We start from the raw sequence: 111,449 nt of genomic DNA, 5'->3' as shown, positions 1-111,449 counted from the left end.
GCCCTCGATCGAGTTGCCCTTCGCGCGCAGATAGCGGTAGCCGGCTTCGCGGCCGAGGAAGTTCACGCCGTCGGGACGCCGCATCGTCCAGTCGTCGTAACGCAGGCCTTCCTCACCGAGTAGTTCGATCTCCAGCCCGGACGCGGCCTGGTTCAGTTCGGAGAACGCGACCTTGACCGCCGAGCCCTCCGGCCCGGGCGCGCCCGCGGCGAGCTGCTGTCGCAGCCGCGAACTCACCAGGCGCAGGCTTTCGCCCTCCACCCACAGTTTCAGCAGCCGGTCGTGCAGTTCCGACGTCCGCAGGTCCGGGCGCTCGCGCCAGGTTTCCGCGACGACGCCGACCATGCCGCCGTCACGCGGGAACTCGGCCCCGCCGATGGCGACACGCTCGTTCATCAGCGTGGTCTGGGCGACCTTCCAGCCCTCGCCGACCGCGCCGAGGCGGTGCGCGTCGGGGATGCGGACCTCGCTGAGGAAAACCTCGTTGAACTCGGCCTCACCGGTGATCTGGCGCAGCGGCCGGACCTCCACGCCCGGCGCGGTCATGTCGCAGACGAAGTACGTCATGCCGCGGTGCTTCGGCACGTCGGGATCGGTGCGGGTGACCAGGATGGCCCATTGCGACTTGTGCGCGCCCGAAGTCCACACCTTCTGCCCGGTGACCACCCAGTCGTCGCCGTCGCGTACCGCGCGGGTGCCCAGCGCGGCCAGGTCGGAGCCGGCGCCCGGCTCGCTGAACAGCTGGCACCACACCTCGCGTTCGGTCCACAGTGGACGTAGGAAGCGCCGGTGCTGGTCCGGGGTGCCGAAGGCGAGGATGGTCGGCGCTGCCATGCCGAGGCCGATGCCGATCCGCCGCTTGTCGTTGTCCGGCGCGCCCGCCGCCGCGAGTTCCTTGTCCACGACGGACTGCAGTGAGCGCGGCGCGTTCAGGCCGCCAAGGCCTTCGGGGAAGTGGACCCACGCCAGCCCGGCGTCGAACCGCGCGTCGAGGAAGTCCTGGCGTGGCGTGCTTTCCGGCGGATACGCGGCCAGCAGATCGGCCACCCGCCGCTGGAGATCGTCCACAGTGGTCACTTCTTCACCTCTTCGCGGTACTTCTTCAGTTCACGGTGCGCCAGCGAGCGTTTGTGCACTTCGTCCGGGCCGTCGGCCAGCCGCAGCGTCCGGACCTGCGCCCACATCTCGGCGACCGGGAAGTCCTGGCTGACCCCGCCCGCGCCGTGCACCTGCACGGCCTTGTCCAGGATCCACTCGACGGTGATCGGCGTCGAGATCTTGATCGACTGGATCTCGGTGTGCGCGCCCTGGTTGCCGACGGTGTCCATCAGCCACGCGGTCTTGAGTACCAGCAACCGCTGCTGCTCGATCTTGACCCGCGCCTCGGCGATCCAGTCCTGCACCACGCCCTGTTCGGCGATCGGCTTGCCGAAGGTCTCGCGCGAAAGCGCCCGGCGGCACATCAGTTCCAGCGCGCGTTCGGCCATCCCGATGGCGCGCATGCAGTGGTGGATCCGGCCCGGTCCGAGACGGGCCTGCGCGACGGCGAACCCGTCGCCCTCGCCCGCGATCAGGTTCTCCGCCGGAACGCGGACGTCCTCGAAGATCACTTCGGCGTGGCCGCCGTGGTCGCCGTCGGTGTAGCCGAACACGCGCATGCCGCGTTTCACGGTCATACCGGGGGTGTCGCGGGGGACCAGGATCATGCTCTGCTGTTTGTGCGCGGGCGCGTCCGGATCGGTTTTGCCCATCACGATGAAGATCCTGCAGTTCGGGTTCATCGCGCCGGAGATGTACCACTTCCGGCCGTTGATGACGTATTCGTCGCCGTCGCGGCGGATGCCGGTGGCGATGTTGCGGGCGTCGGAGGAAGCGACGTCGGGCTCGGTCATCGCGAACGCGGACCGGATCTCGCCGTCCAGCAACGGCTGGAGCCACTGCTTCTTCTGCTGCTCGGTGCCGAACATGGTGAGGACTTCCATGTTGCCGGTGTCCGGCGCCGCGCAGTTCAGCGCGGTCGGCGCGAGCCGCAGGCTGCGGCCGGTGATCTCCGCCAACGGCGCGTATTGCAGGTTCGTCAGCCCGGCACCGTGGTCGCCGGGGAGGAAGAAGTTCCACAGCCCGCGTTCGCGTGCCGCTGCCTTGAGTTCTTCGACGATCGGCGGCTGCGACCATTCACTGTCGCGCTCGGCCAGTTGCTCCTCGAAGACGGCCTCGGCCGGGTAGATGTGCGAATCCATGAACTCGAGGAGTTTCCCCCGCAGTTCCTCGGTTTTCGCGTCGAAGGCGAAGTCCATCCCTATCCCTCTTCCTTGAGAGTCTCGTTGCCGTGCGCGATCAGGGGAACGACACCGGAGCCGATGTTGTCGAACCCGGCGCCGACGGTCTGCCCCTTGCTGTAGCGGAGGTGGATGCCTTCCAGGATCACCGCGAGCTTGAAGAAGGCGAAGCCCACATACCAGTTGAGCCGGGAGACGTCACGGCCCGAGCGCTCGGCGTACCGGGCGATCACCTCGTCGTCGCGCGGGTAGCCCGGCGCGGAACTGGCGTTGGACACGAACTGCAGCGACACCTTGTCGCGCTCGGCGTAGGCCACCAGCAGCGCGAGGTCGGTCAGCGGGTCGCCGAGGGTGGACATTTCCCAGTCCAGCACCGCGGTGATCCGGTCGTCGCCGTTCACGAGCACGTTGTCCAGCCGGTAGTCCCCGTGGATGATCGACGGCCTGCCCGAAACCGGCACCGAACCCGCCAAGCGGTCGTGCAGTTCGTCGGCACCGGGGAGGTCGCGGCTGCGGTTGCCGTCCAGTTGCTTCTTCCAGCGCCGCAACTGGCGTTCGAGGAAGCCTTCCGGGCGGCCGAAATCGCCCAGTCCCACCGATTCCGGGTCGACGGCGTGCAGATCGACCAGGGTGTCGACCAGTTCGTCCGCGATCGCCTTCGTCCTGGCGGGGCCCAGCGCGGCCAGTTCGGTGTCGGAGCGGAAGGGGGTGCCCTCCACGAACTCCATCACGTAGAACCGCGAGCCGATGACGTCGGTGTCCTCGCACAGCAGCACGGTTTCCGGCACCGGGACGGCCGTGCCGTGCAGGCCGGAGATCACCCGGAACTCGCGGCCCATGTCGTGCGCTGTCGGCAGGACGTGGCCCAGCGGCGGGCGCCGGACCACCCAGCGGGACCGGCCGTCGCCCACGATGTAGGTGAGGTTGGACCGGCCCCCTTCCACGACCTGGCCGCTCAGCTCGCCCTGGACGAGCCCCGGCCGGTGCTCGTCCAGGTGGGCCTTGAGCCTGGCCAGGTCGAGGCCCGGCAGGTCGGACTGGTTCATCATGCCTCCAGCGTCTCGCTTTCCGATTACAGTACCGACCAGTCGGTATGTCGGATAGTGGTGGCCCGGCGGGGTGCCGGAGGTCACTTTCCTCAGGCGATGAGCCGGACGACCATCTCCGCGACGCACGCCGGTTTGGGCTCGCCGTCGATCTCGATCGTCCACCGGACGACGGCCTGTTTGCCGCCGGTGACGTCGGTGACCTCGACCAGTTCGGCGCCCGCCCGGATCCTCGCGCCCACCTTGACCGGCTGGGGGAAGCGGACCTTGTTGAGGCCGTAATTGATCCCCATCTTGAGCCCGTCGACCCGGTAGAGCTTCCCGACGAAGCCCGAAATGAGCGACAGCGTCAGGAAACCGTGGGCGATCGGCGCCCCGAACGGGCCCCCGGCCGCCTTCTCGACGTCGACGTGGATCCACTGGTGGTCGTCGGTGGCGTCGGCGAACAGGTTCACCCGTTCCTGGGTGAGCGTCAGCCATTCGCTGTGGCCGAAGTGCTCGCCGACGGCGTTCTCGAACTCCTGCAACGAGGCGAATTCGCGCATCGGCTCAGTCCTTCGGTCCGCCGGCGACGTAGATGACCTGGCCGGAGATGAATCCGGCGCCGTCGCTCACCAGGAACGACGCGAGGTTGGCGATGTCGTCGGGGGTGCCGACGCGCTGCACCGGGATCTGCGACGCGGCCGCCGCCTTGAAGTCCTCGAAGGACATGCCGATCCGCTCGGCGGTCGCCGCGGTCATGTCGGTGGCGATGAAACCGGGGGCGATGGCGTTCGCGGTGACGTTGAACTTGCCCAGTTCGATCGCGAGGGTCTTGGTGAAGCCCTGCATGCCGGCCTTGGCCGCGGAGTAGTTGACCTGCCCGCGGTTGCCCAGCGCCGAGGTGCTGGACAGGTTGACGATGCGGCCCCACTTCTCCTGCGTCTGGTACTTCTGCACCTCGCGGGTCATCAGGAATGAGCCCTTGAGGTGCACTCCCAGCACCGAGTCCCAGTCCTGTTCCGTCATCTTGAACAGCAGGTTGTCGCGGGTGATGCCGGCGTTGTTGATCAGCACGGTCGGCGCGCCGAGTTCCTCGGCCACCCTGGTCACCGCGGCCTCGACCTGCGCGGCGTCGTTGACGTCCAGCGCGACGCCGACGGCCTTGCCGCCCTCGGCGACGATCGCTTCGGCTCCCTGCTCGACACCCGCCTCGTCGAGGTCCAGCAGGCCGACGGCGAACCCGTCGGAAGCGAGCCGCTTGGCAACGGCCGCGCCGATGCCGCGGCCCGCGCCGGTGACGATCGCTACGCGGGAGGGGTGTTCGGTCACGGGTGACTCCTCGTCTTCGAGTGGAAGTGCCGCCGAGTCTGCCGTACTGAGCGGTCGCTTTCCAGGGGAGGACGCCGCGGTGCGCGCCACGGCGCCCCAGTTACCGCTCTCGATCTCGTTGGCGCGGGAGTGTCCCTCGATGTTCCCCGCGGACTCAGTGCCGCGACCAGTGACGCAGTGCCCTGTCCAGGGGGCGGCGCGAAGGGGAGACCAAGACCCTCGTGCGGGGACTGTCCAGCCGAATGATCACATCCGAGGACGTGGTCTGTCCCGGGACGGACTCTCTCCCCTTTTAACTTATAACGCACTGGGGGGCTTGCGGCAAGACCCGGGTGGTGCCGCAGAATCACCCGCCGTACTCGGAAAACACGGAGGGTGAACGCATGGGTGGCTACGTACTCGGGTTCCAGGAGATCGACCGGACGCAGGTCGCGGTCGTCGGCGGCAAGGGCGCGCACCTGGGAGAGCTTTCGCGGATCGAAGGCGTCCGGGTGCCCGACGGCTTTTGCGTGACGACGGACGCCTTCCGGCGGATCCTGGCGGACGCGCCGTCGATCGTCGATCAGCTGGACCGGCTGTCCCGCCTGAACCCGGACGACAGGGCGGCCCTTCGCGCGCACAGCGCGGAGGTCCGGCGGACCCTCGAAGAGATCGTCATCCCCGACGAGCTGGCGGCCGCGATCACCGGTGCGGTCGCCGGGCTCGGCGACCAGGCCGCCTGCGCCGTCCGATCGAGCGCGACGGCGGAAGACCTGCCGACGGCCTCCTTCGCGGGCCAGCAGGACACGTATCTGAACGTCGTGGGGACGGCGGAGATCCTGCGGCACATCAGCCTCTGCTGGGCGTCGCTGTTCACCGAGCGGGCCGTGACCTACCGCCTGCGCAACGACTTCGGTCACCGGAAGGTCGACATGGCCGTCGTCGTGCAGCGGATGGTCTTCCCGTCGGCGGCAGGCGTCCTCTTCACGGCCGACCCCGTCACGTCCAATCGGAAGGTCTCCTCGGTGGAAGCCGGCTACGGCCTCGGCGAGGCGCTGGTCTCCGGCCTGGTGAACTCGGACAGCTACCAGGTGCGGGACGGCGAGATCGTCGCCAAGACCGTCGCGACGAAGCTGAGTGCCCTTCACGCTTCGCCGGGCGGCGGGACACGGGAACAGCCGATCGGGCCTGCTCAGCAGGAGCAACCGGCGCTGACGGACACGCAGGTCGTGCGGCTGGAGCGGCTGGGACGGCGGATCGAAGCGCATTTCGGCCGTCCCCAGGACATCGAATGGTGCCTGGCCGATGACGAGTTCCAGGTCGTCCAGAGCCGTCCGATCACCACGCTGTTCCCGGTCCCGGAGGTCGACGACGAGGAAAACCACGTCTACGTCTCCGTCGGCCACCAGCAGATGATGACCGACGCCATGAAGCCACTGGGGCTCTCCTTCTGGCAGATGACGACCCCTCGGCCCATGTCGGAGGCGGGCGGCCGCCTGTTCGTCGACGTCACCCGGATCCTGTCCGCGCCGACGAGCCGCGCCGGTTTCCTGGACATGATGGGGAAATCCGATCCGCTGATGGGTGACGCGCTGCGGACCGTCCTCGACCGCGACGGCTTCCTCCCGTCGGTTCCGGACGACGGGCCCGGCCGGCAGATCTCCGGCGTCGAGCCCGCCACGATCGAGACCGACCCGGCCGTCGTCACCGAGCTGATCGGGCTCAGCGAGGACTCCATCGCCACGGTGAAACGCGAAATCCGGACGAAGTCGGGCTCGGAGCTGATCGACTTCATCCAGGCGGACCTGCAGGAACTACGGCGGATCCTGTTCGATCCGCGAAGCCATCAGGTGATCATGGCGGGGATGCAGACGACGTGGTGGCTCAACGAGCACCTGCGGGAATGGCTGGGGGAGAAGAACGCGGCCGACACGCTCACCCAGTCCGTGCCGCACAACGTCACGTCGGAGATGGGGCTGGCGCTTCTCGACGTCGCGGACGCGATCCGTCCGCACCCCGACGTCGTCGCCTTCCTCCACGAAGTCGAGGACGAGGACTTCCTGGACAAGCTCACCGGGCTCGCGGGCGGGCAGGAAGCACGAGACGTCATCGAGGCCTATCTCGGCAAGTACGGCATGCGCTGCGTCGGCGAAATCGACATCACGCGGCCTCGGTGGAGCGAACGACCCACGACGCTCCTGCCGCTGATCCTCGCCAACGTCAAGAACTTCGAGCCGGGCGCCGGTGAACGCCGCTTCGAGCAAGGGCGGCAGGAGGCGCTGTCGAAGGAACAGGAACTGCTGGAACGCCTGCGGGCCCTGCCGGACGGGGAGGAGAAGGCCGAAGAAACCCGGAGGATGATCGAGCGCGTCCGGACTTTCAGCGGGTACCGGGAGTATCCCAAGTACGGCATGGTCAGCCGCTACTTCGTGTACAAGCAGGCGTTGCTGGCCGAGGCCGAGCGCCTGGTGCGGGACGGCCGGCTGGGGGAGCGGGAGGACATCTTCTTCCTGCGGTTCCAGGAACTCCGGGAAGTCGTGCGCACCGGCCGGGCCGACGACGAACTCATCCGACAGCGCAAGGAAGCGTTCAAGTCCTACGAGACGCTCACGCCGCCCCGGGTGTTCACGTCGGACGGTGAGGCCGTCGCCGGAACTTACCGGCGCGACGATCTGCCGTCCGGTGCGGTGGTCGGCCTGCCGGTCTCCGCCGGGACCGTCGAAGGGCGGGCGCGGGTCGTCCTGGACCTGGCCGACGCCGACCTCGAACCGGGCGACATCCTGATCACGGCCTACACGGACCCCAGCTGGTCGCCCCTGTTCGTCGCGATCACCGGCCTGGTGACCGAGGTCGGGGGCCTGATGACCCACGGCGCGGTGATCGCGCGCGAGTACGGCCTGCCCGCCGTCGTCGGGGTCGAGCGTGCGACGAAGACGATCAAGGACGGGCAGCGGATCCGGGTGAACGGCACCGACGGGTACATCGAGATCCTCTAGCCCCGGAACGAGTCACGCGTCTGGTCACGGGGAACTAGCCGGCGTGCCTGCCGAGGACTTCGGTGATCAGCTGCCGCAGTTCGCCGCCGTGCCACGAACTGGGCGAGAAGCGCTCCTGCGCGATTCCCTCCCAAGGCTCGCCGTCGTCCAGCGAGATGCCTTCCGCGCCGGGAACGAAGGTTCCGATCTCCTGGGCGGCGATCCCTTCCCCGGCAAGGGTCTTCTTGGCGAGTTCGGCGTCCTGTGGCCGGACGGCGACCACGAGCGTCCAGTCGCCCCAGGCCTGCGCGAGTTCGAACCGGCCGAGTCCGGACTGCACGCAGACGTCGGCGGGCGCGTCGTCCAGCCGGAGGTCCGTGGTGATCCGCGCGCCGAGGCCGTTGGCGCCGCAGAGGCTCCGCACGGTCGGGAAGAGACCATCGGACACGTCCATCGCGGCGCGGGCCAGCCCGGCCGTGGCGAGCGTCCGCCCGGCGGTCACCTGCGCCATCGGACGGCAGGCGCGCTCGCGGATCTCGGCGACGAGCGACCCGGGGAGCCGCGCCTGCTTTTCGACGAGCAACGCGTACGCCCAGAGGTAACCGGGAGAACCGACCAGCAGCAGGCGATCACCGGCTTCGGCGCCCGCGCGGCCGAGCCTGCTCCCGGGGACGCACCGGCCGATGGCGGTCGCGGAGAGCTGCCGGACCGGGCCGTCCCGCAGGTCGCCGCCGACGACCTTGGTTCCATGGACTTCGGCGCAGTCGTCCACCCCGTCGAGGAGCCGCCGGAACTCGCCCGCCGTGGTCGTCTTCGGCAGGGTGTAGTTGACGACCAGCCCGAGCGGGGTGGCGCCCGCCGCGGCCAGATCGGACAGGTTGATCGTCGCCAGCAGCCAGCCCGCGTGGTACGGATCGGTTTCGCCCAGAATGGTGACCAGCGGGGTGGGGCAGCTGTCGGTGGTGGCGACCAGCTCACCGCGAAGCCCTTCCGAGGCGTCGAGGACGGCGCAGTCGTCACCGAACCCGCGGACACCGCCGTAACGCGGCCGCAGGATGTGCTTCAGGATCGCGTGTTCCCCGAGGTCGCCGAGGTGGACGTCGTCGCCGACGGGGGAGATGTCAGTTACGCCCGACATGATCCGCCAATCGGGACGGGGCCACGGCGTGGTCGCTGGAGTAGTTGTGCGGCAGGGTGCCGTAGGGCTGGTCGCTGCCGGTGGAGGCGAACAGCATGAGGTTGCAGATCCGCGTGCCGGGATGCAGCAGCACCGGATGCCGCAGGTGGTTCACGATCTCCAGGGTCAGCACGGCGCCGTTCCCGCTGCCGAAACCGGGGCTGACCTGACCGCACAGGACGACGCTGATGCCGAGCCGCGCGTAGTCGCTCGTGCCGTCGACGAGACCGGCGAGTTTCCCCGAAAGCCCGATCTTCTCCAGCGTCGGCGCGAGAACGACTTCGCCGGGTTCGACGCACAGCCTGCCGTCGGCGTCGAGTTCCTTCGGCCGGAGTTCCGGATACGTGCTCTTGTCGGCGATGTCGACGGTTCCGGTCGATTCCAGCGCGAACGCCTCATGACCGAGCCGAAGGCTGATCGCGGCGGGGCGGACGAGGGCGGGTTCGAACGGGGTGATGGCGAGTTCCCCGTTCCGGTGCGCGCGTTTGATCGCCCGGTCGGTCAGGATCCCGCGGCGCAGGGTCAGCGGCATGACGCCACCGCTTTCGCGACGGCTCCGACGAGCATCCGGAAATCGGCCTCGGTCAATTCGCCGTTCGGCTGGTCGTCGGTCTGGCCCGGCTCGCAGTAGACGACGGTGGTGAGGGCGCGATGCGGGCCCTGGACCACCACCGTCGCGGTCAAACCCGCGTCGATCGGCCGGACGGTGTGCACGACGTCGGTGTCACACGCGTAGACCTCGCCGCGGCGGACGTGCGGGATCTTCTCGACCGCGAGCCGGGCTTCCCCGTCGGCGAGCAGAGCGGCCGGGTTCGCCGGATCGGCACCGTAGCGGTACCGGTCGTGCGCTTTCCCGCCTTCGGTCGTTTCGCGGTACTCGACCATGTGCATGCCTTCGCCCGCGACGATGGTCGAAGCGAACTCCCACCGGTGGCTGTGCGGATTGGATTCACCGCGGGACGGCTCCCCGGATTCCGGCCAGACGTGGAGCCGGATCCGGAAATCGGCGGAGGCGTGGAGCACCATTTTGGCGAACCCGTTGGGGTGCCAGTAGGAACGCTTCGCCGCGGCACGGACGGCTTCCTCGTCGCCGAGGATTTCCTCGAGCCACGAAAGGAAAGTGCCGGGGTCGTCCTGGACCCGGTGCGCCACCGTGCGCAGCCAGGTCAGGTCCGCGTCGCCGTCGCGGGGTCGCGTGCCGGTGACACCGCGGAGGAACGCGTGCGGAGTGTCGATCATCAAGTCGTACCTGGGGTTCCGGGCGGGCTGAGCGGGGGCGCGGCGACGGCGAGCGCGGCCGCGCGGAGGGCTGTGACGGCGTCCAGCGTCTGCCAGATGGGTAGGTCCCCGCTTCCCCAAGCCCACAACCCTTGATCGGCGTCATAACGCTCCCAGAGGGTTCCGAGCGCCCGGTTGAGCCGGGGGAGTGGCAGGAAGGGGGCGGTGGCGAGTGCTTGGACGACCCAGGCGGAGGTGAAGTGCCGGATGATGATCCGGGTCGTTCCGTCACCGTCGGGGCGGGGCCGTTCGAGATCCTCGGCCACGCCGTCGTCCGAATGCGACCGGTCGATGAGCCATTGTGTGGCTTCGTCGGCCGCCTCCCGGACGTCGTTGCGATCTTCACGGCTGCGCAGGACGTCCCGCAGCGCGACGACCGACCGCGCGGTGTGCACCACCGAAGCCTCCGGGGCGACGAGACCTGCTTCGTTCTTCTCCGGCCACAGTTGTGAGCCGTCGAAGTCGAGCCGGGCCGCCAAGAGGGCGTCGATCAGCCGATCGGTCAGCGGGGCGTCCGGCCGCAGCCGGGCCGCCGTGTGCAACACGGCGGACAACAGGTACGGGCGGGTCCGGCTGTACGAGTCGAGTGACTCCTCGAGCAGGTCCAGCCCTTCGTCAGCGGACATGGTGCTGGTGCGGAAGAGCGCGTCCACCACCGACGCGGTGGTCTCCGGCCGCTTGCCGCCCGCGCGGCCCCGCCAGCCGTGTTCCGATTGCAGTTCGTAGAGATCTTCGGCCAGCGTATGTAGGTCGATGTAGGGATCGCCTACCACCAGCATCGCGTTGATCCCGTATGCGGTGCTGAGCGCTTTCGGGCCGGTGGTCTTCTGCAGGTTGTGCCGCCAGCCCAGCGGCTTGCCGTCGTCGCCGCGGATCAGGTGCCCGGCGAGTTTGGCGCCGACGGTGTGGAACACCTGCAGCAGGGAACGGGAAGTCTCGACGACGCCCGCGTCACCGACGGTGGCCGGTGGGTGATCCTGGGGCGATCGCGCCGTCTCCACCAGCTTGAACAGCGCGTTCGCGGCGCGGAAGTGGTCGTCGAGCTGACGTGCGTTGTGCGTCGACGGCAGGTATTTGCCGGTCTCCCACTGGGTCAGGTTCGCCCTCGTGACCCCGATGATCCGGGCGGTCTGTGCCTGCGTTTCGCCCGCGGCCTTGCGCAGCCGCCGCAGTTCGCGTCCGACACCTGATGCGGTAACGGTTTCCGCATCAGGGCTTACCGGCCGGTCCCCGGCCGATGTAGGCTTTATGTAGGCACTAGACACGAGCTTACCTACCTCGCGTAGGCAATGTAGGGCGGTGACTGAACGTGCACACAACGGGGAGAGTACAGCAAGAGAATCGGACCGCGCTGGCGCGTCGGTCAACTTCGTGTCACAGCGTGTCGAAAGCTCCAGGCCGACCTGTTCTCCCTGGTCCCGGCGTGCGTGACCCACCTGGCCGGAGGGGGCCGGTACGACCAGGGCGCGACCGGAAAGCGGATGCTGTCAGCCGTGTGCGAGTGACGCTGCGCATCCGAGCCGGTTCGAGCCGTCTGCGGGCCACACGAACGCCGTAGTAGGCGTCGTGTGTGCCGACCCGAGTCCGAGCTTCGCCGCATCGGGGGTGAACTCCATGACCCACCACGAGTACCACACGGACTTACCTCGATCTTGGTTCGATCGGCTTCTCGAACGCTTCCACGACTGGCTTTTCGCGACGGACGAAGACGCGAGGGCCACCGCGCGCGGCTGGCAGGTGACTCGCGTGCCGAAGCGCGGGCGCCGCGTCTACCGCGATCCCCGCTGGGACACCGTGCACGCGTGCGAACCCTGCGGGGGCACGGGGTGGTGGCCCTACGAGGACGCCGTATGCCCGGACTGCGCCGGTGCCGGCGTCGTCCGCTCCATTCCCGCGGCGGCGGTGGCCGCCGAGCAAACCGCCGGACGGACAGGAGGAAGGTCATGAGCCGTTGGCAGGAACCCCAGGCGATCGCCGAGCTGGCCCGCGAGGTCACGGTGGTCAGGAGGCCCAACCCGTTCACCGCCCTGTATCACTGGCGCTACGAGATCGGCGCGCTGCTCGTCGTCCCGTACGCGTTGTTCACCCTGTTCCAGGCCGTCGGCCCGATCTGGGCCGCGGTCGTGCTGTTCGGGGTCGCCAACTGGTTGTTCCACTGGCGCTCGGCCCGCGGATTCATCCGTGACCGGCTCCGGTCGGTCGTGGTGCAGCACCGGCTGCGGACCGGATTCGCCCGGGCGCGGGTGTGCACGCTCGACGGCAAGCTGCCGGTCATCCTGTGGACCAAACCACGGGGTGACGAAGTCGAGGTCACGGTGTTCTGCCCGGCAGGGGTCGGCTACGAGCGCATCGAGCAGCGGCGGGCCCTGCTCGCCGCTGCGTGCTTCGCCACCGACGTCCATGTGTACCGCCATCACAAGCGGGCCAACGTGGTGCACCTGTCGGTCTGCACCGCGCGCTTGCGCAAGGACGAGGACGAAGACGAGGTCGTGTTCGGTTAGGACGTGACCTGCAGGGCCTCGGTCTCGGTCGTGACCACCACCCGGGCCGGGATCAGCAGTGACGCCAGCGCGATCAGCCCGGTCAACGCCATCGCGCGTTCGACCAGCCCCAGCGGGATCGCCTGCCACCATGGCCTGCCGCCGTTCATCGAGACCACGATCGCCCCGAGGATCACGCCGAACCAGGCCAGCGCCACCACCGCCAGGACCCGTGTCACGGCGCGGCGCGCGGGGGAGGAGGGGAAGACGGCCTTCGCGGCGAAATACACGGCGAGCGGCAGGCAGACGAAGGCCACGACGCTCGCGATCCGGTGCACGGTCCCGCCGGTGCTCGGCCCGATCGCCCAGTTGTTCTTGGGGAACGCCACGATCACCACCAGGCTCACCGTCCAGAGCGCGCAGAAGATCGACGCCGCGGACAGTGCGGGGAGGTGTTTGCGGCGGATCAGCGCGCCGAAGCCGATCGCCGAGCCGAACGCGACCAGCAGGACCGCCACGTCGAAGATCCATTTGTGCTCACTCAGCGCGTATTCGCTGATGGTGCGGCGGACCGGGCTGATGTCGCTGGTGGCGGGGAGGACCTGCAACAGCAGGATCAGCAGCGCTCCGCCGGCGACCGAGACCACGGCGGCCAGCAGGGCCAGCGGAGGCCTGGCGGTGACGTGAGGCGTCGTCATGGGTGAAAGGTAGCCGCCCAACCTGAAGGTTTTCTTAGGCCGAGCTGTCGGAACCGACAGAAAAGCACCCTTCCCCGGCGCACGTGGCGGTGATCGTTCCGGCACGGTCGGTGAGATCGTTGGGCCGAAAGGGGTGCAGCCGACTTGTGGCGGGTCCCTCGAGTGGGGTCGCGGGTCTAGGGTCTCGCTACCGGTGACCTCACCCGGTCACCGGACTGTCCAAGGAGGTCAGTCTGTGGGGTATTCACCAAGCCGGCGAAGAGCGGGATGGACGGCGGCGACCCTGGTGCTCGCCGGCACCTTCGTGGCACTTCCGTCGGCCACGACGGCGGGGGCCGCGGACAACGTGGTGCGGGCCGGCCAGGCCGTGCCACGTTCCTGTTTCGCCGCGTTGCAGAAGCCGGGTACGTCCGGCACCGATCGACGCGAGTTCACGTCCACAGTAGACGGTCTGCTGCAGGCGCGCCTCGCGCCGCGTGGCGGGAACGAGGGCGACTGGGACCTCGCGGTCTTCGACAAGGCCACCGGCGCCGTGGTCGCCGCGTCCGCCGCGTTGCGCAGCCACGAGCTCGCCGAAGGATTCGTGAAGAAGGACCAGAAACTGGTCGTGCAGACCTGCCGGTACGACGGACGGACGCGCGAGGCGGTACTGGGAGTCGACTTCCTCGCGCTCACGCCGCAGGGCACGCCCACCGGCGCCGCGCCCGCGCCGCAGCGCGCCGAACTGGTCCGGGTCGAGACCCCGGGCAAGCAGGACAAGGACAAGCTGCTCCGGCTCGGCCTCGACGTCACCGAGAAGGCCGACGCCACCGGCGTCCAGGTCGTCCTCGCCAACGACGCCGACCGCAAAACGCTGGTGGACAACGGCTTCAAGGCCAAGGTGATCGACGCCGACCTTTCGGCCAGGTCGATCCAGAACGCCAAGACCGACCGCGAGTACGCCGCGAAGACGCCGGGGTCCACCCTGCCGTCCGGGCGCACGAGCTACCGGCACCTCTACGACTACCAGTTCGAGGTGAAGGAACTCGCCCGCAAGAACCCCAAGCTCGTCACGGCGTTCACGCTGCCGCAGCCGACCTGGGAAGGCCGCGACGTGATCGGCATCGAGATCGCGAGCGACGTCAAGAACCTCTCGGACGGCAAACCCGTCAACTTCACCATGGGTGTGCACCACGCCCGAGAGTGGCCCGCCGGTGAGCACGCCATGGAGTGGGCGATCGAACTGGTCAAGGGCTACACCGGCAACAACCCCGAAATCCGCGGTCTCGTCGGCCGGACGCGCAACATCATCGTGCCGATCGTCAACGCCGACGGCTTCGAAATCTCCCGCGAGGCCGAGCCCAGGGGCGACTTCTCGCGCTTCGACTACGAGATGAAGCGCAAGAACTGCAACGTCAACGACTCGCCGAAGGAGTTCGCGACCGGCGTCTGCAAGGCCAGCCCCGGCGGCCGCGAACGCGGCACCGACCCGAACCGCAACTACGCGGGCTTCTGGGGCGGCGCCGGCGCGTCGACCCTGTGGCGCAGCGACACGTTCCGCGGCTCCGGTCCGTTCTCCGAGCCCGAGACGCAGAACATCCGCTCGATCGTGTCCAACCGCCAGGTGACCAACCTGATCACGCTGCACACCTACTCCAACCTGGTGCTGCGAGTCCCGGGTGTCGCCGCCGTCCGCCCGCCGCTCGACGAGCCGGCGTACAAGGCGCTCGGCGACAAGATGGCCTCGCGCAACGGATACACCAGCCAGCCGGCGTGGGCGCTCTACGACACGACCGGCTCGACCGAGGACTGGTCGTACTGGGCCACCGGTGGCTGGGGCTTCACCTTCGAGGTCGGCCCGAACGAGTTCCACCCGCCCTTCTCCGACGGTGTCGTCGCCGAGTACACCGGCGTCGCCCCCGCCGCGGGCGCGGGCAAGGGCGGCAACCGGCAGGCCTTCGTGGACATGCTGGCCAACACCGCCGATCCGGCGGCCCACTCGACGCTGATCGGCACGGCACCGAAGGGCTACCAGCTGAAGCTGCACAAGACCTTCCAGACGCCGACCTCGCCGGTGCTCCAGCCGGACGGCTCGACGAAGCCGCCGATCTACGTGACCGACAAGCTGAACTCGACGCTGAGCTCGACCGGCGGCCGGTTCGCGTGGTCGGTCAACCCGTCGACCCGGCCCTACGTCGCGGGCCGCTACGGTCGCGAGCCGCAGGGCCCGGCGCAGCCCGCGATCCAGGCCACCAACCCGGCCGGGGTCCCGGCGATCAACACGAACTACCCGACGGACCCGGCTTCGGAGAGCTTCACCTTCCACGTCGACGGGCTCCCGAAGGTGGACAACGGCAAGTTCAGCGTCGACGTCAAGTGGACCAGCCCGGACACCGACTGGGACCTGTACGTCTTCGACGCGGCGGGCAACATGGTCTCGTCGTCGGCGAACGGCGGGACCACGGAAGAGCACGCGATCCTGTACGACCCGCCCGCCGGGGACTACCGGGCCGTGCTGGTCAACTTCTCGCAGGCGAACCCGTCCACTGTGGACGATTGGACCGGCGGCGTGTCGTTCCAGTCGCCGATCCCGCCGACCTACGGCCCCAAGGAGGCGTACCAGCTGACCTGTACGTCGCCGAAGGGCAAGCTCGTCGGGCTGGCGGACGTCTACATCGACCGCGGCCAGACGGTCGACGTCGGTGAGGTCTGCACCCGTTCCGCGCGCGCCTCGAAGGAGCGCTCGGTCCGGTAGTGAACAGTTTGCTGAAGGCCCTTTCCCCGCATGCGATGCGGGGAAAGGGCCTTCATACGCTTCGGGTGCCCTTGGCGCCAGCCGCCCCATCAGTCACAGCGATGGCGCGTGAAGGACCCCTTCCTGTACCCAGGCGCAGGGCCTCGGCAAAGTCGAGATCTTGCAGGTCAGGTAGCTAGTCGTCGTCACGGGGACATACCGGTTGCGAAGTTCCCTGAGCGGGGAGGGTTCCGGACGTTCACCGTCCGAAATCCTCCCCGCTCGACCTTTACGGGCACCAGCGATGTCGAATCCGGTTACCCAGAGCAGCGCTGACCAGCAGCTCCGCGACTTTGCCGGGTGGCCGCAAGTGCCGGTCCGCCGAGAACCGTCCTCACCACTCACGGGACCCGGGAATCAGCCGGTGCCGACCACCCGGTCCCGCACCACCCGCATCGTCGCCGAGTCCACAGTGGACGGTTCGGTCGCCAGCCAGCCGCCGATCTCGTGCAGGAACTGTTCCGGCGTCATCGGCGGCGCGAGCGAGGGATCCTCGAAGTCCGTGGTCACTTCGCCGGTCCGGCTCGGGTACACGATCATCGCCCCGCGCAACGCGACTCCCGGCAGGATCCGCCGGTACTCGGCGAGACTTTCGGTCAGCCGGCTCCCGCCGCCGCGGAAGGCGCGGCCGTTACGCAGGAGACGGTCGTCGTCCGCGGTTTCGTAGTGCCCGGGCAGCCACAGCTTCGATTCGATGAGCACGAGCCGCTTTCCGCACAACACCGCGTGGTCGACGTCGGCGAACACCGAGTCCGGCCAGGAGAGGCCGTGGAAGATGCGGGCGCCGGGCAGCCGGGTCAGGTAGCGCTCGAGCAGGTCGGCGGTGAGCCGCTCGGCGAGTTCGTGGGTTTCGGTGCCGGGGGTGCCGAACACGCGCTTCCCGCCGAATTCGGCGGCGAACCGGTTCTTGGCGCGGGAAGCGGCGAGATAGCCGCGCGCGAGTCGTTGCACCAGCAGGGCGGTGCCCGCGGTCAGGATCAGCCAGACGATCAGGGTGGGGGCCGAAAAGCCGACGCCGGTCAGGACCGGCAGCAGGACCAGCACCATCCCGCCGACCGCCGCCACGACCGGGGTGTGCCCGGGGCCACGCCGCCGTCCGTGGCGCACGCGCTCGTCCTGTGCGGCGAATTCCCACCATTCGAGGTCTTCCGGATCGATCACGACCTGCTCGGGCTCATAGCCCGGCTCGTCGCCGAAGCGACGTCTCGGCCGCGGCCGGACCGGCACGCGCACGGAGCGGCCACCGGCGTCGTAGCCCGCACGCAGCATCGGATCGCTGAGGGTGTCGTAGGCCTCGCGGACCAGCTGGAACGTGAGCGCGGAGCCCCCGGCGTCCGGGTGATGCGACTTCGCGAGCCGCCGGTACGCGGTCTTGATCTCGTTGACCGAGGCGGCCTTGCCCACGCCGAGCACCTCGTAGTAGTCGACGTCGGGCACGGGCGGTTCACCTCCGAAGGGCCGGGCCGCAACACTATTCGGCCGCCGCCGGGCACCCGCAACCACCTCCGCGGCACGTCGGGTGACCTCGCGGTCATACTGTTTCGCCTGTGGCGGAACGAGGTCCACTTCCGCTGCGTCCTGGATATCGTGAAGATCGACAGCGCACGAGGAAGGACAACGGTGGAAGAACCGATTACCGGCACGGCCGCGGGGGTACCGTTCACGGTCTTGCCGCCATCGGCCGAGGTCAGCGGCCCCGCGCCGGTGGTCGTCGCCTGGCATATGATCGACGCGCCCCGCTCCGACGCCGCGTTCGCGGCCGCGTTGCCGCTGGCGGGGGTGCCCGCGTGGCGCGTGTACCTCGGAATGCCCTTGTGTGGCGCGAGAATGGTCGACGGCAGCATGGACGCGCTCGTGGAGCGGGCCCTCCGTGACGCGATGCTCGCCTACGTCGATCCCATCGCCGCGCAGGCGGCGCTGGAATTCCCCGCCGCGCTCGCCGAACTGCGGGAACGCTTCGGCTTCGACACTTCCCGGATGGCCGTCGTCGGCGGTTCGCTCGGCGGCGCCGTGGCGCTGACGATCCTGACCACGCGGGAAATCCCGGTCCGCGCGGCGGCCCTGATCAACCCCGCCGTGCGGGCGCGATCGGTGATCGGCGTGGTGGAAGGCATGCTGGAGCAGCCTTATCCGTGGAACGACGAGGCGGACCAGGCCGCGGATCGGCTCGACTTCGTCGCACGATCGGGTGAAATATCGGCGCGGGAAACGCAAGTTCCCTTGTTGCTCGTCAGTGGCGAGGACGACTTCCCGTCGTTCCGCGCCGACGCCGGCGACCTCGCCGCCGCGTTGCGCGGGCGGTACACCCGGCCGGACGACGTCCACCTGACCCGGGTGCCCGATCTCGCGCACCCGCTGGCCGAAGACCCGGGCATCGAACCCGCGCCGCAGCTGCCGATCGCGAAGGTGGTCGACGACGCGGTCACCGAATGGCTGGTGCGTCACCTGGCTTAGCAGTGTCGCTCGAAGCGCGCGCGTGTCCTCACCCAAGCCGCGATCTCAGTTCGGGAGACACGCTCTAGCAGGCGGCGGGCGGCGCGGATCGGGCGGGACCGAATTCCAGTCGGAGTTTGTCGGTCTTCGGGATCACGAACGCGACCCCGGTGCCCGCCCGCCAGCCCGACGGTACGAACACGTACTGGCCACCGGACTGGAGCAGCAGTTTCAGCCCGGTGTACCGGTATTTGTAGGCGGCGGTGGGATCCGCGCATTTCACCTGGAGGACACCGCCGGAGGTGAGGTTGAGGCTTTCGGCGCTGTAGAGCGTCGCGGCGGGGCGCGCGGGGAGCTGTGCCGCGGTTTCGAAACCTCGCCGGGTGCCGAGGGCGGCCGAATAGTCGCTGACGGCCCAAAACAGCCCGATGCTGACCAGCGCGTACCCGAGGACGAGCTCCAGCAGGCTCGATCGCAGCGCCGAAGCCCAGTGCCGCCAAGCGAACAGCAGCATCAGCACGCCGAGCGCGAAGCCGAGCCCCGGCAGGCCCGGGTGATCGCGGAACGGCTCCGGGTTCAGCGTGACGAACACGGTCGCGACGACCAGCAGGGCACCGAGCCCGGCCGCGACCGGGGCGCAGATCCGGAGCAGCCGGGCCCACGAACGCTCGGTCAGCCGCAGCCGCAGGATCCGGACGGCGATCACGAAGCCGAGTACCGCCCCCGCGACACCCGCCAGCGGCAGGTACAACCCGTCGACCCCGCGCGCGAAGATCTCGTCCGGGGTCTGGGCGAGAAGTGTGTAGTGCACGCGGAAGTACGCGAAGAGCACCTGCGTCTCGACGAGCCCGAAGAAGTACAGCAGCGCGGTGAGCAAGGTGGTGTTGGCCACTACCGCGCCGACCAGCTTGAGCGCCCGCGGCGGCCCGGGGTCCGGCTCGATCGTCCGGGGCTCCGGTCGCCGCAGGCCGCGCCGCGTGCTCATCCCGACGTGGTCTCGGTGGGTTGCTCGCTGGTGGACGCCGGGCTTTCCGAGGTCGTGGCCTCCTCGGTGACCTCGGGCGCGCACGCCTTGGCCCTGACCGTCACCGTCCCGCCGGGTTTGACCGGGGAGAGGGTGATGCTCGCGGTGCAGTCGCCCTTGCCGACGATCACGACCTTCACCCCGCACAGGTTCGGGCCGCAAACCTTCCTGATGTCGCCCTGGATGTTCGACTTGGCGGTCTCCGGCGCGGCGCCGAGCCGGGTGTGGTCGTAGATGATCGGGCTGCCGGGTACTCCCGGCTTCGGGCCGTCGGTGTGGCCGCCACCCCCGCCGGACGAGGCCGACGCCGTCGAGCCCGCCGAGGCCGTCGGGGCGACCTCCGTGGTCACGCCGCCGCCGGTCTGGTCGGCCGGAGCGGTGTCGCGGGGAGCGGAGGTGCCGTCGCAGCCCGCCGTGAACCCGAGGGCGACCATCGCCGTCATCGCGCTGAACAGTCGTTTCATGGACCTCACCGTCCTTGGAAGACGTCCTTCTGGGTAAGGACGCGGTAGGACCGCTCCCTGATACGTCCGGGCATGGTCCGTTCGGGGGTAGTTCGCCGATTCCGCCCTTTCGGGCAATTCGAGGTGGGCCAGTGCGCGACAACTTCGCCGCCCGGCCTTCCGACACGCCGCAAATTATGTTAAGAAACTTTACTAACTAATAGGAGGCGCGTTTTGAGTTCACCCCCGCAGCCGGGGCTCGAGCGGAAGATCGGGCCGCTGCAGGCGACCGCCATCAACATGACCCAGATGTGCGGGATCGGCCCGTTCGTCACCATTCCCGCGATGGTGGCGACCCTCGGCGGCCCGCAGGCCATGTTCGGCTGGCTCATCGGCGCGCTCATCGCGCTGGCCGACGGCCTGATCTGGGCCGAGCTCGGCGCGGCCCTTCCCGGCGCCGGCGGCACCTACGTCTACCTGCGCGAAGCGTTCGGCGGCCGTACCGGCAGGCTCATGCCGTTCCTGTTCGCCTGGAGCGCGGTGCTGTTCATCCCGCTGATCATGTCCACCGGCATCATCGGGCTCGTCCAGTATCTCGGCTACCTGATCCCGGGTGTGGCGGACGAGGGTGGCACCACCGGACTCGGCAAGATCATCGGGCTCGGCGTCATCGTGCTGGTCGTGCTGGCGCTGTTCCGGCGGATCGGCGAGATCGGGAAGCTGACCACCGTCCTGTTCGCGATCATGCTGTTCGCCGCGCTTTCGGTGATCGTCGCGGCCTTCACGCATTTCGACGGCGCGCAAGCGTTCGCCTTCACGCCGGGGGCGTTCTCGTTCGGCGGCGGCGCGTTCTGGGCCGGGCTCGGCGCGGGCCTGATCATCGCCATCTACGACTACCTCGGCTACAACACCAGCGCCTACCTCGGCGGCGAGGTGCGTGACCCGGGCCGGACGCTGCCGCGGTCGATCATCTTCTCGATCCTCGGCATCATGAGCCTGTACTTCCTGCTCCAGCTCGGCGTGCTGGGCTCGATCCCGCTGGAGGAACTCAAGAGCGCGACGTCGGTCGCCTCCACCGTGCTGGAACAGGCGTGGGGGACGGGCGCGGCCAAGGTCATCACCGTGTTCATCGTGATCGCCGCGATCGGTTCGGTGTTCGCCGGTCTGCTCGGCGGCTCGCGGGTCCCGTTCGAGGCCGCGCGCGACAAGGTGTTCCTGCCGGTGTTCGCCAGGCTGCACCCGAAACTGAACCTGCCGACCGCCGGTGTGCTGACGATGGGCGTCATCGCCGCGATCGGCTCGCTGTTCACGCTGACCGCGGTGATCAACGCGGCGGTGACGGTGCTGGTCCTCATCCAGTCGCTCGCGCAGGTCGCGGCGATCGTGGTGCTGCGGCGACGGCGTCCGGAGCTGGACCGGCCGTACCGGCAATGGCTCTATCCGATCCCGACGATCATCGCGTTGCTCGGCTGGGTCTACCTCTACTTCTCGGCCACCTGGCTCTCGATTGGGCTTTCGGTGGGATGGATCGCGCTCGGGGTGGCGGCGTTCCTCGCCTACGCGAAGGCGGAGCGCGTGTGGCCGTTCGGGCCGAAGGCAATTCAGGAATCGTTCGCGGGGGCGGCAGAGGGGAACGGGAAGTGACGGGGGAAGAGCTGATCCTGGGGATCGACTTCGGTGGCACGAAGGTCGCGATCGGGCTGGCCGACAGAGCCGGGAGTTTGCTGGTCACCCGGCGGCTCGACACCGACGCGCACGCGGGCGCCGGGCAGGTGGTGACCCGTGCGCTCGCCGCGGCGCGGAAACTGCTGGCCGACGAAGGCGCCACGGACAACCTGGTGGCGATCGGCGTGGTCAGCCCCGGCATCGTGCTGGAGGACCGCATCCTGCTGGCCCCCAACGTGCCGGGCTGGGAGGAACTGCGGCTGCGCGAACTCGTCGCCGACGAGTTCGGCGGCGTCGGAATCGAAGTGGGCACCGACGCCAAGGCGGCGGCGCTCGCGGAATGGCGGTGGGGAGCGCTGGCGGACACCGATCCGGCGGTGTTCCTGTCACTGGGGACCGGGATCGCCGCGGCGGTCCTGGTCGGCGGACGGCTGCTGGCCGGCGCCAACGGAGCTGCGGGTGAGATCGGGTACAACCTCCGCTCGCCGCAGGACACCGACGGGTTCGCCAGCGGAGCGGCGCCGCTGGAGGAGGTCGTCGGTGGGCGTGGGCTGGGCGGCCGGGCGAGCGAGTTGCTCGGCCGCCCGGTGACCGCGGGTGAGCTGTTCGGTCTCGCCAGGGAGAACGCGCAGGCCAAGGAACTGGTCCGCGCGGCGCTCGACGAACTGTCGATGCACGTCGCGAACCTCGCCATCGCGCTCGACCCGCGGCGCATCGCCGTCGGCGGGGGACTGGTCCGCTCGGCCGACGTCCTGCTGCCCGCGCTGCGCGAACGGCTGGCGCAGGCCGTGCCGTTCCCGCCGGAGCTGGTGTCGGCGAAGTTCGACCAGGACGCGTCACTGCTGGGCGCGATCGCGATCGCGCTGGACGCGTAGCGAGGTCACCGACCGAAGCCGCCGGGCTTTCGCTAGATCCGATCTAGCGAAAGCCCGGCGGCTTTCTCGCGCCCAGGGGGTGAGGCGAGAGGAGGACGGCCATGACCAAGATGCGAGTCGCGGTGATCATCGGCAGTACCCGCGAAGGACGGGTGGGGGACGCGGTCGCCCAATGGTTCACCGGCCGCGCGGAACAGCGGGACGACCTCGTTCTCGACGTCCTCGACCTGATCGACTTCGACCTGCCCGCCGGGCTGCCGGAGCAGGCGACCCCGGACATGAAGCGGTTCGCCGCCCGGATCGACGACGCGGAGGCGTTCGTCGTCGTCACCCCCGAGTACAACCGCAGCTTCCCGGCGTCACTCAAGCAGGCGATCGACTGCGCCTACGACGAGTGGCGCGTGAAGCCGGTCGGTTTCGTCTCCTACGGCTACCGGTCTCAGGGCCTCTACGCCGTGGAGCAGCTTCGCTCGATCTTCACCGAGCTGCACACCGTGACGATGCGGGACACCGTCGCCTTCAACCTCCTCGACGGCACCTTCGCCCGCGACGGCACCCCCTTCGACGCCGAGGGGCAAGGACAGGCCGTGACCACCTTGCTCGACGAACTCGTCTGGTGGGGCCTCGCCCTGCGCGACGCGCGCTCCGCCCGTCCCTACGTCTGCTGAAAGTTTCTGAAAGGAACAAGGAAAATGAGTGAACTGGCCATCGAAGCCACGGGGCTGGTCAAGGTGTTCGGGGAGAACCGGGCGGTCGACGGGATCGACCTGAAGGTCCCCGCGGGCACCGTGTACGGTGTCCTCGGGCCGAACGGCGCCGGCAAGACCACCGCGGTGAAGATGCTCGCGACCCTGCTCCGCCCCAACGGCGGCGAGGCTCGCGTGTTCGGCAAGGACGTGGTCCGGGAGGCCGACGCGGTCCGGTCCATGGTGAGCCTGACCGGGCAGTACGCCTCGGTCGACGAGGACCTGACCGGGACCGAGAACCTGGTGCTGATCGGCAGGCTGACCGGGCACCGCAAACCGGCCGCACGGGAGCGGGCGGCGGAACTGCTGTCGGCGTTCGGGCTGACCGAGGCCGCGGGCCGGCAGGTGAAGAACTACTCCGGCGGCATGCGGCGGCGGATCGACATCGCCGCGAGCATCCTCAACACCCCGGACGTGCTCTTCCTCGACGAGCCGACGACCGGGCTCGATCCCCGCAGCCGCAACCAGGTCTGGGACATCGTGCGCGCGATCGTGCAGCACGGCACCACCGTCCTGCTGACCACGCAGTACCTCGACGAGGCCGACCAGCTGGCGTCCCGGATCGCGGTCATCGACCACGGCAAGGTCATCGCCGAAGGAACCAAGGGCCAGCTGAAGGCGTCGGTCGGCGCGGGCGCGGTCCACGTCCGGCTGCGCGAGGCCGATCAGCGCCCCGAAGCCGAGGCGCTGCTCGTCCGGGTCCTCAAGGCGCAGGTCCAGCTCGAACCGGACCCCCTCGCCCTGACCGCCCGCCTTTCGGGCGACAGCACCGAGCAGGGCGCCGCCGAGCACGCCGCGCGAGCACTGGCCGAACTCGCCCGCGAGGGCATCGTCGTCGACACCTTCTCCCTTGGCCAGCCGAGCCTCGACGAGGTCTTCCTGGCCCTCACCGACCGCACCGCCACGCCTGAGGAGAGTGCAGCTTGAGCACCACAGCCGTCAAAGAGAACGAACCCGTCCTCGCGGCGCCGAAGCCCGAAGACCTCGCCGCCGTCCTGATCGCGAAGAACCGTCCGCAGCGCCCCAGTGCGTTGTCGACTTCGGTCACCTTCGGGTGGCGCGCGATGCTGAAGATCAAGCACGTGCCCGAGCAGCTGTTCGACGTCACGGCCTTCCCGATCATGATGACGCTGATGTTCACATACCTCTTCGGCGGCGCGCTGTCCGGCTCGCCGACGGAGTACCTGCAGTTCCTGTTGCCGGGCATCATGGCGAGCAGCATCCTGATGATCACCATGTACACCGGGCTTTCGGTCAACACCGACATCGAGAAGGGGGTGTTCGACCGGTTCCGCACGCTGCCGATCTGGCGGCCGTCGGCGATGGTCGGATACCTGCTCGGCGACATGCTGCGCTACCTCATCGCGTCGCTGGTGATCCTCGGTGTCGGGCTGATCATGGGCTTCCGGCCCGGCGGCGGGTTCGGCGGCGTGGCCGCCGCGATCCTCCTGCTGCTGGCGTTCTCGTTCGCGTTCTCGTGGATCTGGACGATGTTCGGCCTGCTGCTGCGCAGTGAGAAGTCGGTGATGGGGGTCAGCATGATGGTGCTGTTCCCGCTGACCTTCCTCAGCAACATCTACGTCAACCCGGAGACGATGCCCGGCTGGTTGCAGGCCTTCGTGAACATCAACCCGGTGACCCACGTGGTCGCGGCGGTGCGGTCGATGATGGACGGCAACTGGAACGGCGGCGAGATCACCTGGGTGCTGATCGCGGGCGGGGTCATCCTCGCGATCTTCGGAACACTGACGATGCGCCTCTACAACCGCAAGTAACCGGGGGTGCTCAGGTCCCCTGGCGGCTCACAGCCGCCAGGGGACCTGACCGTCCGGCGCGTAGCGACACGAAGACCCGGTGGTGACCGACGCACGCAGGTGCGCGGCCAGCGCCGGGTGCTGGTCGCCGAGTTTGCGGAGGGTGTCCCGGATCCGGGCGGTCACCGTCTTGCGGGCGCGTTCGGCTTCGTCGCCGAGCCGCCGGGTCCGGCCGCCGAGCCCGGCGGCGGACCGCAGTTCCGCCAGCAGCGCGTCCCGCTCACGGTCCAAAGCCGCGGCGCGGGCGTCCTGCCCCAGCCCGCTCGCGGTGTCGATCAGCTCGTCGAGTTCGTCCAGCCGGGCGCGATACCGGGCCTTCGCTTTGTCATCCAGGACGGCGTCGCCGCCGAGACTCTTGGCGGCGACGACCACTTCGCCGCCCTCGGGGTCGAGCAGCCGGACGGCTGACACCTCCGAACCCGGCCTGCCGAGCAGGAAATGTAGATCCCGCAAGCCTTTCGAGTCCGGGAGATGTGCGGTGACGCCGTCGAAACGCAGGGTCCACACGGCTTCGTCGCGGCGGAACTCGGCGAGCGGGACGGCCGGGGCCCGTGTGCGGTCGCGTAGTTCGGCGACCCTGGCCACGACCTGCCGCATGCCGATCGCGGCGGCGTCTCTGTCCACTTCGGACAGCAGCGCCGCCGCGGCGGCCGCGTCCCCTTCGAGATCGCGGCCGAGCAAGGCTTCCGCCAGCCAGGACTTGGCCTCGATCGCCCAGACCGTCGCCCTCAACCGCTCCGCGGAGAGCGCGGCGTCACGCAGCCTGGCCACCGCGTCGTTCCAGCGTTCCTGTGCCAGATCGAGCCTCCCGAGCCAGAGGACGACCGGGCCGGAGATCTCGCAACCGTACAGGGAAACCAGCCATTCCCCGCTGTAGGGAGCGAGAAGAGCGCGGGCCGCTTCACACCGTTCGGGGTCGCGCGAAACCGCCGCCGTATGCGCCTGGCAGCGCAGCCACAGCGCCTCCAGATCGCGGGGGTACGGTTTCGCGTCGGCGGCGAGATCGGTGAGCCGCACGGCTTCCGCGGCGTCCTCCCGCTGGGCCGCGGTGATCGCCTCCAGCAGCCGGCCGTAGGCGTACCCGTCACCGTAGATTTCGCGGTGCAATCCGGCGAGATCGCCGAAGCGGCCTTCCATGCACCATCGGGTCCACCGCTGTAGCTGGTTCAGGTTGCAGAAATGGGGATGTTCGTCTCCCTCGTGGCTCGAGATCGCCTGCTGGATCAACGCCTCGGCTTCGGCGAACCGGCCCTGGAGCGTGGCGATGATGCTCTGGTCGATCCGGGAGGCCAGCTGTGAACTCGGTGCCCGGCCGGTGCTCGCCAATGCGACGAACTCCTGGAACTGCTCGAAATACCGGGGATCGCCCCGTTCGAGCAACGCCACCCACTTGAACGACGCCGCGTAGTGCTCCAGTTCCGGGTTCGACGTCCGGCGGCCGACGACGACCAGTTCGTCGGTGAGCCGCTCCCGTTCCGCGGCGCTGCCCGGCCCCCAGATCGCGTCGTGCCGGGCCCACAAACCGAACAGCAGCGCGGAATCGTCCTGATCGTCGCGGGCGGTCATCATCATGCGCGCGGTCAGTTCCTGCGTCATCTCCTGGACGGTGAGTTCCTGACCGGGCTCGCGGCCACAGAGCCGGTTGTGCGCTTCGGTGAGCACAAGGACGGTCTCGTCGACCTGCAGGCCCTTGTGATCGGCGCGGATCAGGGTCAGCGCGAGCCGGGCGAGGAGATCGTCGTCGTCGAGTTCACGGATGAGCGCGGAGACCTCGTCGAGGACCTGCCTGCCCTCGTCGGTTTCGTGATGGCGGGTCAGATGCGCGCCCAGTTCGAGCGCGATGACCGCCCGCCTCCGCCGATCCTCGGCGACCTCCATCGCCCGCCGGTAGTGCGTGGCCGCCTCCTCGGCCGCCATCCGGCCGGTGGCGTCGATCGCCGCGGCCAGCAACAGTTCGACGGCCTGATCCGGATCGAGTTCCCGGCCGGCGAGCAGTGCGTGCCGGGCCAGGTCCGCGGGGAAGATCCGGTCCGGTGACTTCGGTGTCTCGCGGACCGCCGTGACGACCGCGGCGTGCAGTTTCCACCGTTCCGCTTCGGACAGGCTCGCGTACAGCGTTTCGCGGACGAGGTCGTGGGCGAACGCGAACCTGCCCTGCCCGTGCACCGCGACCAGTCGCGCCGCGACGGCCTGGTCCAGCAGCCTGTCCACTTGCGGCACGGGCGCCGTCGCCACCCCGGCGAGCAGACGGCGGTGGAATTCCCTGCCGAGTACGGAGGCGGTGGTCAGCAGATCGAGAACAGGTTGGGGGAGCAGGGAAAGCCGTCGCTGCAGCGCATCGGCGACTCCGGGCGCGATCGTCTCGGCCGACCCGCCGCTGCGCCACAGCCGCGCGGTCTGCTCGACGAAGAACGGGTTGCCGCCGGTGCGGCGATGGACCTCGGTGATCAGGGCGCCGCCCGGTTCCGCACCCGCGGTCCTGGCCATGAGCGCGCCGACCTCGTTCGGTTCGAGGCCGGTGAGCGTGACCGACGTGGCCTTCGCGAGCAGCGGCAGCATCAGCGAGCGGAGCGGGTGGCCCGCCGTCTCGACCTCGACGTCCCGGTACGTGCCGATCAGCAGCAGCCGTTCGAACCAGGTGTGCTGCGCGGCGAACTCGAGGAGCCGCAGCGACGCGGCGTCGGCCCAGTGCAGGTCTTCGAGCACCACCACGACCGGTCGTTCCTGGGACGAGGCCACGAGCGCGCTCGTCACCGCGTCGTAGAGCCGGAATCCGTCGGCGGCGCCGTCGCCGCGGGCCTCGCCGAGCAGGACGTCCAGTTCGCTGTCCGCCATCGTGGCCCACCGGCCCGGCTCGACCGAGCGCCGCAGGCCGCGGATCACCTGCGTCCACGGCCAGTAGCCCGGCGCGCTGGCGGAGTCCCAGCAGGACCCGTTGAGCACGAGCGCGCCGAGGCGCTTCGCCTCGTCGGCGGCGCCGGTGACGAGCGTGGTCTTGCCGATCCCGGCCTCGCCGGTGACCAGCACCAGCCCGCCGTGGCTTTCGGCGGCACGGGCGATCTCCGCGCGGAGCACACCCGCGGGGTGGTCGCGTCCGATGAGCGAGGCTGGCATGTCCGAATCCTCCCAGTAGGGTCCGACAATTTCACGACGCGCGCCGGATGTCAGGCGTTACCTCCGGTTGGTCGTGACCGACGGTGACCGACGTCTCTCACCCGCCGGGAACCGGGCCCGGCCCGAAGCCGACCTTCTGGACGTGACGAATCGAGTGGGACGACGGGTGAACCGCCGTCGAAATTCGTGTTCTGCCAGGCGAACACAGCCTGTTGTGCCAGGTCAGGTGCTACGCGGCTGGAGTAGGGTGCAGGGCATGGGGAGCATTCGCTCGCGCGTGCTGGCGTGGATCGGCCGCCGCTACCTGGCGCGGCAGCAGAAGAACGGTTTCGACCTGGCCAAGATGTCCATCATCCCGGACAACCTCCTGACACCACTCAAACGCGACGGTCTCGACCCGGTCGCCGAGCTGGGCAGGACTCGCGCCGAGGAACCGATCAGCAAGCTGGACCTGCCGTTCGGGATGAACGGCTGGCTGGTCACCGGCTACGACGAGGCCAAGGCCGTACTCGGCAAGGTGAGCGAGTTCAGCAACGACTTCACGAACCTGGTCGGGAACGTGGGTGTGACCGAGGACCAGAACCCCGGCGGTCTCGGGTTCGCCGATCCGCCGGTGCACACCAGGTTGCGGCGCCTGCTCACGCCGGAGTTCACCATGCGGCGGCTGTCGCGGTTGACGCCGCGGATCGACGAGATCGTCGCCGACCAGCTCGACGCGATGGAGAAGGCGGACGGCCCGGTCGACCTGTGGGAGGCCTTCGCGCTGCCGATCCCGTCCTTGACGATCTGCGAGCTGCTCGGCGTCCCGTACGAGGACCGCGACGACTTCCAGCGGCTGAGCACCGCGCGGTTCGATCTCTTCGGCGGCGCGGGCGCGTCACTCGGTGCGATGACGGAGTCACTGTCCTATCTGGACGAAATCGTCAAGAAGCAGCGCGAGAACCCGGGCGACGGCCTGCTCGGCATGCTCATCAAGGAGCACGGCGACGAAATCGACGACCGTGAACTGGCAGGCCTCGCCGACGGCGTGCTCACCGGCGGCCTGGAGACCACGGCGAGCATGCTCGCGCTCGGCGCCCTCGTGTTGCTGAAGGACCGTTCGCTGTTCGAGACCGTCCGCGGCGACGACGAGGCGGTCCACAAGTTCGTCGAAGAACTGCTGCGGTACCTGACCGTCGTGCAGATGGCCTTCCCGCGCTTCGCCAAGGAGGACATGGAGATCGCGGGTGTCCAGATCGCGAAGGGCGACATCGTGCTGGTCTCCCTCAGCGTCGCGAACCGTGACGGCGTCCTCGGCGAGGACATGGAGAAGTTCGACGCGACCCGCGAGCCGACGTCGCACCTCGCCTTCGGCTGGGGCATCCACCGATGCATCGGTGCCGAACTGGCCAGGATGGAACTGCGCACCGCGTATCCCGCGCTGGTGCGCCGGTTCCCGGAGATGCGGCTGGCGATCGAACCGGACGCGGTGGACTTCCGGAAGGTCTCGATCGTCTACGGCGTCGACGCGCTGCCCGTGCTGCTGGACTGAGCTTCAGGCGACTCCTCTCGGCCGGAACTGGATGCTGATCCTGGGCCCGACCGGTTTGGCGGTCTTGGGGACGGCGTGTTCCCAGGTCCGCTGGCAGCTGCCGCCCATGACGATCAGATCGCCGTGGCCGAGGGCGTGCCGGACCGTTTCACCCCCGCCGCGCGGCCGCAGCGCCAGCTGCCGCGCGGCGCCGACCGAGACGATCGCGACCATGGTGTCCTCGGTGCGGGAGCGGCCGGTGTCGTCGCCGTGCCAGGCGACGCTGTCGCGACCGTCCCGGTAGAAGCACAGACCGGAGGTCACGAACGGCTCGCCGAGTTCGTCCGCGTAGTGCGCCGACAGCGTCTCCCGCGCTTGGGTGAGGATCGGATGGGGGAGCGGCCTGCCCTCGCGGTAGTAGCTCAGCAGGCGGGGCACGGCGACGACGCGGTCGTACATCTGCCGCCGTTCCGCTTGCCACGGCACGTCTTCGGCGAGTCGGGTGAACAGTTCGTCCGCGCCGGTGAGCCATCCCGGGAGCACGTCGATCCAGGCGCCACGGGTCAGCTCGGTGCGCCGGAGCGCGCCGAGCGAGCCGAGCCCGAGGGCGGCGCACTCGTCGAAGAGCGAGGCTTGAAGGGCGGGGGTCATGGCAACCGAATCTACTCCGAATGCCGACATTTGTCGAACGCATGTTCGAGTGTGTCGCTCGGGGTGGCGTGACCTGCGTCGTCCGGCGAGGCCAGGCACGATGGGCCGCATGATCGACACAGTTGTCCATGAGGTCCGCCGATCGAGGTTCCGTTCGCCGGACTCGCGTGCGCGGTTCCCGCTGGACACCGGGTACCGAAAGGCGCCGTCGCTGTAGCTGGTGGCGCTACGACGGTTTCCGCCGCCACGCCTCCGGATCCGTCCAGGCCTCAAGGGTCCGCCCGCTCTCGAACCGGCGGCGTTCGTGCGTGACCGGATCGGTGAATTCGAGGACTTTCGCCAGCAGTTGCAAGGGTTCGGTGAAGTCGTCGAGCGGGGTTTCGGTCAGCTCCGGGTAGAAGTCGTCGCCGAGAATCGGCAATCCGAGACCGCTCATGTGCAGTCTGAGCTGGTGGGTGCGGCCGGTCGCGGGCAGCAGCCGGTAGCGGCCGAGGCCGTCGCGGTGTTCGAGGAGTTCGACGCGGGTCTCCGCGTTGGGCGGCCCGTCGACCTCTTGGGCGGCGATGACCCCGCGTTCCTTGACGATGCGGCTGCTGATCTCGCGTGGCATCGCGACGTCGGGATCGTAGCGCGCGATCGCTTCGTATTCCTTGTGTACCAACCGGTCCCGGAACATCGTCTGGTACTTGCCGCGGGCTTCGGGGGTGATCACGAACAGGATGAGCCCGGCGGTGACCCGATCGAGCCGGTGCGCGGGGCTGAGCATCGGGAGGCCGAGTTCGCGGCGGAGGCGGACCAGGGCGGTCTGGAGAATGTGCCGCCCGCGCGGGATAGTCGCTAGGAAATGGGGTTTGTCGGCGACCAGGAAATGCTCTTCGCGGTGCACGACGGAGACCTCGAACGGAACGTCGACTTCGTCGGGAAGATCGCGGTGGAACCAGATGAACGAGTCCGGGACGAACGGCGCGTCGACGTCCAGTGGCCCGTCCATGCCGACGATGCGCTCCTCGCGGAGCATCTCCTCGATCCGCTCGGGCGCGACTCGGGGAAGCCGCTCGACGAGGTGCTCCCGCAACGTCGTCCACGGTCCCTCGGCGGGCATCTTGAGCCTCGCGGGGTCGAGCCCGTGGCGGGGCGGGAGCGGCGGGCGGAGCTTGCGTCTCATCACCGCGCACTCTAGCCGCGGGGATACTCGGAGAAGATCTCGCCGAGGGAACGCCGTGCGTCCACGGCCTCGTTGTCAGCGCGGCCAAGGGTCTGCGCACAGGTGACGAGGGTCTTCCAGAGGGCCCACCCACGTCCGCGCGCCCAGGTCGCGTCATCGACGGAGAGCCGTTCGCGGAACGCCCGCCGGCCGTCGGCGGTGAGCAGTGTCCAGGCGATCGCCAGGTCACAGGCCGGGTCGCCGACACCGCAGGTCCCGAAGTCGATGACAGCGCCCAGCTCTCCGTCGTTCAGCAGGAGATTTCCCTTGGCGACGTCACCGTGGAGCCAGTACTCCACGCCGTCCCAGCGCGCGTCCAGGGCGGTCTGCCAGATCTCGCGTGCCAGGTCGACGTCGAGGTGGCCGTCCAGCGTGCCGAGCGCACGCCGGACGTGCCCTTCGAAGGTACGCACTGTGTCGCCCCGGAACCAGTTGTGCTTGCCCGGCCGGGGGCCGTCGGTGGTGTCGGCGTTCCGCAAGGCCGCCAGGAATTCGGCCAGGTCGAGGCCGAAACGGACGGGGTCGGCGATGCTGTCGGCGCTCGCGGGTTCGCCGTCCAGCCAGGAGTGAACCGACCACGAGAAGGGATAACCCGCACCTGGCCGCCCTGCCGCCAGCGGGACAGGGACGGGCAGCGGCAAGTGGGGAGCGAGTACCGGAAGCCATCGTTGTTCCTTGTCGACCGCCAACGCGTACTCGGCCGCGCTGGGCAGTCGCGCCGACATCCGGTCACCGAGGTGGAAGGTCCGATTGTCCCAGCCCCCGGTGGAGACGGGCCGGATCGGAAGGCGGGCCCACTGGGGGAACTGGTCGGCGACGAGCCGCCGCACCTGTTCCACTTCGACGGTGACGCGTCGGGGCGGGGGACCGAGTTCGGGTGTGCTGCTCACGACGACGATCTTGTCGGCGGGAGCGATCAGTGTCGATCGCGATAGCGCGCGAGGTACCGCTCGGTGGCGTCGGCCTCGGCGACCGCGGCCGCTTCGTCGCGGGTCCGACGTCCGATGCCCGGCGGGAAGCCGTTCTTGGCGAGCCGGTGTTCGATGCTCTCCTCCATGTAGGCCGTCGAGTAGAAGTACGCCACGAGCGCGGCCATCAGCACGATCGCCAGCCGCAGGCCAAGCGGGCCGGGCAGGAGGAGCCACACCGCGCAGAGCGGGGCGATCATCACCGTGCTGCGGGCGACGTGCCGCCAGCGCCAGCTTCCGGTGGTCGCGTCGTGGAGAATCCAGTCGTGGTAGCGCTCGGGCAGCCTGCCGCCGAGTGAGTACCACAGCCAGCGGAACACGTCCGGGCGCTTGCGGGGCATCGGGCGACTCCTTTCCTTCGACGTCCGACACAGTACACTAATGGTTAGTGCGCTAAATGTTAGTGTTGCCGAGGACACGGCCACCCCGGACCTCGCCCCGCCGCCACCCTCGGCGGGCAGGCTCCGCCTGGCTGTCTAGTTTTGCGGCATGAGTTCGGAAGGGCCCGAGATGAAGTCGATCGATCTGGGCGAAGACCCGCTCGCCCTGGAGCGTCAAGTGTGTTTCGCGCTGTCGGTCGCGTCGCGCAGCGTCATCGCCATCTACCGTCCGCTGCTGGAGCCGCACGGGCTCACCCATCCGCAGTACCTCGTCATGCTGGCGCTGTGGGAGCGGGGACCACAGGTGGTGAAGGACCTGAGCACGGCTCTGCGCGCCGAACCCGCGACGCTGTCCCCGCTGCTCAAGCGGCTGGAGGCGATCGGTTACGTCACTCGCAGGCGCAGTGCCGAGGACGAGCGGCTGCTGACGGTCGAGCTGACGGAATCGGGCCGCGCGTTGCGAGCGGAGGCGGAAGAGATCCCGTATCGCGTCGTCGAAAAGCTCGGAATGGAGGTCTCCGAGCTGGAGGTGCTGCACAAGGCCCTCACGCGCGTCATCGAAGCCACGGCTTGAGTGAACCGAGACCGGGGTGTGACGAAATAAGGGTGTGAAGCCGCGCCCGCTTGGGTAATTCCCGTCACGCCTACCCAAGATGACAGGAAGCTGAGGGACCGTGACCACCTCGACCCCCGCCCCCTCGGAAGCAGGTCTGGATCTCATGACCAGGCTGAACGCCTATCTGGAGGACGTGGCTTCGACGCTGGGGATACGGATGGATTCGTGCACGGCCGACCTCACCGGCCCGGTCACCGCGAGCCTGAGGCTGAATTGGCGTCTTCCCGGTTTCCCCGAACGTGACGCCGACCTGGTGTGGCACGAGGAGCACGGCTGGTCGGCCGCCGTCGCGACCCAATCGGGCGACGACCACCACGTCGTCGTCGCCTACCTCGGCGGACGGTCGGTCGCGTCGCCGCCGCGGCTGGTGGCCCGGTTCGCCGAGACGCTGCGTACCGGTGATCACCAGGACTGCTGGCCCGGCCCGCCGACGTTGCGCACCGCCGGCGGACCGTCCGCGCTGGCCAAGGAACTCTCCGCCTGGGCCTGATCACTCCGGCGGAGCGAGGACGGCATCGATCTCGATGGCGATCAGGAACCTCGGCGCGCGGAGACCGATCGACAGCCGGTCGAAGGCATCTTGGGCACGGTGCGCTGCCCAGCCTCGTGACACTGGCCGGGCCTTCGGTGACGTCGAGATTGCGGAGTACCTGTTGCGGCGCGGCCTATCGTGTCTTCTGCACCGGCTCGCCCCTGGAAGAACCGGTCCAGGGCCCGTGCCGGACGCGACTGCCGTATCGCCGGGAAGTGGTGCTTTCCGGGCCCACGGTGGAAATCCACGTCCGGAGCATCCGGCGAAACCAGGTCTCAGGGACTGACGGTCAGCGTGCCGCGGATGCGGGCGACGACGGCATCGAGATTGTCTTCGAGGAAGAAGTGACCACCCTCGAAGACTTCCTTCTCGAAGGAACCGGTGGTGTACCCCGCCCAGTTCTCCACGTCGCTCACGTTCACGACCGGATCCGCGTTCCCGGCGAGCGCCACGATCGGGCAGGTCACGTCGGGTCCGGGCCGGTAGCGATAGGTCTCGACGGCCTTGTAGTCACCGCGCAGCGCGGGCAACGCGAGGGCGCGGATGTCCGGGTCGTCCAGGATCATCGCGGCCGTGCCGCCGAGACGGCTGACCTCGGCGAGGAAAGCGGTGTCGTCGGAGAGGTGGTGTGAGTCCTCCCGGAGGATGTCCGGGCCGCGGCGGGCCGACAGGAACAGCGCCGTCGGAACGAGGCCACGCGCCTCGAGCCGCCGGGCGACCTCGAACGCGACGATGGCGCCCATGCTGTGGCCGAAGAGGGCGAACGGCTTCGGGAGCGCGGCGACGACGTCCACCAGCTGCTCGGAGAGGGTGTGCAGATCGTCGATGACCGGCTCGCCCATGCGATCCTGCCGTCCCGGGTACTGGACGGTGTGCGCCTCGACGGTGGGGGCGAGGGCCCCCGAAAGCGTGCGGTACGCGCTCGCCGATCCACCGGCGTGCGGGAACACGACGAGCCGCGTCTCGGCGGCCGGTGCCTGGTGGAAGCAGCGCGTCCAGACTTGGAGATCCTGCCCTGCCATCGAAAATCCCCCAATCCGCGCGGGAACGGCCCGCACGACACTGAAATGTACGGGGGATTCGCGGGAAGAGTCCATGGGTGTGCGGGGTTGAACACTGGACGTCGGCCCGCGTCCAGGGCCTGGTTGAAGGGAACGAGTGTGGCGGAGGACCTGAAGATCAGGCTCGGTGCGGGGCTGGGAACCGGGACGGCGCCCGAAGAATTCGGTGCCGCGGTCGACCTGCTTGAGCAGGCGGGCGTCGATTCGCTCTGGCTGCCCGAGGCGGTGTACTCGCCCAGGATCGACCCGGTCGTCGGGCTGACCCACGCGCTCGCCCGCACCTCGAAACTGAAGGTCGGCACCGGTGTGATGGTGCTGCCCGGCCGTGATCCGGTGCTGGTGGCCAAACAACTCGCCTCACTGGCCGCGCTCGCGCCGAAATGCGTGCTCCCGGTCTTCGGCCTGAAGCCCGCGCGTGACGCGGAACTGCCGCTGTTCCCGGTGCCGCCGGGCCGCCGCGCGGCCGTCTTCGACGAGTCGTTGCGGCTGATCAAGGCGTTGCTGGAACAGGAAGAAGTGACCTTCGACGGCGAGTTCTTCCGCGTCGAGGGCGCTGGGCTCGGCATCCGCCCGGCCAACCGGCTCGACCTGTGGCTCGGCGGGAAGGCGCCGGGCGCGCTGCGGCGGATCGGCAAGCTCGCGGACGGCTGGCTGGCCAGCTTCCTCACGCCGGAAGAAGCCCGAGCCGGCCGCGAGGCGATCCAGAAGGCCGCCGCCGAGGCGGACCGGGAGATCGAGGCCGACCACTTCGGGATCAGCCTCATCGTGGCCGAGGACGGCATCCCGGACGCGCTCGCGGCCTCGGTCGCCGTCAGGTCCGACGCCGACCCGGCACGCCTGATCGCGGGAAGTTGGGCGGCCGCCCGCGACCTGGTCGCCGAGTACATCGACGCCGGGTTGAGCAAGTTCGTGCTCTACCCGGCCGGACCGGAGCCGATCGAGCGATTCGTCGAGAACTTCGTCGAGCACGCCGTCCCGATGCAGAACCAGTCAGGGCCCCGGCAAAGTCGAGGTCTTGCAGGTTAGGCAATCGGTATGCCCCCGCTCGACCCCTCACGGGCACCAGCGAGGTCAAACCCGGTTCCCAAGAACAGCGCTGACCAGCAGCTCTGCGACTTTGCCGGGACCCTGACCTAGGCGCAAGGAAGGGGGCCTTCATGTACTTGGGGAGACACGCGCTAGTCGAACTTCAGCTCTTCGGTCCGCCGCGGCATCAGCAGCAGCGCGCCGACGCTGAGCACGGCGATCACCAGCATCGCCAGGAAGACGTGGTGGGTGGCGTCCGCGAGGGCGTCACGCACGAACGTCGTCGTCGGCGTTGCGGGTCCGTTGCCCTCCAGGACGACACTGGTCGCGTCGACGCCGGACGGCAGGCCGCTCACCCCGGCGGGCGGGTTCGCGAAGCGGTTCGCCAGGGTGGCGTTCGCGATCGCGCCGAACATCGCCACGCCGACCGCGCTGCCCAGCGAACGGCTGAACATGTTGGTCGCGGTGACGACCCCGCGGCGTTCCCAGCCGATGGTGGACTGGACGGCGATCAGCGTCGGGCTCGACGCCAGGCCCAGTCCCAGCCCGAGGACGAACGCGGCCGCGGCCGCCAGCCAGATCGACGAACCCGCCGCCAGGAACACCGTGAGCCCCGCGCCCGCGATGACGATCCCGCTGCCGATGAGCGCGGTGTCCCGGAACCCGATCCGCATGTAGATCCGGCCGGCCAGCGACGCCGAGATCGGCCAGCCGACGGTCAGCGCCGCCAGCGCGAATCCGGCGACGAGCGCGCCGGTGCCGAGCACGCCTTGCGAGAACGTCGGCAGGTACGAGGTCAGGCCCATCAGCAGCATGCCGACGACGACGGCGACCAGGTTCCCGCCGATCAGCGTCCGTTTGGTGAAGATCCACAGCGGCAGCACCGGTTCTTCGGCCTTGCGCTCCACGAACACGAACGCCGCCAGCAGCGCCACCGCGCCGGCGAAGATCGCCAGGCTCGGCGCGGACGCCCAGCCCCAGGCCACCCCGCCCTCCAGCAGGCCGAGGATCAGCAGCGAACAGCCGAGCGTGAGGAGCGTGGCGCCCAGGTAGTCGATGCGGTGGGAGCGGCGTTCGACGCGCTCGCGGAAGTTCCGGAACAGCATCCACGCCGCCAGCGCGCCGAGCGGCAGGTTGATGAAGAAGATCCAGCGCCAGTCGAGGTACTCGGCGAACACCCCGCCCAGTGTCGGCCCGACCACCGACGAGATGGCCCACACGCTGGCGAGGTAGCCCTGCACCCTGGCGCGTTCCTCGACCGTGTACATGTCGCCGACCATGGTCAGCGCGATCGGCTGGATGGCGCCCGCGCCGATGCCCTGCACCGCGCGGGCGGCGATCAGCACCGGCATGCTCCAGGCCGCGCCGCAGAGCACCGAGCCCACCAGGAACGCCGCGATCCCGAAGAACATCACCGGCCGCCTGCCGAGCACGTCGGCGAACTTGCCGTACAACGGGACGGTGACCGCCTGGGTCAGCAGGTAGATCGAGAACAACCACGGGAACTGCGAGAAGCCGCCCAGATCGGCGACCACCGACGGCACCGCCGTCGCGATGATGGTCGAGTCCAGCGCGATCAGGCCGGAACACAGCATCACGGCGATCAGGACGGGGCCGCGTTCGGAGCGGAAACCGACCCCTTCCTTCGCGGTGACCGGGGCCGGGGTGGTCATCTGTGGCGATCTCCTCGGGCTCATGAAGGGCGTCAACTGCTTCGCATGGGTAAGCATTCCATGGAGACACCCGGTCATGGGATTGATTTGTTCCGTGAGGTTTCCCGCAAAATGGGTCGGATGAGCACTTGGATCCGCCCGATCGACCGTGGCTGGGTTGTCCTCGACACCGTCCCGGGTCCCGACGTCGACGAGTTCGCCGACCGGGACCGGGTGACGGCCGCGCTCGCCGGGGCACGCGGTGACAGCCTGCTGGCGGTCCAGCATCCGGCGAGGACCCCGGCCGCGCTGGCGGGCGGTCTGGCGATCGAGGAGGCGTTGCCACAGGCAAGGGCGACATTCGAACGGATCCGGGAACGGCACTATCGCCCGGTCGCCGACGTCGTCGCGCCGTATCGCATCGACGGGCCGGACGGTGTCGCACTGGGCGTGCTGTGCCTGGTCGACCCGGCCGCGGTCCGCGACGACGGGCTGACCCGGGTCCGGCACACCGAGGACGTCTATCCGGACGTCGTCGCGGAACGGGCCGCGATGCTCGCCGGACTCGGTGTCGCCACGAGCGCCGCCATGCTCGTCCCCGCGACCGGCGGCCGTGAACTGACCGCGCTGATCGAACGGCTCTGCCGGGGTCAACTGCCCACCCTGTCCACAGTGGACGGCGCGGGCCGCAAGCACGAACTGTGGCTCACCGGTCCCGGCGACGGCCAGTCCGAGCTGCTGGCCGTCCTGGACGAGCTGGATCTCCTGGTCGCGGACGGCAATCACCGGGTCGCGGCCGCCGCGGCGTCGGGACGCGGCGCGTTGCTGGCGCTGGTCACCGGCGGACCGGGACTGCGGATCGGACCGATCCACCGGGTGCTCGCCGGCACCGGTCTCGACGCGGCCACGCTGGTCCGGCGGTGGACGGAGGCGGGCTTCGACGTCCTCCCCGGACCGCCGGACCCGCCCACCGAGGAGGGCGAGATGACCGTGCTGGCGGGCGAATCAGCCTTCCGGGTGGTGCTCGGCAAGGCGGGTGGTGACCACGCCGTGGTCGAACAGAAGCTCCTCCGCGGGGTGCTGGGCGTCGATCCGGAGGGGCCGAACGTGCGGCCGTTGCTGCCGGGAGCCCCGGTGCCCGATGACGTGGACGCGGTGTTGCTGCTGGCCCCGGTCCCGTACGCGGAAGTGCTCGCCGTGCACGCGGCCGGACTGCGGATGCCGAGGAAGGCCACGTATTTCACGCCGAAACCACGCAGCGGACTCCTGCTGGCGGAGCTCTGACGTCGCGCTTTTGTCGGTGGTCAGGCCTAGGATCACCTCGTGGAATTGCCCGTGATGCCGCCCGTGAAGCCGATGCTGGCCAAGGCCGTGCACGAACTGCCGCGCACGCCGGGGCTGCTTTACGAGCCCAAATGGGACGGTTTCCGCTGCGTCGTCTTCCGCGACGGCGACGAGGTCGTCCTCGGCTCGCGCAACGACAGACCACTGACGAGGTACTTCCCCGAGCTGGTCGATCTGCTCAAGGACGCGCTGCCCGGGCGCTGCGTCGTCGACGGCGAGATCGTGCTGGTGACCGAGGGCGGCCTCGACTTCGAGAAACTCCAGCTGCGGCTGCACCCGGCGGCGTCGAGGGTGAACAAACTGGCCGCGGAGACGCCGTCGAGCTTCGTGGTCTTCGACCTGCTCGCCCTCGAAGACCGGGATCTGACACAGGAACCGTTCGCGGAGCGGCGGAAGCTGCTCGAAAGCGTCGTCGACACGAAGTTCGCCCGCGTGCACCTCACCCCGTTGTCCGAGGATCCCGACGTCGCCCAGGACTGGTTCACCCGCTTCGAGGGCGCGGGTTTCGACGGGGTGATGGCCAAACCCGCCGACGCGCCGTACGAACAGGACAAGCGGGTGATGTGGAAGGTCAAGCACCAGCGCACCGCGGACTGCGTCGTCGCCGGGTTCCGGTGGCACAAGGACGGTGTCGGCGTCGGGTCGCTGCTGCTCGGGCTCTACAACGACGAAGGCGTCCTGCACCACGTGGGCGTGGCCAGCAGCTTCACCGCCGCGAGGCGCCGTGAGCTGGTGGACGAACTCGCGCCGCTGCGGGAAAACGCGCTGGAGAACCACCCCTGGCGCGAGTGGGCCGAGGCCCACGAGGAGGCGGGCGGCCGGATGCCCGGAGCGAGCAGCCGGTGGGCGCCGCAGAAGGACCTGAGCTGGGAGCCGGTCCGCGTCGAATGGGTCGCCGAGGTCCGCTACGAACACGTCGAGGGCAGGCGGTTCCGCCATGGCGGGAGGCTGGTGCGCTTCCGTCCCGACCGCGAACCGGCGTCCTGCACCTACGCGCAGCTCGAAGAGGTCCCGCCCGCCGAACTGGCCACGCTGTTCACCGAGCTGGGGGAAGCATGAAGTCGGAACCGGTCACGCTGGACCTCGACGGTGTCGAGTTCACGGTGTCCAATCCGGGCAAGGTCTACTTCCCGGAGAACGGCGAGACCAAATTGGACCTCGTCGAGTACTACCGCGCGGTTTCGGTGCCTTTGCTGGCGCAGCTCGGCGGGCGGCCCTTGCTGCTGGAGCGCTATCCCGACGGCGCGGGCGGGAAGTCGTGGTTCCAGAAGCGGGTCCCGAAGAACGCGCCCGAGTGGCTGACCACGACGGTGGTGTCCACTCCGAACGGGACCACTTCGGACGCGCTCGTCGCGAAGGACCTCGCGCACGTCGTCTGGGCGGTGAACCAGGGCTGCCTCGGTTTCCATGTCTGGCCGAACCGGGCCGACGCGCCGGACATCAGCGATCAGCTGCGCGTCGACCTGGATCCGTCGCCCGGCATCGGTTTTCCGGAGCTGCGGCACGGTGCCGTCCTGACGAAGGCGTTGCTGGCAGAGCTGGGCATCACCGCGCAGCTGAAGACGTCGGGCTCGCGAGGCTTGCATCTTTACGTGCCGCTGGAACCGAAATGGGATGGCTACGAGGTCCGCGCGGCCGCCGTCGCGCTCGCCCGTGAACTGGAGCGCCGCCACCCGGAGGAGATGACGGCGCAGTGGTGGAAGGAAGAACGCGGCTCCCGGGTGTTCGTCGACTTCAACCAGAACGCGCCGCACAAGACGGTGTTCGGCGCGTGGTGCGTGCGGCCGAGGGTCGGCGGGCAGGTGTCGACGCCGATCGGCTGGGACGAACTGGAGACCGTGGAGCCGGACAAGCTCACCCTGTCCACCGTGCCCGCTCGCTTCGCCGAACGCGGTGACCCTTGGGCGGAAACGAAACCACAGTCGATCGAGCCGCTGCTGGAAATGTCGGAGAAGGACATGGAGAACGGGCTCATGGACGCGCCTTGGCCGCCCGTGTACCCGAAGATGCCGAACGAGCCGCCCCGGGTCGCGCCGAGCAGGGCGAAGAAAGAAAGCAATTAGTCCTCTGGTTGCGGTACTTGCGCGCGCAAGTACCGCAACCAGAGGACGAAACGCGGGCGATCACAGGGGGAGGTCGAAGGCGAGTTGCGTGTTCGGGGCGGGTTCGGCCTTGCGGGTGGAGCGGTGGCTCGGCAGGGTCGCGGCGCAGCGCGGGCACGGGACGACGTCGGTGCCGGTGAGATCCACCGGCGTCCACATCCGGGATTCCTTGTCCCCGCAGGCGGAACGCCGGTAGCGGAGATCTTCGGAGCGGGTCATCAGATGCGCGGCGGGGGAGTCCTCCGGCAGCGCGCCGACCAGGTACCAGCGTCCGGCGGTGTCCGACATGGAACTGTCCTCCCGATACAGGTGGTCCAGCTCGAGATTCCTTCCGGGAATCAGTCTCAAGGAGACTCGCCGCGATTCCCGGTATTTCGGCCTTCGGCGTGTCAGTCCTGGACGAATCGCAGGACGCGCAGCATGCCGCGTTCGTCGACGACCTCGGGATCTTCCACGACGCACGCTTCGAGGCGGGCGGTGACGGCGTCGGTGTCGATCCCGGAGCCGATCAGCACCAGTTCGCTTCGGCGAGGCCGGCTCGAAGGCCACGCCGACCGTTCCACCTGGATGAACGAGCCCACCGTGTGCAGACCGAACCGGGAGCGCGGGCCGTTCGGGCCGAAGTCGAGGAAACCCTTGATCCGGTAGAGCCCGCCGGGGCGCTGTTCGAGGAAATCCATCAGCCGACGCGGGTCCAGCGGTCGCTCGGCGGTGAAGGCGACGCTGTCGTACGCGGTGTGGAAGTGGTGCTCGTGGTCGTGCTCCTCCTCGCGGAGGTCGTCGAACGACATTTGCCCGGCGCGGTCACGCGGCCGGGCGTCGAAGAACAGCGTGGGGTCGATCCTGCCGTGGGAGGTCGCGATCACCGGCGTGCCGGGCGCGATCTCGTCGATCGTGCCGCGCAGCTTGGCCAGGGCGTCCTCGTCGGCGCGGTCGGTCTTGTTGAGCACGACCAGGTCGGCGAACCCGAGGTGTTCGTCCAGCTCCGGGTGGCGTCGCCTGGTCGCCTCGAACTCGGCGGCGTCGACGAGTTCGATCAGGCCGCCGTACGCGATGGCGGGATTCTCGCTGGCGATCATCAGGCGGATGAGGTCACGCGGTTCGGCGAGCCCGCTGGCCTCGATCACGATGACGTCGATGCCTGCCTCGGCCTCGGACAGCTTCGCGAGCATGGCGTCGAGGCCGCTCGCGTCGACGGCGCAGCACAGGCAGCCGTTGCCGAAGGACATCATCGTGTCGACCTGGCCGGAGACGGCCATCGCGTCGACGGCGACGCTCCCGAAGTCGTTGACGACGACACCGATGCGCGCACCTTGGCGATTGGCCAGCAGATGGTTGAGCAGGGTGGTCTTCCCGGCACCGAGAAAGCCCGCGACCAGGATGACCGGGATCCGCCTGTCGACCACGAGTTTCCTTTCCGCCGGAGTTTCCCGCACTCTAGCGACGGCGGATCCGGGTCAATACACCGGTCCCGGGAAAGAACAGAAGGGCAGGCGGGTGAATACACTCTAAAGTGTGGCCGGTAAATGATCACAACGGGATCATGGATAAGCGTGATCGTTTCGCCATGGACGCTTCGGTGAATCTTCCGCGAAGTCGGACTCAATTCCAAACATTGTCGCCGGTAGGCATGCTGAGCTGGGAAGACGTTGTCCTGTGGGGACTTCTGCCATTTGGAGGATAGTGTCCCGGTTTTCGTGGGGTATCGTCTTCCGTCTGGTCCGGACCCGGCCATCCCGCCGATCGAGTATGACCCTCCGGGCATTTCCGAAGCGCAGGAGGAATGGTGACCGTTCCCGCCGCCGGTGCCGGCGTCGAATTCGGAGAGTGGGAGGCCGAAGTGGTGACAGCCTCCATGCGGGTGACGGATATCCCCCGCTCGCCTCCGGGGACAGGGTCGCGGGGACGGAGCGTGGACGTCGCCGAGGCGGAGGACTTCCTCCGGCTCTTTCACGACGAGACGGGCGGCGGCGAGGGACGGCTGGACCGGGTCCGCACAGAGATCCTCGAGACCGGCACCTACCGGCACACGACGGCCGAAATCGAGTTCGGCGCCCGGGTGGCCTGGCGGAACTCCGCGCGGTGCATCGGCAGGCTGTACTGGCAGGGACTGAAGGTGCGGGACCGCCGTGACGTCACCGGTGCCGCGGCCGTCGCCGAGGAATGCGTCACCCATTTGCGGGAGGCGACCAGGGGTGGCCCGATCCGGCCGACCATCACCGTGTTCGCCCCGGACGGGCCCGCCGGGCCCGGTCCGAAGATCCACAACGACCAGCTCATCCGCTATGCCGGATATCGGCTCGGCGACGGCTCGGTGCTGGGCGATCCGCGCCACGCCGCTTTCACCGAGACCGTCAAGGAACACGGTTGGCGCCCGCCCGGGCGCAAGGGTTCCTTCGACGTGCTCCCGCTGCTCATCGAGGCCGAGCCGGGGGAGCGGCGCCTGTTCCGGCTGCCCCCGGACGCCGTGCTGGAGGTCCCGCTGTCGCATCCCGACCACCGGTGGTTCGCCGGGCTCGGGCTGCGCTGGCACGCGGTACCGGCGATCAGCGACATGCGCCTGGTGATCGGCGGGATCACCTACCCCGCGGCGCCCTTCAACGGCTGGTATCTCTCCACCGAGATCGGCGCGCGCAACCTGGCCGACGCCGACCGCTACGACCTGCTGCCGGTGATCGCGGACCTGATGGGCCTGTCGACGGCGTCGGAGCGCACCCTGTGGCGTGACCGCGCGCTCGTCGAACTGACGCTGGCGGTCCAGCACTCGTTCGACGCGGCGGGTGTGACCGTCACCGACCACCACACCGAATCGCGGCGGTTCCTCACGCACATCGCCAAGGAAGAACGTGCGGGTCGCCGGTGCCAGGCGGACTGGAGCTGGATCGTCCCGCCGCTGTCCGGCGGGCAGACGGCGGTGTTCCACCGCTACTACGACGAACCCGATCCGGCCGCGAGACCGGCCTTCCTGCCTCCCGGGTAACGCCCCGACGGGTGAAGAGGTGAGCCGAATGCGGCGTGTCGATGGGCCGGACGGCGGCGCGGGTCGCGGCCGCCCGGACAATGGGGGCATGACCGCAGTGCTCGTCGCCCACGCCGGGAAGTCCGGCGGGACAAGGGAGATCGCCGAGGTGATCGTCGCCGAACTGCGGGAAAGCGGCCTGACGGCCGATCTGCTGGACGCCGCCGAGGTCGACGACGTCGAACCGTACGGCGCGGTGATCGTCGGAAGCGCGCTGCACCACCGGCGATGGCGCCCGGAGGCGGTGCGCCTGCTCACCGAGCACGAGGAGGCGCTCCGGAACCGCCCGGTCTGGCTGTTCCACAGCGGGCCTTGCGGGCCGCTCGCCGCGGGCAAACACGTCAGCCTGCCCGCGGGAGTGGCCGTCCTGGCCGCGCGGATCGACGCCGAGCGCACGGCCACCTTCGGCGGCAGGCTCACCCCGGCCACCGCGAGCGGCCTGTTCTGGAAGCTCATGGCCGCGGGCCCGTGGGCGGGCGATTTCCGCGATTGGCCGTCGATCCGGGCCTGGGCACGCGACGTGGGCCGCCGCGTGCGGATCCGCGTCACCCTCTGACTCACCGGTTTCGTCGGTGCCCTGTCGTAGGGTGCTTCCATGGACAAACGGTTCACTGCGACGCTGCTCAAGAGCCCGGAGAAGGGCGGCTGGACGTACGTGGTCATGCCCGGCTCCGCCGAGTTCTTCGGCACCAAGGGGCTGGTCAAAGTGCGCGGGACGATCGACGGGCATCCGTTCCGGAGTTCGTTCATGGCGCTGGGCGACGGCACCCACAAGCTCCCGGTGAAGGCCGAGGTGCGCAAGGTGATCGGCAAGGAGGAGGGCGACACCGTGGACGTCGTCCTGCTCGAACGGCTGGAGGGCTGAGTGGCCGCGGAATGGAAACCGTCCCCGGTCATCAAGATCTACGAGGCGCTCGGTGCGGTGGCCGACGGACGCGTCGAGATCGACGGTGACACGGCGCGCGTCGCGTCGTCGGACAAGGCCAAGACCTACGACGTGCGCCACGATCCGGCCGCGGGTTCGATCACGGCCAACGACAACGGGTCGTATTGGCAGGGATACCTCGGCTACCCGGGGATCGCGTACCTGATGGAGCGCGGTGTGCTCGGTTACGACCGGAGCCTCGCCGGGGAACTGGCCGGTGTGCCGTGGAAGCAACTCGCGACCGAGTATCGCAACGACTGGGCGAAGGTCGAGAAGCACGTCCGCGACGAGCTGTCCGGGCGCGGGGTGGATCTGGACCGGTTCGACGCCGGGCTCGCGGAGATTTCGGGGCAGCTGGAGAAGTTGGGGCTCACGAAGCTTTCCCCGCGCTTGCGGCCGCCGAAGTCGTGAGTGTGCCGGGTCCGTGAAGGACTCCTTGAGGGACCCTGGATCCTCAAGGAGTCCTTCACGGACTTCAGGGAACGGCACTCACGAGCCCCGGCGCTCAGCCGCAGTGCTCCGACGGGCTGTCGTACTTGACCCCACCCGCGGAACCGCCCCACTTCACGCATTTGTCCGCCGCGGCCGCCCGCACCGGCCCGGCGAACCACGAGAACGAGCCGGAGTCGGTGATCCGGGCCGATCCCTGGACTTCGAGATAGGCCGACGTCGCCGTCGCGGTACCCGCGGACGCGCTCTTCATCGTGCTGACACAGTTCTGCCCGTTGGAAGCGTTGTAGGACAGGTAAACCGTGCCCGCCGTCCCGAGCGGGGCCGAGTCGATCACGCCGTATCCGCCGCCGCACACCGGGGCGCCGAGTGTCGTCTCGGTGACGGTCGAGAAGCGGATGGTCTCGTTGGCGTTCCCCGCCGGGCCCGCTTCGTACAGCACGCCGACCGAACCCGACGACAGCTGGACCATGTCGGAGTACGCGGCGTCGCCGCTCCACACCAGCGTTCCGGCGGAATTACCCTGCCAGTTCGCGCCTTCGTCGAACGACGACCGCACGACGAGTTCCTTGCGGCGGTCGCAGACCGACGGCGCGGCGAACAGGATCCGGTTGTACTTGCCTGCCTTGTCGGTGGCGGTCATCCGCGCGGTCGAGGCCTGTACGACCGGGGTGATCAGGTCCTCCTCGAAGGTGAACTTCGTCGAGAAGCTCGCGCCGCCGTCGGAACTGATGGCGTACGCGCGGTTCTTCGCACCACCGTCGAGGCACTTGTTGCCGTTGTTCGCCTGGTTGCGCGCCGCGGCGTAGACCCGGCCGTCGAGCAGTTCGGTGACGCTGATCTCCTGCGGGTTCAACGCCGCCGCCGTGCTGTCGGTGGCGCCGCGCTTCCAGGTGACGCCCTGGTCGTCGCTGTAGATCAGCGCGCCGCTGTTCTTGCCGCCGTCGGTGTAACTCATCCCGGCGACGATCCGGCCGGCGTGCGCGCCGCGGGTCAGCACGATGCCGTGCGACGGGCCGGTCGCGAGCCAGTCCGGCGCGGCGCTGAATCCGAGCTGCGTGGTGAGCACCTTGGGCGCGGTCCACGTCTTGCCGTGGTCGTCGCTGAGCGAGACCCGCGGAATCCGGTTGCAGTCAGGGTTCTTGACGCATTCCATCACCGAGAGCAGCACGATCCGCCCGGTGGACGGGACCACGATCGGTGTCGGGTTTCCTTTGGTGTCACCGAATCCTTCGATGACGACCTTTGCAGCGCTCCAGCTCTTCCCGTTGTCGGCCGAGCGTTTCACGACGAGGTCGATGTCGCCGCTGTCGTTGCAGAAGGTCGCGCCACCCTTGCGGGCCTCGGCGAACGCGAGCAGTTCGCCGTTGTTCGCCTTGACGACGGCGGGAATTCTGAAGCAGTCGTAACCTTCTGTTTTCTCTTTGTACACCACCGTGTTTCCGACGGCGGCGCTCGCGGCTGGCGCGGCGAGAGAGGTGGCAGGGGAGGCGCCGACCGCCGCGATGGCGACGAGGGCCGCGAACAGGCCCTGTGCGACGCGAGAGATCTTCACGGGAGTACTCCGTCCTGGATTCGTTTCCGGATGACGGGGCATCAGAGTCCTTCCTTGCCGTACAAGGCGCGTACAACCCGGTTCCGCGTTCTGTGTCAGGTGACGCAGATCGAGAGACCGTTCCCTGTCACTGTGTCTTCAGCCGGCCACGGTGCGACATCGGAAGGGGAGGCCGAATGAAGGTGATCGATCCCGAGGGGCGAGAGTGGGAGATCAATCGCCGTTTCGCGCCGTGGCGCCGGTGGGTACAGCCGTTCGCGATACTCAAAGGCGGCTACCGGCACTACGAGATCACCGCGGACTGGACGCTGTATCTCAAAGACTTGCCCAACGACCGCGAGGACAGTCGTGAGGGCGCCGAGGAAGGACTCGTGGACAAGGTGGCCACCGGACTGTTCGGCGTGGCGGCCGCCCTGCAAGCGCTCGTCGAGGTCCCGTTCTCTCTGCTCTTCGGGCTGGCGCTGATGCCGATTCGGCTGCTGGAGATGCTGTGTCAGGGTGTCGCGGGGTCCGTCGCACAGGCCGTCCGGTGGTTCCGGAAGGCGCCGGAGCGGGTCGATGTCGTCGGCTGGAACAAGGATCGGACCGGCCTGGTCTCGCTGGCGATCCTGAAGGTCCACGGCGACCTCGCCGAGCCGTTGGCCACCGAACTGCGCGGCCTGTTCCGCGATCGGATCATGTTCGATCCGGGTGATCCCGCGGTGCGTGGGGTGCTCATCCGCTTCGGGGTGCGGGTGGAACGGCATCGCACCCTGCTCCGCCGCCGGACTGCCGGAATCACCGCATGACGGCGGGCGATCCGTGCCAGGATCCGGTCACCGGTGAGGCGGAGTGCGACGCGGGCGACCGATTTCGGTGACCTGGCGCTGATCCTGTCACCGGCCATCCTGGTCGAACCGGTGGCTTGGGCGGTGGCGGGTGCCTTCCTCCGGCACTTCGGACTGCCGTGGCGGCTCAGTGGTCGTCGGGTGCCAGCTGCCTGAGGTCCTTCAGGCTCCGGACGACCAGCCGTTGCCGCCCGGTGCTGAGCAGCCCGTCGGTGCGCAAGGTCCGCAGTGTCCGCGCGACGGCTTCCCGTGACGCGGACGCGAGTCCCGCCAGGTCGCGCTGGCTGATCCGCAGCGCGATCAGGGTCCCGTCGGGGACGGGGACGCCGTACCGCTCGGCCAGATCGACCAGGATCGCGGCGATGCGTTCGGCGGCGGTGCTGTCGCCGAATTCGGTGCGGCGCGAGTTGGCGTAGCGCAGGCGCGAGGTGATGATCCGGAGCAGGACCACGGAGATGCCGGGCTGCTCGCGGAGCACGGAGTTGAACGCCCGCGCCGAAAGCCACAGTCCGGTGACCGGTTCGACGGCGACCGCCGTCGCCGAACGCAGGCTGCCGTCCATCGACGCCATCTCACCGATGATGTCGCCGGGGTCTCGGACGGCCAGCACGGCGTCGTAACCGCCGGTGGACACCGAGGTGATCTTGACCCGGCCGGTCATCAGGATCAGGACCCAGTCCGACCGGTCGCCTTCGCGGATGATCACCGTCCCGGCCGGGTACCGGCGCAGTTCGGCCTCGGCGCGCAGCGCCTTGCGCTGGCCGTCGTCGAGGAGTTCCCAGAGCCTGCCGGGTGATTCGTGCGGCGCCGCCGCCGGCTGTGTCATGCCTGTCCTTCGCCTCCGTGCGCGATAGTACGAGCACGAGTACCCGCCCGCGCGGGCAGCCCTAAACCGAGATCTCTTGATATGCCTGGGAAAGCCGCCGAATGCCGTCCCGCACCTGCGTGCCGGTCGCCGCGCTGACGTAGCTCAGGCGCAGATAGGGTCCCGGCGCCTCGGCCGCGAAGTAGAGCCTGCCGGGCGTGACCGCTACTCCGGCGCGGAAAGCGGCGCTGGTCAGCGTGACTTCGTCGGCGAAACCGGGCAACGGCTGCCACAGGTGGTAGCCACCGGTCGGGACCGGGACGGCCTGCCAGGACGGCACGAACTCCCGCAGTGCGGAGACAGCGACGTCGCGGCGTTCCCGCAGTGCGGCGGCGAGTGTCCGCAGATGGCGGGCCCAGGCGGGAGAACTCACCAGTTCCAGCGCGGTTTCCTGCAGTGGCCGGGGTACGAAGAAGCTCTCGACGGCGTGGAGGCCGCGCAGCCGTTCCAGTGCCGGGCCGCGGGCGGCCAGCGCGCTGATCCGCAGGCTCGGCGACGCCGGTTTCGTGAGCGACCGGATGTGCACCACGACACCGTCGAGGTCGTCGGCCACCAGCGGCGGCGGGGGAGCGGGGCTGCCGGGATGCGCCATCAGCCGCGCGAAGTCGTCCTCGATGACGAAAGCGCCCGCGTCACGGGCGATCCGCAGGACCTCGGCCCGGCGATCGGCGCACAGGACCGCGCCGGTCGGGTTCTGGAACGCGGGCTGGCAGACGAACAACCGGGCGCCGGTGTCACGGAAGGCGTCCGCGAGCAGTTCCGGCCGGACACCGTCGCGGTCGATCGGCACCGGAACCGGCCGCAGTCCCGAAGCCCTCGCGATGGCCAGCATCCCCGGGTACGTCGGGGATTCCACCAGCACCGGCGCGCCGGGGGCGCCGAGCGCGCGTAGCGCCGTGGTCAGCGCGCTCTGACCACCGGCGGTGACCAGCACGTTCTCGACGTTCACCGGACTGCCGATGTCACGGGCGAACCAGGCCCGCAGTTCGGGCAGGCCGCAGATCGGCGGCCGGGTCCACGCGCCGGGACGGCGTCCGGCGCGGGCCGACGCCGCCGCGAGTTCGCGTTCCGGTTGCAGGCTGGGATGGGTGTAGCCGCCGTTGAGGTCGATGACCCCCGACGGCGGGTCGCTCAGCGCGGCGAGCACCCCGGTCGCGTCGATCGCGCGGATACCGGTCTGCGAACTCAGCGCGATTTCCTGCCACGACACGTCACCGGACGCCACCACCTCGCGCGGCGGCGGGGCGCGGAAGACGCCGGCGCCGGGACGGGCGATCACCAGGCCCTCGGCGGCCAGTGCGGCGATGGCGCGCGACACCGTCACCGGGCTCACCTTCAGCTGCCGGACGAGTTCACGGCTGGACGGGAGCTTTCCTTCGATCGGATAGCGCTCAAGGTCTGACTTCAGCTGTGTTACCAGGCTGGTGACGCTGCTACCATCGGACATGAGACTGGATGATAGCGCTATCGCGGACCGGGTAGTAACGGTCCGCTCCGGGACGGTGCTGGCAGCGCTGGGTGTCTTCGCCTTCTCGTTCACGTTCCCCGCCACCGTGTGGGCGCTCAAGGGCTTCGACGCGTGGACCGCCACGGGGCTGCGCAGTGTCCTGGCCGCGCTGGTCGCCGGTACCTGTCTCCGTGTCTTCCGGGTCCCGTTGCCGAGACGCGATCAGTGGCGCGGCCTGGCCGTGGTCTCACTCGGCTGCGTCCTCGCGTTCCCGATCCTGACCACGCTCGCGCTGACGACGTCGTCCACGGCGCATTCCGCGGTGGTGGTCGGGTTGCTGCCGCTGGCCACCGCCGTCATCTCCTCGAGGCTGACCGGGCACCGGCCGTCCCGCCGGTTCTGGCTCGCCGCCGCGGTCGGCGCGAGCGCGGTCGTGGTGTTCACCGTCGCGCAGAGTGGTGGCGGACTGTCCACAGCGGACCTGTTCCTGTTCGGCGCGCTCGTGCTGTGCGCGTTCGGATACGCCGAGGGCGGCAGGCTGGCCAGGGAAATGGCGGGCTGGCACGTGATCGCGTGGGCGCTGGTCCTCGCGTTGCCGGTCACCGGGGCGTTCGCCGTCTTCGGGCTCGCGACCGAACCGCTGCACGTCACCGGCGAGGGGATCGCCGGCCTGCTGTACGTCGCGCTCATTTCGCAGTTCGGCGGGTTCTTCGCTTGGTACCGGGGAATGGCCGAGATCGGCGTCGCGCGGGCGAGTCAGTTGCAGCTCGCCCAGCCGCTGCTGACGCTGGTGTGGGCGGTCCTGCTGCTCGGCGAGCACCTTCCGGCCGCCGCACCGGTGACAGCGCTGATCGTCGTCGCCTGCATCGTGGTCACCCAACGGTCCCGGAGCTAGATCAACGTCGCGAATCCGCCAGACCGCGGTGCCCGCGCGGTGATGGGCTGAAGCACATGACCGCTTCGACCCTCGACACCTCCGCGCGGACCCCGCTGAAGGGATGGCTCGCCGTCCTCGCGGTGACGCTCGGGATTTTCTCCCTCGTCACCACCGAGATCCTGCCGATCGGCCTCCTGACCCCGATCGGCGAGGACTTCCGGATCACGCCGGGGACGGCGGGCCTGACCATGACGCTGCCCGGTTTCCTCGCCGCGCTCGCCGCCCCCGCGGTCACCGTCGCGGCCGGGCGGCTCGACCGCCGGCTCCTGCTGTGCGCGCTGATGGTGGTGCTGGCACTGGCCGACGTCCTCGCGGCGACCGCGCAGGCCTATGGGGCGGTGCTGGTCTCGCGCGTCCTGGTCGGGCTGGTGATCGGCGCGTTCTGGGCGATCGGCTCCGGGCTGGCCGTGCGGCTGGTCGGCCCCGAAAAGGCAGGCACGGCGACGGCGGTGATCTTCTCGGCCGTGCCGCTCGGCTCCGTGCTGGGCGTCCCGGCGGGGACGTTCGTCGGCGAACTGTTCGGCTGGCGGGCCGCGTTCGCCGTGATGGCCGTCTTCACGATCGGCGTCCTCGCCGCGCTGGCCCTTTCACTGCCCCCACTGCCGTCGGCGGGCGCCACCCGGCTCGACGTCCTGCGCGAGATGACACGCGGGCGGGCGACCCGGCTCGGCCTGCTGGTAACGGTGCTGGTGGTGCTCGCTCACTTCGGGACCTACACCTACGTCACGCCGCTCCTGCGCCAGGTGACGCAGGTGAGCCCGGAGTCGATCACCGTCTTCCTGCTGGTCTACGGCACCGCCGGGATCGCGGGCAACTTCGTCGCGGGGGCGGCGATCGCCCGCGACCTCCGGCTGACCTTCCTCACCGCCGCCGGTCTGATCGGCGTCGCGGCGGTGGCGTTGCCGTTTCTCGGTGGCTCGCAAGCGGGTGCGCTCGTGCTGCTGGTGGTCTGGGGTTTCGCCTACGGAGCGGTCCCGGTCTGTTCGGGAACATGGTTCGCGAAGGCGGCACCGCAGGCTCCCGAGGCGGCGTCGGTGCTGTTCACCTCGTCGTTCCAGGCGACCCTTTCGGCGGGCGCGCTGCTCGGCGGGATCGTCGTCGACGCGGTCTCCGTAGCGGCCGTGATGGTCGCCGGTGGGGTGGTCGCGTTGCTCGCGGTGGGCGTCCTCAGCCGAGCACGGTCAGCGTGACCAGCGCGGTCGTCCCGACCAGCAGCGTGGAGAGCAGGCCGAGAAGCAGGGCTCGCCCGCCGGTGCGGATCAGCGTGCCGATCCGCACCGCGAAGCCGAGCCCGAACAGTGCCCCGGCCAGCAGCAGCGTGCAGGCGACCTTGGCGAGGTCGAGCGCGAAACCCGGCACGATCCCGGTGCTGCGCACGGCGGCCATCGCGAGGAAGCCGAGGACGAACAGCGGGACCAGCGGCGGCCGCTTCCCGTCGGCGGGACGGTGGCGTTCGCACACGCCGACCGCCGCGACCATCGGCGCCAGCAGGACCACGCGGCTGAGCTTGATCACGATGGCGACGGCGACGGCGGCGCTGCCCGCGGGGGTGGCCGCGGCGACGACCTGCGCGACCTCGTGCACGCTGAGCCCGGCCCATTCGCCGATCCGGGCCGCGTCGAGGCCGAGCCAGCCGCCGAACAGCGGGATGGCCGCGATGGCGAGCCCGCCGTAGAGGGTGACCAGCGCGACCGCAGTCGCGACGTCCGAGTCCTTCCGCTTGACGACGCCTTCCATGGCGGCGATGGCCGACGCGCCGCAGATCGAGAACCCGGTCGCGACCAGCATCGCCAGGCCGCGCGGCACGCCGAGGAGCCTGCCGAGGCCGATCGTGCCGAGGAAGGTGATGCCCACCGTGAGCACGACGGCGAGCAGTGTTCCGGGGCCAAGCGCCAGCACCGAGGGGAGCGAGAGTTGCAGACCCAGCAGCACGACACCGGCACGGAGGAGCTTCTTGGTGACGCCGGAGATCGCTTTCCGGGTCTCGTCCGACAGCGCGGGCAGCGAGCCGGTGAAGATACCGAGCACGACGGCGATGGTGAGCGCGCTGACGACGGGGAACGCGGTGCCCGCCAAGTAGGCGACGGCCACTCCGGCGGTGGTGATGGCCAGCGCGGTCAAGTAGGGCTTCGTCGGTCTCGCGTGCGTGGTGCTCATGATTCGAGCTTCGCCTGGACGGGATGGCCTCGGTAGCCGGGAACGCGAGGGGTAGGTCATAGACTTCGGCTATGACCACACCCGATCTGGACTCCCTGCGCCTGCTGGTGCTCGTCGACGAACTCGGCAGTATCGGGCAGGCCGCGGCGAGGCTCGGGATCGCCCAGCCGTCGGCGAGCAAACGACTGTCCACAGTCGAGCGACGGCTCGGGCTGGTGCTGGTCGACCGGACGCGCCGGGGATCCGCGCTCACCCCCGACGGCCGGGTCATCGCGGGCTGGGCGCACCGCGTGCTGTCCGAACTGGACGGTCTACTCGACGGCGCGGAAGCGCTGCGCACCCAGCACGAGGCGCACCTCCGCGTCGCCGCGAGCATGACGCTGGCCGAACATCTGGTGCCGGGCTGGATCGGTGAGCTCAAACGGGAGAATCCGGGGCTGTACCTCGGATTGGAGGTCACGAACTCCGACCAGGCCGCCGAACTGGCCAGGGAGGGCAAGGTCGACCTCGGCTTCGTCGAGTCGCCCGGCGCGCTGCCCGGTCTTTCTTCGAAACGGGTCGCCACCGATCGCCTCGCCCTCGTTGTGGCCGGAAGTCACCCGTGGGCGCGCAGGCGCCGTCCGCTGACCGCTGCCGAACTGGCGATCACCCCGCTGGTGGTCCGCGAACCGGGCTCCGGGACCAGGGAGACCGTGGACGCCGCCTTGCGCAAGGCCGGCGTCGGCCCGGCGAAACCGTTGCTGGAACTGGGGTCCGCCTCCGCGGTCCGCAACGCCGTGATCGCCGGGGCCGGGCCGGCGGTGATCAGCGAACTCGACGTCGCCAGGGACGTCGCCGACCGCAGGCTCGTCCCGGTCGCGGTCGAGGGGGTCGACTTCGGCCGGGTACTGCGCGCGGTGTGGCCGGCCGGGAGACGGCTCGCCGGTCCGGCCGCGGCGCTGCTGGCACTGGCGGTCCGGAATGCGAAAGCCCGGTGAGTCCCTTCACGTGTTTCCGTGACCGGCTCGATACCGAAGGGCCCGTTGTGGTCTTGCCGAAAGCGGAATAGAGAAATCCGGGTGATAGACGGTGCTCGTAGTGCCGTGGGTGCCCCAGATGGCGCTGCTGACACCGTCTGCGAAAGCCGGTGGCACGGGGCGCCGCTGGTGGTCGCCGGGCAGGTGGCCGACGCGGGCGCCGGTGTCCGCCTGCGGTTCGGGAAGGCGAAACCCGACCGCATCGCGGCCACCGTGACCAGCGTGCCGGACGATCCGGCGTACCGGCCGGCGGCCGAAAAGGCGGGTGCCTCGTTCCGGGAAGCGGGCGGGGCCTCGACGGCGGCCGATCACCTGGAGTCTCTACTCGGGTAGCCCTTGAAAAGCCCGCGTGTAGGGACTCTCCTGGAGGGGTACCAACTTCACGAAAGTTGGAGTCGCCGTGACCGCAGTGAGGACAACGCACGAACCGCGGGCCGTCCGGCTCGGTGGGAGGAGCCGCGGCCCCAAGGGCAGCGTGTTCCTCGACGTCGTCCGCACCCTCGATCACAAGACGATCGGCCTGCCTGATGCTGTTCACCTCGCACGGCACGATCATGCTGTTGCTGTACGCGATGCCGAACCTGTTCGCCTTCGCCAACCACATCCTGCCGTCGCAGATCGGCTCACCGGACCTCTCGTTCCCGCGGCTGACGCTCACCTCGTTCGTCACTCCGGGCGGAGCACCCGACTTCGGCTGAGGATCCGGTCCGAACGGCCGGCGTTCGAACTCCATTACCCCCATATGGTCCCCCGGCCGCGCGCCGAGGGCCACGCTGGCCGACCGAGGGAATGAGGTACCGCGCATGATCCCGATGGACGTGGAGGGGATGGCAGTCCTGGCTCCGGAAGCGGCGCCGGTGATGCTGCTGCGGGAACGGCAGGGCGAACGCCGCTGGCTGGCGATCACGATCGGCGGCCCCGAGGCGAGCGCCGTGGCGCTCGCGCAGGAGAAGATCCGGTTGCCCCGGCCGGGCACGATCGAACTGATCGGCCAGGTGGTCGAGTCGTTCGGGCACCGGGTCACCGGGGTCGAGGTCACCGCGCTGCGGGACGGCATCTTCTTCGCCGACCTGGTGCTCGACTCCGGCATCCGCGTCTCGGCCCGGCCGAGCGACGCGGTCGCGATCGGGCTGCGTGCCGGGGTGGGGATCGAGGTGGCCGACTCGGTACTGGAGGTCGCTTCGGTGCGGGTCGAGATCGTGGGCTCCGGGCCCGACGCGGAACTGCCGTCGGTGCCGTCGGACCCGGTCGACCAGGAGCGGGAGGTCGAGGAGTTCCGGGCGGCTTTGGACAAGATCGCTCCGGAGGACTTCGGGGAACCGCCGCCCGACGATCCGAAGCCCTGATCGGTGTTATGAACGGACCTTTCATAACAAAATCTGTTATGAAAGGTCCGTTCATAACACGCGAGGGGAGCAGGGGCTACTGCTTCGCGAGGCCTCGCTCGATCGCCTCGATGATGCGCGGCCGCATCTCGGCGGCGCTGATGATCGCGTCCACCGAACCGACCTTCACCGCGCGCTCGATGCTGTGCACGCCGTCGAACTCGGTCGCGACCGCGCCCAGCTTCTCGGCCCGCACCGACGCCCGGACGTCGGCCAGTTCCGCGGCCAGCGCGGCGCGTTCGGCGCCGGTCGCCCCGCTGAGCTTCTCCGACAGCGAACGCACCCGCTGGTCCGCCGCGGTCCGCGCGTTGACCTCGCCGGCGAACACGACCGCCGCGGCGGGCGCGCCGCCGAGCACGGAGGCGAACGAGCCTTCCAAGGCCAGCACGGTCATGTTCGGGTTCAGCGCCTTCGAGAAGACCACGAACGCGCCGCCGTGGTATCGCGAGATCACGGTGAACACGATCGGACCCTTGAAGTTGACGATCGCCCGGCCGATCTCCGCGCCGTACTCCAGCTGGAGTTTCCGCATCGACTCCGGCGAACCGTCGAAGCCGGAGAGGTTCGCCAGCACCACCAGCGGCCGGTTGCCGCTGGCCGCGTTGATCGCTCGCGCCGCCTTCTTCGACGACCGCGGGAACAAGGTGCCCGCGGTGTAGGTGTCCGGGCCGTCGGTGGGCGGGAAGCCGCGGCGCGGTACCGAACGCGACTCGATGCCCAGCAGGCACACCGGCCGCCCGCCGAGGTGCACGTCCTGCACGGCCGCGGTCTCCGCGTCGGCCATACCCGGCCAGCGTTCCAGCACCGGGTGGTCCTGGTCCGACAGCGCGCGCATCACGGTGCGGATGTCGAACGGCTTCTTGCGGTCCGGGTTGGCCTCACGGGAGAAGATCTGCCCGACCGTGGTGAAGTCGCTGTCGACGGCCGCGTGCGGGAACGACGACACGTCCCTGTCGACGGGGTCGGTGGTGATCGCCTTGCGCGGACCGGATTCCTCCGGCGCCACATAGGTGTGGTCGTAGTGCGACATCAGCACGTCGCGCGCCGCGGCGAGGTTCGGCGCCCAGTACTGCGCCTGGCCGTTCGGGCCCATGACGCGGTCGTAGCCGCCGATGCCGAAGTTGTCTTCGGCCGAGACGCCACCGGAGAAGTCGAGCGACTGCTTGCCGGTCAGCACCATCGCGGAATCCGGCGTCATCACCAGGATTCCCTTGGTGTGCATGAGCATCGTCGCTTCGGCGTTCCAGTACGGCTGGGCACCGACGTTGATCCCGGCCACGACGATGTTGATCTCACCGCCGTCCTGGGTGAAGTGCACGATCCGCTTGAGCGCGGCCGCGACCCAGTCCATGTTCTCGGTGCCGGACTCCATCGAGATCCGCGCACCGGCTGAGAGGGCGTACCACTCCAGCGGGACCCGCAGCCGTTCGGCGAGGTCGAGCGCCGCGATCACCCGCGAGCACTCCGGCTCCGACAGCGCGCCGAGCGCCTTCGTCGGGTCGCCGAGCAGGACGACCCGCTTGACGCCCTCCGGGTGACGCTCGGTCGGCGTGGTGACCACACCGGCGACGATCGCCGCCTTGTTGCGTCCCTTCGGCCGGTCGACCGGGACGAGGGTGTTGCTGTCGTCCAGGTCGTACTCGGTGAACGAGCCGAGCATCTTGGTCAGCTCGTACGGGTACACCGTGTCGCGGCGGCGGGCCCGCAGGACGTTCTGGCGGTAGTCGTCGAGCGGCAGGATCGGCTCGGTCGTGGGCTCGGACAGCGACATCTGCACGCCGCCGCTGACGTCGTAGCCGATACGCACGGCGACCTCGGCGACCTCCCCGGTCACGCGGTCGCGCTGCCTGCCGAGGAATTGGACCTCTTCGAGACCCGCACCCGCCGTCGACGGCTGCACTCGCTGCGCGACGGTGTTCAGTTCCTCGCCGGTGAGCTCACTGGTCGGCCACACGTACAGCATGATCCGGTTGGTGTCGAAGCGCTTCTTCGGCGGAAGTTTCGCCTGCACCTCACGGATCGCGTCGAGGCAGCCGGCCAGCGTGCCTTCGACCGCAGGCAGGGCCAGCAGCTTGCCGTCGTTGTCCCGCAACGGGGTCAGGTCACGGACCTGGGCGAGCGCGACCAGCCGCTGATCCGACGGGTTCATCGGCGAGACGCATTTGAAGAGGTAGACGTCCTCGTCGCCGGACGGCAACCGGGTGAGGTCGAAGTTCGCCAGCCGCTGCAACTGCATCCGCTGCGCGATCAGCGGGTGGAGGCCGCGGATCAGCCGCTCCTCGGAGAAGCCGGTCGAGGACGGGCGGAAGGTGAAGTGGTGGTGCGTCACCGCGCCACCGTGCCCCGCGACCGTGGTGGTGACGCGCCGGACCCGGCTCGGCAGCGACGCGGCCGTGACGACCTCGCGCAGCCCGGCCGCCATCGTGTCGTCGTCGGCGGTCTCGTCGTCCCAGGTCAGATAGAGGTCTGCTTCGACGTCGGTGTCGGCGGGCAGTCCGGAGGCGAGTTCGGCGACCGCCTTGATCGCGCCGGGCAGCCCGGCGCGGTCGACGGCGGTGGTGGCCATGTGGAACCGCTCGTTCTCGTCGGCGTAGTCACCGGCGACGAAGGTGCAGCCGCCGACCGTGACCTGCTGGACGCCGGTGAACGTGCGGTTGCCGTAATAGCGGCGGCTCAAGACTTCGAGCAGCGGGGTGTGGTCGGTTCCGGGGCGCCCGATCCGCTGCCCGAGCAGGCGGACCAGCGGCTGGGCGCTGGCCAGCATGCTCGCGATCCGGTCGGCGCGGTCCGGCGAGTCCGGGTGCAGGTCGAGGTGACGCAGATGCTTGCGGACCTCGCTGTAGACCTCGGCGCGGGTGCGGCGGAGCAGCGGCTGAGCGAACCAGCGGAACACCACGCTGCGGGCCAGGTCGCCGACCACCGGGAAGCGGAGCTGGGTGGCGGCGATGAGCTGCTCCAGCGCCTTGCCCGCCGGTTCGCGCATCGCTTCGAACGGCTGCGGTTCGGTGAGCCACTGCCGCAGCACCGCGGTGACGATTGCGACGTCGGAAGCGGTCCGCTGCTGGGCGAGGAAGATGCGGAACACCGCCTCCTCCAGCTCCGGCGTGCGCTCCAGATCGTCGATGCCGTAGTGCGCCAGAACCTTCTTGAGCCTGTTCTGGAACGACTCCGACAGCCCGGCGCGTTCGACGTCGAGGCTTTGCAAGTAGCTGTGGAAGAACTCGCGGGCGCTGTGCACCCGGGTGTTCGTTTTCGCGTCCTCACGCATCGGCTTGTTGCGCATCAGCTCGGACAGGTCGGCGAACACGGTCAGCAGTTCGATCTCGCCCTCCAGCGGGCGGTCGCCGTTGGCTTCCACCTCGGCCCTGGCGGCCAGATACGAGCTGAGCGTGCGGCGCTCGTCGTGCGGATCGACGTCGAAGCCGAGCAGGAGGCTGCGCAGATCCTGCCGGCCGCGCGCGATCCGCTGCGGCGCCGACGCGCCACCGGGCTCCACGGGGAGCTCGATCTCGACGCTGCCGGTGTCCTCGGCGACCTCGTTGCCTTCCTCCGCCAGCGGTTCGAGCCGCAGCAGGGGAGCGCCGGTCTCGACCTGGCTGCCGACCGAGACGACACACTCACGCAGCTTCGCGCGGAACGGCGCGCGCAGCACCGTTTCCATCTTCATGCTCTCCAGCACCAGGATGGGAGCGCCCGCCTCGACCTCCGCTCCGACCTCGAGCGGCGTCGCGACGACGAGCGCGGGCGCGGGGGAGCGGACGACGCCGCCCTCGTCGCGGCTGATGCGGTGGGTGACGCCGTCGACCTCGACCAGGTGGATCGGCCCGTGCGTGCCGGTGACCAGGCGGAACCGGGTGCCGTTGACGGTGATCTGGCCAGTGTGCTCGTCGAACCGGTCGACCTCGACGTCGGCGGGGTGGATGTCGCCGCCGCCCGCGGAAACGCCGACGCGGAACCGGCGGTGGCCGATCCTGGCCACGCTCACCCGGTACGCGGCGCCGCGCAGCTTGAGGTCGAGCGGACGCCCGCTCTGGTGCTGCACCTGCGGGCGGCCGCCGTGCGCGGTGGAGAAAAGCCGTTGGCGCTCAACGGCTTCCTCATCCTCGTAGGCCTCGATCGCGGCGGCCGCGAGCGCGATCGCGGAATGGCGGTGGGTGACCAGCTTGCCTTCGCCGCGGACCCGGTCGATCCAGCCGGTGTCAGCGCTGCCGTCGATCACCTCGGGCTGATCGAGCAGGTCGAGGACGAAGCTCTTGTTGGTCGCGCCGCCCTCGATGATGACCGTGGTCTGCGCCATCGCGCGGCGCAGACGGCCAAGTGCTTCGTCGCGGTCGCGGCCGTAGGCGATGATCTTTGCGATCATCGAGTCGAAGTCGGCCGGGATCGTGTCGCCTTCGCTGACCCCGGTGTCGACGCGGATGCCCGGTCCGGCGGGCAGGGCGAGGCGCGCGATGCGGCCGGGCGACGGCGCGAAGTCGCGGTCCGGGTCCTCGGCGTTGAGCCGCGCCTCGATGGCGTGACCGGACTCGGCGGGCTGGGGGCCTTCGAGCTTGCCGCCGGAAGCGACGTACAGCTGGGCCTTGACCAGGTCCATGCCGGTGGTCGACTCGGTGATCGGGTGCTCGACCTGCAAGCGGGTGTTGACCTCGAGGAAGGCGAACAGCTTGTCACCGGGGTGGTAGAGGAACTCGACCGTTCCGGCGCCGCAGTAGTCGACCGCGAGCGCGAGCCGCTCGGCGGACCGCTTGAGCTCGTCGGCCTGCTCGGGGCTCAGCACCGGGGAGGCGGACTCCTCGATGATCTTCTGGTTGCGGCGCTGCACGGAACAGTCGCGGACGCCGAGCGCCCACGCGGTGCCCTGGCCGTCGGCGATGACCTGGACCTCGACGTGCCGGGCGCCGGTGACCAGGCGCTCCAGGAACACGACGCCGCTGCCGAAGGCGCGCTCGGCCTCCAGGCTGGTGCGCTCGTAGGCGTCCTTGAGCTCGCCGGCGGAGGTGATGACGCGGATACCGCGGCCACCGCCGCCGGCGGTCGCCTTGAGCATCAGCGGATAGCCGATCTCCTCGGCGGCCTCGATGGCGGCGTCGAGATCCGCGACCGCGCCACGGCTCCACGGCGCGACCGGAACGCCGACCTCCTCGGCGATCAGCTTCGCGCCGATCTTGTCGCCGAGCTTGCGCATCGCGTCCGCGCTCGGGCCGATGAAGGTGATGCCCAGCCGCTCACACAGCTCGGCGAACGCCGGATCCTCGGCCACGAAGCCCCAGCCGACCCAGGCCGCGTCGGCCCCGGTCTCGGTCAGCGCCCGCTCCAGCACGGCGAAGTCGAGGTACGGCCGCGCCGACGCCGGCCCCAGGTTGTAGCTGATGTCGGCTTCCCGCACGAACGTCGCCGACCGGTCCGCATCCGTGTAGAGAGCGACGGTCTCGATCCGCTGTCCGGTCTCCGCCGAAAGCTCGCGGGCGGCATGGATGAGCCGCATCGCGGCTTCTCCGCGGTTGACGATGGCGACACGACTGAACACCGACTGAGCCTCCCAAATACGCAGCACAACAGGTGACGTCCCGCCGGATCACGCGCGGGACAGTCTCCTGTACCTGCCTTACAGCCTGCCTCTTACCGGCCGGTACGAGAATGTCGCCGGTGACGCATGCCGAGGGCCGGGTATTGTAGGAACCCGCCAAAAAGTGTCCTGGAACACCTCGTCGAGGGCCCGAATGACGTGATGAAGTGGACAATCGGGGGCTGGGCCCGGTAGCCGGGGTTCGCGTCGTGTCACCAGCTGTTCACGCCGGTTTCATCGGAGTTGGCCGGGTGGGTTTTCGGCTTGGGTGCGCGCTGGGTGGCGTCGGCTTCGTCGCCGGGTCGCGAAGGTGTGTGGACGTCGGTCCGGCGGCGGCTCGGCTGGGAGCGGGTGTTGCCGCTTCTCGGCGACGACTCGGCGCGGTGGTGTCTTGTGGGTGGCGGGCGCGGGCGGACGCCAAAGGTCGCGTTGCCGGCACGGCGGTCGTTGGTCTGTGCCGAGGCCTGCTCGGAGTCGGGCGCGGATGCCGGTCTCAGGTGGATGGGCCCGCTGCCGTTGGGGGCCTGTGCCGGGGTCTGCTCAGGCGGTGTTGCCGTTTCTCGGCAACGGCGTCAAAACGGTGGCTCGTCGGTCTGGAGTGTTTTCGGGCGAGCTTCGTGGAGGGGTGGAGGTGTGCTGTCGTAGGTCTGTCCGGTGGGGGTGGTGATGGTGAGGGTGCCGTCGGGTGCGAGCCGGTAGGTCCAGCCGGGTTCGTCTTTGAGTCGGTGGTCGCGGCGGCAGAAGCTGATGAGGTCCGCGGCGTCGGTGTGGCCGCCGTGCTGCCAGGGCACGGTGTGGTCGAGGTCGCAGGCTTGGGCGGGGCGGTGGCAGCCGGGTCTTCGGCATTCACGGTCCCGCACCCGGACGTATTCGTCGAGACCGGCGGTGGGTCGGTAGCGGTCCCGGCCGAGGTCCAGCACTTGTCCGGATGGTGGGTCGGTGATGATGCGGCGCAGGACGGTGTTGGGTCCGGTCGCGATGTGCCGGGCCAGTGACGCCGGAAGGTGACCGTGCCCGGCAAGCTCCGCGGGGTCGTCATTCAGCCCGAGGTAGGTGAACAAGTCCATATAGAGGAATACCTCGGTGCGTTCACTCACCCCGTCTTGTCCGCCGAGGAGGAGGTCGAGGGCGACATCGGCACGTAATTGATCGAGGGTGCGGGTCTCGCCTTCGGTCTTGAGTGCCCGTGCTTCACGGTCGATCCGGCGGTAGGCGGCAGTAACTTTTTCGACGGGGCCGTCTTCGATCTCGATCGACGCCACCCCGGTCTCACCGTGGCGTAAACTGAGTCGGCGGCCGTCGCGATGGTGCTCGGTCCGTTTGTCGGCGCCCTCGCGGTCGACCGTCATCGCCGCATAACCCGCCGCCTTCCGGATCTGCTCCGAATTCTTCCCCGGTAACCGTTCTTCCAGCAGGGCGTCGGCGGCGCGGGCGTTCTCGTCGGATAGCCAGGCGGTGGCGGCGGCGACCTTCATTGCCCCGAAACCACTCACCGCGCCTTTGTCCATCAGCCCCAGGGTGCGGGGCAGCCGGGTGGTCAACGCATCGGCCGCAGCGACCATCTCGGCAGCATGACTATCCACAAGGGACAGTGCGAAGGCGACTTCCTGCGCCACGCTCCGCGCGCCCTCGCGATGCCGGTTCAGTTGCGCCAGGGCGCGGAACCGGACCGCTTCCAGGCGTGCGATCCCCGCTGAAGCCGCGACCGCCACAGCAACGGAATCCTTGTCATCCAAGAACTTCAGTGATGTATTGATTTCCTTCAAGAGTCGAGGGTCGGTGAGGTCTTCGAGTAGCGCCACAGGGGCGTTGTGAATGTCCACTCAAAGAACCTACAACCGGCCACCGACACTTTTGGATCTTGCGGCGTTGTCGGCCATTGCCGATTTCCGGCAACGGTCTTTGGGCTTCCTCGACAGGTCCGCCGCGCCGCGGCGACTTCGTCGTCAGGGCCCGATGAAGCGGTGCTCTGCTGTGTCACTGGGCGTGTCACTCGGTGTCCTTCCGCCTGCAGTGACCACGAAAGACGGCCATTGCCGATTTCCGGCAACGGCCTACAGGTACGTGCCTCGGTGACCGCAATGACGGTCGTCGACAGTTGGGGCTCTGACGACCCGACTATCGCCGATTTCCGGAAAACCCCAACCTCAGTAATAGTGCCGCATCCCCGCCCACAACTCCGACCAAGGCCGAGAAGTCCCCGCACGCAAGGAAATCCGTACCCCTTGCTCCTCGTTCTCCATCCCGATCCCATTGTCGTGCACCGCCATCTCACGACATCCCGTGAACCACTCCGGAAGATACGGACCCACCACGACCATCGGGCCGGCGTCGTCCGGGGGCGGGCCCCAGTCCGCATAGGACATCTGCCCCGAGTACACCGCCGGAAGCCCGTAGTGCTCCAAAGCTCCGGCCTGCCCGTAGTTCCGCGTGAAGATCACCGCGTCCGGGACCTGTGATCGAACGCGGGCGACCGTCAAGGCCAAGAACGCGGCCAAGGCCCGTCACCAGGTCCGGTTCAGCCAACGCAGGCAGGGATCCGCGCCTGCGGCCGTGAGCAGCAACAGAAAAGGTGCCGAGTAGTACGGCTTTCCGCCCAGTACCACCAAGATCACGAACAGGATCGGGTAGGCCAGAGCTGGCGAGCGAGCCCAGCGCAGGTCCGGGTCGCGCCAAAGCCGGAGTGCGCCCGCGATCCACACCGGTACGACCACCGGGGAGAGGGAGAGCAGTCGCATCGGCGCGAACAGGATCCGGTTCTCCGCGCCGTCGTCCTCGCTGATCCCGGAAGTACCGTCAGCAAAGGGAAATCGTGTGACGCCTGCCAGATCAAGCCCGGCGCGGCCACTGTCAGCGCGAGCGCGATCCTGGCGGCGATCCAGCCGCTGCGCAAAACCGTACGCGGGCCGACGGCGAGTACTGCCAGGCCGATCGAGGTGACCACCAACAGGACGAGCCACTTGCGCTCCAGGCCGATGCCGATGACCGCGCCGATCGCGAGCCACCACCGTCCGTCGCCGGTGCGGAACAGGCGCAGGACCACCAGGTCCAGCGCACTCCAGACCAGCATGTCGACCACGACGAACGCCGACAGCGCGGTAGCGGTTGCGGTCAGGACCTGTGCGCCGCGGAACTCCCGGGCGACCAGTGCCAGCAGGACGACCGTCCCATGGCGCCCAAGGTGGCCGCCACGTGGCGCCGAAGACGTCGGTCGTAAGCCTCGTCGGCAACGGCGTCAGCGAGGGCCGATCCACTGGAAGCCGTATCGGCCGGAGAACAGTGTGAGCACCACCGCCTGTGCCGCGATGACCAGCCCTACGGGACCCCAAGCGAACCGATTCAAGCTCATGGTGCCTCCCCGGACGAGGCAACCCTACTGCGTGGGCGGGGCCAGTTCGACGCGATTGCGGCCGCCTTGTTTCGCCCGGTAGAGCGCCGTGTCGGTGGCGACGAGGAGGTCGTCGACGCTGGTGATGTTGGCCGCCGGGTAGAGGGCCCCGCCGATCGACACCGTCAGATCGGTCAGCACGGCGTCGCGATCGGGCAGCGCGACCGACACCACCGCCACCTGGTGCCGGATCCGTTCGGCCACCTGGCGCAGTGTCTCCTCGCTGTGGACGTCCGGGATGACGATCGCGAACTCCTCGCCACCCCACCGCCCGCAGACGTCCTGCTCCCGGATCTCGGCGCGCAGCGCGTCGCCGACCGCGCGCAGGACGACGTCGCCGTTGGGGTGGCCGTAGGTGTCGTTGATCGTCTTGAAGTTGTCGAGGTCGAGGAACAGCACGCCGAGTTTGCGGCCCGCACGCGTCCGGCCGAGGTGTTCTTCGGCCAGCTGGCGCCACCGGCGTTTCGTGACCAGCCCGGTGGTGGCGTCGGTGTGCGCGTCGCGCCGGTACTGCGTCAGCAGCAGCCCGCGGTGCAGCGCGACCAGTGCGATGACGACCCCGACCAGCACCAGCGGGTTGGCCTGGACGAGGACGACGGCCGTCACCAGGCCGAGGCCGAGCGCGCCGGCCTCGAGGATCTGGTCGCCGAAGCCGGAGAACAGCTCGCCGATCGACTTCGGCGGTGACGAGAGCGCGATCGCGATCATCACCAGCACGGTGTTGATCGCCCAGCGCAGCCCCGCGGCCACGATGATGACGGCGAGATCGCCCAGTCCGGAGAGCAGCCCGGAATCGGGCGTGCCGGGGTAGTGGCGCATGCCGAGGCTGAGGACGACGACGGCCGCCTGCGTGCCGCAGAGCACCGTCGCGGCGGAAAAGATCCACCGATGGGGGAGAACCGGCCGTTGGTGTGGCCAGATCCTCAGCCATGCGATGGTGTAGGTCACCACGACCATCGCGGCGGCGAGCACCGGCGGCAGCGCGATGACGGCGGCGACGCTCCAGACCGCCTTGGTGTCGACGTAGGCGACCGACGGGGCCCTGTCGTACTCCCGTTGGCGTTCGATCTGCCGGGTGCCCTCGATCGCGATGGCCGCGCACAGCGTCAAGACGCCGAACCGGGCCAGGTCGGCGCCGGTGACCGGGATCAACCGGGCGGTGGCGGCGGTCGAGAGGACTGCGATGAGATTCACGACCAGGACGTAGGTACGCACAGATCGCGGCAGGCTCCACAGGTGCCAGGCCCTGAGCCGTCGCCGCGTGCCGCCGAGTCGTCCGTCCACGCACCCTCTTCCGTCGGTGATCTACACCGTAATCGAACCGGGACGGCGACGAACGCGTCGTTTCCGACGATAAGAGGCGCGGCCGTGAATTCCCCCGGACAGCCCAACCAAAACGAGGGAGGTGCACCGATGCAGGACAACAACTGGTGAGTGTTTTGCCGGATAGATCGCTATTTCGAGGGAGGTGAACGGCATGCGGGACAACAACTGGACGTGATCAGGAACGGTGCTCACCAACGGGTGTCGTCCCGCCGACCGGACCGACGGGGTCCCCCAGTCCTTCCGGCCCGCGGCGGGACGACACCGCACGTGTCCAGCCCGCGCCCGCGACGCAGGCGACCACCGCACCCGCGACCGCGGCGACGGTGATCGCGGTGGTCGGCGCGACGACCTGGGCCAGCAGCCCGCCTGCCGCGATGCCCGCCGCCTGCGCCGCCCGCAACGCCGCGATCGCGACACCGATCACCTGACCACGATGGTCCGGCGGCGCGGCGAGACCATACTGCGTCTGAGTGATCATGTCGTGCGCGGAGAACACTCCCGAGATCGTCCACAGCACGACGATCGTGACCAGACCGGGCGCCCAGCCGGTCGGGATCAGCACCAGGCTGCTCGCCACCGTCAGCGCGCCCAGCAGCCGGACCTGCCGTTCCCGCGGGATCCGGCTCAGCAGGATCCCGCCGAGCACCGAGCCGGCCGGGTTCGCGGCCAGCAGCCACGGCAGCGCGCCTGCCCCGCCGAGTTCGGCGGCGACCGGGACGGCGAGACCTTCGGGCACGACGTAGAAGCCGCAGCAGCACGCGATGAGCAGCAGCCATCGCAGCTTGCGGTCGCGGGCGACGAGGCGGCACCCCGCGATCAGGGACGGGCGCCGGTGGTGACGTGGCGCCGACGGCGGGTACCGCTTCAGTCCGAAGCGGAGCATGAGTGCCGACAGCGCGAACGTTCCCGCGTCGATGAGCAGCGCGCCGGGGACGCCGAGGCCGGTGACGACGGCGGCGCCCGCGCCGAAGCCGACCACGAGTCCGGCCTGGTACGTCGAGGAAATGACGGCCTGGCCGACGACAAGGCGGTCCGGGTCGAGCAGGTCCGGCAGCATCGCCTGGCGTGCCGCGTGGAACGGTCCCGCCATGAGCTGCACGAAGAACAGCAGCGCGGCCGCGGCGGGCAGCGGCAGCCCGGGGACCGCCATCAACGCGATCAGGACCGCGCGGCCGACGTCGGTCACCACCATCACGATGCGTCGCGAGAACCGGTCCGCGATCCCGCCCAGCGCGCCGCCGAGGAGATCGGGCACGAACGTCAGCGCGTACGCCGCCGAAGCCCATCCTGCCGACGACGTCCGGTCGAACACCAGCACCGTGAGCGCGACCCTGGCCAGCTGGTCACCGGCGACCGAGAGCAACTGCGCGAGCCAGATCCGGCGGAACTCGGCGACCGCGAACACGCTGCGGAACGACGCCGCCCTGGCTGGCATGCGTTTCAGGCTGTCGTGTGGCGGCTACTTCGCGCAACCCCCGGAAAAGTTCGGAAATATGCACGGCCGTGTCGAACCACGGGGTACCCGTTCGACGTGTCGGTAAGAGAAGGAACGGAGAATCCGATGTCGCATTCACTGGGGCCGCTGGCGAACAACCTGGCCGCCTACGCCATCTACTCGACCGCGCAGACCGAGATGCGCCACGCCTACAAGCTGATCGAGGCGGGCGACTACCTCGGCGCCGCCGCGGAGATCGACTCCGCCGCGCACGCCGCCGAGGTACTCGCCAGGGCCACTTCCGGTCTGGACGCCGAGCGCTCCGAACGATGGCTCAGAGTCGTCGCCGCCCGGAGGCGGTTCGCCGAACAGGCCCGGGTCCGGGCATCGGGCACGGCACTGGCCCTCGCCGCTTAACGGAAAGCGCGTCGATAGGTGACCGGGCTGACGCCGGTTGTGCGTTTGAACCGGTCACGGAACGAGGTGGGCGAACCGAAACCGACCTCGGCGCCGATCCGCTCGACGGCGTCCTGGGTGGTCTCCAGCAGATGCTGCGCCTGCCGGATCCGCGTCCGGTGCAGCCACTGCAACGGTGTCGTCCCGGTCTGTTCGCGGAAGTGCCGGATCAGCGTGCGGGTGCTCAGGCCGGCGCGTGCGGCGATGTCGGCGAGACTGAGATCGCGGGCGAGGTTTTCCTGCATCCAGAGCAAAGTGGGTTCCAGCGCCGCGCCGCGGGGGGCCGGGGGATGCCGCAACGCGATGAACTGCGCCTGACCACCCTCGCGTTCCAGTGCCATCACCGAAAGGCGGGCGGCGTCGGCCGCGATCGCGGAGCCGTGGTCGCGGCGGATCAGGTGCAGGCACAGGTCCAGGCCCGCCGCGGCGCCCGCGGACGTCAGGATCTGCCCGTTGTCGACGTAGAGCACGTCCGGGTCGACGTCGATCGCCGGATGGGTCCCGGCGAGCAGGTCCGCGGCGATCCAGTGGGTGGTGGCGCGGAGTCCGTCGAGCAGTCCTGCGGCGGCGAGGACGAAGGTGCCGGAACAGATCGAGGCGATCCGGGTGCCCTTCGCCGCGGCCGTGGTGAGTGCCTCGCGGACGGCTTCCGGGATCGGCCGCGTCGGTTCGGCGGTGCCGGGGACGATGATCGTGTCGGCCTCGCGCAGCGCCTCCAGGCCCCACGGCGCGCGCAAGGTGAAATGCCCGGCGTCGACGTCGGGCATTTCGGCGCAGACGAGCACCCGGTAACCCGCGCTCCCGTCCGGCAGCCGGGTCCTGGTGAAGACCTCGATGGGTGTCGACAGGTCGAACGGGATCACCTTGTCCAGCGCGAGCACGGCGACGGTGTGCATGACCGCAATTTAGCGCGCGTGGCGAGATCCCGTTGGAAGGCGTCGTTCACGCCACTGGGAGCGAAGGTGTCCCGGTTCTAGCGTCGAGCCATGATGATCATCGCGCCGATTCTCGTCGGCCTCGCCTACGTCGTCCTGATGTCGCTCATCCACGAACCGCACCGCCGCCGTTTCAACGCGATCATGGTGGCGGGCGCGGGCGCGGCGTATCTCGGCGGTGGCGGCCTCGGGATCTGGGAATTCGCCTTCACCGCGGTACTGGCCTACGTGGCGTACCGCGGCCTCGAGTCGTGGACGTTCATCGGCATCGGCTGGCTGCTGCACACCGCCTGGGACGTCGTGCACCATCTCAAGGGCGCCCCGATCATCCCGTTCCTGGACGACTCCTCGTTCGGCTGCGCGATCTGCGACCCGGTCATCGCGATCTGGTGTCTGACCGGCGGGCGCTCGGTGACGGACTTCCTTCGCGCCCGTGTCGGTCCCCGTCGCGCGCGTTCTTCGGTCGGATGAAACGAGCGAAGCGGGCGCGTTCACCGCCGAAATCCGGGACGGCGAAGTGTTCGAACACCGGATCTCCTACTGGGTCCGCCGTTCGACGAGGTGGGTCTTGGCTGGTAGGCCGAGCGATGCGAACATATGTTCTATGACGCCCGAGGGTCCCATCCTGCACGCCGACCTGGACTCGTTCTACGCGTCGGTCGAGCAGCGTGACGACCCGACCCTGCGCGGACGGCCGGTCATCGTCGGCGGCGGGGTCGTGCTGGCGGCCAGTTACGAGGCCAAGGCGTTCGGCGTCCGTACGGCGATGGGCGGCGGCCAGGCGCGGCGGCTGTGCCCGCACGCCATCGTGGTCCCGCCGCGGATGCACGCGTATTCGGAGGCGAGCAAGGCGGTCTTCGAGGTCTTCGACAACACGACACCGCTGGTGGAGGGCATCTCGATCGACGAGGCGTTCCTCGATGTCGGTGGGCTGCTGAGGATCGCGGGCACGCCGAGCCAGATCGCGGCGCAACTGCGGAAGGACGTCCTGGAGCAGGTCGGCCTGCCGATCACGGTCGGCGTCGCGAGGACGAAGTTCCTCGCGAAGGTGGCCAGCGGTGTCGCCAAACCCGACGGGCTGCTCGTCGTGCCGCACGACGGGGAACTGGAGTTCCTGCATCCGCTGCCGGTCGAGCGGCTGTGGGGTGTGGGCAAGGTGACCGCGCAGAAGCTGCGGGAGCGCGGCGTGACGACGGTCGGGCAGATGGAGGGGTTCGGGGAGAAGGAACTCGTCCGGATGCTCGGCCGCGGTGTCGGGGTCCACCTGCATGCCTTGTCCCACAACGACGATCCCCGGCGGGTGCAGACCGGTCGCCGTCGCCGGTCGATCGGGGCGCAGCGCGCGCTCGGCAGCAGGCCGCGCACGCCTGCCGAACTCGACGCGATGCTGCTGACGCTGGCCGATCGCCTCGCCCGGCGGCTGCGTGCGGCGCATCGCGTATGCCGGACGGTCGTGCTGCGGATGCGGTTCGCCGACTTCACCAAGGCCACGCGCTCGCACACCCTGCTGGAAGCGACCGAACAGACCGGCGCGATCGTCGCGGCGGCGCGTGACCTGCTCGCCGCGGCGCGGCCGCTGATCGACGAGCGCGGGCTCACGCTGATCGGCCTCGCGCTGACGAACCTGACGAAGGACGACGCGATCCAGCTGGCCTTGCCGTTCGGGGCGAAGCCGAGGGACGCGCTCGATTCGACGCTCGACACCGTCCGGGACCGCTTCGGTTCGAAGTCCATCACCCGGGCGGTGCACCTCGGGCAGGCCGAGGAGCCGTGGGTGCCACTGCTGCCGGACTGAGACTCGTGGCTAGGGTGTCCCGGTGGCGGAATCTGTCGAGATCTACACCGATGGCGCGTGCAGCGGGAATCCCGGCCCCGGCGGCTGGGGAGCGGTGCTGCGGTACGGCGACGTCGAGAAGGAGATCTACGGCGGGGACGCCGGGCCGACCACGAACAACCGGATGGAGCTGATGGCGCCCATCGAGGCGCTGGAAAGCCTGAAGCGCCGGGTCACGGTGAACCTCTACACCGACAGCACGTACGTCCGGAACGGCATCACCAGCTGGGTGCGGAACTGGAAGAACAACGGCTGGATGACCTCGGCCAAGACGCCGGTGAAGAACGCTGATCTGTGGCGCCGCCTCGACGAAGCCGCTTCACAGCACGACGTCGAATGGCATTGGGTCAAGGGCCACGCCGGGCATCCGGAGAACGAACGGGCGGACCGGCTCGCCGTCAAAGGCGTGGAAGAGGTCATGGGACGACCTGTGGTCCAGCCCGGCGAGCGGTCCGCCCGGCGTCGTTAGCAGCTGACGCTGACCTTGGCGCTCTTGGAGAACGACACGTGGACGTGGTCCATGTGGTTGGCGGTCGCGCCGCCGCGGTCCTCCATGGTGTCCCAGCCGCTGCCGTCGTTGTAGCGCTGACGCCAGATGACGTAGCTGACGCCGAAGTCCTTCTGGTTCGCCAGGAGATAGTCGGCGATGGCGTTGCCGGTGGCGGCGTCCACCATGAAGTCCAGTGCGAGGCCGGAGGGGTGATCACTGGCGTTCGCGCGGCCGGCGACGCCGCCGACGGTCTTGACGCCGAACTTCGCCTTGACGTGGTTGCCGACCTGGGCCACATGCGGCTTGGTGCCGGCGAGGTCGGTCGAGCACGACGCCGTCGCGGCGGGAACGGTCTTCTTCACCGGGGCGGGGGCCTTGGTCGACGTCGTCGGCTTCGGGGGAGCCGCGGTGGTCGAGGGGGGCGGGGTTGTCGTGCTGGAGGGCGGGGTGCTGCCGGTCGACGGCGGGGGAGTCACGCTGGAGACCGGGGGAGCCTGCAGCGCGAGCGCGGCACTGGCCGCTTCGACCTCGGGGGAACCCGCGGTGGTCAGCCACATCGACGCCGGGAGCGCCGTGGCGACCGCTGCCGCGATGCCCGCGGGGAGCTTCCACTTCGGGGCGTGGGTTTTGCGATGTCTGCCGGCCATTTCTCTGATCACTCACCAATTCGGGGACGGGAGCTCGCGTCGGGGGCCGCGAGCTCCGGGCAACATTACGAAACGGACACGGCAATGTCACGCGCGAGTGTGCTCGCCCACAGTTACCTTGATCGTTGAACCAAAAGGGACTCACGTCCGTACAGAGACAAGAAGTGCTTTTATGTGAGCACTGTGAGTGACGGGTTCAGCCGGATTTGCAGCCTTGGTAGTGCAGGTCCCCCTCCGGCGAGGTCAGGTTCATCCCCGGAGCGACCGGACCCTGTCCTGTCGACGGCGAGGCCGCCATCGCTGTGCACACCAGCTGGTTGAGGGCTTGGCTCGACAGTTTTCGCGCGGTGAACGGCAGCACCATGGTCCCCGGTTGGCCCGAGTAGACCTCGACCCGCCCCACCTCGGGGGGAATGAACGTGGTGAGCCCCTGCGCGGCTTCCCGTTCCGTCGGTCCCTTCATGAGCAACGTGATCGCGCCTTCGGCCGAAATGAAGCCTTCGCTGGGCCGGGTCACCGGGATGACCCGGCCCTCGGACACGAAGTACAAGGTCAGCCCGCCGGCCACCGCCGGCCCCGTGGTCGCGCGGATCGACGGTCCCGGCCCGGCCGGGACGACGCCGGTGGGCTGGACGCCGCAGCCCGCCACCAGCGTCGCCGCGGCGAGGACGGCCAGAAGGGTCTTCCTCGTCATGTCCCTCCTTCGGCCCGGTGGGGCAGGCGCAGGACGAACCGGGCGCCCTGGCCGGTGTTGCCGGCCGTGATGTCACCGCCGTGCAGGCGGGCGTTCTCCAGCGCGATCGCCAGGCCCAGCCCGCTGCCTTCGGACCGGGCGCGGGAGCTGTCCGCCTTGGTGAACCGGTCGAACACGTGCGGCAGGATCTCGGGGTCGATGCCGGGGCCGTGGTCGTCGACCTCGACGGCGACGCCGTCGCCGTCGGCACGCAGGTGGACCTCGACCGGGGCGGCGCCGTGCCGGAACGCGTTGCCGACGAGATTGGCCACGATCAGGTCGAGCCGCCGCCGGTCGACCCGCGCGGTGACGCCGTCGGGCAGGTCGGTGACCAGCTCTTCGCCGTCCCGCCAGCCCCGGGCGTCGAGGCTGTCGCGGATCGCGGTCGCGAGATCCCACTCGTCCAGTACGAGTTCGGCGCGGCCCGCGTCGAACCGGGAGATCTCGACCAGATCCCGCACGAGCCGGGTCAGCCTGCGGGTCTCGCCGGAGACCAGCCGCGCGGCGACCGCGGTGTCGGGCGGCAGCGCGTCCGCGTCCTCGTCCAGGACGTCGGTGACCGCGTTCATCGCCGCGAGCGGGGTACGGAGTTCGTGCGAGACGTCGGCGACGAACCGGCGGGCGTCGGCCTCCATGGCCTTCAGCTCGCCGACCGTGCGTTCCAGCTCGGCGGCGGTGTTGTTGAAGGTCGTCACCAGTTCGGCCAGCTCGTCGGACCCCTTCGCGGGCAGCCGGACGTCGAGCCTGCCCTCGCCGAGCTGGGCGGCGGCGGTGTTGAGCGCCCGGACCGGCCGCAGCACCTGTCTCGCGGCCAGCAGGGCGAGCGCGGCGGCCAGCGGCAGCGCGAGCGCGGCCATCCGCCAGGCGGATTCCGCGAGTTCCTCGATGGCCTGTTGCTGCTGGGCGAGCGAGGTGAGCGAGTACACCTGAAGCTCGCTGCGGCGCATCAACCCGTTCGGCTGCCGCGCCAGCACCGGCATGCCGACCAGGAGCTCGGGGATGGGTTTCGGAACGGCGTCGCGGTCCCGGCGCTGGAACTGGATCCGGTCGTCGTCGGCGACGGTCCGCCGCAGCTCGGGTGTAAACGTGCTCAGGTCCGGGCCGTTCACCGACCGCAGGTCCTGGTAAACCGCGACGGCGTTCAACCGCAGGCTGCCCGCGAAGTCGTTGAGCTGTTCCTGGGTCGGCGGAGTGGACATCGGGCGGCTGTAGGCGGCGACCCGGTCCTTGAGCTGGTTCATCGCCGCGTCCTGGACCGCTTCGAGGATCGCGTTGCGGGCAGAGACGTAACTGGCCCCCGCCGCGGCCGCCGCCCCGATGATCGTCATCACCGCGAAGGCGAGGATGAGCCGCGGCCGCAGTCCGGAGAGCAGCCTCATGAACGGCCGAACCGGTACCCGAAGCCGCGGACGGTCTGGACGTGGTCGGGTTTCGCGGGCACGTCCTCGATCTTCGCGCGCAACCGCTGGACACAGGCGTCGACCAGCCGTGAGTCGCCGAGATAGTCGTGATCCCACACGGCGGAGAGGATCTGCTGACGGCTGTAGACCTGCCCGGGTGTGCGCGACAGCTCCAGCAGCAGCTTCAGCTCGGTCGGAGTGAGCGAGACCGGCTCGCCGTTCTTCGTGACCACCAGCCCGGCCCGGTCGATGACCAGGCGGCCGTGCCGTTCGGCGGTGTCGTCGTCGGCGTTCGCGGGTTTCTCGCTCACCGCGCGCCGCAGCACCGCCCGGATCCGGGCGTCGAGCACGCGGGGCTCGGTCGGCTTGGTCACGTAGTCGTCGGCGCCGGCCTCCAGCCCGGCCACGATGTCGAAGTCGTCGCTGCGGGCGGTGAGCATGATGATCGGCACCTCACCGGCGGCGCGGATGCGGCGGCACGTCTCGAAGCCGTCGATTCCGGGCAGCATGAGGTCCAGCACGACGATGTCGGGCTGGAACACCCGCAGCTTCTCCAGGCCGAGCTCACCGCTTTCGGCGGTGTGGACGGTGTGCGCCTGACGGCGCAGCGCGAGCTCCAGACCCTCCCGGACGGACGCGTCGTCTTCGATCAAAAGGACACTTGCCACGCCGCCATTATTCGGATGCCGCCGCGCGTATGCGACTCGGCTCGATCTTGTAGCAGAACCATGACATTGTCCGGACCTCACCGCTAACCGGCGCGGGGACAGTGAGCTGCATGGCCGTACTCACCCACGAAGCGAAGTCCGCACCCGCCCACCGTCCGCTGCCTGGACGGCATGCCGAGACCAGGCTCACCCTGTCCAGGGCCGTGTTCCAGCTCGCCACCGGACTGGGGCTGGCCGTCGCTTTCGTCGTGACCTATGTGCTCTTCGTGCACACGTCGGCGGGGCAGCTCGCGGAGAACGGCGTCGTCCGCAGCGCGCAGTCCGGCCAGTGGTCCACAATGGACTGGGCGGGCCCACTGCGGGAACAGGACATGGTGCTCGTGCTCGGCACCGCCGGGATCGTCCTGGTCGCACTGGCGTTTCTTCGCCGCAAACCCGGCCTTCTCGTCCCGGCACTGAGCGTCCTCGTGCTCCCGCTCGTCACCGCGCAGCTGCTCAAGCTGTACGTCCTCGACCGGCCAGAACTGCCCGACGGTGGTTACGGACCGGGCCACAACAGCTTCCCGAGCGGACACGTCAGCGCCGCCATGGCGATCCTGATGGCGCTCGCTTTCGTTCTGCCCCAACGGTTCCGTTCGGTGATCAGCGGAACGGTCGGCGTCGCCGTCGCCTGGGTCGCGTCCTCGACCATCGCGCTGGGCTGGCACCGGCTGAGCGACACCGCGGGCGCCTGCTTGCTGGGGGCGTCGTTCGCCTGCCTCCTGGCCGCCTGGCTGACCACCCGGCGCCGGGATCTACGCCGCACGCCCGCCTGGATCGCGGCGGTGGCCGCCGTCCTGCCGACGATGCTGGTGCTGGTCGGGTTCGCGGTGCTGAGCACGGCGACCGACGGCGCCGCCCAGTTCGTCGCCGCGCTCGTGCTGGCCGCGCTGGCCGCGGTGGGTGTCGTGCTGATCGCGCTGTGGCCGCTGAGCGGCTCGGCGTTCGAGCGGCGGGCCTTCGTGGAGACCCGGGTGGTCGACGACCTGCTCGAGACTCGCCTCGTGACCCGCCGCTGACGCGGGTCGTCCCGAGGTGCCCCGAATGGAACGATGTCCAGGGGCCACCGTCGCAACTGAATGCGACCTTCGCGCCTTCCCAAGTACGTGAAGGCCCCCTTCATTGCGCTAGACGCAATGAAGGGGGCCTTCACGTACTTCAAGCGGGCCGGGTGCGAGGTACCGAGTTGCGAAGAGGCCTTCACCACTCCCGGCGCGAGTCCCCGGCCCGGCTCAGCGGCGACGTGGGCTCACGCGGCGAAGGAGGATCCACGGCCAAAGCCGAACGGGCCAGCACGACCCGGTTCCGCCCGCCTCGCTTCGCCTCGTACATCGCCGAGTCCGCCGCGCGGAAGAGTTCGCCGTAGTCCGTCGAGTTGTCCGGCGAGAGCCCGACGCCGATCGACACGGTGCATCCGTAGGTCGGCCCCACCGCCCGCGGCTCGTTGGTGGCGTGCCCGCTGGCGAGTTCCGTCAGTCCGGTGATCGCCGTGGCGGCGACGGCCGCGCGGATCCGCTCGGCGATCCGCATGGCCTCCGCTCGCGGGGTGTCCGGCAGCAGTACGGCGAACTCCTCGCCGCCCCAGCGCCCGACGACGTCGGTGGTGCGGGTGTTCTGCCGGAGTACCGCGCTGACGCAGCCGAGCACGATGTCGCCGCCGGAATGCCCGTACTTGTCGTTCCACTGTTTGAAGTGGTCGAGGTCCAGCATCAGGAACGCCGTCGGCCGCCGATCGGTCTGGTCTTCGAGCAGCCGCAGGGCGGCCGGGGCGTGGAACGAGTCCTCGGTCAGCAGCCCGGTCTTCCGGTCGCGCTGGCTGCGCGCGATCGTGTCCGCCAGCGTCTGCGAGAGCCGCGTCGACCGCAGTGCCACGCCGATCATCACCAGCGGCACCAGCGCGATGTTGACCGCGCCGAGGATCGTGGTGCACGCGGCGAGCTGCAGCGCGTAGACGAAGTCCGCGTTGTCGGGCCAGCTGCCGATCAGCTTCTGCCGCCGCCAGCCGCCCCACGCCAGTCCGCGCGCGATGCTGATCAGGAGCGTTTGCGACCCGAAGTACCAGAGCGCGGTGCCCACCAGCGCGGCGGCGGCGAACACGATGTCGCCCGCTCGCTGGGGGAGCGTGCCCGACGCGAGCCAGGTGTGCAGCGACGTCAGTTCGGTGATCGAGTGCACGCCGAGGATGGACGCGGCGTGCGCGGCGGTGGTGAACAGGAACGTCGTCATCGCCTTGTGCGCGATGGAGTACCGCTGCACGCGCACCATCAGCAGCAGCGTGAGCGACAACATGGGCGGCAGCAGGACGGCCGCGCTGCCCAGCCAGACGGCCGTCTGGTCGATGTGCTCGCCGCGCCGGTCGTCGGCGCGGCGCTGTTCCTCGGGATGCTGGGTCTGGATGAGGTACCAGCTGGCGCAGCCCGCGATCACGCCGAAGCGGACGAGGTCCGTGGTCGTGACACTGACCTTGAAGGCGCTGTAGAGGGCCCAGATCGCGACCGCGATCTCGGTGCCGAGCATCCAGACGACCGCCGAGGGCGGAAGGCGCCACAGTTCCCACCCCGCCGGATGCCGCAGGGTGTTCCAGGCACGACCACGCAGCCGCCAGACGCGGGCGGAGGCGAGGCCGACGGTGTCGGCGAAACTCCGGAGCGAACCGGCCGGCCGCTCGGAGACCTGCTTGCCCAACTCGCTGACGAGGGTCACCTCCATCCGTTACGCACCGCACCCGCTTCGATCTTGCTGGTCACCACAAGAGGGTGACAGGGGGACCGCGTTGACGATCGCGTGAGACAGCCCAATGCCTGCGTTCGCCGGACGCGATACCGCCACAAGCTGGCAGGGTGGCTCGTATGTCCGATGCCGCATACGACGCCGACGCGGTCCCTGTGATGTTCGGCCCGGATTTCGACAGGGATCCTTCGCCCGCCTACGAATGGTTGCGCGCGAACGCCCCGGCGTTCCGGCTTCCGCTGCCCGGCGACACCTGGACCTGGCTCCTGACCCGGCACGCGGACGTCGTTTCCGCGATGGCCGACCCCCGGCTGTCCAAATGCCCGTCCGTGGCCGCGGAACACTGGCGCAAGGCCAATCTCGGGTTGCCGGCCGACCACCGCCCGACACTCATCGGGCATATGAACAACGTCGAGGGCGACGAACACACGCGGCTGCGCAAGGCCTGCGCCGGCGCGTTCGGCCCGCGACGGCTGCACCATATGCGCGATCGCACGCATCAGCTCGCGAACGAGTTGCTCGACCCGATCCTGGAGCGCGGCGAGGGCGACCTCGTCGAGGATTTCGCGTATCCGCTGGGGATCCGGTCGATCTGCGAACTGATCGGCATCCCGGACACCCTCCTGGACGAGGTCCGCCCGCCCGCGCTGGTGGTCGCCGCCGGTGACGTCACGGACATGCCGTCGATGCTCAAGGCGACCGACGAGCTGGACGCCCTGCTCGCCGACGTCGTCGCCCGGAAACGCGCCGAACCGGGCGCCGATCTGATCAGCGACCTGCTCACCCAGGTGGCCGACGGCAAGCTCACCGAAGAAGAGGTCGCGGCGACGGCGTTCCTGTCGCTGATCGCCGGGCACGAGACGACGATCAGTCTCATCGCCTCCACCGCGCTGACCCTCATCACCCATCCCGAGGAGGCGGCCCGCGCCCGCGAGGACGGCTCCCATCTGACGCTCGTCATCGAAGAGGTCCTGCGCCGCGACACGCCGTTGCAGAACACCAGCTGGCGCTTCGTCACCGAGCCGATGGAACTCGCCGGGCAGCGGATGGCGGCGGGCGACCCGATCCTGTTGTCGTTGCTGGCGGCCAATCGCGACCCGGAGGTCCACCCCGAACCGCTCGCCTTCCGCCCGGGCGAGCGGCCCGTGCGGCACGTGGCCTTCGGACTCGGCCCGCATATCTGCATCGGCGCCGCGCTCGCGCGGATGCAGGCGTCCGCGGCACTGGAGACGTTGTTCGCCCGCGCGCCGTCGATGACGCTGACCGTGCCCGAAGAGCGGCTCGTGTGGTGGCCGAGCGCGATCACCCGCGGCCTGCACAACCTGCCGGTGAAGCTCTAGACGGTTGATTCCGTGAAGGTGGCGTGAGTGGGTGACTGGTGAGGTATCGGTGGTGGCGGTTGGGGCTCAGGTCGGTCGAGACGGGCGCGCTGCGGGGTTGATGGTCCAATGTGGCATTGGGTGCAGTGGCTGCGGGCGTTTACAGCGGTTGGCTCCCTGACGGCCAACGCCCCAGCGGAGATCCTTCGCGCGGACGAACGGCAAAACCCTCCACCTCGCGCGATCTTCACGGAATCAACCGTCTAGACGGCGCCTTCGAGACGGCCCCGCAGCACGCTCGCCTTCCGGTCGTCGAGGTCCATGACGAGCTGGAGCGCGTCGCGCCAGACCGCCAGCGCCTCTTCGGTGCGGTCCTGCGCGGCCAGCGCGCAGCCCCGTTCGTCGAGCGCGTCGGCCTGGCCCCAGACGTCGCCACAGTTCCGGTAGGCGGTCAGCGCCTGCTCGCAGTACCCGAGCGCCTGCTCCGGATCGCCGAAGCGGCGGCAGGTCCTGGCGAGCGGCACCAGCGCGAAGCCCATGCCGTGCTGGTCGGCGTCCTTGGCGTAGGCGTCGAAGGCGCGAAGCCCGTGGTCGAGGGCGAGGTCTCGTTCACCGAGGTCGCGGTAGGCGCGGCCGAGGTGGACCCGTGCGGTCGCTTCACCGAGCTGGTAACCGATCCGGGCGTTCACCGCCACGCTCTGTTCGATCAGCCGCACGGCTTCGGCGTAGTCCTCCCGTTCGTGCGCGATGTTGCCGAGCCCGACCAGCGCCCAGCCGAGGCTCGGGTTCTCGCCGATCTCGCCGGAGATGTCGACGGCCTGGCTGTACAGCTCGTGCGCGCGGTCGAGGTCACCGCGCCGCCGGTGCGCCTCGGCGAGGTTGATCGCCGACCACGCCAGCCCGCCGAGGTCGCCGCCCGCCTTCGCGGACTCGATCGCCACGTCGTGGCTGGAGATCCAGGTCTGCCACGGCCTGCCGAGCAGGTGGTAGTCGAACATCTCCACCGGCAGCCGCCAGCCGATCTCGTACAGCCCGTGATCCAGCGCCAGCCGCGCGATGCCGGTGATGCTCGGCATCTCCGACGCGCACCAGATGTAGGCCTCGTCGAAGGTGCCGAACCGGATCGGCTCGACACCTTCGGGAGCGGGGCCGAGATCGACGTGGTGGTCCCGGGCGGGCGTCAGCGTCCAGCTCGCCGCGTTGGCCGCGTAGAGGTACCAGTGGGTCAGTCGCGAAACCGCCGCCTGCCGCTCTTCCCGCCATTGCTCGGAAGCGGCCTCTTCGGCGGCGTAGACGCGGAGCAGGTCGTGGAACCGGTAGTACTGGGCGCCGACCTGCTGGACGAGATGCGCCTGCACGAGTTTGTCCACGAGCCGTCGCGCGTCGTGCCCCGGCAACCCGGCGAGCGCGGCCGCCGCGTCCGCGGTGAATCGCGGGCCGGGGTGGAGGCCGAGCAGCCGGAACATGCGGGCGGTGTCGGCCTCGAGCGCGCGGTAGGACCAGCTGAAGGCGGCCCGGACCCCGACGGCGTCGTCGTCGACCGCGAGCAGTTCCAGCCGCCGCCCCTCGGCGACGAGTTCGCGGGCGAGGTCGCCGACACTCTGATGCGGATGCGTGGCGACCCGTTCGGCGGCGATGTTCACCGCCAGCGGCAGTGCCGCGCACAGCCGGACGAGCCTGCCGACGCCTTCGGGATCGCTCGCCGCGCGTTCGTCGCCGATGAGGTCGGCCATGAGCCGGGTCGCTTCGAAATCTTCCAGCGGGTCCAAGGAAACCTGAACCGCGCCGCTGCCGACGACCAGACCCGAGAGTCGTCGCCTGCTGGTGATCAGCACGGTGGTGCCGGGGGTGCCGGGCAGCACCGGCCGGACCTGATGCGAGTCGAGGGCGTTGTCCAGCACGACGAGGGTGTGCTGCCCGCGCAGCAGGCCGCGCAGGAGCGCGAGCCGCATGTGCTCCTCGGCGGGGATGCGGTCGGGACGGACACCGACGCAGCGGAGGAGATCGTCGAGGATGTCGGCGGGCTGCGCGGGGGAGCCCGCCGCGTAGCCACGCAGATCCGACCAGAGGACGCCGTCGAACTCCTCCTGCCGCCGGTTCGCCCATTTCAGCACGAGCGCGGTCTTGCCGACCCCGGGCGGCCCGGCCACGAAGACCACTTTGGCCGGTCCGGAGGGCACTTTTTCGTCGAGCAGCGTGTCGAGTAGGGCGAAGTCCGCTTCCCTGCCGACGAAATGGCTCGGCGGCGGCGGAAGATGAACATACGGTTCCGCGCGGGCGGCTTCGGCGAGGACGATCAGCGTCCCGCCCGCCTCCAGCGCACGATCGCAGGATTCGGCGAATTCCGCACTCGGCGGGGTGAGGCCGCGTTCGACCCGGCTGATGAGACTTTTGTCGACATAGGCGAGTTTCTGGAGATCGCGCAGAGCCAGTCCTTTGGCCTGTCGCCGTTGGCGCAGCGCGCGTCCGAAAGCACCCGCGGCCGTCGAAACCGGTCTGGGTTCCGCCCGTGCTCTCCCGGTATCCCCGGATCTGGCCGAGCCGGAATTCTCGGTCACCAGAAGCACCTTTCTCCCTGCTCCGCGGCAGATCGTGCCACAACGGCGCGCCGGCCGGCAGGGCCATCCGCCGATTCGCCGCCGGGCGGAACGGCTCGGCGTGCGACAACCTTCCCATCACATGGGTCACAACACGGCCACCGGGTGTGCGGAGGTGCGAAGACAGCCCCCAAACTGTGCGAGAACGCGCCCGTTCCCCACCGGTGCGCCAGTAGAAAGGGAGGTGGATCATGCGCGACCGCGAAATGTGAGCAGGCCCTGTTCCGCCTTGCGAACAACCGGGCGAGTAGTGATCTCCTCGGAAACCGGTCGTGGTCGCCTTTCCGGCGGCCACGACCGTGACCTTCCGGAATATGTAGGACCGCTTAACGTCGGTGTAGATCTTTTCACTTGTCCTGATGAGTCGTCCGAGGCAGCTTGGAGAGGTATCGAGCGGCCCGGCGAAAGGAACGAAGTGAGCATCGGCGCGCCAGGAACCTTGGTCCGGATGGGCGTTCTCGCGTCGGCGTGGGGATCGGGGTTCCTGTGGATCAAACTCGCGTTGACCGGACTCTCGCCCATCCAGGTCACCGTCGTCCGCTGCGCCCTCGGCGCGGCCGTCCTTCTCGTGCTGAGCCGCTGGGCCGGGCAACGCCTTCCGCGTGAGCGCCGGATCTGGGGCAGGCTCCTCGTCGCCGCCTTCTTCTGCAACGCCCTGCCGTTCGCGTTGTTCGGCATCGGCGAACTCACCGTGGATTCCGGTATCGCCGGGGTGATGAACGCGACGACCCCGTTGTGGTCGTTGCTGATCGGCATCGGGATCGGCAGCGAACGACGGATCACCGCGATCCGGGTCGGCGGGCTGATCCTCGGTTTCGCCGGCATCCTGCTGATCTTCGCGCCGTGGCAGAAGAGCGGACTGCTCGGCTGGGGGACACTGGCCCTGCTCGGCGCCGGCGTCAGCTATGCCATCGCTTTCGCTTACATGGGGAAGAAACTCGTCGGTCAGGGCGGGCCGATCGCGATCTCCGCCGCACAGTTGCTGACCGCCACCGTGCTGAGCGCGTTCGCGCTGCCGTTCGACGCGACCCCGACCGGACCGCTGAACGTGACGGCGCTGGTCGCCGTCGTCGTCCTCGGGATCTTCGGCACCGGCCTCACGTTCTACCTCAACTACCGGCTCATCGAGGACGAAGGCGCGACCTCCGCGGCGACCGTCGGCTACCTGCTCCCGGTCGTTTCGGTCGCGCTGGGCGCGCTCGTGCTCGACGAGGAACTCGGCCCGCGGGTGTTCGCCGGGATGGCGGTGGTGCTGATCGGAGTCGCGCTGACGCGCTACGTGAGGTCTTCGGCCAGCAAGTCCATCAGCAGCCCGTCGTGCCAGCCGTCGCCGACGGTGTCGCGCTCGTAGCGGCGCATCACCCCGACCTCGCGGAAACCGACGGCCTTGTAGCAGCGGATCGCGGCGTCGTTGTCCACGGCGGGATCGATCACCAGCCGGTGATGCCCGCGATCGTGCACCAGATGGCGGGCCAGCGTGCGGACGGTGTCCGTGCCCAGCCCCCGGCCGTGCGCCGCCGGATCGAGGAAGAGGTCGATCGACGCGTGCCGGTACATCGGGTCCTCTTCCTCGCCGTGCTGGACGAAGCCCCGCACGACGCCGTCCTCCAGGACGGTGAAGCAGGCCGTCGTCGGGTCGTCGAACGGCCAGGCGGGGGAGTCCTCGACCGAACCCCAGCGCGCGCCGACCTCGGCCGTGCCGCGGATCCGCCGCAGTTCCGGGACGTGGGCTTCGGTGACCGGGGTCAGAATCACGATCTCCCCGCGCAACTCGGTGGTCAGTTTTCGCTCCGTCCGTTAGTGCGAATGGTGCCATTCTAGGGAGAAAACCACCCGGACCGCACGAAGACAGGGGGTCTTCCCAGCCTGGATCGGGTATCAACGACAGGGAAGACGGAGGTGGGTCATGGGGAACCCGTACGAGAAATTGCGCCCGGCCGCGGAACTGGCCGACGGCGGGGCGACGGCCGTGCGCGCGGCGGTGCTGCGCAAGGCCACGGAGGCCGTGGTCGCGAACGCCCGCGACGCGACGGACTGCCGGATGCTCCTGGAGATGCTCGGGCTGCACTCGCGGCCCGCGGCCCGGACCGAGGAGGAGGCCGCCTGAGTCCGTTCCGGACCAGGGCTTCAGCGCCGGGGCAGCACACAGAACACGTTGTCTTCCGGATCGGTCATGACCACCCAGGGATCGCCATCGGGGTCGTCGACGATCTTGGCGCCGAGTGACACGAGCCTGGCGACTTCTTCGCGTTGCTCGAGTTCGGTGGGGGCGATGTCGAGGTGCAGCCGGTTCTTGCCGGATTTCGCCTCGGGCACCGGCTGGAAGAGCAGACTCGGGACGTCCGGGCTCTTCAGTTCCACATAGGTCACTCCGTGACCGTCCGTCCACCGCTCGGTTTCGGGATAGCCGAGCGCTTCCTTCCAGAACGCGGCCAGCGCCTCGGCTTCACGGCAGTCGACGGTGACGGCGAGCATCCGGGTTCGCATCTCCCCACGGTGCCACGGAAGGTCGGGTTTCGCCGATCAGGCGGGGCGCGGCGTGATCAGGAGCCGCAGGACGTCGGTGAAGAGCGTTTCGGGGACCGCGTCGGCGTCCACCCCGCGTTCGACGGCGAGACCGTTCGACAGCGCGAGGATCACCACCGCGAGTTGTTCGGCCGGGAGCGGCAGTTCCACCGAACGCGCCCCGGCGGCCTTGCGGATCGCGCGGGTGATGGCCTCCCGCAGCCGGGCGCGGCGTTCCGCGAAACCCGCGTGGATCGCCGGATCCCGCATCGCCAGGCCCCAGTACTCCAGCAGCAGCCGATGCCAGGTGGCGTCGGTGCCGATTCCGCTCAGCAACCGGGCGCCCGCCTCGGCCGTCGCCTCCTCCAGGTCGGCGATCTCGTCGAAGACCGCGGTGGCGGCGCCCATCCGGTCGACGACGTGCTCTTCCATGATCGTCAGCACCAGATCGTCGCGGCCGTCGAAATTCGAGTAGACGGCGCCTTTGGTGAGCCCGGCTTCGGCCGCGATGTCGTTGAGCGAGGTCCCCGCGATGCCTTGACGGGCGAACACGGCGGTCGCCGCGTCGAGCACCCGCCGCCGGGTTTCGGCCCGGCTCGGACGGGTGCGCGGAGGACGGGAAGCGGCCATGGACCCGGAGGGTACAACCCGCTGAACCCGAGGTGCTGACGTTGACGGTGATCCGGCTGTATGGCGCTCACAGGCTGGGCCCGTACTCACGTCGCGAAAGCCACTTTCGAGACATCAGACGTCGCGAAAGTGGCTTTCGGGACACCTTCACCCCCTCGATGGAACCGGCATACTCGCCGGGTGGCTTTCTTCGACATCGAGGGTTATGAACCTGTATGGCTCTCCGGATTCGAGACGATCCGGAGGGCACACGGGGACCGGTTGCGCGCGCTGGTGGGCAAGCGGCTCCAGTGCGTGCACCTCACCTGGTTCGTCGAATACGGCGAATGGCTCCAGGACGCGCCGGTCGTGGTGGACTTCGGTGACGAACGGCTGGAGATCACCCACTGGAAGTTCGACGAGCTTTCGCTGACCTGGAACACGATCGACCCGTACGGCACCTCCGAATGGGACTGGGGCGACCCGGCCGGACCGAGCCCGCTCCGGTGGCGGCAGGACATCCACCCCGAACTGTCCGCTTTGGAGGGTCAGGTGCTCCAGGACGTCGAACTGCTCGAATCCCTGCACAAGGGCGTGGCCGGGATGATGGTGGCACTCGGCTTCGTGTTCCCGAACGGGCGGTTCACCGTTTTCAACGCCATGGACGAGAACGGGCTCGAGTACACGGAGCCCGGCGCGGACTACCGGAAGCATTCCCTGGCTGGCTGAAAACCAGGTGCTTCGGCCGTCGATCTTCGCGATACTCCTCGTCATGTCCCGGATCAAACTGGCCGAAGCGCTCGCTCTGCGCGCCGACGCGACGAAGAAAGTGGAGGCGTTGCGCGCCCGGATCGTCGACAACGCACGGCATCAAGAGGGCGAGGAGCCTGCGGAGAACGCGGCCGCCCTGCTCGTCGACGCCGAAACCACCCTGGGCGAACTGGAATCGTTGATCCAGCGGATCAACCGGACCAACGCCGCGACCCCGCTCGGGGAAGGCACGATCACCGACGCGATCGCGCGCCGCGACGTCCTCCGGCTCCGGCACGGCGTCCTCACCGCGGCCGCCGACGCCGCGGCGGGCCGCAACCACGGTGGCTACGGGCGTCAGCTCCGTTCGGAACTCCGGTATCTCTCCGCGCTCCCGGTCGCGGAACTGCGGTCCCGCGCGGACCGGGTCGCGGGGGAGATCCGGGTGGTCGACGTCGAGATCCAGCGCACCAACTGGGAGACCGAACTCCTGGACTGAACGTGGAAAGCAGGTAGCCCTCCGGGAAGCGGGCACAAGCCGAGGGCCGGCGGTTCACCGGCCCACCTCCTGGCACGTGGCGGGCAGCGTGGGGTTCGACTCCCCGATCACAACTCCGCCCAGCACGATGCACAGGTGACGGCGCAAACGGCACAGTTCATCACCACGTGCCGGTCCCGGAAGGCGAGGGTGGGCACGGGGCCTTTCCACGTTCCGCAAGTAGTCCTCTGGTCGCGGTGCGCCGCATTCCCGCCGGCCGCGTGGTGTTCCCGACATCCTTCACCCCGTCGAGGCATGGGCGGACCTGATCGACTCTGTGCCAAGGTGAAGAGCGGAACAACCCCAAGAGCCCAGGCGGTGACCCGGATGGCACTGAAGATCGGTTACAAGGCGTCGGCCGAACAGTTCGGCCCGCGCGATCTCGTCGAGTACTCCGTGCTCGCCGAGCAGGTCGGGCTGGACAGCGTGATGGTCAGCGACCATTTCCAGCCATGGCGCCACCGAGGCGGGCACGCGCCGTTCTCGTTCGCGTGGATGGCGGCGGTCGGCGAGCGCACCGAGCGGGTCGTTCTCGGCACCAGCGTGCTGACGGCGACCTTCCGCTACAACCCGGCCGTGGTGGCACAGGCGTTCGGCACCCTCGGCAGCCTGTACCCCGGCCGGGTGCTGCTCGGTGTCGGCAGCGGTGAGGCGCTCAACGAGGTCGCGGTCGCCCGCATCGAGTGGCCCGCGTTCAAGGAACGGTTCGCGCGGCTGCGCGAGGCGATCGCACTGATGCGCAAACTGTGGTCCGAAGAGCGTGTCACGTTCGAGGGCGAGTACTACCAGACCACCGACGCGACCGTGTACGACCGTCCCGAGGGTGGCGTGCCGATCTACATCGCGGCCGGTGGCCCGGTGATGGCGAAGTACGTGGGCAAGCAGGGCGACGGCTTCATCTGCACCAGCGGCAAGGGCATGGACCTCTACACCGAGAAGCTGCTGCCCGCGGTCGCGGAAGGCGCGGAGCAGGTCGGCCGGAGCACCGGTGACATCGACAAGATGATCGAGATCAAGCTGTCCTACGACCCGGATCCGGCGCAGGCGCTGGAGAACACCCGGTTCTGGGCGCCGCTCTCGCTGACGCCGGAGCAGAAGGCGGGCATCGAGGACCCGGCCGAGATGGAAAAGGCCGCGGACGCGCTGCCGATCGAGCAGGTCGCGAAGCGCTGGATCGTCACGTCCGACCCGGCCGACGCCGTCGAGCAGATCAAGCCGTACGTCGAGGCGGGCTTCAACCACCTCGTCTTCCACGGCCCCGGCCACGACCAGGAGCGCTTCCTGCGCTCGTTCTCCGAACAGGTCGTCCCGGGTATCCGCGAGCTGGGCTGAGCCGGAACGGGTAGCGGTGCCGCCCACTCGCACGGCACCGCTACCCCCACCCCGGGATTTCTCAGAGAGCCGACGGGATGTTCTTGCCTCCCGTACCTGTCCGCTTCTTTGACCGCGGCCGTCTTGCTGCTTCCGGATGGCGCGTTCGCGTGGGGTCGACTACGGCGGCACGAACGCGTCGACGTTGCCGGCAGGCGACAACTGCGAGCCCGGACGTCCCGATCAGTGGTCCGTCTTCGTGCCGGTGCGGGGCTATCGGTAGTCTGACTCCCGGCAGGTGAGATCGGACGGCCCTTTCTTGACCACCCGGCCCGCCGCTGGGTTTCCTTTCGCCCATGCCCGCGAAAAGAATTCGTCTCAACGCTTTCGACATGGCCGTCACGGGTCATCTCGCGCCCGGTGTGTGGACCCATCCCGACGATCAGGCGCATCGGTACAAGGATCTCGAATACTGGACCGAATTGGCGCGGTTGCTGGAGCGCGGTAAATTCGACGGTCTTTTCCTGGCCGACGTCCTCGGCGTCTACGACGTTTACCGTGATTCGCGGGATCCCGCGGTGGGCACGGGGACGCAGGTCCCGGTGAACGATCCGCTGCTGTCGGTTTCGGCGATGGCCGCGGTGACGAAGAACCTCGGGTTCGGCGTCACGGTTTCCCTCACCTACGAACAGCCGTATGCCTTGGCGCGCAAGTTCACCACCCTCGATCATCTGACCAAGGGCCGGGTCGCCTGGAACATCGTGACGTCCTATTTGGACAGTGCGGCGGTGAACCTCGGCCTCGATCAGCAGATCACCCACGACAACCGGTACGAAATCGGCGAGGAATTCCTCGAGGTCACCTACAAACTGTGGGAATCCTCGTGGGAGGACGACGCCGTGGTCGCGAACAAGGCCACCGGTCGCTACGCGGATCCGGACAAGGTCCACCCCATCGAACACAAAGGGGAGTACTATTCGGTTCCCGGTGTCTTCCTCGCCGAACCGTCGCCGCAGCGGACACCGGTGCTCTATCAGGCCGGGACGTCGACCAAGGGGCGTTCCTTCGCCGCCAAGCACGCCGAAGCCGTGTTCATCATGGGCCATTCGACCGACGTCGTCGGCCGGAACGTGGCCGATGTCCGACGCCAGGCCGCGGGATTCGGCCGCGATCCGGAGAGCGTCAAGTTCTTCGCGCTCGTGACCCCGATCGTCGCCGAGACCGACGAGGCCGCACAGGAGAAGTTTCGCGACTATCTCGACCGTGCGAGTTACGAGGGCGCGCTCACCCTGTTCGGCGGGTGGACCGGGATCGATCTTTCCGGCTATTCGCCGACCGAGATCCTCGAGCACGTGCACAGCGAGGCGATCCAGTCGGTGGTGGAGAACTTCTCCAAGGCCGACCCGACGAGGTCCTGGACGCCGGAGGAGATCGGGAAGTTCCTCGGCATCGGCGGACTGGGACCGGTGGTCGTCGGCTCGCCCGCGACCGTGGCCGATGAACTGGAGCGTTGGGTCGAGGAGGCCGACGTCGACGGCTTTAACATCGCCTACGCGATCACGCCGGGCACCTTCGCCGACTTCATCGATCTCGTGGTCCCGGAACTACAGCGCCGCGGTCTGGTCTGGGAGGACTACGAGGGCGGCACCCTGCGGGAGAGCATCTACGAACCCGGTCAGGTGCGGCTGCGTGACGACCACCCGGGCGCCCGCTACCGCCGCAATTAGTCCTCTACTTGCGGATCGTCCTGTGCCTGAAGGCGGAACTCGCGTGCCTGGACACGTCACTCGCGTGCTTGGGCACGTGACTCGTCCGGTCACGCGAGTTCGCCATCCCGGCACGCGAGTTCGCCGTCCAAGCACGCGTGTCCCGTCTTCGAGCAAGGGTGCGGCGTGGGGCGGGCCTTGGTCGAGACCGCAAGTAGTCCTCTGGTTGCGGTCTTGGCGTCGACCATCAGGACTCCGTGACGAGCTTGCCGATCTCCTGGTCGAAGTCGAACCATTCCGGCTCGGAACCGGCGGGCACGACGTCGTAGGTGAGGTCGAGGAACTCGGCCAGCTCCTGCGCCGGCGCTTCGAGCACCGCGCAGCCGTCGGGCGCGCTGAGCGCGAAAATCACGATCGAGGCGTCGTCGGCCGGGCTGATGATCACGTCGCCCTCGCCCGATGGGGTGAGGAGGCCGTCCGCGAGCAGGTCCCGGCCGAACATCCAGCGGACCGTGCCGCCGCCTGAGTGGTAGGCCACCACGACGGCGTAGGGGTCTTCCGGGTCGTACTCGAGATCGGCTTGGACCGGGAGGGGGTCCGCACCGAAAGTGCGCAGACCGAAGACGATGGTCCCCCGGATGAGGTCGCTTTCCTTGTCCAACGCTCTAGCCCCTTACGTTCGGTTGCTGTTGATCTTCAGCCATGGATAACGCAATGTGAAGTCTTTTCGTGACCCGAGTCGACAACTTTCACACGTTCGGCTGAGAGCTGTGTCTCACGTGCTCACAGACGGTTCCCGCTGTGCACGTGCGGTGAGCAACTGGGAAAACGATCATCCGTGCAAAAGAAAGAGATTCCGCACGTGCATATTCCGGTGACTGAAAATAGCCAACCATTCGGCGGATGAAATCGCTATTGTTTGAGGTTAGCATCACAATTGCGTCGTTCGCGATTTTCCGGAGTCCGGCGTGGCTCCGTCCTGGACCTCGGCGAGCTTGATCGTGGTGTGCCGGGAAGGGGAAGAGCGATGGGTGTGCGAATCACGGTCACCATTCCGAGGGCGGACGCTGGCCGGCGTGAGACGGTTCACGGGCAGCGGCGCCGGGAGCGCCGGGGCTGCGTGCCGCCCCCGCTCCGAGCGGGCGACGGGACCGATCCGGCTGTGCCGAGAGCTCAGGGACGTCGCGGTGATTGAGCGGCTCCCGATGCGCGTCGGGCAGGCCGACATCGATCGGCTCGAGGGCGTCATCGGGACGCTTCGTGCGCGCGACTACCGCGAAGGCGGCGGGGCATGCCGCGAACTTCTGCGGGTGCTGGAGCCCTACGGCGTGGCACTGCGGCGGGGGATGATGTCCGAGGCGCTGGCGCGGAGGCTGGCGGGCGTGGTCGCGGATCTCCACAATCTGGTCGGCTGGACGGAATTCGACTCCGGCCGCCCCGTCCGGGCGGAGCGGCACTTCCGCCGCGCGCTCGAACTCGCGGCGGAGGCGGGCAACGACGATCTCGCCGCCAACATCCACTACCGGCTCGGCCGGATGTACCTGCATCACCGCTCTCCAGTGGAGGCGCTCGACCAGTTCGGTCAGGGACAGCTCGCGGCCCGCCGGGCGGGCACGCCGCTGTCGCAGGCCATTCTCTCGGCGAACGAGGCATGGGCCTACGCGCTGCTCGGCGACGTCCGCCAGGCGCTGGACAAGCTTTCCCATGCCCCGGAACAGTTCGCCAGTTCCTCGGCCGACGTCGCCCCGTCGTGGTCGGCTTTCTTCACGGCCAACGACATGGCCGCGATGATCGGCACGGTGCGCACCGAACTCGCCAGGCTCGTCGACGTCCGCCACAGCGGGGAGGCCATCCCCGCGCTGACCGAGGCCATCGACGGCTACGGCCCGGACATGGCGCGCAGCCGGTCGCTGACGATGATCTGGCTCGCCGTCGACCACGCGCTGGAAGGCGACCTCGACCGCGCGGCGGAGGTCGGCCTCGCCGCGATGGAGATCGCGGACGGAATCCGTTCCGCGCGGACGCGGGATCGTTTGCGGCCGCTGTCGGAATGCGCGCGGAGACGAGCTGACGACATTAACGCGCGGGAACTCCTTGACCGGATCGCAACATTTCGTGCCAGCGCCTGAGCGCCGGAGAATGGGTGGAGGAATGACCGGATCAATTACCTCAGGCGTAGGCTCGCGAGCATGAAACGGACTTCGTTCGCGCAGTGGCCGTGCTCGATCGCGCGCACCATGGACCTGCTCGGCGACTGGTGGACGCCGCTGGTGCTGCGGGAGGCGTTCTACGGGATCCGCCGGTTCGACGAGTTCCAGCAGGAACTCGGCATCGCGCGGAACACCCTCGCCGACCGGCTGCGCCGCCTCGTCGGTGAAGGGCTGCTGGAAAAGCGGGCTTACCAGGCCGATCCGGTCCGTTACGACTACGTGCTGACCGAGAAGGGCGCCGATTTCTACGGTGTGCTCACCGCGATGACGCGGTGGGGCGACCGCTGGCTCTCCGGGGAGGACGGGCCGCCGATCACCCTCCATCACGACACCTGCGGGCACGACACGCACGCCGAGGTCGTCTGCGCGCACTGTGCCGGGCCGCTCACCGCGGAGAACACCCGGGCGCGGCTCGGGCCGGGCTACCCGTCGAAGCTCGCGAGCCGCCCTGACGTGGTGCGCCGCTTCACCGTCCAGGAAGGTTTGACAACCTAAGTCTATCTACGCAACTATCGAAGTCACGAGCATGGAGAGGGGGCCACGATGGAGTGGACCGGCGCCAAATACGCCGACAAGCCGACGGTCGAGGTCCAGGCCTGGGTCGATGCCGATCCGGAGCGTGTCTGGTCGATCGTCTCGGACGTGCGGCTGATGCCGGGGATGAGCCAGGAACTCCAGGCGGCCGAATGGTGCGACGGCGCGGCCGGTGACGCCGCGGTCGGCAGGCGGTTCGTCGGCCGCAGCAAGCACGACGCGTTCGGCGAATGGGAGACGACGTCGCACGTCGTCGAATGCGAGGCGCCGCGCGTCTTCACCTGGGCGGTCCACGACCCCGAGACGCCGACCGCGCTGTGGCGCTTCACGTTGGAGCCCGAGAACGGCGGTACGAAGCTCCGGCAGTGGATGCAGGTGGGGCCGGGCCGATCGGGTCTTTCGCTGGCCATCGAGCAGATGCCGGACAAGGAGGAGAAGATCGTCTTTGTCCGGTTGCGTGAATTCGAGAACGCGATGACCGCGACCCTCGCCGCGATCAAGGAGCGGGCCGAGGCGGCCCGCGCGTGATGCGGACGGCGACCACGGTCGAGGCCTCGCGGGGCTGGTGGGACACGCTGGATTTCGTGCTGGAGGCGGAAAAACTCGGCCTCGACGACTGCTGGGTCGCCGAGGCGTGGGGTTCGGACGCGCCGTCCGTGCTCGGCTATCTCGCCGCGCGGACCGAACGGATCCGGCTCGGCTCGGGGATCATCCAGCTCGGCACGCGGAGTCCGGTCGCGATCGCGCAGGCCGCGCTGACGCTCTCGGAGCTGTCCGGTGGCCGGTTCGCCCTCGGGCTCGGGGCCTCGGGGCCACAGGTGATCGAAGGTCTGCACGGCGTTCCGTTCGCCCGGCCGCTGACGCGGATGCGCGAAACGGTCGCGATCATCCGTCAGGCGTTCGCGGGGGAGAAGATCTCGTTCACCGGCAAGGAGTTCGAGATCCCGCTGCCGGGTGATGCCCGGCCGATGCGGCTGTCGACGACGCCGAATCCGGACATCCCGATCCACTTGGCGACGCTCTCGCCGAAGCTCCTTGAGCTGACCGGCGAGATCGCGGACGGCTGGCTGGGCACCAGTTTCGTCCCGGAGGGGGCGGAAGCCTACTTCTCGCATCTCGACGCCGGTCTCGCGAAGGCGGGCCGGTCGCGGGCGGACCTCGACGTCTGCCAGGGCGCCGAGGTCGCGTTCGCCCGGGACGAGGACGAGTTGCGCGGTATGGTCGCGGGCCGCAAGGCCGAACTCGCGTTCAGCCTCGGCGGGATGGGTTCGGCGAAGACGAACTTCTACAACAACGCCTACAGCAGGCAAGGCTGGGCCGAGGCCGCCGCGGCCGTGCGGGAACGCTGGCAGGCAGGCGACCGGGAAGGCGCCGCCGCGCTGGTGACCGACGAAATGGTGCTCGGCACGACGCTGATCGGCACCGAACCGATGGTGGCGCGACGGCTGGCTGTCTGGCGTGACGCCGGGGTCGACACGGTCCGGCTGTACCCGGCGGGGGAGACGGTCGCCGACCGGCTCGCCACGCTCGGCCGCGCGCTGGACCTGGTCCGCGCTCTGGGCTGAATGCCCGTGCCGGTTGAGGTGACCGGCCGAGCGCGACCGGCCACGCCTGCTCCAAGCGGGTAGAACTTGTTTCACTTTTGCGCTCGGCTGGAGAACATGACCTCGCTCGATCCCCACGCGAGGAGGATTCATGAGTCCCGATTCCGGTCTGTCCCGGCGCCAGGTCCTGCTGGGCGCTGGGCTCACGCTCGCTTCGGGACTTCCGTTCGCCGGAACGGCTTCGGTGGACGCCGCGGTGATCGGCGAGTACGACGTCGTCGTGGCCGGCGCGGGAGCGGCCGGGATGACCGCCGCGCTGACGGCGGCCAGACGCGGACTCAGCTGTGTCGTGCTGGAGAAAGCGGCGAAGTTCGGCGGTTCGGCCGCCCGGTCGGGGGCGGGGATCTGGATTCCGGGCAACTCGGTGCTGGCGGCGGCAGGCGTCCGCGACACCCCGGAAGAGGCCGCACGGTACTTGGCCGCGGTGGTCGGCCCGTCGATCCCCGCCTCACGGCAGCGGGCTTTCCTCGCCAACGGCCCGGCGATGCTTTCGTTCGTGATGGCCAACAGTCCGCTGCGGTTCCGGTGGATGGAGGGCTACAGCGACTATTACCCGGAACTGCCGGGAGGGAAGCCGGGCGGCCGCTCGATCGAACCCGATCAGCTCGACGGGAACGTCCTCGGCGCCGAACTGGCCAACCTGAACGCGCCCTATCTCGCCACACCCGCGGGGATGGTCGTCTTCAGCGCCGACTACAAATGGCTCGCGCTGGCCGCGGTCCACCCGAAGGGCGCCGCGGTGGCCGCCGCCTGCCTCGCCCGCGGTACGGCCGCCGCTCTCGCCGGGCAGAAACCGCTCACCATGGGGCAATCGCTGGCCGCGGGCCTGCGAGCCGGACTACAGCGCGCAGGCGTCCCGGTGTGGCTGAACACGCCTCTGACGGATCTCGTCATCGAAAACGGGAAAGTCGCCGGAGTGACCGTCGCGGCAGGCGTGGTGAAGGCACGGCGCGGTGTCATCGTCGGCTCCGGCGGGTTCGAGCACAACGCCGCCATGCGGGCGGAACACCAGCGGCAGCCGATCGGTACACAGTGGACGGTCGGTGCCCGGTCGAACACCGGCGACGGGATCCTGGCGGGAAAGCGGGCCGGAGCGGCGCTGGACCTGATGGACGACGCCTGGTGGGGCCCGGCGATCCCGTTGCCGGGCGAGCCCTACTTCTGCCTCGCCGAGCGGACACTTCCCGGCGGGCTGATGGTGGACGCGGCGGGCAAACGGTTCGTCAACGAAGCGGCGCCCTACAGCGACGTCGTGCACACGATGTACGACAGGAACCCGACGTCGCCCACGATCCCGGCGTGGCTGGTCGTCGACCAGCACTACCGCAACCGATACCTGTTCCGCGACGTCGCGCCACTGCTGCCGCTCCCCGAAGAGTGGTACTCGGCGGGCGCGGTCAAGAAGGCGTGGACCGTGGAGGCGCTCGGCTCCGCGATCGGCGTCCCGCCGCAGGCGTTGCGCGCCACGGTCAACCGGTTCAACGGCCAGGCACTGTCCGGTGTGGACAGTGACTTTCGCCGGGGCGCCAGCGCCTACGACCACTACTACACCGACCCGTACGTCCTGCCGAACTCGTGCCTCGCCGCGCTTTGGGAGCCCCCGTTCTACGCGTTCAAGATCGTCCCTGGCGACCTCGGCACCAAGGGCGGGATGCGGACCGACGCGCGGGCGCGGGTCCTGCGGCCCGACGGCTCGGTCATTTCCGGGCTGTACGCCGCGGGGAACGCCAGCGCGGCGGTGATGGGCAACAGCTACGCGGGTGCCGGGTCGACGATCGGCCCGGCGATGACCTTCGGGTACGTCGCGGCGAACGACCTGGCGGATCACCCGGTGAGCTGAAGGGGACTTTCCCCTCATGAGATGGGGTTGAAGGGCGCCTTCGCCACGTCTGACGCGGGTATGGCGTCCTTCAGCCCTCGGCTAAGGTGGGGCGTTCGCGTGGCATCAAGGGCTGGGGGGTCCGCCATGAGCGTCAGACGTTCCTATCACCACGGGGACCTCCGTCGTGCGCTCGTCCTGGCCGCACGCGAGCTCCTCGTCGAGCGAGGTCCCGAGGGGGTGAGCCTGCGCGGCGCGGTCGCGAAGGTGGGCGCGTCCACCGCGGCGCCGTATCGGCATTTCCGCGACAAGGACGCCCTGTTGGTGGCGGTCGCGCTGGAGGGGCACGCTGAACTGCACGCCTGCCTGCGGGGCTGCGGCGCCGGTACGGTGACCGCGCTCGGGCATACCTACCTCGGCTTCGCGCTGGAGAATCCCGCGTTGTACCGGTTGATGGCCGGCGCCGGGATCTGCGACCGCGGCGCGCATCCGGAACTCGGCGAGGCACACCGGGAGACCTGTGCGGTGCTGGCCGATCGGGTGAGGGAGCAGCACGATCCTGGCGGGTTCGCCGTCACGCTGTGGTGCCTGCTCCACGGGCTGGCCACGCTCGTGATCGACGGCCATGTCGCCCGCGGTTCCGCCATCGCCGAAACCGAGCGCAGCCTGGCGTTCCTGGTCGACGCCGCCGGCTGACGTCCGCCTGGGTGATCTGGGCCACAATGTCTCCGGCGATGTCCGGAAACTCCCGCCCCGGCAAAGTCAACGGTGTTTACATGCTCGCATGAACGCATACGACTGGGAGCCGCCCACGGCTGCGGAAATGGCCGCATGGGAGGCGCAGGCCGCGGAATTCGAACGTCTCGCCGCCGAACACGCCGAAGAACGCTTCTCCGGTCGTTCGGACAGCGGCTTTGTCGAGGCCGAAGTGGACGGCAACGGACGGCTGATCGACCTGGACGTCAGCGCGGACGCCCTGCGCCAGGCCTACCCGCAGAACATCGGCCCGGACACGATCGAAGCCATCACCGCCGCGCGCGCCGCGGCCGGTGCCGCCGGTCGCGAGAAGGCCGCGGAACGCTTCCCGGAGGTGTTCGCGTGAGCCGCAGGAGCAGGCTGGAGAACCTGGTCAGCGAGATCGAGGAGCGCGACGAGAAGCGGACGCGGGCGATCGCGAACGTCCGGTCGCAGACCATCGAGGTCGACATCCCCGACGATCTCGGCGTCGTCGAGGTCTCCGGCGCCGGGCGCCTGGAGCGGATCGAGATCGATCTCGACAACCTGCCCTACACCACGGCTCCCGCGTTGAGCGCGAGCCTGCTGGAGGCGATCGTCGCCGCCGAGGAACACGCACAGGAACTCAGGCAGCAGGCGCTCGACGTCTCGCGCCCCCGCTGAACGGAGAACGACTTTGGCTCAGATCGACGGCACCGGCTACTACGTCGTGCCCGACGCCCTCCGCAAGAACACCGACGCGTGGGTCATCGCGGGTGACGCCTGGTATGAGTTCCTCAAGCTCGCCGGCGACTACGCGGCGATGTCCGATTCGGACATGGGACTGCTCGGCAGGAAGACCAATTTCCCGCGGGACTACAACGTCGCCCGCGAAACCATCCTGAAGACCACTCGGACCGGCTATGAACAGATCCAGGAAGTCCGCGACAACCTGGACAAGGTCGCCAAGGACTACGAGGACCGCGACGCCGAGTATTACGAGCGGTTCGGCTACATGAGCGACGACGACGCGAGCAAGCGCTTCTAGGCCTTCCGAGAGTTAAGGAACAGAGCATGGCGACACGCGAGAAGGCCGAATGGCCGGAGAACAGCGCGAACAAGGTCCAGGAGAAGGCCGAGAAGTACAAGCACAAGGGCGCGCTCAGCACCCTGGCGATGATCCGGGACGGCCTCTTCGGCAACGCCGACCGGATGGAGGAACTGGCCGTGTGGTGGGGCCAGGCCCCGTACATGGTCGACTCCGAGAACGCCATCGACGACTCCCGCAACAACCTCGCCGCGTACTGGCAGGGCGGCGGTTACGACTCGTACAACACCTACGCGATCAACGCGACGAAGCGCATCTCGCGTAACGAAGGCGTTTTCAACGAGATCGCGAGCACGATGGAGAGCTGCATCGACATCGTTTACGAAACCTACGCCGACGCGATCGGGTTCATCAGCGAGTGCGCCAACCAGCTCGTCGAGGCGGCGACGAACCTCATCGAGGACTGGTTCAACCCTCCCGGTGAGGCGGCGAACATGATTCGCGTCCTGAACGGGTTCGTCCAGGCCGTCAGCGACCTGATCGAGGCGTCGGTCCGCAAGATGGGCGACCTGCGCCAGATGGGTGTCTTCCTCTCCCGGCAGGCGAACGACTTCGCCGACGTCATGAAATTGGCCGAACCGGCCGGGAACCCCGACCTCTGGGCCGTCAAGCCGGTGCCGAAGGAACCCGCGGCCGCGCGGTGACGGACGAGCCGCCGAAGGAAGAGGACGCCGAACGCCTGCTCGAGAACCCGTGGGATCCGGAGACGCTGGCCGCCAAACGCAAGAAGGCGGGCAAGCCGAAGGCCCGGATCAAGGGGGCGGGCAAGCCCGCCGAAGACGCCGAGTACCGCATCAAGTTCGGTAAAGCCTGGTAGGGGAAGAAGCGTCCCTTCAGTGCGTGCCACGCGGTGAAGGGACGCTATACGCCGTCTCGTGTGCGGTGGTTGCCCGGTAGGCGATCGGTCACGGAAATGCCCTGATGACAACGGAAGCCATGATCTTTCGCTGATCATCCGGCCCGGTTCGGCCGCGAGCACTCGGCGAGCGCGGCACCGAAGGAACGCGCGGTGCTCGCCAGCCCGGCGACCAGCGAAACCGGGTCCCGCCGGACGGGCAGGACGGCGGCGAGTGCCGCGCCGACCCGGCCGTCCGGGGTTCTGATGGCGACGGCCGCGCAGCCGAGTCCCGCCGTGATGGTCTCCGACTCGGCCGCGTATCCGGCCGCGCGGATCTCCAGCGCGTCGGCGTCCGGTTCCGCGAGCGCGTGGTGGTGAGCGGCCAGAAGCCGTCCGGCGGCGGTCCCGGGCGGCAGCGGGGTGCCCGGCCACGCGGGGACGTCGTCGGCGGGCAGGACGGCTCCCGCCGCGACCAGCGCGCGGCCTTCCCTCGGTACCGCGAGCACGAGACCCGCCCGCATCCGCGCCGAAAGCGACGGCAGCCACTCCTTGGCCAGATCGCGCAGTTCGGGCTGCCAGAACCGGCCGAGCCGGAACACCCGGGAGCCGATCCGGTAGCCGCGGCCCGCCCGCTCGACCGCGCCGAGGTCGGCCAGCTGGTCGAGGAGCCGGTGCACAGTGGTCTTCGGGAGCCCGGTGGCCCGCACGAGCTGGGTCAGCCCGGCCTGCCCGCCGTGCTCGTTGAGCGCTTCGAGCAACGTGAACGCGCCTTCGAGCACGCCACGTCCGCTGACGGTTTCCCGCATCGCCGCCCTTTCTCGAGATCAGGCCACACCTGGAGAAGTAAAGTGCGCCCCAGGCCGTCCGGGATACGAACTTCCGGGCAGCCGAAGGGGCAGCGTTCCGCTGAACGGCCCAGCCCGCGACGTGACCGACACCGCGCCGGAAAACCACCGTGCCGGGTCCTGCGCCCCGGCGAGTTCCTGGCATGCTGGCAAGGTTCACGCGAACACCACAGCTCCCAGGGGGACGTCGACAATGGAGGAGATCCGCCGCCTCGCCGACCGGTTCGATCTCATCGAGCCCGTCGGCGGCGGCTCCATGGGCACCGTGTGGCGGGCACGCGACGACAACCTGGAGCGCACGGTCGCGGTCAAGGAACTCCTTCTGCCGCACGGGCAAGGAGAGCAGAAGGCCGACGAGGCCAAGAATCGCGCGCTGCGCGAGGCCAGGATCGCCGCGCGGCTGGTACATCCGCACGCCATCACCGTCTTCGGGGTGATCGACGAGCAGGACCGCCCGTGGATCATCATGGAGTACCTCCCCTCGATCAGCCTCGCGGACAAACTGCGTGAAGGGCCGATGGAGGTCGACGACGTCATCCGCCTCGCCATCCAGCTGTGCTCGGCGCTGGCGGCCGCGCACCGGGCGGGCATCGTCCACCGCGACATCAAGCCCGGCAACGTCCTGCTCGGCGAGGACGACACCGTCAAGATCACCGACTTCGGGATCTCACGGGCGATGGGCGACGTCCAGCTCACCGCGACCGGTGAGATCTCCGGGACACCGGCGTTCCTGGCGCCCGAGGTGGCCCGCGGCGAGGACGCCACTTCCGCTTCCGACGTGTTCTCGCTCGGCGCGACGCTGTACACCGCGCTCGAAGGCGGCTCGCCCTACGGCACGGCGGAGAATCCGATCGCGCTGCTGTACCGCGCGTCCAGCGGGGAAATCACCCCACCGGTCAAATCCGACATCCTGACGCCGCTGTTGACCCGGCTCCTCGACGTCCGGCCGGACAGCAGGCCGACGATGACCGAGACCGAGCGGGAGCTGCGGGCGCTGGCGGCGGGGGAGCCGACGACGCTCATCGCCGAGGAGCCACCGCCGAAGGCGCGCAAGGGAATGCTGATCGGCGTGCTCGCCGGGTTCCTCGTGCTCGCCGCCGTCGCCGCGGCCGTGGTCGTCTTCCTCGCCCGCGGCGAGGACCCGCCGCCGGACGCCGCGCCGCCGCCTGCCTCGCAGTCGCAGGCCGTCACCCCGCCGCCGTCCTCTCCTGAACCGCAGCCGCCGACCTCCTCGGCGGCGCCCCCGTCGTCGTCACCGCCTCCGGCCACGTCGTCTTCCGCGCCGCCTCCGGCGCAGACGCCAGGGCAGGCGCTCGCGGCCTACTACACGCTCATCCCGGGGAACCTCCAGGCCGGGTTCGCGACGCTGTCCGACAACTTCAAGCGCACCAGGAACCAGAGCTTCGAGCGGTACTCGGGCTACTGGAAGGAATACCGCTCGGTGAGCGTGTCGAACGTGTCCGAATCCGGGAACACGGTGACGGCGACGCTCACCTACGTCCTCGCCTCAGGAGGGACCAAGACGGGGAGGGAGACCTTCGAGCTGGTCCAGCAGGACGGCCGGTATCTCATCGACTCCCAGCGGGCAGGCTGAGTTTCCCGGCGAGGCGCTGAAGCCAGGCCTCGACCTCTTCGGGGGAGCGGTCCGGGAGGCCGAAGATCGTCTCGGTGACCCCGGCGGCTTCCAGCTTGGCCAGGTTCTCCGGGTCCGGGCGGACGCCGAGCGCGGAGATCTCCGGTTCTCCGGAACGGCCTTCTTCGCGCCAGATCTCGCGAAGCCGGCGTGCCTTGTCCTCGATGTCCGTGTCGCCGGGAGTGGTGAGCCAGCCGTCGGCCGACTTCGCGATCCAGCGGAACGTCTTCTCCGTCCCGCCCGCGCCGACGGTCACCGGGATGTGCGCTTGAGCCGGTTTCGGCCAGGCCCAGCTCGCGCCGAACGAGACGAACTCGCCCGCGTACGACGCTTCGTCGTCCGTCCAGAGCGCGCGCATCGCTTCGACGTACTCGCGCAGGACCGTTCGACGCTTGCCGCCGGGGACGCCGTGATCGGCCAGTTCGTCGACGTTCCAGCCGAAGCCGACGCCGAGGGTGACCCGCCCGCCCGAGAGATGATCGAGGCTGGCGATCGTCTTCGCCAGCGTGATCGGATCGCTCTCGACCGGGAGGGCCACCGCCGTCGCGAGCCGGATCCGCGTGGTCACCGAGGCCGCGGTGGCCAGCGCGACCCACGGATCCAGCGTGCGCAGGTAGCGGTCGTCGGGCAGTGACGAGTCGCCGGTGCGCGGATGCGGAGCCGCCCGTTTGACCGGGATGTGCGTGTGTTCGGGCACGTGGAAGGCGTCGAAGCCCGCCGCTTCCGCCGCCCGCGCGGCGGCCGCCGGTGTGATGCCCCGGTCACTGGTGAACAGCACTATCCCGTGTCTCACAGCCGCTCACGTTATTAGAACGTGTTTCAGTTAGCAACCGTCGCGCGCAGGGTGACCGGCAGCGCGTTCAGTCGCCAGGTGCCCGGGTCCGGGATCCGCAGCAGTCCGTCCGCGAGCGCGAGATCGGGGAACCGGCGCAGCAGTGCGGTGAGCGCGACTTCGGTCTGCACCCTCGCAAGCGAGGCGCCGAGGCAGAAATGTGGCCCGTGGGCGAACGCCAGATGCCACGCGGGCCCCGCCGCGCGCCGGATGTCGAAGACGTCCGGGTCTGGGAACGCCCTCGGATCCCGGTTCACCGCGGCGATCGCGACGGTAACAGGTTCTCCTTCGGGGATCAGGACGTCGCCGATCCGGACGTCCGTCGTGGTGAGCCGGGGGATCGTCAGCAGCTGCGGGCTGCACCAGCGCATCAGTTCCTCGACCGCGCCGGGCATCAGGCCCGGGTCTTCGCGGAGCTCGGCCAGCTGAGCGGGATGGGCGAGCAGGATCTCGACGGAGTTGGCGATGAGGTTGCCGGGCACCTGGCCGCCAAGGACGAGCTGCCAGACCAGGGCGACCAGCTCGGTTTCGCTGAGCCTGTCGCCGTCTTCGGCCTGGATCTGGAGTAGCTGCGAGACGACGTCTTCGGCGGGCTCGAGCTTCCGGTTCGCGATGGCGGCGAGTGAGTCCTCGACGATCCCTGGAACCGCTTTCGCCAGCCCGGGGCCGTCGCCCGCCGCGACCATGGTGCCGTACTCGCGCCAGCGCGGGCGGTCGGCTTCGGGGATGCCGACCAGGGCGCAGATCACGTCGATCGGTAGTGGACGCGCGAAGGCGGTGACCAGGTCGATCCGGTCTTGTCCGGCGAGACCGTCGAGGAGGTCGTCCACGAGCCGCTCGATCCCCGGCCGGAGCGCGGCGGCCTTGCGCGGGGTGAACGCGGGGGAGACGAGGCGCCGGAGCCGGAGGTGTTCCGGGCCTTCGACCTCCTGCATGGACCGCATGTACGGGCGGCAGTGCTCAGGGATCTCCATGCGCTGATAGCTGGCCGAGCTCAAAGCGAAACGCGGGTCGCTCAGCATTTTCCGCGCTTCTTCGTGGCGCAGGATCGCCCACATCGAGAACCCCGGCGCGGAGAGCTTGGCGATGGGGGAGCGCTCACGGACCGGGCTGTACGCGGTGAACGGATCGCGCAGGACCTCGGGGTCGGTCAGAAGGATCTCGGGAACGTCGGACAAGGCAGGTCTCCCAGTTCGGATGTTTAAAACAGATGTTCTCATCATCTGAATGCTCACGGTATCTTGATCCTCGTCCCCAGGCAACGACAGGAGACCGATGGCTCGGCTGAGCAGGGCGGAGACGCAGGAGCGCAATCGCACGAAGGTGCTGGCCGCCGCGCGTGACGAGTTCGCGGAACGGGGCTTCCGGGACGCCAAGATCGACGTCATCGCCGAACGGGCGGAACTCACCCGCGGCGCGGTCTACTCGAATTTCCCCGGTAAACGCGCGCTGTACTTCGCCGTTCTGGCCGAACTGGCGGAACGGTCCGCCGGAGCACCGCACGCCGTACCGGGCGAGACGCTCCAGGACGCGTTGGGAGCACTGGCCATGGCGAGGGTGGCGGCGCTTCCCTTGGGCGACGACCCAGCGGGCCTCGTGCGTGATCTGATGCCGGAAGTGCTGGCCGACGAGCGGATCCGGCGTCCGTTCGCTCAGCTGGTGAAGCTCAACGGGCTGCTGCTCGGGCTCGCGCTGGAGCGGCTCGATCCGCCGGAACGTCCGGCGGGAGCGCCGATCCCGCGTCGTGTCCGGCTCGCGGAGACGGTGCTGACCACGCTGCACGGCGCCGGCCAGCTGGCGGCCGCCGCGCCGGGACTCGTCGAGCCCTTCGACGTCGTGAGCGCCTGCGAGCGACTGGCGGGGCTGACCCTCAACGACTGGTGGGCGCCGCCGGTCATCGCGCCCGCGGCGCGGCCCGCCGACCGGCCGTGGTCACCGCCCGGGGCCGCCGACCTCGTGCGCGCCGAGACGTTCATTCCCGCCGATGGCGTGGTGGTCGTCCTGGGCACCCATCGGCTGGTCGCCGCCGAAGAGGCCGTGCGGGCCCACGGTCGCGACGTCACCGTGGTCGTCGTGACCAGCGAGCCCGACGAACTGGTCCCGCTGACCCGGCTGATCGTCGCGGAGGTGTGCGGCGGTCTGCGGCAGGCCTTCCCGGAGCGGGCCTGGCCGGGCGTGCGCGTGGTGTGCGACGTGACCGGGACGCTGGCGGCCGCCGCGGGGGTGCTCGCGGTCAGCGACGAGACCGAGGCCGCGGTCCGGGTCGAGCGGGGGCGGATCGTCGCCACGGCGGACGGGCGCGGCGCGGGGCACGCCGTCGCGGCGACGGACGATGTGTCCCGTGTGGACCAACGCGGCTAGACGACGTCCGTATGCCTGATGCGGTACACCTGGAGGCGAAGTCCGTAGTACTTCTCGGTTTCGCCGACCCAGACCATCCCGAGCCGTTTCGCGGTCGCGATGGCACGCACGTTGTTCGGCCGCGCGACGGCGAAGAGTTCGTCCGTGTCCTGGGTGAACGCCCAGCCGAGCAGCGCGCGGGCGGCCTCGGAGGCGTATCCCTCGCCCCAGGCGTCCGGATGCAGCTGCCAGCTGATCTCCAGGTCCTCTTCGTACGGTGGCAGCAGGTGGATGCCCAGTCCGCCGACGACCGCGCCGTCCTCCTTGCGCCGCACCGCCCATCTTCCGCGTGGCGGCACGAGGTTGGGCTGAGCCTGTTGCCAGGCCTGGAGAACCGAGCGCATCGCCGCGGCATCGGTCACCCGGTCCATCGCCGGGGTGAGCCAGCGGGTCACGTCGGCGGTGCCGTAGATGGCCAGTGCGGCTTCGGCGTCGTCCTCGGACCAGTCACGGACGACGAGCCTTTCGGTGGTCAAGTCCATAAGAGAACGCTACGCCTCCCAGCTCACGAAAGCGGCGGTCCGCGTACCTTGACCCCATGCGCGCCGATGCCCCGACCACACCCGAGCAGGCCTGTCCGATCGCCCCGGTGGTCGACCTCGTCTTCAGCCGCTGGACCACGCCGATCCTGTGGGCGCTCAACGAATTCGGCAGGCAGCGGTTCGTCGAACTCGAGCGGCGGATCGGGACGATCACGCCGAAGGTGCTGACCCAGCGGCTGCGGCAACTGGAACGCGACGGCCTCCTCACGCGGACCTATCACGCGGAGGTGCCGCCCCGGGTCGAGTACGAAATCAGCGACCTCGGCCGGAGCCTGGCACCGCTGTTCGCGACCCTCGCGGACTGGTCGGCGGCGAACCTGCCGAGGGTCGAGGAGGCCCGGTCGGCCTACGACTCGGGACGATAGCGCTCCTCTTTCTTGACTGATCGGTCCAGATATGGCTACGCTGCTCTGGTGTCCCGGGTGAAGGAATTCGACGTCGACGCGGCCTGCGGTGCCGCGCTGGAACTGTTCTGGCGGCAAGGGTACGAGGCCACCTCGGTCAACGACCTGGTCACCGAGCTGGGCATCGGCAAGGCCAGTCTCTACGCGACGTTCGGTACCAAGCACGAGCTGTACTTGACCGTCTTGAACCGCTACATCGCCCGTGGCAACGAGCGGTTCGTCGAGGACTTCGCCGGACCGGGGCCCGCGCTCGCCGGGGTGCGGCGGCTCATCGACCGCTTTCTCGCCGAAACACTCGACGAACCGGGGCGCAAAGGCTGTTTCGTCGTCAACGCCGCGATGGAGATGATGCCGAGGGATCCCGAGGTCGCGCGCGTGGTCGAGCGCAGCTGGGACGCACTCGAACTGGCCTTGCGGATGGCGCTGAGCCGGGCGAAGGCGCAAGGCGAACTCGACACCGCCACCGACCCGGAATCGCTCGCCGCCTTCCTGCTCACCGTTTTGCAGGGGATGCGGGTGCTGGGCAAGGGACCGGATCCCGGGGCGCGGGCCCGGGCGACGGCGAAGCAGGTCATCGCGGTTCTCGAAGCCGCCCGTCCACGGTGATTTCATCAGGCTCAAATACTAGAACGATCGGACCAGAAAGTTGGATACTGTGGGGAAGCGTTTCAGCGGCAAAGTCGTCCTCGTCACCGGGGGAGGTTCCGGGATCGGCCGCGCCACAGCGGTTGCCTTCGCACGCGAAGGCGCGCAGGTCGTCGTTTCCGGCCGGGACGGCGAGAAGCTGCGTCAGACCGTGAAGGAGATCGAGGCCGAGGGCGGCGCGGCCGACGCGGTGGTCGCCGACGTGGGTGTCGGCGCCGAAGTCGAGCGTCTCGTCACCGAAACCGTGCGACGGCACGGCAAACTCGACGTCGCGTTTAACAACGCGGGCGTCCTCGGCAGCCCCGCGCCGACCGCGGACCTCGATGAAGACGGTTTCGACGCCGTCGTACGGACCAACCTCACCGGCACCTGGCTGTCGATGAAGCACGAGATCGCGCAGATGCGGGCAGGAGGCGGGGGAGTCATCGTCAACATGGCGTCCAACATCGGCTCGCATATCCGTCTCCCGGGCATGGCCGCCTACGCCGCTTCGAAGGCCGCCGTGGACGTGCTGACCAGGACAGCCGCCCGCGACCACATCGCGGAGGGGATCCGGATCAACGCGGTCAGCCCCGGCGCCACGGACACCGACATGTCGTTCCGGCCCGGCGAGACCGAGGCCGACCGCGCCGAACGGCTCGGCGCGGTCATCCCGCTCGGCCGGATCGGCAAGGTCGAGGAGATCGCCGCGGCGGTGCTCTGGCTGGCTTCCGACGAGTCCGCGTCCGTCGTGGGACACGACATCGTCCTCGACGGCGGCGTGAGCGCCTGAGCCTCAGCGGCGTGAAGGCAGCAGTTCCTGCATCTTCGTCTTGATCCCTTGCGTCACCAGGTGCCAGGCGTCGGGCTCGCCCTTGAGGACGGCTTCGGTCATCGACTTGAGCTGCTCGAAAGTGGCGTGCGGCGGGATCGGCGGCACCTCGGGATCGCAGCGGACGTCGAGCACGGTCGGCACATCGGCCGACAGCGCGACGTCCCATGCCTCGCCGAGCCGGGCGGGATCGTCGACGGCGATCCCGCCAAGGCCGACCTGGAGCGCGAAGTCCGCATAGGACACTTCCGGGAGGCTCTGTGACGCTTCGAACTTCGGCGCGCCGCCCATGGCACGCAGTTCCCAGGTGACCTGGTTCAGATCGCCGTTGTGGAAGACGCAGATGACGCAACGCTGATCCGTCCACAGCTCGCGGTACCGGGCGATCGTCAGCAGTTCCGCCATGCCGTTCATCTGCATCGCGCCGTCGCCGACCAGCGCGATCACCGGCCGGCCGGGATGGGCGAACTTCGCGCCGATCGCGTAGGGGACGCCGGAGCCCATCGACGCCAGTGTGCCGGAGAGGGTGCCCCGCATCCGGCCGCGCATCCGCAGGTTCCGGGCGTACCAGTTGGTGGCCGACCCGGAGTCCGCGGTGACGATGGCGTCTTCGGGGATCCGTTCGGACAGTTCGTGCACGATCCGCATCGGGTTGACCGGATCCGCGTCCAGCATCGCCTGGCGCGTCACGGTCTCCTGCCACCGGCTGACGTTTTTCTCGATCCCTTCACGCCAGCCGCGCTCGGTTTTGTTCTCCAGCAACGGGATCAGCTGCTGCAGGGTGCCCTTCGCGTCCCCGAGCAGATTGACCTCGTTCGGATAACGCAGCCCGAGGAAGCGAGGGTCGATGTCGATCTGGACCGCGCGGGCCTGGCCGAATTCCGGCAGGAACTGCGCGTACGGCATATTCGAGCCGACGATCAGGAGCGTGTCGCAGTCCCGCATCATCTCGTATGTCGGCCGGGTGCCGAGCAGACCGATCGATCCGGTGACGTACGGCACGTCGTCGGGCAGGACGTCCTTGCCCAGTAACGCTTTCGCGACTCCGGCGCCGGTCAGTTCGGCGACTTCACGCAACTCGGTGACGGCGTTGCGCCCGCCCTGCCCGACCAGTATCGCGACCTTTTCGCCCGAGTTCAGCACCTCCGCGGCGCGGGCCACCTCTTCCGAAGGAGGGATGACACTGGCCCGCGGGTGATCGGGCGGAGAGGACGGCACATGCTTGAACTCGTGCCGCGGCGGACGATAGGTCTCCTCTTGCAGATCCGCCGGGATGATCAGCGCCGTCGGCGCCCGCTGGGCGATGGCCGTGCGGAGGGCGCGGTCGAGCGCGTTCGGCAGTTGCTCGGCGACGTTCACCTCGACGAGGTATTCGCTCGCGACGTCCTTGAACAACGCCTGGAGGTCCACTTCCTGCTGGTAGCTGCCACCCATCGCGCTGCGTGCCGTCTGCCCGACGATCGCGACCACCGGCACGTGGTCGAGTTTGGCGTCGTACAGACCGTTGAGCAGGTGGATCGCACCCGGGCCGGACGTCGCCATGCAGACGCCGGCCCGTCCGCTCAGCTTCGCGTACCCGACGGCCGCGAACGCGGCCATCTCTTCGTGACGCGTCTGGACGAAGCGAGGCTTGTTATCCGCTTTGCCGAAAGCGGTCACCAGCCCGTTGATCCCGTCGCCGGGATAGGCGAAGACCTGCTCGACTTCCCATTCACGCAGCCTGGTCAGGACATGGTCGGCAACGGTTTCGCTCATGCTCGCCGGATACCGCCGCCTTCCGGCGGCTAAACGTCCTCGAGGATCTTGGTGATCCCGGCTACGACGTCCGGATGCCCGAGCGGCAAGGGCGGCGGGATCCGGTTGAACGGTTCACCCGTGCTGTGCGGAAGCGCTTCGACCGCCGTCCCGGCGGACCGCACCCGCTCGGCCAGCTCTGAGGACTCATCGGGAACGGGGTCGATCAGCAGGACGTGCGCCACGGCACCGGGATGGCGTTCGGCCAGCCGCAGGGCGTCTCCGGCCGATTCGCCGGCGGCGACGACGTCGATCGGCGGGCCGCCCGGTTCCGCGTCGCCGAGCACGTCCTCGGCCTGGGTCAGCGCCCCGTCCACCGGCAGCCTGCACCAGATGACCTGACGTTTGGCCGTGAGCGGCCGCCAAGTCGCCGGGAGCTCACCGTGCTTGCCCTCACCAGCGGGGTCGAGGACCACCAGTTTCGCTCCTTCCGCTCCACCGTCGGCGACGACCGAGGGGCCTTGGGCGCGGACGGGATCGGGTTCGGCCGGCATAGTCATTTCTCCTTCAGCAGTTCGTGCGCGGAAGTTCCGGGGAAGCGGTGTCCAGCGGGACCGAGGCCGACCTCACCAGTCCTAATTGGACGGTCTGGCGCTTCGTCACCGCTTCGAGCGCCCAATCGGTGGCGGTGCGCAGCCGGTTGCCCGGCATGGCCAGCAGGTGATACCCCCGCGTCACCGCCTTGGCGGCGAGCCCGGAAAGGGGAATGTGCAGCGGATTCGCCGCGGCCTGGTGGGCACCGAGGTCGACGACGAAGCCGAGATCATGGTGCCGGTAGGTGCCGTGCGATCCGTACCCGAGCGACGCGGCCACATTCCGCCCGGCGAGCTTGCCTTGCCGCTCGGCGTGCTGGGCGGTCATCGGTGTGTACTCGCCGGGCCGGGTCAGATCCGGGACCGCGGCCGCGTCACCGCACGCGTAGACGTCACGCCGTCCGGGGACGTTCAGTTGCGCGGTGACGACGAGCCTGCCCTTGGCCGTCTTCAAGCCCAAGTCCTCGATCAGCGGATCCGGCCGGACCCCGACGCACCAGACGAGGGTGCGGGTCGGCACGGCTTCACCCGATGTCAGTGTGACGCCCTTCTCGTCGGCGTTGTCGACGGACGTCTTCATCAGCACCTCGACGCCGCGTGCCCGCAACACCTCGTCCGCGGTGGTGCCGAGCCGCCGGTCGAGCTCCGGCAGCACACGTTCGGCCACGTCCAGCAGCAACCAGCGGATCTTCTGGCCGTCCAGTTCGGGATGCCGGGCGGCGAGCGCCGCGGTGAACGCCGGACCCTGCGCGGCGACCTCGGTCCCGGTGTAGCCGGCACCGACCACGACGAACGTGCAGCGCGCGTCGCGTTCGGCCGGATCCTTCGCGGAGGCGGCGAGTTCCACCTGCCGGGTGATGTGGTCGCGCAGGTAGAGCGCCTCGGGCAGACCTCGGAAGCCGTGGGCGTACTCGGGCACGCCGGGGATCGGGAGCAGCTTGTTGACGCTGCCCGCGGCGAGCACGACACGGTCGTAGCCGATTTCGTGTTCGCGGTCTTCGGGGTCGGTGTAGCTCACGCTGCGGCCGTCGAAGTCGACCGACGTCGCGGTGCCGAGCACCAGGCGCACGCCGCGCAGGGTGCCGGGGATGGACACCGAGATCCGCCGCGGTTCGAGGATCCCGGCGGCCACTTCGGGCAGCAGGGGAAGGTAGAGGAAGTAGTCGGTCGGGTTCAGCACGACGATCTCCGTGTCGTCGCCCGCCGATTTACGGAGGGTTTTGGCGGCGTTGTAGCCGGCGAATCCGCCTCCGATGATCACTACGCGCATCGTCAGTCCTCAGTGGGCCAGTCGCCGGTCGCCTTGCGGTAGCCGACGGCGCCCGCCCGTTCGGTGGCCGCCTTCACCGCGCCGAAGATCGCGCCCTGTGCCGCGGCGGCGACGATCACCTGCGTCCAGGTGAAATCCCGGTCCGTGGCGTTGGGCGCGTCTTCCTCGCCGCTCACGCGTTTCCAGATCTGCTTGAACGCGATCCCGGCGAGCACGCCGCCCGCGGCGCTCACGACCATGTTCAGCGGTTTGTAGAGGACCTTGTTCACGATGCAGACCTCTTTCGCATGATCAGCCGGATCGTCACGAGCAGTGCGAGAACACCGGCGAAAATCGGCAGGGGATTGGCACGGACGATTTCGGCGCCCTGACGGAACTTGTCCGCCGCGGGTTCGGAAACCTGCTCGGAGATCTTGGCGCTGGCCTGATCGACCTTCGCGTCGAGGTTGTCGTTGACCCGGGCCTTGACGTCGAGTTTCTTGCCCAGCGCGTCGAGGGTTTCGGTGAGTTCCTCGCGCGTCACGTCACGATCGGCGCGGGCCTCTTCGGCGTTCTTGGGGAATTCGGTCATGAGCGCACTCCCTGCTTGATGGTGTCGACATCCTCGCGGACACCTTCGATGGCTTCTTCCGGCACTGGCGGTGTCGCGCTCGCGACCTCCTTCTTGCCGACCACGGCCGACAGTCCGCCGATCAGCAGCAGCGCCGCGCCGGTCACCACGGCGGCCAGCCAAGCGGGCATGACGAGGGCGAGTGCCAGTACCACCGCGGCGATCAAGGTCGCCACGCCGAACAGGGCGAAGAGGCCGGCGGCACCGAACAATCCGGCACCGACTCCCATGCGCTTTCCCTTGCCCTGCAGTTCGGCGACGGCGAGCCGGATCTCATCGCGGACGAGGCGTTTGACCTCGTCACTCAGGTCGGAGACCAATTCACCGACCGACCGGTCTTCGGTCTTTTCGATCATGGGGCACCTCCTCGGAGCGTTCTGTCCGCCGGGTACCCGGGAGTACGGGCGGTCAATCACGGCGAGTTTCGGGCTCCCGGGTGCCGGGTAGCCGAGGGATTGCCGGCTCGAAAGCACCCAACAATCAGGAGGATGCATGAGCACGATCACCGAAATGGTCGATGTCGACGTACCGGTCAAGACCGCGTACAACCAGTGGACCCAGTTCGAGTCCTTCCCGAAGTTCATGGAAGGCGTCGAGGAGATCCGCCAGATCGACGCGACCCACACCCACTGGGTGACCAAGTTCGGTGGGGTGAGCCGGGAATTCGACGCGACCATCACCGAACAGCATCCTGACGAGCGCGTCGCGTGGACGTCGGACTCCGGTCCCGACCACGCCGGTGTGATCACCTTCCACCGCCTGGACGACAACAAGACCCGGGTCACGGCGCAGATGGAGATCGACCCGGAGGGCTTCGCCGAGAACGTCGCCGACAAGCTCGGTGTGCTCGACCGCCGGATCAAGGCCGACATGAAGCGGTTCAAGGAGTTCATCGAGAGCCGCGGCAACGAGACCGGTGCGTGGCGCGGTGACGTGGATCGCCCCGGCAGCTGACCCCCGCCCGGGAGCTTCCCCTGGAAAACCCCGTTTTCCAGGGGAAGCTCCCGGGTACTTCAGGGGGGTGGTCCTCAACGAAGGGAGCGTCCTGGCATGACTACCAACGCATACGTCGCCTTCCTCGTCATCGGGGTGGCGCTGGTCATGCTCGACGGCCTGATCATCTACCAGAGTGGTAAGCGTTACCTGCGAGGCTCCCACGGCGATCCGGCCGCAGGGGCGTCCATGACGTGGCTCGTCACGGTGTTGTTCCACCTCGCGACGCTGGGCGTGCTGGCGCTGCTGTCGACCATCGACATCGGGGGCAGTGACCTGCCGGGCGTGGTGGGCAGGCTGGGCGTTCTGTTGCTGGTACTGGCCGTCGCCCACGCGATCACGCTCAGCGTGCTCTCGCGAATCCGTGGAGAGCAGGAGGCTGAAGCGGTGATCAACCGCCCGCGGCAGCGCGTCGGGCCTGAACAGCAGGGCACCACGGTGACCCCGGTGCCCGGCCAGGAAGGCCGGTTCCCGACCGCGAGCCCGTCGATCGAGCAACAGGCTCCGTACACGACGCCTTAGCCGGACCGTTTCGCGCGTGAAGGCCCCCTTTCCTCGGCTCAGCCGAGGAAAGGGGGCCTTCACGCGG

Annotated in this window: 110 protein-coding genes and 2 pseudogenes (1 of these 112 running past the window's edge); 58 read left to right on the top strand and 54 right to left on the bottom strand. The window is 69.1% G+C overall.

The features are described 5' to 3' along the window. The 5 genes from BS329_RS32315 to fabG form a co-directional block, all read right to left on the bottom strand. On the bottom strand, window positions 1–1,077 hold the 5' portion of the coding sequence (locus tag BS329_RS32315; protein ID WP_076165601.1) for an acyl-CoA dehydrogenase family protein. 105 nt of this gene lie to the left of the window's left edge; 1,077 of the gene's 1,182 nt are visible here — the first part of the coding sequence; the start codon lies at window positions 1,075–1,077; the stop codon falls past the left edge of the window. Beyond that, window positions 1,074–2,297: an acyl-CoA dehydrogenase family protein gene (locus BS329_RS32310; protein WP_076165599.1), complete on the bottom strand. Its 1,224-nt coding sequence runs from the start codon at window positions 2,295–2,297 to the stop codon at window positions 1,074–1,076. The genes BS329_RS32315 and BS329_RS32310 overlap by 4 nt, the downstream gene beginning before the upstream one ends. Window positions 2,298–2,299: 2 nt before the next feature. Then, a complete protein-coding gene (locus BS329_RS32305) occupies window positions 2,300–3,325 on the bottom strand; it encodes a phosphotransferase family protein (protein ID WP_076165757.1) in 1,026 nt (341 codons plus the stop codon). A gap of 92 nt (window positions 3,326–3,417) precedes the next feature. Then, the gene (locus tag BS329_RS32300; RefSeq protein ID WP_076165597.1) at window positions 3,418–3,870 is read right to left on the bottom strand and encodes a MaoC family dehydratase; all 453 of its coding nucleotides are present in this window, start codon (window positions 3,868–3,870) and stop codon (window positions 3,418–3,420) included. A gap of 4 nt (window positions 3,871–3,874) precedes the next feature. Next, a complete protein-coding gene (gene fabG / locus BS329_RS32295; RefSeq protein ID WP_076165595.1) occupies window positions 3,875–4,636 on the bottom strand; it encodes a 3-oxoacyl-ACP reductase FabG in 762 nt (253 codons plus the stop codon). A 383-nt stretch (window positions 4,637–5,019) separates the two neighbouring features. On the opposite strand from fabG, the gene rph reads away from it, so the two are divergent. Further along, window positions 5,020–7,611: a rifamycin-inactivating phosphotransferase gene (gene rph / locus BS329_RS32290; RefSeq protein WP_076165593.1), complete on the top strand. Its 2,592-nt coding sequence runs from the start codon at window positions 5,020–5,022 to the stop codon at window positions 7,609–7,611. Between the two features lie 34 nt (window positions 7,612–7,645). Here rph and BS329_RS32285 read toward each other — a convergent pair whose 3' ends face one another. The 4 genes from BS329_RS32285 to BS329_RS32270 are packed head-to-tail and all read right to left on the bottom strand — an operon-like array spanning window position 7,646 to window position 11,295. Next, window positions 7,646–8,728, bottom strand: coding sequence for a thiamine-phosphate kinase (locus BS329_RS32285; protein WP_076165591.1), 1,083 nt, complete (start codon window positions 8,726–8,728; stop codon window positions 7,646–7,648). Then, window positions 8,712–9,299: a dCTP deaminase gene (gene dcd / locus BS329_RS32280; RefSeq protein ID WP_076165754.1), complete on the bottom strand. Its 588-nt coding sequence runs from the start codon at window positions 9,297–9,299 to the stop codon at window positions 8,712–8,714. Before dcd ends, BS329_RS32285 begins: the two co-directional genes overlap by 17 nt. After that, entirely contained in the window at window positions 9,290–10,006 is a 717-nt protein-coding gene (locus BS329_RS32275; RefSeq protein WP_076165589.1) for a hypothetical protein, read from the bottom strand. Before BS329_RS32275 ends, dcd begins: the two co-directional genes overlap by 10 nt. Then, window positions 10,006–11,295 carry a helix-turn-helix transcriptional regulator gene (locus BS329_RS32270; RefSeq protein ID WP_076165751.1) on the bottom strand — a complete coding sequence of 430 codons (1,290 nt, stop codon included), beginning with the start codon at window positions 11,293–11,295 and terminating at the stop codon, window positions 10,006–10,008. Before BS329_RS32270 ends, BS329_RS32275 begins: the two co-directional genes overlap by 1 nt. A gap of 364 nt (window positions 11,296–11,659) precedes the next feature. On the opposite strand from BS329_RS32270, the gene BS329_RS32265 reads away from it, so the two are divergent. Together BS329_RS32265 and BS329_RS32260 are read left to right on the top strand one after the other, a co-directional pair. Continuing rightward, complete coding sequence (locus tag BS329_RS32265) at window positions 11,660–11,992, top strand: hypothetical protein (RefSeq protein ID WP_076165587.1); 333 nt, start codon at window positions 11,660–11,662, stop codon at window positions 11,990–11,992. Next, a complete protein-coding gene (locus BS329_RS32260; protein ID WP_076165585.1) occupies window positions 11,989–12,546 on the top strand; it encodes a hypothetical protein in 558 nt (185 codons plus the stop codon). Before BS329_RS32265 ends, BS329_RS32260 begins: the two co-directional genes overlap by 4 nt. Here BS329_RS32260 and BS329_RS32255 read toward each other — a convergent pair. Then, window positions 12,543–13,223, bottom strand: coding sequence for a DUF998 domain-containing protein (locus tag BS329_RS32255; RefSeq protein ID WP_076165582.1), 681 nt, complete (start codon window positions 13,221–13,223; stop codon window positions 12,543–12,545). The two genes, BS329_RS32260 and BS329_RS32255, sit on opposite strands and share 4 nt — an antisense overlap. A 235-nt stretch (window positions 13,224–13,458) precedes the next feature. On the opposite strand from BS329_RS32255, the gene BS329_RS32250 reads away from it, so the two are divergent. Then, the gene (locus BS329_RS32250; protein WP_244197382.1) at window positions 13,459–15,957 is read left to right on the top strand and encodes a M14 family zinc carboxypeptidase; all 2,499 of its coding nucleotides are present in this window, start codon (window positions 13,459–13,461) and stop codon (window positions 15,955–15,957) included. A gap of 396 nt (window positions 15,958–16,353) precedes the next feature. Here BS329_RS32250 and BS329_RS32245 read toward each other — a convergent pair whose 3' ends face one another. Continuing rightward, on the bottom strand, window positions 16,354–17,433 hold the full coding sequence (locus tag BS329_RS32245) for a J domain-containing protein (RefSeq protein ID WP_076165577.1): 1,080 nt from the start codon (window positions 17,431–17,433) through the stop codon (window positions 16,354–16,356). A 183-nt stretch (window positions 17,434–17,616) separates the two neighbouring features. On the opposite strand from BS329_RS32245, the gene BS329_RS32240 reads away from it, so the two are divergent. Beyond that, window positions 17,617–18,450, top strand: coding sequence for an alpha/beta hydrolase family protein (locus tag BS329_RS32240; RefSeq protein ID WP_244197381.1), 834 nt, complete (start codon window positions 17,617–17,619; stop codon window positions 18,448–18,450). A 64-nt stretch (window positions 18,451–18,514) separates the two neighbouring features. On the opposite strand, the gene BS329_RS32235 is transcribed toward BS329_RS32240, so the two are convergent. Continuing rightward, entirely contained in the window at window positions 18,515–19,414 is a 900-nt protein-coding gene (locus BS329_RS32235; RefSeq protein ID WP_076165574.1) for a hypothetical protein, read from the bottom strand. Beyond that, entirely contained in the window at window positions 19,411–19,917 is a 507-nt protein-coding gene (locus BS329_RS32230) for a hypothetical protein (protein ID WP_076165572.1), read from the bottom strand. Before BS329_RS32230 ends, BS329_RS32235 begins: the two co-directional genes overlap by 4 nt. Window positions 19,918–20,130: 213 nt before the next feature. Between BS329_RS32230 and BS329_RS32225 the strand changes: the two genes are divergently transcribed. The 5 genes from BS329_RS32225 to BS329_RS32205 all read left to right on the top strand — a co-directional run bounded on the left by BS329_RS32225 (window position 20,131) and on the right by BS329_RS32205 (window position 24,957). Further along, the gene (locus BS329_RS32225; protein ID WP_076165570.1) at window positions 20,131–21,540 is read left to right on the top strand and encodes an APC family permease; all 1,410 of its coding nucleotides are present in this window, start codon (window positions 20,131–20,133) and stop codon (window positions 21,538–21,540) included. Next, complete coding sequence (locus tag BS329_RS32220; RefSeq protein WP_076165568.1) at window positions 21,537–22,436, top strand: ROK family protein; 900 nt, start codon at window positions 21,537–21,539, stop codon at window positions 22,434–22,436. Before BS329_RS32225 ends, BS329_RS32220 begins: the two co-directional genes overlap by 4 nt. Window positions 22,437–22,537: 101 nt before the next feature. Further along, window positions 22,538–23,104 carry an NADPH-dependent FMN reductase gene (locus tag BS329_RS32215; protein WP_076165566.1) on the top strand — a complete coding sequence of 189 codons (567 nt, stop codon included), beginning with the start codon at window positions 22,538–22,540 and terminating at the stop codon, window positions 23,102–23,104. A gap of 24 nt (window positions 23,105–23,128) precedes the next feature. Then, window positions 23,129–24,109, top strand: coding sequence for an ATP-binding cassette domain-containing protein (locus BS329_RS32210; protein ID WP_076165564.1), 981 nt, complete (start codon window positions 23,129–23,131; stop codon window positions 24,107–24,109). Further along, window positions 24,106–24,957, top strand: coding sequence for an ABC transporter permease (locus BS329_RS32205; protein ID WP_076165562.1), 852 nt, complete (start codon window positions 24,106–24,108; stop codon window positions 24,955–24,957). The genes BS329_RS32210 and BS329_RS32205 overlap by 4 nt, the downstream gene beginning before the upstream one ends. Before the next feature lie 27 nt (window positions 24,958–24,984). Here BS329_RS32205 and BS329_RS32200 read toward each other — a convergent pair whose 3' ends face one another. Continuing rightward, the gene (locus BS329_RS32200) at window positions 24,985–28,110 is read right to left on the bottom strand and encodes an ATP-binding protein (RefSeq protein ID WP_076165560.1); all 3,126 of its coding nucleotides are present in this window, start codon (window positions 28,108–28,110) and stop codon (window positions 24,985–24,987) included. A gap of 256 nt (window positions 28,111–28,366) precedes the next feature. Between BS329_RS32200 and BS329_RS32195 the strand changes: the two genes are divergently transcribed. Continuing rightward, window positions 28,367–29,641, top strand: coding sequence for a cytochrome P450 (locus tag BS329_RS32195; protein WP_076165558.1), 1,275 nt, complete (start codon window positions 28,367–28,369; stop codon window positions 29,639–29,641). A gap of 3 nt (window positions 29,642–29,644) precedes the next feature. On the opposite strand, the gene BS329_RS32190 is transcribed toward BS329_RS32195, so the two are convergent. The 4 genes from BS329_RS32190 to BS329_RS32175 form a co-directional block, all read right to left on the bottom strand. After that, a complete protein-coding gene (locus tag BS329_RS32190) occupies window positions 29,645–30,271 on the bottom strand; it encodes an alpha-ketoglutarate-dependent dioxygenase AlkB (RefSeq protein ID WP_076165556.1) in 627 nt (208 codons plus the stop codon). A 226-nt stretch (window positions 30,272–30,497) separates the two neighbouring features. Continuing rightward, complete coding sequence (locus BS329_RS32185) at window positions 30,498–31,436, bottom strand: pseudouridine synthase (protein ID WP_076165745.1); 939 nt, start codon at window positions 31,434–31,436, stop codon at window positions 30,498–30,500. Between the two features lie 11 nt (window positions 31,437–31,447). Then, entirely contained in the window at window positions 31,448–32,365 is a 918-nt protein-coding gene (locus BS329_RS32180) for an aminoglycoside phosphotransferase family protein (RefSeq protein WP_076165555.1), read from the bottom strand. A gap of 26 nt (window positions 32,366–32,391) precedes the next feature. Next, window positions 32,392–32,784: a DUF5313 domain-containing protein gene (locus BS329_RS32175; protein WP_076165553.1), complete on the bottom strand. Its 393-nt coding sequence runs from the start codon at window positions 32,782–32,784 to the stop codon at window positions 32,392–32,394. 169 nt (window positions 32,785–32,953) lie between these two features. Here BS329_RS32175 and BS329_RS32170 point away from each other — a divergent pair, with 169 nt between their 5' ends. Together BS329_RS32170 and BS329_RS32165 are read left to right on the top strand one after the other, a co-directional pair. Further along, window positions 32,954–33,397, top strand: a complete 444-nt coding sequence (locus BS329_RS32170; protein WP_076165551.1) for a MarR family winged helix-turn-helix transcriptional regulator — start codon at window positions 32,954–32,956, stop codon at window positions 33,395–33,397. 100 nt (window positions 33,398–33,497) lie between these two features. After that, complete coding sequence (locus tag BS329_RS32165) at window positions 33,498–33,929, top strand: DUF6292 family protein (protein ID WP_076165549.1); 432 nt, start codon at window positions 33,498–33,500, stop codon at window positions 33,927–33,929. A gap of 317 nt (window positions 33,930–34,246) precedes the next feature. Here the strand turns inward: BS329_RS32165 and BS329_RS32160 are convergent, their stop codons facing one another. Then, window positions 34,247–34,993 carry a thioesterase II family protein gene (locus tag BS329_RS32160; RefSeq protein WP_084750467.1) on the bottom strand — a complete coding sequence of 249 codons (747 nt, stop codon included), beginning with the start codon at window positions 34,991–34,993 and terminating at the stop codon, window positions 34,247–34,249. Between the two features lie 138 nt (window positions 34,994–35,131). Between BS329_RS32160 and BS329_RS32155 the strand changes: the two genes are divergently transcribed. Then, window positions 35,132–36,058, top strand: a complete 927-nt coding sequence (locus BS329_RS32155) for a TIGR03854 family LLM class F420-dependent oxidoreductase (protein WP_076165547.1) — start codon at window positions 35,132–35,134, stop codon at window positions 36,056–36,058. Window positions 36,059–36,210: 152 nt separating this feature from the next. Here the strand turns inward: BS329_RS32155 and BS329_RS32150 are convergent, their stop codons facing one another. Further along, window positions 36,211–37,731 (bottom strand): MDR family MFS transporter, encoded by a 1,521-nt coding sequence (locus BS329_RS32150; protein WP_076165545.1) that lies wholly within the window; start codon window positions 37,729–37,731, stop codon window positions 36,211–36,213. Window positions 37,732–37,842: 111 nt separating this feature from the next. On the opposite strand from BS329_RS32150, the gene BS329_RS32145 reads away from it, so the two are divergent. Genes BS329_RS32145 through ligD form a run of 3 tightly spaced genes read left to right on the top strand, consistent with a single transcriptional unit; the run spans window position 37,843 to window position 41,117 of the window. After that, on the top strand, window positions 37,843–38,994 hold the full coding sequence (locus BS329_RS32145) for a DUF1015 family protein (protein ID WP_084750464.1): 1,152 nt from the start codon (window positions 37,843–37,845) through the stop codon (window positions 38,992–38,994). A 39-nt stretch (window positions 38,995–39,033) separates the two neighbouring features. After that, complete coding sequence (locus BS329_RS32140) at window positions 39,034–40,113, top strand: ATP-dependent DNA ligase (RefSeq protein WP_208619310.1); 1,080 nt, start codon at window positions 39,034–39,036, stop codon at window positions 40,111–40,113. Then, entirely contained in the window at window positions 40,110–41,117 is a 1,008-nt protein-coding gene (gene ligD, locus BS329_RS32135; RefSeq protein WP_076165543.1) for a non-homologous end-joining DNA ligase, read from the top strand. The genes BS329_RS32140 and ligD overlap by 4 nt, the downstream gene beginning before the upstream one ends. Before the next feature lie 60 nt (window positions 41,118–41,177). On the opposite strand, the gene BS329_RS32130 is transcribed toward ligD, so the two are convergent. Further along, the gene (locus BS329_RS32130) at window positions 41,178–41,444 is read right to left on the bottom strand and encodes a hypothetical protein (protein ID WP_076165541.1); all 267 of its coding nucleotides are present in this window, start codon (window positions 41,442–41,444) and stop codon (window positions 41,178–41,180) included. 101 nt (window positions 41,445–41,545) lie between these two features. After that, a complete protein-coding gene (locus tag BS329_RS32125) occupies window positions 41,546–42,562 on the bottom strand; it encodes a CobW family GTP-binding protein (protein ID WP_076165539.1) in 1,017 nt (338 codons plus the stop codon). A 377-nt stretch (window positions 42,563–42,939) separates the two neighbouring features. Here BS329_RS32125 and BS329_RS32120 point away from each other — a divergent pair, with 377 nt between their 5' ends. The 4 genes from BS329_RS32120 (at window position 42,940) to BS329_RS32105 (ending at window position 45,511) form a co-directional block, all read left to right on the top strand. Next, window positions 42,940–44,136, top strand: a complete 1,197-nt coding sequence (locus tag BS329_RS32120; RefSeq protein WP_076165537.1) for a nitric oxide synthase oxygenase — start codon at window positions 42,940–42,942, stop codon at window positions 44,134–44,136. 88 nt (window positions 44,137–44,224) lie between these two features. Then, window positions 44,225–44,731: a flavodoxin domain-containing protein gene (locus BS329_RS32115; RefSeq protein WP_076165535.1), complete on the top strand. Its 507-nt coding sequence runs from the start codon at window positions 44,225–44,227 to the stop codon at window positions 44,729–44,731. Window positions 44,732–44,770: 39 nt separating this feature from the next. After that, a complete protein-coding gene (locus BS329_RS32110; protein ID WP_076165534.1) occupies window positions 44,771–45,040 on the top strand; it encodes a DUF1905 domain-containing protein in 270 nt (89 codons plus the stop codon). Continuing rightward, window positions 45,041–45,511 (top strand): hypothetical protein, encoded by a 471-nt coding sequence (locus BS329_RS32105; RefSeq protein WP_076165532.1) that lies wholly within the window; start codon window positions 45,041–45,043, stop codon window positions 45,509–45,511. Window positions 45,512–45,605: 94 nt separating this feature from the next. On the opposite strand, the gene BS329_RS32100 is transcribed toward BS329_RS32105, so the two are convergent. Beyond that, window positions 45,606–47,105: a sialidase family protein gene (locus tag BS329_RS32100; RefSeq protein ID WP_076165530.1), complete on the bottom strand. Its 1,500-nt coding sequence runs from the start codon at window positions 47,103–47,105 to the stop codon at window positions 45,606–45,608. A 176-nt stretch (window positions 47,106–47,281) separates the two neighbouring features. Between BS329_RS32100 and BS329_RS32095 the strand changes: the two genes are divergently transcribed. Next, a complete protein-coding gene (locus tag BS329_RS32095) occupies window positions 47,282–47,893 on the top strand; it encodes a hypothetical protein (RefSeq protein ID WP_076165528.1) in 612 nt (203 codons plus the stop codon). 166 nt (window positions 47,894–48,059) lie between these two features. Here the strand turns inward: BS329_RS32095 and BS329_RS32090 are convergent, their stop codons facing one another. After that, the gene (locus tag BS329_RS32090; RefSeq protein WP_076165526.1) at window positions 48,060–48,758 is read right to left on the bottom strand and encodes a Crp/Fnr family transcriptional regulator; all 699 of its coding nucleotides are present in this window, start codon (window positions 48,756–48,758) and stop codon (window positions 48,060–48,062) included. Window positions 48,759–48,819: 61 nt separating this feature from the next. After that, the gene (locus BS329_RS32085) at window positions 48,820–50,244 is read right to left on the bottom strand and encodes an aminotransferase-like domain-containing protein (protein ID WP_076165524.1); all 1,425 of its coding nucleotides are present in this window, start codon (window positions 50,242–50,244) and stop codon (window positions 48,820–48,822) included. On the opposite strand from BS329_RS32085, the gene BS329_RS32080 reads away from it, so the two are divergent. After that, on the top strand, window positions 50,243–51,139 hold the full coding sequence (locus BS329_RS32080) for a DMT family transporter (RefSeq protein WP_076165522.1): 897 nt from the start codon (window positions 50,243–50,245) through the stop codon (window positions 51,137–51,139). The genes BS329_RS32085 and BS329_RS32080 overlap by 2 nt on opposite strands. A gap of 56 nt (window positions 51,140–51,195) precedes the next feature. Next, window positions 51,196–52,371 (top strand): MFS transporter, encoded by a 1,176-nt coding sequence (locus tag BS329_RS32075; RefSeq protein WP_084750461.1) that lies wholly within the window; start codon window positions 51,196–51,198, stop codon window positions 52,369–52,371. Here the strand turns inward: BS329_RS32075 and BS329_RS32070 are convergent. Further along, window positions 52,349–53,338 carry a YeiH family protein gene (locus tag BS329_RS32070; protein ID WP_076165520.1) on the bottom strand — a complete coding sequence of 330 codons (990 nt, stop codon included), beginning with the start codon at window positions 53,336–53,338 and terminating at the stop codon, window positions 52,349–52,351. The genes BS329_RS32075 and BS329_RS32070 overlap by 23 nt on opposite strands. Before the next feature lie 71 nt (window positions 53,339–53,409). Here BS329_RS32070 and BS329_RS32065 point away from each other — a divergent pair, with 71 nt between their 5' ends. The 4 genes and pseudogenes from BS329_RS32065 to BS329_RS32050 all read left to right on the top strand — a co-directional run bounded on the left by BS329_RS32065 (window position 53,410) and on the right by BS329_RS32050 (window position 55,700). Next, a complete protein-coding gene (locus BS329_RS32065; protein ID WP_076165517.1) occupies window positions 53,410–54,315 on the top strand; it encodes a LysR family transcriptional regulator in 906 nt (301 codons plus the stop codon). Between the two features lie 105 nt (window positions 54,316–54,420). After that, window positions 54,421–54,687: a hypothetical protein gene (locus tag BS329_RS42085; protein ID WP_208619309.1), complete on the top strand. Its 267-nt coding sequence runs from the start codon at window positions 54,421–54,423 to the stop codon at window positions 54,685–54,687. 76 nt (window positions 54,688–54,763) lie between these two features. Continuing rightward, window positions 54,764–55,049 (top strand): annotated as a pseudogene (locus tag BS329_RS44210) (cbb3-type cytochrome c oxidase subunit I); the annotation flags it as partial. 108 nt (window positions 55,050–55,157) lie between these two features. Beyond that, window positions 55,158–55,700: a bifunctional nuclease family protein gene (locus tag BS329_RS32050; RefSeq protein WP_076165513.1), complete on the top strand. Its 543-nt coding sequence runs from the start codon at window positions 55,158–55,160 to the stop codon at window positions 55,698–55,700. Between the two features lie 76 nt (window positions 55,701–55,776). Here BS329_RS32050 and BS329_RS32045 read toward each other — a convergent pair whose 3' ends face one another. From BS329_RS32045 to BS329_RS32025, 7 genes and pseudogenes are all read right to left on the bottom strand, one after another. Beyond that, window positions 55,777–61,266 (bottom strand): ATP-binding protein, encoded by a 5,490-nt coding sequence (locus BS329_RS32045; RefSeq protein ID WP_076165511.1) that lies wholly within the window; start codon window positions 61,264–61,266, stop codon window positions 55,777–55,779. 611 nt (window positions 61,267–61,877) lie between these two features. Beyond that, window positions 61,878–63,107 (bottom strand): HNH endonuclease signature motif containing protein, encoded by a 1,230-nt coding sequence (locus BS329_RS32040; RefSeq protein WP_076165509.1) that lies wholly within the window; start codon window positions 63,105–63,107, stop codon window positions 61,878–61,880. A 345-nt stretch (window positions 63,108–63,452) separates the two neighbouring features. Then, on the bottom strand, window positions 63,453–63,803 hold the full coding sequence (locus tag BS329_RS44840; protein WP_244197380.1) for a hypothetical protein: 351 nt from the start codon (window positions 63,801–63,803) through the stop codon (window positions 63,453–63,455). Between the two features lie 6 nt (window positions 63,804–63,809). Beyond that, window positions 63,810–64,043, bottom strand: coding sequence for a hypothetical protein (locus tag BS329_RS44835; protein ID WP_244197387.1), 234 nt, complete (start codon window positions 64,041–64,043; stop codon window positions 63,810–63,812). A 146-nt stretch (window positions 64,044–64,189) separates the two neighbouring features. Continuing rightward, a pseudogene (locus tag BS329_RS44830) lies at window positions 64,190–64,375 on the bottom strand (hypothetical protein); the annotation flags it as partial. 303 nt (window positions 64,376–64,678) lie between these two features. Continuing rightward, window positions 64,679–65,977: a GGDEF domain-containing protein gene (locus BS329_RS32030; protein WP_425266388.1), complete on the bottom strand. Its 1,299-nt coding sequence runs from the start codon at window positions 65,975–65,977 to the stop codon at window positions 64,679–64,681. Between the two features lie 217 nt (window positions 65,978–66,194). Further along, window positions 66,195–67,454, bottom strand: coding sequence for an MFS transporter (locus BS329_RS32025; RefSeq protein WP_076165508.1), 1,260 nt, complete (start codon window positions 67,452–67,454; stop codon window positions 66,195–66,197). Window positions 67,455–67,580: 126 nt separating this feature from the next. Between BS329_RS32025 and BS329_RS32020 the strand changes: the two genes are divergently transcribed. Continuing rightward, entirely contained in the window at window positions 67,581–67,871 is a 291-nt protein-coding gene (locus BS329_RS32020) for a hypothetical protein (RefSeq protein ID WP_076165505.1), read from the top strand. Here the strand turns inward: BS329_RS32020 and BS329_RS32015 are convergent. Next, the gene (locus tag BS329_RS32015) at window positions 67,868–68,806 is read right to left on the bottom strand and encodes a GlxA family transcriptional regulator (protein WP_076165502.1); all 939 of its coding nucleotides are present in this window, start codon (window positions 68,804–68,806) and stop codon (window positions 67,868–67,870) included. The genes BS329_RS32020 and BS329_RS32015 overlap by 4 nt on opposite strands. A 90-nt stretch (window positions 68,807–68,896) precedes the next feature. On the opposite strand from BS329_RS32015, the gene BS329_RS32010 reads away from it, so the two are divergent. From BS329_RS32010 to rnhA, 3 genes are all read left to right on the top strand, one after another. After that, window positions 68,897–69,316: a DUF6010 family protein gene (locus tag BS329_RS32010; protein WP_076165500.1), complete on the top strand. Its 420-nt coding sequence runs from the start codon at window positions 68,897–68,899 to the stop codon at window positions 69,314–69,316. A gap of 133 nt (window positions 69,317–69,449) precedes the next feature. Further along, window positions 69,450–70,640, top strand: coding sequence for a DNA polymerase IV (gene dinB / locus BS329_RS32005; RefSeq protein WP_076165498.1), 1,191 nt, complete (start codon window positions 69,450–69,452; stop codon window positions 70,638–70,640). Window positions 70,641–70,662: 22 nt separating this feature from the next. Further along, a complete protein-coding gene (gene rnhA, locus BS329_RS32000) occupies window positions 70,663–71,148 on the top strand; it encodes a ribonuclease HI (RefSeq protein WP_076165496.1) in 486 nt (161 codons plus the stop codon). Here rnhA and BS329_RS31995 read toward each other — a convergent pair. The 4 genes from BS329_RS31995 to BS329_RS31980 all read right to left on the bottom strand — a co-directional run bounded on the left by BS329_RS31995 (window position 71,145) and on the right by BS329_RS31980 (window position 74,617). Further along, complete coding sequence (locus BS329_RS31995; RefSeq protein WP_076165494.1) at window positions 71,145–71,816, bottom strand: VldE C-terminal domain-containing protein; 672 nt, start codon at window positions 71,814–71,816, stop codon at window positions 71,145–71,147. The genes rnhA and BS329_RS31995 overlap by 4 nt on opposite strands. Window positions 71,817–72,012: 196 nt before the next feature. Continuing rightward, a complete protein-coding gene (locus BS329_RS31990; RefSeq protein ID WP_076165492.1) occupies window positions 72,013–72,510 on the bottom strand; it encodes a GerMN domain-containing protein in 498 nt (165 codons plus the stop codon). Continuing rightward, the gene (locus BS329_RS31985) at window positions 72,507–73,928 is read right to left on the bottom strand and encodes a sensor histidine kinase (RefSeq protein WP_076165490.1); all 1,422 of its coding nucleotides are present in this window, start codon (window positions 73,926–73,928) and stop codon (window positions 72,507–72,509) included. Before BS329_RS31985 ends, BS329_RS31990 begins: the two co-directional genes overlap by 4 nt. Continuing rightward, complete coding sequence (locus BS329_RS31980) at window positions 73,925–74,617, bottom strand: response regulator transcription factor (protein WP_076165488.1); 693 nt, start codon at window positions 74,615–74,617, stop codon at window positions 73,925–73,927. Before BS329_RS31980 ends, BS329_RS31985 begins: the two co-directional genes overlap by 4 nt. 110 nt (window positions 74,618–74,727) lie before the next feature. Here BS329_RS31980 and BS329_RS31975 point away from each other — a divergent pair, with 110 nt between their 5' ends. Further along, window positions 74,728–75,675 carry a phosphatase PAP2 family protein gene (locus BS329_RS31975; protein WP_076165487.1) on the top strand — a complete coding sequence of 316 codons (948 nt, stop codon included), beginning with the start codon at window positions 74,728–74,730 and terminating at the stop codon, window positions 75,673–75,675. Between the two features lie 181 nt (window positions 75,676–75,856). Here BS329_RS31975 and BS329_RS31970 read toward each other — a convergent pair whose 3' ends face one another. Beyond that, the gene (locus BS329_RS31970; protein ID WP_076165485.1) at window positions 75,857–77,365 is read right to left on the bottom strand and encodes a GGDEF domain-containing protein; all 1,509 of its coding nucleotides are present in this window, start codon (window positions 77,363–77,365) and stop codon (window positions 75,857–75,859) included. Between the two features lie 140 nt (window positions 77,366–77,505). On the opposite strand from BS329_RS31970, the gene BS329_RS31965 reads away from it, so the two are divergent. After that, on the top strand, window positions 77,506–78,726 hold the full coding sequence (locus BS329_RS31965; RefSeq protein ID WP_076165483.1) for a cytochrome P450 family protein: 1,221 nt from the start codon (window positions 77,506–77,508) through the stop codon (window positions 78,724–78,726). A gap of 242 nt (window positions 78,727–78,968) precedes the next feature. Here BS329_RS31965 and BS329_RS31960 read toward each other — a convergent pair whose 3' ends face one another. Further along, complete coding sequence (locus tag BS329_RS31960) at window positions 78,969–81,263, bottom strand: ATP-binding protein (RefSeq protein WP_244197379.1); 2,295 nt, start codon at window positions 81,261–81,263, stop codon at window positions 78,969–78,971. Between the two features lie 454 nt (window positions 81,264–81,717). On the opposite strand from BS329_RS31960, the gene BS329_RS31955 reads away from it, so the two are divergent. Then, window positions 81,718–82,653 carry a DMT family transporter gene (locus BS329_RS31955; protein WP_076165479.1) on the top strand — a complete coding sequence of 312 codons (936 nt, stop codon included), beginning with the start codon at window positions 81,718–81,720 and terminating at the stop codon, window positions 82,651–82,653. Here BS329_RS31955 and BS329_RS31950 read toward each other — a convergent pair. Further along, a complete protein-coding gene (locus BS329_RS31950; protein ID WP_425266389.1) occupies window positions 82,578–83,084 on the bottom strand; it encodes a GNAT family N-acetyltransferase in 507 nt (168 codons plus the stop codon). The genes BS329_RS31955 and BS329_RS31950 overlap by 76 nt on opposite strands. A 124-nt stretch (window positions 83,085–83,208) precedes the next feature. Between BS329_RS31950 and BS329_RS31945 the strand changes: the two genes are divergently transcribed. After that, window positions 83,209–83,409: a hypothetical protein gene (locus BS329_RS31945; RefSeq protein ID WP_076165477.1), complete on the top strand. Its 201-nt coding sequence runs from the start codon at window positions 83,209–83,211 to the stop codon at window positions 83,407–83,409. A gap of 20 nt (window positions 83,410–83,429) precedes the next feature. Here the strand turns inward: BS329_RS31945 and BS329_RS31940 are convergent, their stop codons facing one another. After that, window positions 83,430–83,789, bottom strand: coding sequence for a VOC family protein (locus BS329_RS31940; protein ID WP_076165475.1), 360 nt, complete (start codon window positions 83,787–83,789; stop codon window positions 83,430–83,432). Between the two features lie 36 nt (window positions 83,790–83,825). Continuing rightward, window positions 83,826–84,437 carry a TetR/AcrR family transcriptional regulator gene (locus BS329_RS31935; protein WP_076165473.1) on the bottom strand — a complete coding sequence of 204 codons (612 nt, stop codon included), beginning with the start codon at window positions 84,435–84,437 and terminating at the stop codon, window positions 83,826–83,828. Between the two features lie 180 nt (window positions 84,438–84,617). Between BS329_RS31935 and BS329_RS31930 the strand changes: the two genes are divergently transcribed. From BS329_RS31930 to BS329_RS31915, 4 genes are all read left to right on the top strand, one after another. Further along, complete coding sequence (locus BS329_RS31930) at window positions 84,618–85,145, top strand: hypothetical protein (protein ID WP_076165471.1); 528 nt, start codon at window positions 84,618–84,620, stop codon at window positions 85,143–85,145. 43 nt (window positions 85,146–85,188) lie between these two features. Then, complete coding sequence (locus tag BS329_RS31925; protein ID WP_076165724.1) at window positions 85,189–85,665, top strand: DIP1984 family protein; 477 nt, start codon at window positions 85,189–85,191, stop codon at window positions 85,663–85,665. A 366-nt stretch (window positions 85,666–86,031) separates the two neighbouring features. After that, a complete protein-coding gene (gene fgd / locus BS329_RS31920; protein ID WP_076165469.1) occupies window positions 86,032–87,036 on the top strand; it encodes a glucose-6-phosphate dehydrogenase (coenzyme-F420) in 1,005 nt (334 codons plus the stop codon). Window positions 87,037–87,371: 335 nt separating this feature from the next. Beyond that, on the top strand, window positions 87,372–88,742 hold the full coding sequence (locus tag BS329_RS31915; protein ID WP_076165467.1) for an LLM class flavin-dependent oxidoreductase: 1,371 nt from the start codon (window positions 87,372–87,374) through the stop codon (window positions 88,740–88,742). Between the two features lie 226 nt (window positions 88,743–88,968). Here BS329_RS31915 and BS329_RS31910 read toward each other — a convergent pair whose 3' ends face one another. After that, window positions 88,969–89,382, bottom strand: coding sequence for an SsgA family sporulation/cell division regulator (locus tag BS329_RS31910; RefSeq protein WP_076165465.1), 414 nt, complete (start codon window positions 89,380–89,382; stop codon window positions 88,969–88,971). Window positions 89,383–89,689: 307 nt separating this feature from the next. Here BS329_RS31910 and BS329_RS31905 point away from each other — a divergent pair, with 307 nt between their 5' ends. The 11 genes from BS329_RS31905 (at window position 89,690) to BS329_RS43550 (ending at window position 97,527) form a co-directional block, all read left to right on the top strand. After that, a complete protein-coding gene (locus tag BS329_RS31905) occupies window positions 89,690–90,850 on the top strand; it encodes a tetratricopeptide repeat protein (protein ID WP_482746714.1) in 1,161 nt (386 codons plus the stop codon). Between the two features lie 60 nt (window positions 90,851–90,910). Continuing rightward, window positions 90,911–91,426 (top strand): winged helix-turn-helix transcriptional regulator, encoded by a 516-nt coding sequence (locus BS329_RS31900; protein WP_076165460.1) that lies wholly within the window; start codon window positions 90,911–90,913, stop codon window positions 91,424–91,426. Window positions 91,427–91,474: 48 nt separating this feature from the next. Continuing rightward, on the top strand, window positions 91,475–91,993 hold the full coding sequence (locus BS329_RS31895) for an SRPBCC family protein (protein ID WP_076165458.1): 519 nt from the start codon (window positions 91,475–91,477) through the stop codon (window positions 91,991–91,993). After that, window positions 91,993–93,030 carry an LLM class flavin-dependent oxidoreductase gene (locus tag BS329_RS31890; RefSeq protein ID WP_076165456.1) on the top strand — a complete coding sequence of 346 codons (1,038 nt, stop codon included), beginning with the start codon at window positions 91,993–91,995 and terminating at the stop codon, window positions 93,028–93,030. Before BS329_RS31895 ends, BS329_RS31890 begins: the two co-directional genes overlap by 1 nt. 130 nt (window positions 93,031–93,160) lie before the next feature. Next, complete coding sequence (gene kstD / locus BS329_RS31885; protein ID WP_076165455.1) at window positions 93,161–94,909, top strand: 3-oxosteroid 1-dehydrogenase; 1,749 nt, start codon at window positions 93,161–93,163, stop codon at window positions 94,907–94,909. A 126-nt stretch (window positions 94,910–95,035) separates the two neighbouring features. Then, on the top strand, window positions 95,036–95,584 hold the full coding sequence (locus BS329_RS31880; RefSeq protein WP_076165453.1) for a TetR/AcrR family transcriptional regulator: 549 nt from the start codon (window positions 95,036–95,038) through the stop codon (window positions 95,582–95,584). An 88-nt stretch (window positions 95,585–95,672) separates the two neighbouring features. Further along, a complete protein-coding gene (locus BS329_RS31875) occupies window positions 95,673–95,990 on the top strand; it encodes a YbaB/EbfC family nucleoid-associated protein (protein ID WP_076165451.1) in 318 nt (105 codons plus the stop codon). Continuing rightward, window positions 95,987–96,286: a hypothetical protein gene (locus BS329_RS31870; protein WP_076165450.1), complete on the top strand. Its 300-nt coding sequence runs from the start codon at window positions 95,987–95,989 to the stop codon at window positions 96,284–96,286. Before BS329_RS31875 ends, BS329_RS31870 begins: the two co-directional genes overlap by 4 nt. Window positions 96,287–96,299: 13 nt before the next feature. Then, entirely contained in the window at window positions 96,300–96,650 is a 351-nt protein-coding gene (locus BS329_RS31865) for a hypothetical protein (protein ID WP_084750458.1), read from the top strand. Between the two features lie 26 nt (window positions 96,651–96,676). Then, window positions 96,677–97,354 (top strand): hypothetical protein, encoded by a 678-nt coding sequence (locus BS329_RS31860; protein WP_076165448.1) that lies wholly within the window; start codon window positions 96,677–96,679, stop codon window positions 97,352–97,354. Continuing rightward, window positions 97,351–97,527, top strand: a complete 177-nt coding sequence (locus tag BS329_RS43550) for a hypothetical protein (RefSeq protein ID WP_158075845.1) — start codon at window positions 97,351–97,353, stop codon at window positions 97,525–97,527. Before BS329_RS31860 ends, BS329_RS43550 begins: the two co-directional genes overlap by 4 nt. A 134-nt stretch (window positions 97,528–97,661) precedes the next feature. On the opposite strand, the gene BS329_RS31855 is transcribed toward BS329_RS43550, so the two are convergent. After that, on the bottom strand, window positions 97,662–98,354 hold the full coding sequence (locus tag BS329_RS31855; protein ID WP_076165447.1) for an IclR family transcriptional regulator: 693 nt from the start codon (window positions 98,352–98,354) through the stop codon (window positions 97,662–97,664). Between the two features lie 232 nt (window positions 98,355–98,586). Between BS329_RS31855 and BS329_RS31850 the strand changes: the two genes are divergently transcribed. After that, entirely contained in the window at window positions 98,587–99,987 is a 1,401-nt protein-coding gene (locus BS329_RS31850) for a serine/threonine-protein kinase (protein WP_076165445.1), read from the top strand. Here BS329_RS31850 and BS329_RS31845 read toward each other — a convergent pair. Together BS329_RS31845 and BS329_RS31840 are read right to left on the bottom strand one after the other, a co-directional pair. Next, the gene (locus BS329_RS31845; RefSeq protein WP_076165444.1) at window positions 99,962–100,819 is read right to left on the bottom strand and encodes an LLM class F420-dependent oxidoreductase; all 858 of its coding nucleotides are present in this window, start codon (window positions 100,817–100,819) and stop codon (window positions 99,962–99,964) included. The genes BS329_RS31850 and BS329_RS31845 overlap by 26 nt on opposite strands. Window positions 100,820–100,845: 26 nt before the next feature. Continuing rightward, on the bottom strand, window positions 100,846–102,036 hold the full coding sequence (locus tag BS329_RS31840; RefSeq protein ID WP_084750454.1) for a cytochrome P450 family protein: 1,191 nt from the start codon (window positions 102,034–102,036) through the stop codon (window positions 100,846–100,848). Between the two features lie 97 nt (window positions 102,037–102,133). Between BS329_RS31840 and BS329_RS31835 the strand changes: the two genes are divergently transcribed. Beyond that, the gene (locus BS329_RS31835; protein ID WP_076165442.1) at window positions 102,134–103,219 is read left to right on the top strand and encodes a TetR/AcrR family transcriptional regulator; all 1,086 of its coding nucleotides are present in this window, start codon (window positions 102,134–102,136) and stop codon (window positions 103,217–103,219) included. Here the strand turns inward: BS329_RS31835 and BS329_RS31830 are convergent. Beyond that, window positions 103,216–103,740 carry a GNAT family N-acetyltransferase gene (locus tag BS329_RS31830; protein ID WP_076165440.1) on the bottom strand — a complete coding sequence of 175 codons (525 nt, stop codon included), beginning with the start codon at window positions 103,738–103,740 and terminating at the stop codon, window positions 103,216–103,218. The two genes, BS329_RS31835 and BS329_RS31830, sit on opposite strands and share 4 nt — an antisense overlap. Before the next feature lie 56 nt (window positions 103,741–103,796). Here BS329_RS31830 and BS329_RS31825 point away from each other — a divergent pair, with 56 nt between their 5' ends. Genes BS329_RS31825 through BS329_RS31815 form a run of 3 tightly spaced genes read left to right on the top strand, consistent with a single transcriptional unit; the run spans window position 103,797 to window position 105,621 of the window. Beyond that, complete coding sequence (locus BS329_RS31825) at window positions 103,797–104,165, top strand: winged helix-turn-helix transcriptional regulator (protein ID WP_076165439.1); 369 nt, start codon at window positions 103,797–103,799, stop codon at window positions 104,163–104,165. Between the two features lie 48 nt (window positions 104,166–104,213). After that, the gene (locus BS329_RS31820; protein WP_076165437.1) at window positions 104,214–104,810 is read left to right on the top strand and encodes a TetR/AcrR family transcriptional regulator; all 597 of its coding nucleotides are present in this window, start codon (window positions 104,214–104,216) and stop codon (window positions 104,808–104,810) included. Window positions 104,811–104,859: 49 nt separating this feature from the next. Next, complete coding sequence (locus BS329_RS31815; RefSeq protein WP_076165435.1) at window positions 104,860–105,621, top strand: glucose 1-dehydrogenase; 762 nt, start codon at window positions 104,860–104,862, stop codon at window positions 105,619–105,621. Window positions 105,622–105,624: 3 nt separating this feature from the next. Here the strand turns inward: BS329_RS31815 and BS329_RS31810 are convergent, their stop codons facing one another. From BS329_RS31810 to BS329_RS31785, 6 genes are read right to left on the bottom strand one after another with little or no spacing between them, the layout of a single operon-like run. Continuing rightward, window positions 105,625–107,415, bottom strand: coding sequence for a thiamine pyrophosphate-requiring protein (locus tag BS329_RS31810; RefSeq protein ID WP_076165434.1), 1,791 nt, complete (start codon window positions 107,413–107,415; stop codon window positions 105,625–105,627). A 29-nt stretch (window positions 107,416–107,444) separates the two neighbouring features. Further along, the gene (locus BS329_RS31805) at window positions 107,445–107,948 is read right to left on the bottom strand and encodes a hypothetical protein (protein ID WP_076165432.1); all 504 of its coding nucleotides are present in this window, start codon (window positions 107,946–107,948) and stop codon (window positions 107,445–107,447) included. Window positions 107,949–107,961: 13 nt separating this feature from the next. Further along, window positions 107,962–109,257 (bottom strand): NAD(P)/FAD-dependent oxidoreductase, encoded by a 1,296-nt coding sequence (locus BS329_RS31800; RefSeq protein ID WP_076165430.1) that lies wholly within the window; start codon window positions 109,255–109,257, stop codon window positions 107,962–107,964. A gap of 2 nt (window positions 109,258–109,259) precedes the next feature. After that, window positions 109,260–109,526, bottom strand: a complete 267-nt coding sequence (locus tag BS329_RS31795) for a DUF4235 domain-containing protein (RefSeq protein ID WP_007030245.1) — start codon at window positions 109,524–109,526, stop codon at window positions 109,260–109,262. After that, window positions 109,523–109,828, bottom strand: a complete 306-nt coding sequence (locus BS329_RS31790; RefSeq protein ID WP_076165429.1) for a DUF3618 domain-containing protein — start codon at window positions 109,826–109,828, stop codon at window positions 109,523–109,525. The genes BS329_RS31795 and BS329_RS31790 overlap by 4 nt, the downstream gene beginning before the upstream one ends. Next, the gene (locus BS329_RS31785; RefSeq protein WP_076165427.1) at window positions 109,825–110,223 is read right to left on the bottom strand and encodes a phage holin family protein; all 399 of its coding nucleotides are present in this window, start codon (window positions 110,221–110,223) and stop codon (window positions 109,825–109,827) included. Before BS329_RS31785 ends, BS329_RS31790 begins: the two co-directional genes overlap by 4 nt. A 136-nt stretch (window positions 110,224–110,359) precedes the next feature. Between BS329_RS31785 and BS329_RS31780 the strand changes: the two genes are divergently transcribed. Then, window positions 110,360–110,821: an SRPBCC family protein gene (locus BS329_RS31780; RefSeq protein WP_076165426.1), complete on the top strand. Its 462-nt coding sequence runs from the start codon at window positions 110,360–110,362 to the stop codon at window positions 110,819–110,821. A gap of 96 nt (window positions 110,822–110,917) precedes the next feature. After that, entirely contained in the window at window positions 110,918–111,382 is a 465-nt protein-coding gene (locus BS329_RS31775; RefSeq protein ID WP_076165424.1) for a hypothetical protein, read from the top strand. Window positions 111,383–111,449: the final 67 nt, after the last annotated feature.

Origin of the sequence: Amycolatopsis coloradensis (assembly GCF_001953865.1) — a bacterium.
GTDB classification, from domain to species: domain Bacteria; phylum Actinomycetota; class Actinomycetes; order Mycobacteriales; family Pseudonocardiaceae; genus Amycolatopsis; species Amycolatopsis coloradensis.
Note: the sequence above shows the minus strand (reverse complement) of the source record. Positions and strands in the feature narration are given on the sequence as shown.

What these genes read in the sequence shown, in the direction of transcription:
- BS329_RS32310 (WP_076165599.1), bottom strand. Translation starts at nt 2,297, where the DNA reads ATGGACTTCGCCTTCGACGCGAAAACCGAGGAACTGCGGGGGAAACTC.
- BS329_RS32305 (WP_076165757.1), bottom strand. Translation starts at nt 3,325, where the DNA reads ATGAACCAGTCCGACCTGCCGGGCCTCGACCTGGCCAGGCTCAAGGCC.
- BS329_RS32300 (WP_076165597.1), bottom strand. Translation starts at nt 3,870, where the DNA reads ATGCGCGAATTCGCCTCGTTGCAGGAGTTCGAGAACGCCGTCGGCGAG.
- rph (WP_076165593.1), top strand. Translation starts at nt 5,020, where the DNA reads ATGGGTGGCTACGTACTCGGGTTCCAGGAGATCGACCGGACGCAGGTC.
- BS329_RS32285 (WP_076165591.1), bottom strand. Translation starts at nt 8,728, where the DNA reads ATGTCGGGCGTAACTGACATCTCCCCCGTCGGCGACGACGTCCACCTC.
- dcd (WP_076165754.1), bottom strand. Translation starts at nt 9,299, where the DNA reads ATGCCGCTGACCCTGCGCCGCGGGATCCTGACCGACCGGGCGATCAAA.
- BS329_RS32275 (WP_076165589.1), bottom strand. Translation starts at nt 10,006, where the DNA reads ATGATCGACACTCCGCACGCGTTCCTCCGCGGTGTCACCGGCACGCGA.
- BS329_RS32265 (WP_076165587.1), top strand. Translation starts at nt 11,660, where the DNA reads ATGACCCACCACGAGTACCACACGGACTTACCTCGATCTTGGTTCGAT.
- BS329_RS32260 (WP_076165585.1), top strand. Translation starts at nt 11,989, where the DNA reads ATGAGCCGTTGGCAGGAACCCCAGGCGATCGCCGAGCTGGCCCGCGAG.
- BS329_RS32255 (WP_076165582.1), bottom strand. Translation starts at nt 13,223, where the DNA reads ATGACGACGCCTCACGTCACCGCCAGGCCTCCGCTGGCCCTGCTGGCC.
- BS329_RS32235 (WP_076165574.1), bottom strand. Translation starts at nt 19,414, where the DNA reads ATGAGCACGCGGCGCGGCCTGCGGCGACCGGAGCCCCGGACGATCGAG.
- BS329_RS32230 (WP_076165572.1), bottom strand. Translation starts at nt 19,917, where the DNA reads ATGAAACGACTGTTCAGCGCGATGACGGCGATGGTCGCCCTCGGGTTC.
- BS329_RS32215 (WP_076165566.1), top strand. Translation starts at nt 22,538, where the DNA reads ATGACCAAGATGCGAGTCGCGGTGATCATCGGCAGTACCCGCGAAGGA.
- BS329_RS32210 (WP_076165564.1), top strand. Translation starts at nt 23,129, where the DNA reads ATGAGTGAACTGGCCATCGAAGCCACGGGGCTGGTCAAGGTGTTCGGG.
- BS329_RS32200 (WP_076165560.1), bottom strand. Translation starts at nt 28,110, where the DNA reads ATGCCAGCCTCGCTCATCGGACGCGACCACCCCGCGGGTGTGCTCCGC.
- BS329_RS32195 (WP_076165558.1), top strand. Translation starts at nt 28,367, where the DNA reads ATGGGGAGCATTCGCTCGCGCGTGCTGGCGTGGATCGGCCGCCGCTAC.
- BS329_RS32190 (WP_076165556.1), bottom strand. Translation starts at nt 30,271, where the DNA reads ATGACCCCCGCCCTTCAAGCCTCGCTCTTCGACGAGTGCGCCGCCCTC.
- BS329_RS32185 (WP_076165745.1), bottom strand. Translation starts at nt 31,436, where the DNA reads ATGAGACGCAAGCTCCGCCCGCCGCTCCCGCCCCGCCACGGGCTCGAC.
- BS329_RS32175 (WP_076165553.1), bottom strand. Translation starts at nt 32,784, where the DNA reads ATGCCCCGCAAGCGCCCGGACGTGTTCCGCTGGCTGTGGTACTCACTC.
- BS329_RS32170 (WP_076165551.1), top strand. Translation starts at nt 32,954, where the DNA reads ATGAAGTCGATCGATCTGGGCGAAGACCCGCTCGCCCTGGAGCGTCAA.
- BS329_RS32160 (WP_084750467.1), bottom strand. Translation starts at nt 34,993, where the DNA reads ATGGCAGGGCAGGATCTCCAAGTCTGGACGCGCTGCTTCCACCAGGCA.
- BS329_RS32150 (WP_076165545.1), bottom strand. Translation starts at nt 37,731, where the DNA reads ATGACCACCCCGGCCCCGGTCACCGCGAAGGAAGGGGTCGGTTTCCGC.
- BS329_RS32145 (WP_084750464.1), top strand. Translation starts at nt 37,843, where the DNA reads ATGGGTCGGATGAGCACTTGGATCCGCCCGATCGACCGTGGCTGGGTT.
- ligD (WP_076165543.1), top strand. Translation starts at nt 40,110, where the DNA reads ATGAAGTCGGAACCGGTCACGCTGGACCTCGACGGTGTCGAGTTCACG.
- BS329_RS32130 (WP_076165541.1), bottom strand. Translation starts at nt 41,444, where the DNA reads ATGTCGGACACCGCCGGACGCTGGTACCTGGTCGGCGCGCTGCCGGAG.
- BS329_RS32120 (WP_076165537.1), top strand. Translation starts at nt 42,940, where the DNA reads ATGGTGACCGTTCCCGCCGCCGGTGCCGGCGTCGAATTCGGAGAGTGG.
- BS329_RS32115 (WP_076165535.1), top strand. Translation starts at nt 44,225, where the DNA reads ATGACCGCAGTGCTCGTCGCCCACGCCGGGAAGTCCGGCGGGACAAGG.
- BS329_RS32110 (WP_076165534.1), top strand. Translation starts at nt 44,771, where the DNA reads ATGGACAAACGGTTCACTGCGACGCTGCTCAAGAGCCCGGAGAAGGGC.
- BS329_RS32095 (WP_076165528.1), top strand. Translation starts at nt 47,282, where the DNA reads ATGAAGGTGATCGATCCCGAGGGGCGAGAGTGGGAGATCAATCGCCGT.
- BS329_RS32090 (WP_076165526.1), bottom strand. Translation starts at nt 48,758, where the DNA reads ATGACACAGCCGGCGGCGGCGCCGCACGAATCACCCGGCAGGCTCTGG.
- BS329_RS32080 (WP_076165522.1), top strand. Translation starts at nt 50,243, where the DNA reads ATGAGACTGGATGATAGCGCTATCGCGGACCGGGTAGTAACGGTCCGC.
- BS329_RS32085 (WP_076165524.1), bottom strand. Translation starts at nt 50,244, where the DNA reads ATGTCCGATGGTAGCAGCGTCACCAGCCTGGTAACACAGCTGAAGTCA.
- BS329_RS32075 (WP_084750461.1), top strand. Translation starts at nt 51,196, where the DNA reads ATGACCGCTTCGACCCTCGACACCTCCGCGCGGACCCCGCTGAAGGGA.
- BS329_RS32070 (WP_076165520.1), bottom strand. Translation starts at nt 53,338, where the DNA reads ATGAGCACCACGCACGCGAGACCGACGAAGCCCTACTTGACCGCGCTG.
- BS329_RS32065 (WP_076165517.1), top strand. Translation starts at nt 53,410, where the DNA reads ATGACCACACCCGATCTGGACTCCCTGCGCCTGCTGGTGCTCGTCGAC.
- BS329_RS32050 (WP_076165513.1), top strand. Translation starts at nt 55,158, where the DNA reads ATGATCCCGATGGACGTGGAGGGGATGGCAGTCCTGGCTCCGGAAGCG.
- BS329_RS44835 (WP_244197387.1), bottom strand. Translation starts at nt 64,043, where the DNA reads ATGCGACTGCTCTCCCTCTCCCCGGTGGTCGTACCGGTGTGGATCGCG.
- BS329_RS32025 (WP_076165508.1), bottom strand. Translation starts at nt 67,454, where the DNA reads ATGCCAGCCAGGGCGGCGTCGTTCCGCAGCGTGTTCGCGGTCGCCGAG.
- BS329_RS32020 (WP_076165505.1), top strand. Translation starts at nt 67,581, where the DNA reads ATGTCGCATTCACTGGGGCCGCTGGCGAACAACCTGGCCGCCTACGCC.
- BS329_RS32015 (WP_076165502.1), bottom strand. Translation starts at nt 68,806, where the DNA reads ATGCACACCGTCGCCGTGCTCGCGCTGGACAAGGTGATCCCGTTCGAC.
- BS329_RS32010 (WP_076165500.1), top strand. Translation starts at nt 68,897, where the DNA reads ATGATGATCATCGCGCCGATTCTCGTCGGCCTCGCCTACGTCGTCCTG.
- dinB (WP_076165498.1), top strand. Translation starts at nt 69,450, where the DNA reads ATGACGCCCGAGGGTCCCATCCTGCACGCCGACCTGGACTCGTTCTAC.
- BS329_RS31995 (WP_076165494.1), bottom strand. Translation starts at nt 71,816, where the DNA reads ATGGCCGGCAGACATCGCAAAACCCACGCCCCGAAGTGGAAGCTCCCC.
- BS329_RS31990 (WP_076165492.1), bottom strand. Translation starts at nt 72,510, where the DNA reads ATGACGAGGAAGACCCTTCTGGCCGTCCTCGCCGCGGCGACGCTGGTG.
- BS329_RS31985 (WP_076165490.1), bottom strand. Translation starts at nt 73,928, where the DNA reads ATGAGGCTGCTCTCCGGACTGCGGCCGCGGCTCATCCTCGCCTTCGCG.
- BS329_RS31975 (WP_076165487.1), top strand. Translation starts at nt 74,728, where the DNA reads ATGGCCGTACTCACCCACGAAGCGAAGTCCGCACCCGCCCACCGTCCG.
- BS329_RS31970 (WP_076165485.1), bottom strand. Translation starts at nt 77,365, where the DNA reads ATGGAGGTGACCCTCGTCAGCGAGTTGGGCAAGCAGGTCTCCGAGCGG.
- BS329_RS31965 (WP_076165483.1), top strand. Translation starts at nt 77,506, where the DNA reads ATGTCCGATGCCGCATACGACGCCGACGCGGTCCCTGTGATGTTCGGC.
- BS329_RS31945 (WP_076165477.1), top strand. Translation starts at nt 83,209, where the DNA reads ATGGGGAACCCGTACGAGAAATTGCGCCCGGCCGCGGAACTGGCCGAC.
- BS329_RS31940 (WP_076165475.1), bottom strand. Translation starts at nt 83,789, where the DNA reads ATGCGAACCCGGATGCTCGCCGTCACCGTCGACTGCCGTGAAGCCGAG.
- BS329_RS31935 (WP_076165473.1), bottom strand. Translation starts at nt 84,437, where the DNA reads ATGGCCGCTTCCCGTCCTCCGCGCACCCGTCCGAGCCGGGCCGAAACC.
- BS329_RS31925 (WP_076165724.1), top strand. Translation starts at nt 85,189, where the DNA reads ATGTCCCGGATCAAACTGGCCGAAGCGCTCGCTCTGCGCGCCGACGCG.
- fgd (WP_076165469.1), top strand. Translation starts at nt 86,032, where the DNA reads ATGGCACTGAAGATCGGTTACAAGGCGTCGGCCGAACAGTTCGGCCCG.
- BS329_RS31915 (WP_076165467.1), top strand. Translation starts at nt 87,372, where the DNA reads ATGCCCGCGAAAAGAATTCGTCTCAACGCTTTCGACATGGCCGTCACG.
- BS329_RS31900 (WP_076165460.1), top strand. Translation starts at nt 90,911, where the DNA reads ATGAAACGGACTTCGTTCGCGCAGTGGCCGTGCTCGATCGCGCGCACC.
- BS329_RS31895 (WP_076165458.1), top strand. Translation starts at nt 91,475, where the DNA reads ATGGAGTGGACCGGCGCCAAATACGCCGACAAGCCGACGGTCGAGGTC.
- BS329_RS31890 (WP_076165456.1), top strand. Translation starts at nt 91,993, where the DNA reads ATGCGGACGGCGACCACGGTCGAGGCCTCGCGGGGCTGGTGGGACACG.
- kstD (WP_076165455.1), top strand. Translation starts at nt 93,161, where the DNA reads ATGAGTCCCGATTCCGGTCTGTCCCGGCGCCAGGTCCTGCTGGGCGCT.
- BS329_RS31880 (WP_076165453.1), top strand. Translation starts at nt 95,036, where the DNA reads ATGAGCGTCAGACGTTCCTATCACCACGGGGACCTCCGTCGTGCGCTC.
- BS329_RS31875 (WP_076165451.1), top strand. Translation starts at nt 95,673, where the DNA reads ATGAACGCATACGACTGGGAGCCGCCCACGGCTGCGGAAATGGCCGCA.
- BS329_RS31860 (WP_076165448.1), top strand. Translation starts at nt 96,677, where the DNA reads ATGGCGACACGCGAGAAGGCCGAATGGCCGGAGAACAGCGCGAACAAG.
- BS329_RS31855 (WP_076165447.1), bottom strand. Translation starts at nt 98,354, where the DNA reads ATGCGGGAAACCGTCAGCGGACGTGGCGTGCTCGAAGGCGCGTTCACG.
- BS329_RS31850 (WP_076165445.1), top strand. Translation starts at nt 98,587, where the DNA reads ATGGAGGAGATCCGCCGCCTCGCCGACCGGTTCGATCTCATCGAGCCC.
- BS329_RS31835 (WP_076165442.1), top strand. Translation starts at nt 102,134, where the DNA reads ATGGCTCGGCTGAGCAGGGCGGAGACGCAGGAGCGCAATCGCACGAAG.
- BS329_RS31830 (WP_076165440.1), bottom strand. Translation starts at nt 103,740, where the DNA reads ATGGACTTGACCACCGAAAGGCTCGTCGTCCGTGACTGGTCCGAGGAC.
- BS329_RS31825 (WP_076165439.1), top strand. Translation starts at nt 103,797, where the DNA reads ATGCGCGCCGATGCCCCGACCACACCCGAGCAGGCCTGTCCGATCGCC.
- BS329_RS31810 (WP_076165434.1), bottom strand. Translation starts at nt 107,415, where the DNA reads ATGAGCGAAACCGTTGCCGACCATGTCCTGACCAGGCTGCGTGAATGG.
- BS329_RS31805 (WP_076165432.1), bottom strand. Translation starts at nt 107,948, where the DNA reads ATGCCGGCCGAACCCGATCCCGTCCGCGCCCAAGGCCCCTCGGTCGTC.
- BS329_RS31800 (WP_076165430.1), bottom strand. Translation starts at nt 109,257, where the DNA reads ATGCGCGTAGTGATCATCGGAGGCGGATTCGCCGGCTACAACGCCGCC.
- BS329_RS31790 (WP_076165429.1), bottom strand. Translation starts at nt 109,828, where the DNA reads ATGACCGAATTCCCCAAGAACGCCGAAGAGGCCCGCGCCGATCGTGAC.
- BS329_RS31785 (WP_076165427.1), bottom strand. Translation starts at nt 110,223, where the DNA reads ATGATCGAAAAGACCGAAGACCGGTCGGTCGGTGAATTGGTCTCCGAC.
- BS329_RS31780 (WP_076165426.1), top strand. Translation starts at nt 110,360, where the DNA reads ATGAGCACGATCACCGAAATGGTCGATGTCGACGTACCGGTCAAGACC.
- BS329_RS31775 (WP_076165424.1), top strand. Translation starts at nt 110,918, where the DNA reads ATGACTACCAACGCATACGTCGCCTTCCTCGTCATCGGGGTGGCGCTG.